Origin of the sequence: Kitasatospora herbaricolor (assembly GCF_030813695.1) — a bacterium.
In the GTDB taxonomy this organism is placed as follows: domain Bacteria; phylum Actinomycetota; class Actinomycetes; order Streptomycetales; family Streptomycetaceae; genus Kitasatospora; species Kitasatospora herbaricolor.
In genome coordinates this window covers 6,225,293-6,339,867 of record NZ_JAUSVA010000002.1, presented here as the reverse complement: position 1 = coordinate 6,339,867, position 114,575 = coordinate 6,225,293, and the positions used below count along the sequence as shown (strand labels likewise).

Here is a 114,575-nt window from a genome sequence, read left to right as displayed (position 1 = left end):
CCATCGCACTGGTGATCAAGGCCATCGACTCACGGCTCGAAAGCACGTCAGCTCGCAGCACATCATAGGTCCGGGTATGCGCAGTCAGCACTGATGGATCATCACTGAAGTGACCTCGTCCCAGACTTTCCGAGTAGACCCATTCGTGCCCGTCAGGCAGTTTGATGAGGGTCATTGAGGTCTTGGGCGGCGCCAGGTCCACCAGGCCGAAGGGGGCGACTTGAATGGCGATGTTGCATTGCCCGGCAACCGTCAACAGATGATCCATCTGGTCCCGCATGACAGCCGGCCCGCCAATGACCCGCCGGATCGCACTCTCGTCCAGAACGACAACCAGCAGCGGCCCACCATCGACCAGGAACCGGTGCTGTCGGCTCAGTCGCGCCGCCACCCGCTCCTCGATGAGGTCGGGGTTCCCGGCGGCCGCACCTCGGGCAAAGAGCGCCCGCGCGTAGTCCTCCGTCTGCAACAGACCCGGTACCAGCTGGACCTGGTACTTGCGCAAGGAGACCGCCTCCGCCTCCATCTGTGCGAAGCGCTGGAACCAGTCCGGGTGTTCGACCTCGGCGTACCAGTCGACCCGATTCCAGATTCGGATCAGGACGCCGCCCATGAGCAGCACCTCGTCGCACTGCTTGATGAACTTCTCCTGCGGGATCCGGCCGCCGTTCTCGATCCGGGTGATGAGCGTCCGGTCGCAGTGCAGGAGTTTGGCCAGTCCGGCCTGGGAGTAGCCGGCCGCCTCACGGGCGTGACGGAACTCGCCGCCGAACAGTACGGCCGAACTGATGGTCGAACCCGTGTCGGGCCTGGGACGTGGCACAGCCAACCCCTGTAGTGACATTGGACCTTGGCACCCTTGATCGCTCGTCACGCTACCTCCGGGCACCGATGCTTGTGAGCGGAACGCGATTGTTCCCTCGCTCTGCGTGAGCGTGCGCGCCCGTCCACGGTCGTGCACGCCCCGTGGAGCGCATGTCGGCAGCTCGTACACCGGAGGTGGGCCCATGGCCGAGACACTCGACCGACCGACGACCGTGGAGGGGGAGTACTCCTGCTGGCTGCCGCGCCACCGGCGGTCCCCGGGGGTGGCGCGGCTGCTGCTGCGGACCTTCCTGGGCGGCTTCGCGGGCGGGGAGCGATTCGCGGAGGTGGGCGAGCTGCTGCTCAGCGAGCTGGTGACCAACGCGGTGGAGCACGCCAGGGTGCCGGCCGGGCGGCTCGTGAAGGTGCGGTTCGCGCTGGAGGCGGACCGGCTGCGGGTGGAGGTGCACGACGCGAGCCCGCAGCGGCCCGTCCCGGGGCCGGTGCCCGCCCGGCCGGACGCGGAGGCGGGCCGGGGGCTGCTGCTGGTCCGGGAGCTGTCGGACGGCTGGGGCAGTTGTCCGAGAGCCGGCGGGATCGGGAAGTTCGTCTGGTTCGAGTGCACCCCGGCCCGCCCGGCCGGGGCCGGGGCCGTGACGGGAGCGCCGGACACCGACGCGGCGCTGACGCCGGCAGGGCCGGGTACGGCATGAGGGGGCGGGCCGGGCGGTGGCCACGGATCGCGCAGGAGCTGGCCCGGGCGGACGCGGGGACGGCGGCGCTCCTGGACACCGTCGAGCGGATGCTGCCCGCCGCCGGGCCGCAGACCCTCCCCCAGGTGCCGGCACCCGTCCGCGCCTACCTGCTGTGGGCGCTCGGCGCGGACCGGCCCTTCGAGGGGGCCTGCGTGTTCGCCGGGGAGATCGCGGCGGCCGGGCGGCCGCCCGTCCAGGTGCGGGTGGAGTTGCCGGCGCCCGCCCCGGAGGGCGGGCACCGGGTGCGCGGGCCGCAGCGCCGGGACGTCGGGGAGGTTCGGATCAGTCCTGCGCGGGCGTGACCGACTCCGGGCCGACCGGGCGGCCGGCGGGGCTGTCCGCCTCGTGGTCCGGACGGGTGGGGCCGCCCAGCGGGGAGCCCATCCAGGACAGCGCCTTCCAGCCGCCCTCGGGGGTGCCGTCCAGCACCACCACCCCGGTGTTGTCGAGCGGGTGCCGGGCCGCGAAGGGCACGTCCACGTTCTCGGCCCGGGCGGCCGCCCACATCCGGATGGCGGCGCCGTGGCTGATCATGGCGACGGTGCCCGACCCGGACCGGGCGGCCTCGGCCACCACCTCGTCCAGCCGGGCGAGGGCCTCCGTGCCGCTCTCGCCGCCGGGCATCCGCAGCTCCAGGTCGCCGGCCGACCAGGCGAAGGCCGTCCGCATGTAGAGCACGCCCGCCGCCTCGTCCCCGCGCAGCTCCAGGTCACCGGCCGAGAGCTCCCGCAGGCCGTCCCGGACCAGTGGCTCCAGGCCCCGCGCGGCGGCCAGCGGCGCGGCGGTCTGCTGGGTCCGGACCAGCGTGGACACGTACAGGCGGTCGATGTCCTCCTCGGCCAGCGCGGCGGGCAGTGCGGCGGCCTGCCGCTGTCCCAGCGGGGTCAGCTCGGCGCCGGGCCGGGCGGTGTCCAGCAGGCGGCCGAGGTTGGAGAAGGTCTCGCCGTGACGGATGAGCAGCAGGCGCATGGTGCGGATCGGGCTCCGATCTCGGTCTCGTGCGGCGGGCGGGCCGGACGGTGCGGCGGCCGCCCGGAGCTTCCATCCTGCCAGTAAGCCCCGGGAGGAGCCGGGGGAAGGCCACCGCCGGGGGTACCGGCCGGCTCAGGCCGGCGGGGCGACCAGGCCCGCCTCGTACGCGATGATCACCAGCTGGACGCGGTCCCGGGCGCCGAGCTTGGACAGCAGCCGGGCCACGTGCGACTTGGCGGTGGCCACCGAGATGAACAGGTCGTCCGCGATCTCGCCGTTGGACCGGCCGCGCCCGACCAGCGTCAGCACCTCCCGCTCCCGCTCGGTGACGCCCTCCAGCGGGCGCGGGGCGCGGCCGGACCCGGCCCGGGCCCCGGCCAGGAAGTCCGCGATCAGGCGGCGGGTGACGCCCGGCGCGATCAGCGCGTCCCCGGCCGCGACCACCCGGACAGCCGCCAGGATGTCGTCCAGCGCCATGTCCTTCACCGCGAAGCCGCTCGCACCGGCCCGCAGCGCGCCGTGCACGTGCTCGTCCTCGTCGAAGGTGGTCAGCACCAGCACCCGGGTCGGGCCCTGGCCCGCCATGATCCGGCGGGTCGCCTCGATCCCGTCCATGCCGGGCATCCGGATGTCCATCACCACCACGTCCGGCGCCAGCTCGGCCGCCAGCCGGACGGCCTCCTCGCCGTCCGCGGCCTCGCCGACCACCTCCAGGTCGGGGGTGTCGGTGATCAGCACCCGCAGGCCCGAGCGGACCAGCGGCTGGTCGTCGGCCAGCACCACCCGGACGGTCACCGGACCTCCGCCGCGTCCGGGAGCGGCCGCGCGGTGACGACGGCGGACGCCGGGGCGGGCAGCGGCAGCACGGCCGCCACCCGGAACCCGCCCCCGGGGCGCGGCCCGGCCTCGAACCGGCCGTGCAGCAGAGCGACCCGTTCCCGCATCCCCACCAGGCCGAACCCGCGCCCCGGCGCCGGGCCGGTCACCCCGCGACCCTCGTCCACGACCTCCACCGACAGCTCCTCGTCCCCGTAGCCGACGCTCACCCGGCAGTGGCCGGTGCCCGCGTGCCGGACGACGTTCGTCACGGCCTCCTGCACGATCCGGAACGCCGACAGCTCGATGTCCGCGGGCAGCGGCCGCCGCTCCCCGCTCCGGCACACCTCCACCCGCACCCCGGCCGTCGCGGTCGCCGCCGCCAGCCGCTCCACGTCCGCCAGTCCCGCCATCGGTTCGGACGGCACCGGGCCCGCGCCCTGCGGATCGGCCTGACGCAACGCCACCAGTGTTCGGCGCAGACCCGCCAGGGTCTCCCGGCTGGTCTCCTCGATCGCCTGCAGCGCCTTCCTGGCCTCGTCCGGCTGCGACCCGATCACCCGGCTGCCGACCCCCGCCTGGATCGCGATGATGCCGATGCTGTGGGCGACCATGTCGTGCAGTTCCCGGGCGATCCGCATGCGTTCGGCGGTGATCGCCTGTTCGGTCGCCTGCGTGCGCGCCGCCGACGCGGCCTCCCGTGCCTGCCGCACCGAAAGGCCGATCGACCAGGCGAACAGCATCATCAACGCCGCCGGGTACTGGACCTGACCCAGTTGCACGTCCACGCCCCGCTCCGCCTGGACCACCTGGTACCCGGCCATCACCGCGACGGAGACGCCCAGCGCCCGCAGCGCGACCGTGCCCGAACGGACCGTCACCAGATAGCAGAGGGCTGCCGCGGCGGGCAGCAGATGACCGATCCGCAGGTTCAACGGCAGCAGTTCCTCGGTCAGCGCCATACCGAGGCCGGCCGACAGCAGCATCCCGAAAACCGCCACGGGGAACCGACGCAGCAGGACGGCTGCCAACAGGTCGAAGCCCACCGCGGCCAGCGGGCCCGGCCGTTGAACCCCGTGGCCGACCCCGTACGGCTCGCCGAGCAGGCTCTCCGCCACGGTGACGATCAGTATGGTGGCGCCCGCCCACAGCAGCGCCGACCGCAACCGGTGCGCGGCGGCGGGCGGGGGCGGAGCTGCGGGTGTGACGTCCATCCGGCGAGACTAACCGGCCCGCGACCAGCGGACATCAGCCCCCGGGCGTACGCCCGGGGGCCAGTACCGGTGGGGCAGGTGCCGCCCGTGGCCCGATGCCAGGCTGCCCCCGCACCGGCAGGGTTGGCAGCGTGATCGAAGTCAACGAACTCACCAAGCGCTACGGCCGCCGGACGGCCGTCGACCGCCTCTCCTTCACGGTCCGCCCCGGACAGGTCACCGGGTTCCTCGGTCCGAACGGAGCCGGCAAGACCACCACCCTGCGGATGATCCTCGGCCTGGACGCGCCCGACGGCGGCACCGCCACCGTCAGCGGCGTCCCGTTCCGCGACCACCCGCGCGGACTGCACCACGCCGGCGCCCTGCTGGACGCGCAGCAGGTGCACGGCGGGCGCACCGCCGCCGCCCACCTCGCGGCGCTCGCCCGCAGCAACGGCATCGCCGCCCGCCGGGTCGAGGAGGTGCTGGAGGAGGTCGGCCTGGCCGGGGCGGCCCGGCGCCGGGTCGGCGGGTTCTCGCTCGGCATGAAGCAGCGCCTCGGCGTCGCCGTCGCCCTGCTCGGCGACCCGCCGGTGCTGATGTTCGACGAACCCGTCAACGGCATGGACCCGGAGGGCGTGCTCTGGGTGCGCCGGCTCTTCCGCCAGCTCGCCGACGAGGGCCGCACGGTGTTCCTCTCCAGCCACCTGATGACGGAGATGGAGCAGACCGCCGACCAACTCGTCGTCATCGGGCAGGGCCGGCTGATCGCCGCCGAGCCGGTCGCCGTGTTCGCCGCCCGGGCCGGCCGGCCGGGCGTCCTGGTCGGGACGTCGCGGGCCGCCGAACTGACCGGACTGCTGACGGCCGCCGGGGCGGCGGTGACGCCCGAGGGCTCGGCCGGCGCCGAACGGCTCGTCGTGACCGGCCTGCCGGCTGCGCGGATCGGCTCACTGGCCGCCGAACACCGGATCACCCTGCACGAACTGACCGTACGCACCGCCTCGTTGGAGGAAGCCTTCATGGAACTGACCGCCGGGAGCATCGAGTACCGGGCGGGGGAAGCCCGATGAGCACTCCCGACACCGGCCGGGCCGCCGCACCCCGCGCCACCGCCGGCGCCCCGCCGCCCGTCCGCTTCGCCGACCTGGTCGCGGCCGAGTGGATCAAGATCCGGTCGCTGCGCTCCACCCCCTGGCTGCTCGGACTGGTCGTCCTGGTCGCCGTCGGCGCCGCCGGGCTGGTCTCGCTCGCGGACTACGACGCCATCCCCCGCCGCGGCCCCGAGTCGCCGTGGGAGCCCACCTTCGCCCTGCACGACGCCTTCCCGCCCGAGGGCTACCTGATGCTGATGCTCGCCGCCGCCAGCCTCGGGGCGATCGCCGTGGTCAGCGAGTACGGCAGTGGGCTGATCCGCACCACCACGGTGGCCGTCCCCGCCCGCGGCTCGGTGCTGCTGGCGAAGGCCGCCGTCCAGCTCCTGCTGTGGACGGCGGTCGGCGCCGTCGCCGTGGCCGGCTCGTACCTGCTCTCCTGGAGCATCCTGGACGGCCGGGACGCCGGGATCGCCGTCACCGCCCCCGGCGCGCCGACCGCCCTGGCGGCGTCCGTGCTGCTCGGCCCGGTCTGCGCCCTGGTCGGCCTCGGCCTCGGCACCCTGATCCGGCACGCCGCGACCACCGTGCTGACCGGCGTCCTCGTCCTGCTGATCCTGCCCACGGTGATCCTGCCGGCCAACAACCGCTCGACCATCGGCCTCAACCACACGCTGGTGCTCAGCGCCTGGCAGCGCCTCACCCGCACCTGGGGGGCGCCGGCCGCCGTCGACCACTACGCCTCGTACGCCGGGTCCTGGGCCGTGTACGCGCTCTGGCCGCTGGTGGCCGTCGTTCTGGCGCTGGTGGTGGTGCGCCGCCGGGACGTCTGACGAGGCGTCCGGCGCCCCGGGGCGCGCCGGCCGGGCGCCTGCGGGCTCAGCCCGCCTCGCGGCCCCGGAAGGACCGCCGGTACTCGCGCGGGGCGAGCCCCACCCGGCGGACGAAGGCCGGGCGCAGCGAGACGGCGGAGGCGAAACCGCAGCGGGCGGCCACCTCGTCCACCGGCAGGTCGGTCTCCTCCAGCAGGCGCTGGGCGGCCAGCACCCGCTGGTCCAGCAGCCAGCGCAGCGGGGAGGTGCCGGCCGCCTCGACGAAGCGGCGGGCGAAGGAGCGCTCCGACATCAGCGCCAGGCCCGCCATCCGGCGGACCGTCCACGGGGTGTCGAGGCCGGCCAGCACCTCCGTCCGGACCCGGGCCAGCGGGTCGTCGCCGGTCTCCTCCGGCACCGGGGACGGGATGAACTGGGCCTGGCCGCCGGCCCGGAACGGCGCGGTGACCATCGCCCGTGCGATGGTGGCGGCGGCCTGCTGGCCGTGCGCGGAGCGGACCAGGTGCAGGCAGAGATCGATGCCGGCGGCGACCCCGGCCGAGGTCCAGATCTCGCCGTCGCCGGTGAACAGCACCTCCGGCTGGACGTCCACGGCCGGGTGGCGGGCGGCCAGGTCCTGGGCGACGCACCAGTGCGTGGTGGCGGCCCGGCCGTCCAGCAGGCCGGCGTCCGCGAGGACGAACGCGCCGGCGCAGAGCGAGGCGATCGGGACGCCGCGCGCGTGCACCGCGCGCAGCGCCGCCAGCACCTCCGGGGCAGTCGGGGCCAGCGGCTGCTCCACCCCGGGGACGACCACCAGGTCGCAGTCGAGCAGGGCCTCCAGCCCGTGGTCCGGCGTCCGCTCCAGCCCGCCGCCGAGCCGGACCCTCACCCCGTCCGGCCCGCAGACCCGCAGGTCGAAGGCGGGCACGCCGGGGCGGCTGACCCGGTTCGCCCAGACCTCGCCGATCACCGCGTAGTCGAAGGCCCGTACGCCGTCGAAGATCAGGCAGCCCACTGTGCGCATGGCAGGAATCTATCGACCGACGCCGCCTCGCGTCACCGGCGCGGGCGTTACGGGGCGGGTCGGCCGGGCCGCCACCGGGTCGCCGACGGCGCTGGCAGGAATGTATCGATCCATGGCGCCGGCGCCACTCACCGGCCCGGACCGGCCGGCGGCACGATCGACGCATGACGAACACCAGCGCATTCGACGCCCCGCTCACCCTCGCCCCCGATGCCGTCCTGATCGTGATCGACGTCCAGCAGGGCTTCGACGACGAGGAGTTCTGGGGCCCCCGGGACAACCCCGACGCCGAGAAGCGGATGGTCCGGCTGATCGAGAGCTGGCAGGCCACCGGCCGGCCGATCGTGACCGTCCAGCACGCCTCGACCGCCGGGCCGTTGGCGGCCGGCACCCCCGGGTACGAGCTGAAGCCGGAGATCGCGGCCGTCGAGCCCGACCTGCACATCGTGAAGTCGGTGAACAGCGCCTTCTACGGCACCCCCGACCTGCACGAGTGGCTCCGGGCGCGCGGCGCCGAGCAGTTGGTGATCACCGGGATCATGACCAACGTGTGCAACGAGGTCACGGCCCGGATGGGCGGCAACCTCGGCTACGACGTGATCTTCCCGGCCGACGCCATGCACACCTTCGCGATGGCCGGCCCCGACGGCGGACTCATCCCCGCCACCGAACTCGCCCGGGCCACCTCGGCGGTGCTGCACACCGCCCGCTTCGCGAAGGTGGTCACCACGGACGCGGTGCTGGCGGCGGCCGGGGCCTGACCGCCGGTCCGGGCCCGGGCCCCGCGCTCAGCCGCGCGGGCCCCGGGCCCGGACGCTCAGGTCACGCAGCAGGATCGTCAACAGGCGTGCCAGCTCGTCCTGTTCGTGCGGCGCCAGGCTCTCGACCAGGCCCTGCTCGTAGGTCAGCAGCCCGCCGACCGCCTCCTCCACCGCCCGGTGCCCCGGCCCGGTCAGCTCGACCTCGACCGCCCGGGTGCCCGGTTGCGGCGGCAACCGCCTGACCAGGCCCTCACCTTGGGCGCGGTCCACCCGCTGGGTCACCGCCCCGGCCGTGATCAGGGAGCGGTCGGCGAGCTCCCTGGTGGTGAGGCGGTAGGGCGGGCCGGAGCGCCGCAGGGTGCTGAGCAGGTCGAGGGTGGCGGCGTCCATCGCGACCACGGCCAGCACCCTGCGACGCTCGTCGTCCAGCAGCTTGGCCGCCTGCCGGATCCGGGTGAGAATGCCGATCGACCCCACGGGCAGGCCCGGTTGCTCGCGTTGCCAGGCCCGGGAGATCTCCTCGGCGCGGTCGGTCGGGGGCTGCTCGGGCGTGGTCATGCTGATAGTGTCCCATGGACGTTTAGCGCTGAACGAGGAGTGGGGATGCGTCAGATCGTCGTCACCGGAGGCGGCACCGGCATCGGCCGGGCGATCGCCGGATCGTTCGCCGCACAGGGCGACCAGGTCGTGATCACCGGCCGCCGCCAGGACGTCCTGGAGCGGACCGCCGCCGAACTCGGGCCCGGCGTCTCCGCCGTGGCCTTCGACGCCACCGACCCCGAGCAGGTCGAGGCCGCCCTGGACGCCCTGCCCGAACGGGTGGACGTCCTGGTCAACAACGCCGGTGGCAACACCGACATCGGAGCCCCGGCCCCCACCGGGCTGGCTGGCCTCGCCGCCGCCTGGCGCGCCAACCTGGACGCCAACGTGCTGTCGGCCGTCCTGGTCACCGCCGCACTCCGGCCGAGGCTCGCCGCCGGCGGCGCGGTGGTGAGCCTCAGCTCCGTCGCGGCCCACCGCGGCGGGTCCGGCTCCTACGGCGCCGCCAAGGCCGCCGTCGAGGCGTGGAACCTGACCCTCGCCCAGGAGCTCGGCAAGGACCGGATCACCGCCAACGTCGTCGCCCCGGGTTTCGTGGAGGCCACCGAGTTCTTCGGCGGCGCCATGACCCGGCAGCGCCGGGCCGCCCTGATCGCGCAGACCAGCACCGGCCGGGCCGGCACCCCCGCCGACATCGCCGGCACCGTCCTCTTCCTGGCCTCCCCCGCCGCCGGCCACCTCACCGGCCAGACCCTGCACGTCAACGGCGGTTCACTGGCCGGACGCTGAGCCGCCGGCCCGGCTCTCGGCAGCGACGCCGAGCAGGGGGCGAACGGGCAGGAGCGGCGGGCTGGTGCCCCGGGCCCGGCGCGGGGACGACGCGTCAGGCGGCGACCGCGGCCCACCCGGCATATCGAACTGGTGAACTTTTGGCCGGTCGGCCGGTATGCGGCTTTTGGGCGTTGCCCCGGAAATGTGCGGCTCACTACGCTCGCCCGGCCCGGCCCGCCCAGGGACCAGGGACCGATTCGCAGGGGAGCACGCCGGATGGCGATCCGTAAGTCCACCATTCAGGAGCAGGTCGCCCAGGCGATCGCGTCCATCGAGCCCGACGACCGCCCGGTCGCCACCTTCCAGAGCATCACCGGGCCGAGCCCCTGGCTGATGAACTCCCTCGGCCTGATCGGCCAGCTGCTGGTCAAGTACTACTACGTCACGCTGACCGAGCGCGTGGTCGTCGTGCACCGCGCCTCGCGGCTCTCCAACCGCCCGCAGGAGATCGTCTACGTGGTGCCGCTGGAGCAGGCCCGCACCCTGGTGAGCGACGTCAGGCGCAACCCGCTCTGGAGCTCCCTGCAGTTCCACTTCCCCGGCGAGGAGAAGGCCACCCGGCTGAACGTGCACCGCTACTGGCGGGCCGAGCTGGACGTCTTCGTCCCCGGCCTGACCGGCCAGACGATCGCTTCCTGACGGCCTGCGCCGACCCGCTGACCGACCCGACGGCCGGCACCGCCACGGCGGTGCCGGCCGTCGGCGGGCCCGGGCCCGGGGCTCGGCGGCCTCGGGCGGTCGGCGGCGCCGGCAGCCCCGTCGAGCCGGTCAGAGGCCCTGGTCGCGGGCCCAGTCGGCGAGTTCGCGGGCGCAGGCGTCCACCGACTCGCGCCAGCTGCGGGCCGCGCCCTCGCCGGCCTCGTCACTGACGTGCTTGACCAGCCGGACCGGCACCCCGGCCTGCCGCGCGACCGTCGCCAGGGCGTAGCCCTCCATGTCCACCAGGTCCGCGCTCAGCGCCAGCCGGTCGCGGGCCGCCGGGTCGGAGACGAACAGGTCACCGGTGGCCAGCGTCGGGCCCTTCCCGTCGCCGAGGGTGATCGCGGCGCCGTAGGTACGGCCGGTCAGCTCCCTCAGCACCGGGGTGTCGATGTCGTGCTGGAGCACCTCCACCACCTCGTGGGTGCCCTCCCAACCCGGGCGCAGCGCGCCGGCCGTGCCCAGATTGACGATCTCCGAGGGCCGCTCGCCGCGGGCCAGCACGGTGGCCAGGGCCGCCGCCGCGTTGATCTTCCCTATGCCGGTGAGCAGCACGGGAAGGCGTTCGCCGAGGTACGCCGCCTCCTCCTGGACGGCGACGACGATCAGCGGGCGGTCGGGTGAGATCGTTCCGAGCAGGCGCATGGCGCCATGGTACGGAGCGCCTCGGGCGGCCCGGAAGCCCGGGACCGCGCCCCGGCCCGTCCCGCGTCCGGCGCAACCGCATAGGGTGCAACCCGCGTCGCACTGGAGACGGCCGGGCACCGCACGGCCGGCCCCGGAGGGACGGCCCGAGCACGGGCGGCCCGGCCCGGCAGGCAGGTCGAAGCTCAAGATCGGCGCAAGTCGGGTGTGGCTGTCACGACCGGCGGCCATACTGCTGGCAACGACCGGGCCCCGTCGGCGGGTCGGGTCACTGGGGAGGGTGGGGCGGTGGCGACACCAGTACGCACGGAGGAGCAGGGCCCGGCACCGGGCACGACCGGTGCCACGACCCCGCGTCCGACGGCCGGAGCCGCGACGACGCCGGTCGCCGGCCGGCCGCCCAAGGCGCCGGGACGGCTCGACCTGGCCGGGCGGATCCGCCGGATCGCCGACGCCCGGCACACCGCGCCGGGCCGGCTGCGGCTGGCCGGCGCCCTGCTCGCCGTCCTGACGGTGGCCTTCGGCCTGCTGACCGGCTGGCAGGTCAACTCGCGCGCGCAGGCAGCGGACCGGGTGGTCTCCTACAGTCAGCCGCTCAGCCAGGCCGCCGCCGACATCCACCGCTCGCTGGCCGACGCGGACACCACCGCCGCCACCGGGTTCCTGCTCGCGGGAGCCGAGCCCAAGGCCGTCCGCGAGCGCTACGAGAAGGACCTCGCGACCGCCTCCCGGCTGATCGCCGAGGCGGCCGCCCGCACCACCGCCTCCTCCCCCGCCCAGCAGTGGCTCGCCTCGCTCAACCAGCAGATCCCGGTCTACGCGGGCCTGGTGGAGACCGCCCGGGCCGACAACCGGCTGGGCTTCCCGCTCGGCGGCGCCTACCTGCGCTACGCCTCCCAGCAGATGCGCGACAACCTGCTGCCGGACGCCGCGAAGCTCGCCGACGCCGAGAACGAGGCCCTGGAGCGGGACTACGCCGAGGCCCGCGCGGTGCCGTGGGCGGCCTTCGTACTGGGGCTGCTGGCGCTGGCGGCGCTGGTCCGGGTGCAGCAGGTGCTGTTCCGGCGGACCAACCGGGTCTTCAACATCGGGCTGGTCGGCTCCAGCGTCGCGATGCTCGCCGCCGTGCTGTGGCTGGTGGCCGGCAGCTGGATCACCGCCGACCGGCTCGCCGAGAGCGAACGGGACGGCTCCACTCCGCTGCGCGCGCTGAACGCCGCCCGGCTCGACGTGCTGACCGCCCGGCTGGCCGAGAACCTGCACCTGGTCGCCCGGGGTTCGAGCACCCAGTACGCCGATCTCTGGGCCGCCACCGCGAAGGACCTGGCCGGCTCGGCGGGCGACGCCACCCCCGGCGGTGCGCTCGGCGAGGCCCGGCGGCTCGCGCCCAGGGACGCGGCGGACGCCGTCGACCAGGCGCGCAAGGAGTGCGCGACGTGGGCCGCGCGGCACAACGCGGCGATGGCCAAGGAGACCGTGGACGGTGACTACCAGGCGGCCCTGGACGCCACCATCACCGTGAAGGAGGCCGACGTCCCGAACACCTCGGACGCCTCCTTCAGCGCCACCGACCAGCAGTTGGAACGAGCGGCGGGCATCGAACTGGCGAGGTTCAAGGCCTCGGCCGGCGGCACCGGCGGCCTGCTGGACGCCCTGGCCCTCGGGGCCGGCGCGCTCGCCCTGGTGGCCGCCGTCAGCGCGGTGCGCGGCCTCGGCCGGCGCCTGGCCGAGTACCGGTAGAGGGGCGGGAGATGACGATGCGCACAGCACCATCGCGGACCACGGACGGCACCGGCGCCGACGGTACGGACACGAACCCGACCAGCGGCGGCGCGGGCGGCCGGGCCCGCCGGGGCCGGGCGGCCGCCGTGGTCGCGCTGCTCGCGGCCGGGGCCACGCTGCTCGGCGCGGGCAGCCCGCAGGGCGCCGGACTGCCGGCCGCCGGGGGTGGCCCCCGACTGGAGGCCCCTCTGGCCGCGCCGGCGGCCGACCCGAACTGCGACACCGGCCGGAGCGTGCCGCCCAGCACGGTGGACGGCCCCGCCGTGAAGGCGATCAAGGACAACAAGACCCTGGTCGTCGGGGTGGACCAGAACAGCTACCGCTGGGGCGCCCGCAACCCCGCCACCGGCGGGATAGAGGGCTTCGACATCGACCTCGCCAAGGCGATCGGCACCGCCCTGATGGGCGACCCGAACAAGGTGACCTTCAAGGCGGTGCCGACCGCCGAGCGGATCAAGTTCATCCAGGACGGCAAGGTCGACATGATCGTCCGCACCATGACGATCACCTGCGAGCGGATGGAGCAGGTCGCCTTCTCCAAGCCCTACTTCAAGACCGCCAACCGGCTGCTGGTGCCGAAGGCCAGGGGCGTGAAAACCTTCGACGAGGCGCTGAACGGCCGCACCGCGTGCGCCGCCCGCAGCTCCTCCGCCGAGGACGAACTCAAGAGCAACCCGCACGGCTCCAAGCTCGTCACGGTGGAGAACCAGCTCGACTGCCTGGTCCTCATGCAGCTCGGCAAGGTCGACGCCACCATGACCGACGACGGTCTGGCCGCCGGACAGGCCGCCCAGGACACCACCGTGACCCTGCTCGACGAGCAGGTCCGCCCGGGCGTGATGGGTGTGGCGATGAAGCTGGGCAACACCGACCTGGTCGCCCGGGTCAACCAGGTGCTGGCCGACTACCAGGCCAGCGGCGCCTGGCGGGACAGCTACGACAAGTGGCTCAAGCCCACCATGCACGACGACGCCGCGCGCTTCCGGCCCTGAGCAGGTGGCGGGCGCGCCGGCACGCCGGTTCGGCGGGCACGGTCGAGCGGTGAACGACACAGCGGTTGAACGACACAACGGTTGAACGACACAGCGGTGGGACGGTACCGAGGGTGCCGGCCGCAGGAGCGGAGAGGGAGGACCACGCGTTGGCAGGATCTGCTGGCCCGGTGATGAGCCGGGAGGAGGTGGACCGCGCACTGGCACGCCTGGGCGCGGAGCGCGACGCCGTCGAGGCGGCCCTGCTCTCGTTGCAGGACCACCCTGGCCGCCGACTGCTGGAGGGGGCCTCGCTGACCGGCCGGACGGAGGAGCGCTGGTCCGTCGCCGGGCAGGGGCTGCCACTGCTCTGGGCGCTCTTCGACCGCTACTCCGAAGCCCTCGCCTCGGCCCGCGCCGTGCGCGCCCGCAAGGCCAGACCCGGCGGCCCGGAGCTGGCCGAGCTGAGCGAACTGCTCAGCGGCACGGCCGTCACCGTTCCCGGCGGCGCGCTGCCGGACGGTGGGCAGTGGCCCGGCACGCCGGCCCGGCTGGTCGAACAGGTCAGCCTGGCCGAGCTGATGGACCGGATGAACGCCTGGTACGCCACCGTGCTGGAGGTGGTGAACGCCGCCGACGCCGTCTGGTCCGCGCTGCCCGCCCGGATCGACCTGCTGCTCGCCGAACTGCGCCGGGTGCAGAGCCTGGCCGGATCGCTCGGCGTCCGGGCCGGCGCCCACCCGCTCGGCGACGACCTGCTCGAACTGGACACCGCGCTGACGGCCCTGCGGGCCGAGGTGGTGGCCGACCCACTGGCCCTCTGGCGCCCCTCCCGGGTGCCGGCCCAGCGCGGCACGGTGCCCGACGGCACCGCGCTTGCCGGCCCCTCCGGAGTGGTCGACACCGAGCGCTTCGACCGGGCCGGCCGCGCCCTGGACGGCATCCGGCTGGAGCTGGAGGGCCTGCTGCGGCTGCGTGACGACGCCGAGGAACGCCTGCAGCAGGTCGGCGACCTGCTGCAGCGGGCCGACGCCACCCTCGGCGAGGCCCGCCGGGCCCGCGGCGAGGTGCTGGCGAAGATCGCCGCCACCGAGGTGCCCGCGGTGCCCGGGCCCGCCTCCGCACTGCGCGAACGCGTCGTGCTGGCCCTGGAGTTGCGCCAGAGCGGCCAGTGGCACCGGCTCGCCCCGCTGCTGGACCAGCTGGAGGACTCCGCCGCCAAGGAGCTCGGCCGCGCCCGGCAGGCCCTCACCGAGGTGACCCAGCCGCTCGCCGTCCGCGCCGAACTGCGCGGCCGCCTCGACGCGTACAAGGCGATGGCCGCCCGGCTGCGGGTCGCCGAGGACCCGGAGGTCGTCGAGCGCTACGAGAAGGCCCGCTGGCTGCTCTGGAGCGCGCCCTGCGACCTGCGGGCGGCCGCCGGCGCGGTGGCGCGGTTCCAGCAGTCGCTGCGGCCGGTCGCCGAGGCGGCGGCCGGCGGCGCACCGGGCGAGGGGACCGCCGACGGCGGGAGCAACGTGCAGGACAGCGTCCAGAGCAACGGTCAGGGGGCCTGAGTTTCATGAGCGAGGCGTGTGCACGGCCGGACTGCACCGGCGGCGGGATCATCGACGAGGACGGCTACTGCACCGAGTGCGGGCTGGCCCCGGCCGGCACCGTCGTCGCACCGGCCACCGGATCCACGACCACCGGATCCACGACCGCCGGTACCGGCGGCGGCCCGGGCTCGCCGTGCCCGCACGACTGCCCGGGGACGATCGACCCGGACGGCTACTGCGACGAGTGCGGGCTGGCGGCGGGGGCCGCCGGCACCGGCCTGACCCAGCCGCACCTGCCCTCCGCCCGGCTCGCCCCCGACTCCTCCCGCTCGCTGCGCTCCACCCGCACCGGCTCGGCCCGCGCGATGTCCGGCCGCTCGCGCTCGCACCGCTCCACCCGCACCGGCAGCGGCCGGTCCCTGTCGGTGCGCAGCGGCCGGGGCAGCACCGGCACCGTCGGCCGCGGCCGGCTCGGCGCCGGGCTGGTGACCGTCCCGACGGTGCCCCAGCCGGACCCGGCGGCGGCCGTGCTGGCCAACCCCGAGGTGCCCGAGCGCAAGCGGTACTGCAGCAAGTGCGAGGCTCCGGTGGGCCGGGAGAAGAACGGCCGCCCGGGCCGCCCGGAGGGCTTCTGCACCAAGTGCGGCACGCCGTACTCGTTCACACCCAAGCTGGCCCGGGGCGACCTGGTCGGCGGGCAGTACGAGGTGGTGGGCTGCCTGGCGCACGGCGGGCTCGGCTGGATCTACCTGGCGGTCGACCGCCGGGTGAACGACAAGTGGGTGGTCCTCAAGGGCCTGCTGGACACCGGCGACGAGGACGCGCTGGCGGTCGCGGTCGCCGAGCGCCGGTTCCTGGCCGAGGTGGACCACCCGAACATCGTGCGGATCATCAACTTCGCCGAGCACCCGGACCTGCGGACGGGCTCCACCGACGGCTACATCGTGATGGAGTACATCGGCGGCAAGTCGCTCAAGGACATCGCCAACGAGCGCCGCACCCCGGACGGGCGGCGCGACCCGCTGCCGGTGGAGCAGGCGATCGCGTACGCGCTGGAGGCCCTGCCCGCGCTGGGCTACCTGCACAGCCGGGGCCTGGTGTACTGCGACTTCAAGATCGACAACGTGATCCAGAGCGAGGACTCGCTCAAGATCATCGACATGGGCGCCGTCCGCCGCCTCGACGACGACGGGCCGATCTACGGCACCATCGGCTACCAGGCCCCCGAGATCGCCACCGACGGCCCCACCCCCGCCTCCGACCTCTACACCGTGGCCCGCACCCTCGCCGTGCTGAGCTTCGACTTCCAGGGCTACAGCACCACCTACCGCGAGGAACTGCCCGGCCCCGAGGACGTCCCGCTCTTCGCCGAGTACGAGTCCTACTACCGCTTCCTGGTCCGCGCCACCGATCCCGACCCGGCCCGGCGGTTCTCTTCCGCCGAGGAGATGGCCGACCAGCTGACCGGCGTCCTGCGCGAGATCCTCGCGCTCAAGGACGGCCGGCCCCGGCCCGCGCTGTCCACCCTCTTCGGACCGGAACTCCGGGTGGTCGACACCCAGTTGGTGACCGGCAGCGCCGTGGCCGGCACCCCCGCCGCGAACGCCCCGGCCGCCGCCGTCCTCCCGCCCGCCCCCGACCCGGCCACCGTCCCGGCCCTGACCGCCGGCGGGCCGCGGGTCGCCGTCCTGGACCCGGCCGCCGCCGCCCTCGCCCTGCCGGTGCCCCGGGTCGACCCGGCCGACCCCAACGCCGGTTTCCTCGCCGCCCTGGTCGGCACCGCCCCCGACGAGGCGCTCGCCGCACTGGCCGGCGCACCCGCCGAATCGGTCGAACGCACCCTGCGCGAGCTGCGCGCCCACCTCGAACTCGGGCAGTCGCAGGACGCGCAGGCGACCCTCGCCGCCCTGGAGAACGACCACCAGGGCGACTGGCGGGTGCTCTGGTACCGCGGCCTGACCGCCCTCACCGCCGCCACCGCGGCGGGCACCGGCACCGGCACCGGCACCGGCGGGGAACGGAAGACCCGGACCGAACAGCTGGAGGCCGCGGCCGAGGCCTTCGACGCGCTCTACGACGCCTTCCCCGGCGAGGCCGCACCGAAGCTCGGCCTCGCCGTCTGCGCCGAACTGCTCGGCAACGGCGAGGACGCCGCCGAGTTCCACCGCCTGGTGTGGAGCACCGACCACGCCTACGTGAGCGCCGCCTTCGGCCTGGCCCGGGTCCGGCTCGCGGCCGGCGACCGGCCCGGCGCGGTGCAGGCCCTGGAGTCCGTGCCCGCCACCTCCAGCCACTTCACCGCCGCCCGGGTCGGCGCCGTCCGGGCCCGGTTGCGCGAGCGGCCCGCCACCGACCCGCTCGGCCCGGACCTCGACGCCTGCTCCGAACAGCTCGGCCGGCTCGGCCTGGACGACCGCCGCCACGAGGAGCTGGCCGTCGAGGTGCTCGACGCCGCCCTGGGCTGGGCGCTGGCCGGACGCCCCGGAGTGTCCGGCACGCCCACGGTGCTGGGACAACCGGTCGCCGAGCGGGAACTGCGCTTCGCCCTGGAACACTCCTACCGGGTACTCGCCCGGTTGGCCGACCGGGCGCAGACCAGGATCGAGATGGTGGAACGGGCCAACCGGACCCGCCCCAGGACGTGGGTGTAAGCAATGCAGCAGACCGACTGCCCGAGCTGTTCCGAACCGCTTGACCCGGAGGACGCCTACTGCGGGAGCTGCGGCGCCGGCCGCGACGAACCCGTGCCCGCGGCCGCCTCCCTGCCCGGCAGCTGGGTGGCCGACGACCGGGCCGGCGGCGCACCGCCCGCCCCGCCCGCACCCCGGAGCGGCGGGCCGGGCATCGCCCCCGGTCTGGTCTGCGCGCACTGCGGCTCCGCCCAGGTCGCCACCGACGGCTACTGCGAGGACTGCGGCGGCGCCCAGCCGCGCCCGCGCGACCACATGGAGAAGGTGCTCGCGGGCGTCGCCGGGGTCAGCGACCGCGGCGTGCGCCACCACCGCAACGAGGACTCCTTCACCGTCGCCGCCACCTCGCTGCCCGGCGGCGCACCCGCCGTGGTGGCCGTGGTCTGCGACGGCGTCTCCTCCTCCGACCGGCCCGACGAGGCCTCCGAGACCGCCGTCGACAGTGCCTCCGAATCGCTGCTCACCGCGCTGGAGCGCGGTGTGGACCCCGGCACCGCGATGCGCTCCGCGATCGCCGACGCCGCCCGGGCGGTGGCCGCGCTCGCCGAGGACGGCAGCTCCCCCGCCCGTCCCGACATCAACGCGCCCGCCTGCACCTACGTCAGCGCGATCGCCGCCAACGGCCGGATCACCATCGGCTGGGTCGGCGACACCCGGGCCTACTGGATCCCGGACGACCGGGTGTCCGCCGAACCGTTCCGGCTCACCCAGGACGACTCCTGGGCCGCCAAGATGGTCGAGGCCGGCCTGATGGGCGAGGCCGAGGCGTACGCCGACCCACGGGCGCACGCGATCACCGGCTGGCTCGGCGCCGACGCCGAGGAGGTCGTCCCGCACACCCTGGACTTCACCCCGCACGTCCCCGGCGTGCTGCTGATCTGCACCGACGGGCTGTGGAACTACGCCGAGGCGGCCACCGACCTCGCCCACGTGGTGCGCACCGACGCCCGGACGGAGCCGCTGGCAGCCGCCCGGACCCTGGTGCGGTTCGCGATCCAGGCCGGCGGCCACGACAACATCACCGTCGCCGTGCTGCCGGTGCTGCCGGCGACCGACCTGGCGGGCACCGCCCGGGCGGACGAGCACGCCGCCACCCTGCTCGACCTGCCGGTGATCGCGGCCGGGCCCGCGGCGGGCGGCGGCCCGGAGTACGACCCGCACGACGAGACCCTGCCGGACCTGCCGGTGATCGGCTCGCCCCGGGCGCCGCTGCCACCGCTGCCGCCGCACCCCCCGGCCGCGCCGCCCGCCGTACCCGTCCCACCCGCGGTACCCGCGCCGCCGGACCACCCGCCGGCCCGCTGACGCCGGTGCCCCGGACGCCCCCGGCGGCCCGCCGCGCCGCACCCCGACCGTCCCTGCCCATCCTGACCATCCGACAGGAGCCCACGGCCATGGCAAGTCTGGCGAAGTCGAATCTGCCCAGGTTCGACGTGGACATCTTCCAGAACGAGTACCTCGCGGACGGCGCCCGCGAGGTGAACGCGATCGTCACGGTGACCGCCACCGGCGGCGGCACCTCCGGCGGCCGCCCGCTGCCGACCGACGCCACCGCGCCCGGCGCGCCGGCGCAGTCCTCGGCCGTGGTCATCCTGGTCGACTGCTCGGGCTCGATGGAGTACCCCGCCACCAAGATGCGCGGCGCCCGGGAGGCCACCGCCGCCGCCGTCGACACCGTCCGCGACGGCGTGGCCTTCGCCGTGGTGGCCGGCACCCACGAGGCCAAGGAGGTCTACCCGGGCGACGGCGGCCTCGCCGTCGCCGGGCCGGCCACCCGGGCCGCCGCCAAGGAGTCGCTGCGCCGCCTCACCTCCGGCGGCGGGACCGCCATGGGCACCTGGCTGGCCAAGGCCGACCGGCTCTTCCTCAGCCGCCGCGACATCGCGCTGCGGCACGCGATCCTGCTCACCGACGGCAAGAACGAGCACGAGTCGGCCGCCGACCTCGACAAGGCGATAGCCCAGGTCACCGGCCACTTCACCGCCGACTGCCGGGGCGTGGGCACCGACTGGCGGGTGGACGAGCTGCGGAAGATCTCCTCCGCCCTGCTCGGCTCGGTGGACATCGTCGCGGAGCCGTCCGGCCTGGTGGACGACTTCCGCTCGATGATGGAGAACGCGATGGGCAAGCAGGTCGCGGACGTCGCCCTGCGGGTCTGGACACCGGCCAACGCGGTGGTGAAGTTCGTCAAGCAGGTCGCGCCCAGCGTGGAGGACCTCAGCGGGCGCCGCACCGAGGCCGGCCCGCGCGCCGGCGACTACCCCACCGGCTCCTGGGGGGACGAGAGCCGCGACTACCACGTCTGCATCGAGGTCCCGGCCGCCGGCGTCGGCAACGTGATGCTGGCCGCCCGGATCAGCCTGGTGCTGCCGCAGTCCGGCGGCGCCGCCCCCGAGGTCCTCTCGCAGGGTCTGGTCAAGGCCGTGTGGACGGACGACCTGGCCTCCTCCACCCGGATCAGCCCGCAGGTGGCCCACTACACCGGTCAGGCGGAGCTCGCCTCGTCCATCCAGGAGGGCCTGGAGGCCCACCGCGCGGGTGACTTCACCCGGGCCACCGCCAAGCTCGGCGCGGCCGTCCGGATCGCCCACGCGACCGGCAACGACGGCACGTTCAAGCTGCTGCAGAAGGTGGTGGACGTGGTGGATCCCAAGGAGGGTACGGTTCGGTTCCGTAAGGACGTGAGCGAGGCCGACTCCAAGACCCTGGAGACCCGGTCCACGAAGACCGTGCGCGTCAAGAAGTGACCCGGGCCGACACCCGGACGGAAGCGGCCCCAACAGGCTGGAAACGAGGGGGGACCTGATGCCGATCTGCCCGAGGGGCCACGAGTCGCAGGCCGAGGACTGGTGCGACTTCTGCGGCTTCCCGATGACACCACCACCGGGGCTGCCGGTGCCCGGCGCGCCCGCGGCCGGGCACCTCGCGCCCGGCCACCCCGCGCCCGGCCAGGTGCCGCCGCCCGGGCCGGCCGCGCCGCCGCAGGCCCAGGGCTTCCCGGACGTCACCGAGGGCCTGGTGGTCTGCCCGATCTGCCGCAGCCCGCAGACCGGCCGGTACTGCGAGGAGTGCGGGTACGACTACGACCTGTCCTCCCCCTCCCGCCGCCAGCCGCCCGCGCCGGCATCCGGACACCTCGCGCCCCCGCAGCAGCCCGCGCCGCTGAACATCCCCGCCGCGTACGGCGGCCAGCAGGCCCCGCAGCAGCCCCAGCAGGGCGGCGGCTACGGCTACCCGCAGCCCGCACCCGGCGGCCAGGGCGGTTACGGCTACCCGCCGCAGTCCCCGGGCCCCTACGAGCAGCCCCCGCAGCAGCCCGCGCACAGCGGTGGTCAGGGCGGTCAGGGCGGTTACGGCTACCCGCAGCCCGCGCCCGGCGGCTACGAACAGGCGCCCCAGCCGGCGCACCAGCAGGCCCCGCAGCAGCCCGCGCCCGGCGGCTACGAGCAGGCCCCGTACGAGCAGCAACGGTACGAGCAGCCCCAGCCGTTCGAGCAGCCGTTCGAGCAGCCGGACAGCCGCCGGGGCACCGGCCCGGTGTACGCCCAGCAGGGGCCGACCGCGCAGGGCGAGGAGTTCGGCACCTCGTTCCAGCTGGCCCCGCCGCTGGCCGGCCCCGGGCCCGACGGCGCGGCGCCGCAGGAGCCCCAGCGCGCCACCTGGATGGCGGTGGTCTCGGCCGACCGCGACTACTTCACCGACATGATGGCGCGCAGCGGCCCGGAGGCGGCCGGCCTGTTCTTCCCGCCGTACTGCCCCGAGCGGCGGATCCCGCTGACCGGGCGCGGCCAGCTGCGGATCGGCCGGCGCAGCCAGCACCGCGGCACCGTGCCGGAGATCGACCTGTCGGTCCCGCCGGAGGACCCGGGCGCCTCGCACCAGCACGCGCTGCTCGCCGAGCAGGAGGACGGCAGCTGGGTGCTGGTGGACCAGGACTCGACCAACGGCACCACAGTCAACGGCGGCGCGGAGTCGATCGCGCCCCACACCGCAGTGCCGCTGAACGACGGCGACCGCGTCCACGTCGGGGCGTGGACCACGATCACCCTGCACCGGGCCTGACGTCCGGGGCGGCAGCGGGACGCGGTCGGGCGCCCGGCCCGGGGGCGACGGAGCATCAGTTCCCGTCTCCCCCGGGCTGTTACCGCAAGTAAAATGATCTTCAAAATCTTCGAACGCGCAGTCCCCGCCGACTGGACCTTCCTCTAAGGTCAGGGCACATGACTGCAGCTATCACCGCCGACGGCATACGTCAGCGGTACGGGGATGTCCAGGCTGTCGACGGGGTGTCACTCACCGTCGAGACTGGCGAGTTCTACGGAATTCTTGGGCCCAACGGGGCCGGCAAGACCACCACTCTGGAGATCCTGGAGGGGATCCGGAAGCCCGACGAGGGCCGGATCGAGCTGCTGGGGATGGCACCCTGGCCGCGCAACCGCGACCTGCTGCCGCGCATCGGCGTGCAGTTCCAGGCCTCGGCGTTCTTCAACAAGCTGACCGCGCGGGAGACCATCCGCACGTTCGCCTCGTTCTACGGTGTCGGGCCCAAGCGGGCCGACGCCATGCTGGAGCGGGTCGGCCTGACCGACTCCGCCTCCGTGATGACCGACAAGATGTCCGGCGGCCAGGCGCAGCGCCTCTCCATCGCCTGCGCGCTGGCCCACGACCCGGAGCTGGTCTTCCTCGACGAGCCCACCACCGGTCTCGACCCGCAGGCCCGCCGCAACCTCTGGGACCTGCTGCGGGACATCAACGGCGAGGGCCGCACCGTCGTCCTCACCACCCACTACCTGGACGAGGCCGAGATCCTCTGCGACCGCGTCTCGGTGATGGACCACGGCAAGGTGCTCAAGACCGGCACCCCCGCCGCGCTGGTGCGCGAGATCGACGACACCGTACGGGTCAGCGTCGAGTCCGGCCAGATCGGCCTCGCCGCCGTACGGGAGCTGCTCGCCGCGGCCGGCGCCGAGACCGCCACCGTCGAGGACGACGGCGCCACGCTCGCCATCGCCACCCGCGCCCCCGCCCCGGTGCTCTCCGTGCTCGCCGAGCAGGGCGCCCTGCGCGGCCTGGAAGTACGCGGCGCCACCCTGGAGGACGTCTTCCTCCAGCTCACCGGACGGGAGTACCGCGCATGAGCGCCGACCACAGCGACGCCGTGAGCGAGCCGGGCACCGGGCCGCTGGCCGCCGATGCGCAGCCCGTCCCCGCCCAGCGGACCGCCGGCACCGGCCGACCGGCCGGGACGGGGTCGGCCGAGGCACCGAAGGAGCGGGCCAGCGCGTTCCTCAGCCTGTCCCGGGTGATGATCGTGTCCTTCCTGCGGGACCGGACCGCGGTGTTCTTCGTCCTGATCTTCCCGCTGATGTTCCTGCTGCTCTTCGGCACCCTGCTGAAGGGCGCCGGCAGCCCGCACGCCAAGGTCGCCCAGGTCGGGGCGGTGCAGGTGCTGGACGCCGTCCAGGGCGAGGGCCGGGCGGAGCTGGAGAAGGTCCTCACCATCACCAGGACCGACGACGCCGCCGACGCCCTGGCCAAGGTCCGCAAGGGCGACCTGGACGCACTCGTCCAGCAGGGGCCGGACGGCAAGGTCGAGCTGCGCTTCAGCGCCGCCGACCAGGTCCGGGCCGGCAGCGTGCAGGGCATCGTCAACTCGGTCGTGCAGCAGGCCAACCAGGCCGCCACCGGCCGGCCCGCCGCCTTCACCCTGGAAGCCGTCCAGGTCGAGGACAACTCGCTCAAGCCGATCCAGTTCCTCACCCCCGGCCTGCTCGGCTGGGCCGTGGCCACCGGCGCCGTCTTCGGGGCCTCGCTCACCCTGGTCTCCTGGCGACAGAAGAAGGTGCTCCGCCGACTGCGGCTGGCGCCGGTCAGCGCGGGCTCGATCATCCTCTCCCGGGTCTCGGTCAGCATCCTCACCGCGCTCGCCCAGACCACCGTCTTCCTGCTGGTCGCGACCACGCCCTACTTCGGGCTGAAGCTCACCGGGGACTGGTGGCTGATCGTGCCACTGGTGGTCTGCGCCACCGTCGCCTTCATGTCGATCGGTCTGCTGGCCGGCTCGCTGGCGAAGACCGAGGAGGCCGCGAACGGCATCTCGCAGATCATCGTGCTGCCGATGTCCTTCCTGTCCGGCTCGTTCTTCCCGATGGACGACGCACCGGCCTGGCTCCGGACCATCTCGGACGCGCTGCCGCTCAAGCACCTGGTCGCCGCCTCCCAGTCGGTGCTGACCCGCGGCGGCGGCCTGTCGGACGCCCTGCCGACGATGGGCGGACTGCTGCTCTTCGCCGCCGTCCTGACCGCGATCGCCTCCCGCTTCTTCCGCTGGGAGGACGCCTGACCGTGCGCCCGCCGGCCGCCCGCCGATCGGGCGGCCGGCCGGGCCCGCGGCCGGCTACGGGCCCCTGAACAGGACCGTTCCGGGCTCACGAAGTGTCGTGGGTCGTACGCCCAAAGTCCTGGTGTACGACCCACGCGCCGTCTGCGACCATGGTCAGGTGACTGAAATCGGGCGTGAAACACTCAGCGAGGAGACCTTTTTCGACTCGGTCGGCGGGGAGTCGACCTTCCGGCGACTGGTGCACCGGTTCTACCAGGGCGTCGCCGAGGACGAGTTGCTGCGGCCCATGTACCCGGAGGACCTCGGTCCGGCCGAGGAGCGGTTCGCCCTCTTCCTGATGCAGTACTGGGGCGGCCCCCGCACGTACAGCGAGGAGCGGGGCCACCCCCGGCTGCGGATGCGGCACGTGCCGTTCAAGGTCGACCGCGCGGCGCACGACGCCTGGCTGCGGCACATGCGGACGGCGGTGGACGAACTCGGCCTGCCCGCCGACGCCGAGCGCCAGCTGTGGGACTACCTCACCTACGCGGCCGCCTCGATGATCAACAGCGCCGACTGACCGGCTCGCCCGCCCGTTCCACCGCCCCCTCCGGCTCCGGCCGGCCAGGGGGCGGGTTCGTCAGCCCCGCAGCGGGCTGAGCCCGAGCCCCGCCCCCGGGGCCGCCGCCGTCCGCACCGCGACCGACCCGGCCGGCGCGCTCAGCCGCAGCCAGCTGCCGGCCCGGTGCACGGTGAGCCGCGCGTCCGGCTTCAGGAACCCGATCACGTACGAGGCGTGCGCGGCGCGCAGCGGCAGCTCCGGCACGGCGGAGAGCGGACGGGACCAGATCTCGTCCGCCAGGGCGTCCAGCACCGCGCGGGTCCGGTGGTGCTCGGGCACCGCCTCGCTGCGCGCCTTGAACTCCCGCACACCCGCCATCAGCTCGGGGACCACCTCGACGGCGGGCGGGCCGGCGAGCAGCCGCCAACCCGTCCGAGGCGGCAGCAGACCGGCCCAGGCCGGGCCGGTGACCGGCGCGGGCAGGGTGACGGCGTCGGCGCTCTCGTCGATGTCGTCCAGCAGCCGGCCAGCCGAGACGGTCCGGTCCACCGGCGCGGCCGGGCCGGCCAGCCGGGCGGTGCGGACCGCGATCGCGCCCGAACCGCCCAGCGGCAGCCGCCCGAAGACCGCGAGCACCCCGGCGGCGCCCACGGGGGCTGCCTCGTCCTCGGGGCCGGCCACGCCCTGACCGCTGTCCTCCGTGCCGGCCGCCACCACCTGCAGGCGGACCGCGGCCGCCCGGTCGAAGCGCAGCAGGCGCACCAGGAAGGCGGCGAGGTCCGCGGCCTCCCCCGCGTCGGCGAGGACAAGACGGGTGTTGCTGCTCACGAGGAACTCACTCAAGGTCGGCGGGGTGACCGCGCACCCGGCACCGCGCACCGGAGGGCGCCGACGCCGGACGCGGCCGGACGATCACGGTGGACGGTCACGGGGACGGGCGTCACTCACGGGGGACGGTCACGGTGGCCGGGCGGTCACGGTGGGTCCGGCCGTCCGAGCTGCCCGGGCGGCTCGGACCGTCGGCAGAGCCCGGTACGCCGGGCGGGCGGGCCCGGACCGGCGCGAGCGGCTCCGGCGGGTGCCCACCGGATCACCCGCGCGGACAGGACGCCCGGGTCAGGCCGCGACGGCGGCCACGGGCTCCTCGACGTCCATGAAACGGCTGAGGAACTCGCGCTCCACCGGGCTGATCCGGCGTGGCCGGGCCGCCGCCAGGTCGTAGGGCACGACCACGGTGGACGCCCGGACGTACACCGTCTCGGTGCCGTCCTCGGCGGTGTCCTTGACCTCGTAGGAGACGGTCAGCGAAGCGCCGCCGATCTTGGTGACCCAGGTCTCGATGGTCACCGGCGTCGGGCGGTGCACCAGCGGACGCTTGTAGTCGATCTCGTGGCGGGCCACCACCGAACCGCCCGCGAACTCCCCGGCGCCCGCCTCGGCGGCCTGGGTGAACATGAAGTCGATCCGGGCCTCCTCCAGGTAGCGCAGGAAGACCACGTTGTTCACGTGTCCGAAGGCGTCCATGTCGGACCACCTCAGTGGGCAGGCGTAGATGTGGCGTGCCACAAGCGTTCTCCTCAAACTTCCGTTGCCCCGCCGGTCCCTTCCGAGACTACGGGCAGCGGCCCGGCAGACCGCCCTGAGGTCAGCCTGCCGGGCCGTTGTTGCGGCAGCGTTGCCGCGCGGCGATCAGCCCCGGGTCAGCTTCTTGTAGGTGGCCCGGTGCGGGCGGGCGGCGTCGGCGCCCAGCCGCTCGATCTTGTTCTTCTCGTACGAGTCGAAGTTGCCCTCGAACCAGAACCAGTTGCTCTCGCCCTCGTAGGCGAGGATGTGGGTCGCGACCCGGTCCAGGAACCACCGGTCGTGGGAGATGACCACGGCGCAGCCCGGGAACTCCAGCAGGGCGTTCTCCAGCGAGGAGAGCGTCTCGACGTCGAGGTCGTTGGTCGGCTCGTCGAGGAGCAGCAGGTTGCCGCCCTGCTTGAGCGTGAGCGCCAGGTTGAGGCGGTTGCGCTCACCACCGGAGAGGATGCCGGCCGGCTTCTGCTGGTCCGGGCCCTTGAAGCCGAACGCGGAGACGTAGGCCCGGGACGGCATCTCGACCTGGCCGACGTTGATCCAGTCCAGCTCGTCGGAGACGACGGCCCACAGGGTCTTCTTCGGGTCGATGTTGGCGCGGCCCTGGTCGACGTAGCTGACCTTGACCGTCTCGCCGACCTTGATGGAACCGCCGTCCGGCTGCTCCTCGCCCAGCAGCATCTTGAACAGCGTGGTCTTGCCGGCGCCGTTCGGGCCGATGACACCCACGATGCCGTTGCGCGGCAGGGTGAAGCTCAGGTTGTCGATCAGGACCTTGTCGCCGAAGCCCTTGGAGAGGTTGTTGACCTCGACCACGATGCTGCCCAGGCGCGGGCCCGGCGGGATCTGGATCTCCTCGAAGTCCAGCTTCCGCATCTTGTCGGCCTCGGCCGCCATCTCCTCGTACCGCGCCAGGCGGGCCTTGGACTTGACCTGGCGGCCCTTGGCGTTGGAGCGGACCCACTCCAGTTCTTCCTTGAGCCGCTTGGCGCGCTTGGCGTCCTTCTGGCCCTCGACCTTGAGGCGGGACTGCTTGGCCTCCAGGTACGTGGAGTAGTTGCCCTCGTAGCCGATGGCGCGGCCGCGGTCGAGCTCCAGGATCCAGCCGGCCACGTTGTCCAGGAAGTACCGGTCGTGGGTGACGGCGACAACGGTGCCGGCGTACTTGGCCAGGTGCTGCTCCAGCCAGTTCACCGACTCGGCGTCGAGGTGGTTGGTGGGCTCGTCGAGGAGCAGCAGGTCGGGGGCCTCCAGCAGCAGCTTGCAGAGCGCCACGCGGCGGCGCTCACCACCGGAGAGCTTGGTGACCGGCCAGTCGCCGGGCGGGCAGCCCAGCGCGTCCATCGCCTGCTCCAGCTGGGCGTCGAGGTCCCAGGCGTTGGAGTGGTCCAGCTTCTCCTGGAGCTTGCCCATCTCGTCGAGCAGCTCGTCGGAGTAGTCGGTCGCCATCAGCTCGGCGATCTCGTTGAAGCGGTCGAGCTGGCCCTTGACCTCGCGCACGCCGTCCTGGACGTTCTCCAGCACGGTCTTGGTCTCGTCGAGCGGGGGCTCCTGGAGGAGCATGCCGACGGAGTAGCCGGGCGAGAGGTACGCCTCACCGTTGGAGGGCTGCTCCAGGCCGGCCATCATCTTCAGCACCGTGGACTTACCGGCGCCGTTGGGGCCAACGACACCGATCTTCGCCCCGGGGAGGAAGTTGAGCGTCACGTCGTCAAGGATGACCTTGTCGCCGTGGGCCTTGCGCAGCTTGCGCATGGTGTAGATGAATTCCGCCACGTGAGATCGCTCCGGCGTCGTCGGGAGTATTCGGCTTGCAGCCTTCCATTGTGCCGCACCGGGCCGGACCTCCCGAACGCCCGTCGTGACCGGCCCTTCCCCGCCCGTGACCGGACCGCCGCCCTCCGGAAGCGGATCCCGCCGCCGCGGCCCGGCCAGGAGGCGCGGCCCGTGGCACGGGCCGGGGGCCGGCCGGCCCCCGGCGGAACGGCCGGTGGCCCGGCCCCCACGCGTTCGTGGAGGGCCGGGCCACCGGGCCCTGCACGGCTGCCCTACGGGCGGCCGCTATGCCTGACCTGGGCCTCAGGCGGCGTCGCCGCTGTGGCGGCCACGGCGGCGCAGGACGAAGACGGCCGCGCCACCGGCGAGGACGAGGGCGCCCGCGACGCCGGCCAGCACCGGGGTGGCGCTGCTGCCACCCGTGGCGGCGAGACCGCCACCGGTGGTGGCCGCCGGGCTGGTGGAGGTGCCGGTGCTCGGGGTGGTGCCGGCGGTCGGGGTGGCCGAGCCGCTGGTGGCCGGGGACGGCGAGGCCGACGGGGTCGGGACGGCGACCTTGCAGTCCAGGACGCCCTGGAACTGCTGGGCGAAGCCGTTGGGCCCGGTGACCTTGATGTCGTACGCGGTGTCCTCGGCGACCGGGACGGTGATCTTCTCGGCCTTGCCCGGCTGCACGGTGAGGGCCTTGCCCGGCTGGACGGTGACGGCGGCCGGCTGGTCACCGGTGTTGGTGACGGTCACCTCGACGCCGTTCTCGACGCAGTCCACCTTGGAGGTGGCCGCGAGCAGCGGGCCCTTCTCCTGGGTCCACTTGGCCTTCGCGGTGTCGGAGACGTTGACCTTCTCCGAGCCCGCCAGGATCATCGTCTGGCTGTGCTTGTCGGCGGTGTAGCCCTTGCTCAGGAAGACGCGCCCGCTCGGCACCACGGTGGAGACGGCGGCCGTCACCGAGGCGGAGCCGTCGGCCGTGCCGGCCGGGACGTCCAGGAAGAACTGGGTGTCCTTGGCGATCGGGCCCTTGAGCGAGGCGAGCGGCTTGCCGTCCTTGTCCACCACGGCGACCGTGGCGGGACCGCCGGACACCGAGAGCTTGACCTCGTCGGCGCTGCTGTTGACGGTGAACGGACCGAGCTTGCCGCCGCTCTTGCCGGCCACGCTCTCGGGGGTGAGGCTGAGCGAGGGCTTCGGCTCGGCGGCGATCCCCTTGTTCTTGTCGCTCAGCAGGTAGGCGGTGAGGGCCGCGCCCTGCGGGTCGTCCGGGGTGGCCTTCTTCCCGTCCGAGAAGTGCCAGATCGCGGCCTGGGTGCCGGCGGCGGCGTCCTGCTCGGTGAACTCGCCGGTGATGCCGGCCGTCTTGGCCAGCGCGCCGAGGTCCTTGACGTGCGGGTAGGAGTTCTCCAGGATCCAGCGGATCTTCGCCGCCGCGTCCGTCTTGCCCTTGGCGCCGAGCGAGCTCGACTTCCAGTCGGCCTCCTGGTACTGGACCTTCGCGGTGGTGTCGACGCCGTGCCCGAAGTCGATGCAGTACGTCTGGAGGAGCTCACCGTCGGCGGTCTTGAGGGTGAAGAGGCCGCCGGCCACCTTGCCCTCGCCCTGGATGGTGATCTGGCCGCTGACCATCTTCTCCTGCAGCGTCGCGCTGACCCCCGCCCCGGGCCCGTCCGCCGCGGACGCCGCACCGGCCCCGAGGAGGCTTCCGCCGGCCACCAGGGTCGACGTGAGCATGACAGTAGCTATGCGGGGGAGAATCCGCCCCTGCCTGTGGAACATGTGTGATCCCTCCGGGCCGGGCCGTGCCGATCACAGCCCGCCTTGCATTGCCGCATCCCCTGAGACGCGACTGCACTTGTGTGAACCAGACGCATCCTATTGAGCCCTACCGGGCCGTAAACCAACGTGCTGAATCCGGACGATACCGTATCTGTATCGTTATCAGCCCGGCGATCACCGGCGCCTGCTGACGCCCCGCCAGAAACTCGTCATGATTCGATCGATGCTCAGGATTGCGCCTTCGTTAGGTCAAGAAGTATCCCGATCGCCACACTTGGACGCAGCGGGGGGCACCGATCGGTCACACGGCGGCAACCTCCCCTTCGGTGACGGGACCGCCCGCGGACACCTCGGCCGCCGCCACCGAGGCCCGCCTGGCGTGCACCGCGGCGACGATCCAGTCCGGCACGGCGGGCTCCGCCAGCGCCTCGGCGATCGACCCCGGACCGCCACCGGCACCGGCTCCGACCCCAGCCCCCACCCCTGCCCCGAGGCCGACGCCGGGGCCGTCGGCGACCGGCCCGGCGACGGGGCCGGCCGACCCGCCGGTCATCGGCTGACCCCCCGAACCGGCCCACTGCTGCTCGGACTTGCCCCGCACCGCCCACCGGAAGGCCGACGTCCCGCGACTGAGGTCGTGCCCCACCGAACGGGCGTCGATCTCGACCCCGCTCCGGCGGCGATCGCCCTCCTCCCACTCCCGCACCCGCAGCCGGCCGCTGACCACCACCGGGTCCCCCTTGCTCAGCGAACTCACCAGATTGGCGGCCAGCCAGCGCCAGGCGACGACCGTCACCCAGTGGGTGTCCCCGTCCACCCATTCGCCCTTCACCCGGTCGTAGCGCCGCTCGGTGGCCACCAGGCGGAAGTTGGCCACCGGCACGCCGCCGGTCGTCTGCGCATAGCTCACCACCGACGCGACATTGCCGACCATTGTCACCATGGTCTCGTTCATGGAACACACTCCGTTCGCAGTGATGCACCGTACGGAATCGACCGGCGCGAGACGAGAGTGCCCTTCACCGAAAATCCTCACAAGGCCGTTCCGAAATCCTGTGGACAACTCGCACTTGTGGAAAACCGTCGTCCCCCGACGGAGTGAAATTCCGTCCCGCGCTCCCGTGCCGGAACGCATCGACGGGATCCGCCCCCGCACCGGCCAAGGGTCGGCCCGGGGGCGGTCCGCACCGCGGAGCCCGGGGCCCACGCCACTGGCATACCCGCACCGCCACCCGGCTCCCACCTGCGCGGTCATGACAACCGTCCGTACACTCCGGTGCCTCCGGGGCACCCCGATCGGGTGGCCGCGAAGGCTATCCACCCACGTCATCCGACCGAAGGAACCCGAATGCCGCCCCCACCCGCGTCGACGGCGGCACTTTCTTCGCGCCGAATCCATAACGGGTGGGGCGACAGCCCCGTAACGACTGCACAACGTCCGGCGCCAGAGCCTGTCAGACCGCTGCACGCACGGTCTCCACCTGCGATTATCGGACCGCCCCACCGAAGCCGACACACCCACGACGGTGTTGTCAGACCCGGTCGAGGAACCGGGCACCCTTATCCTGTCCCCAACAGGGCAAGGGTTCCGCCAACCCCAACCGCACCCCCACGACGGGGCCGGGTACCGGGCGCCGAAGGGCACTCGACATCCGATCCCGGCGACGGTCACGCCCTGTCCGGGTCGGCCCGTCACGCCCCCATAGCTCAGCGGATAGAGCACCCGCCTTCTAAGCGGTAGGTCGCAGGTTCGAATCCTGCTGGGGGCACTCACAGTGCCTGACCTGGGAGTTCGTACCCTCAGTGTGGCATCCGGCCGATCGCGCGACGGCCCCGGGAGCCGACCGCCCGGCGCAGCCGGCGAGGCGGGGCGGCCACCAGCACCGCCCCGCGCCCGGCCGAACCCCGCCCACTGTCACCCGGTTTGTCCGACTCCCTTGTCCCCTGCGGCATTTGGCCTGCCCGCCCGGCCTGCCACCACCGGCCGCAGACGGAGCGCCAGCAGCATCGCGAGCACCATCAGCCCGCCCGCCGAGAGGAACACCACATCGGCGGCGTGCACGAAGGACCCGACCGCCTGCTCGTGCCGCGTACCGGTGAGCGTGGCCACCGCGCCCAGCGGGGTGCCGGGTTCGGCGCTCCCGAAGACCCGGGCCAGCACCGTGCCGAAGAGCGCGGCGCCCAGCGCCCCGCCCAGCGTCTGGAAGAACCGGACACCGGTGGTGGCCACCCCCAGCTGGTGCGCCGGGGCGGCCCTCTGCACCACCCCGACGAGCTGGCCCACCAACTGACCGAAGCCCACGCCCAGCAAGGCGAGCTCGGCCCGCACGGCCCACAGTGCGGTGTCCGGCCCGCTCAGGCCGAGCAGCAGCAGCGCCAGGGCGGAGCAGCCGGCGCCGGCCACCAGGAAGGTGCGCGGCGACCAGCCGCGCCGGGAGAGCCGGTTGACCAGGAGGCCGACGGCAGTCATCCCGGCCGCCATCGGGATCAGGAAGAGGCTGGCCGAGGTGGCCGCCACGCCCCGGGCGACCTGCAGGTACAGCATCACGTACACGACGGAGCCCATCAGGCCCATCCCCACCAGGCCCTGCACCGCGAAGCCGGTCCGCAGGGCGGGGATCCGGAACAGCGACAGCGGCAGCAGCGGCTCCGCCGCGGTGGCCTGGCGCCGCAGGAAGAGCCCGAGCGCCGCCAGCGTGCCGGCGCCGAGCGCGAGGATCGGCGCGGAGGTCCAGCCGTAGTCCTTGCCGCCCCATTCGGTCACCAGCAGCAGTCCGGTCGCGAAGGCCGCGGCGAGGGTGGCCCCGAGGAGGTCGAGGCGGCCGCGGCCGGCCCGGTGCGGCAGCTTGAGCGCGAACGCGGCCCCGGCCAGGACGAACAGCCCCACCGGCAGGTTGACGTAGAAGATCCAGCGCCAGCTGAGGTGGTCGGCGAGCAGCGCCCCGATCAGCGGCCCGACGGCCATGCCCGCGCCGCCGACGATCCCGCCGATGCTGCCCCCGCCGCCCTCGTCGCCGGGTCCGCGCAGCTGGGCCATCACCACCATGGTGACGCTCATCAGCCCACCGCCGCCGATGCCCTGGACCGCCCGGAAGGCGATCAGCTGCTCCATCGACCCGGCCGCTCCGCAGAGCGCCGAGCCGGCCAGGAAGGTGGCCACCGCACCGAGGAAGACCCGCTTGGCGCCGTAGAGGTCGCAGAGCTTGCCGTGGAGTGGGAGCAGGGCGGTCGCCGCCAGGGCGAACGCGCTGACCAGCCAGGGCAGTCGGTCGACGCCGTGGACGGGGTCGAGGTCGCGGACGATCGGCACGGTGGCCGCCGACACGATGTTCATGTCGAGGACCGCCAGCAGGATCGTGACCAGGCAGATGAGCTTGGCGAGCCCGCGCCGGACGGCGGTCGGCGCGGGCTCGGACGGGGCCGCGCCGGGTGCGGGTGCGGCGACGGCTGGGGCGGCGGCCGCGCCCGGTGCGGGTGCGGCGGGTGTCGGTGGTACGGCGGCAGGCATGGGACTTCCCCCGGTGCGATGGACGGGTGGTGGCTGGTGGCCGCCGGGCTCGGTGGTCCGGCGGCAGCGCCACCATGACAGATATTTTTGTAGTCGGTCAATTCTTCTACTCGATAAATCTTTGATCCTGGTACAGTGAGGCCATGCCGAAGACACCTGCCGCCACCCATCCGCCGGAGGAGCTGGGCCTGCGCGAGCGCAAGAAGTTGCAGACCGGCCGCAAGCTCTGGACCGTCGCGATCGGCCTCTTCGTGGAGCGCGGCTTCGACCAGGTGTCCGTCGCGGAGATCGCGGCCGCCGCCGAGGTCTCCAAGATGACCGTCTTCAACTACTTCCCGACCAAGGAGGACCTGGTCCTGCTGCCGATGGAGAAGCACACCGGGGAGGTCGCCGAGACGGTGCGCGACCGCCCGGCCGGCTGCTCCGCGGTGGCCGCCGTCCGCGACCAGTACCTGGCCGCCCTGGACGCGCAGGACCCGGCCTCCGGCCTCTGCGACCAGCAGGCGGTGCTCGACGTGCTGCGGCTGATCCGCGACACGCCGGCGCTGGCCCTGCGGGCCCGGGCCGCCTCCGTCCGCGCCGAGGAGCTGCTGGCGGCCGAGCTCCGCACCGCGAGCGGCGACGGGGACGACCTCACCGCCCGGCTCGCGGCCGCCCAACTGCTGGCCACCCGCCGGACCCTGGTGATGGCGAACCAGCGCCGGATGATCGCGGGCGAACCGGCCGGGAGCGTCCTGCCCGAGGCCCGGGCGAACGCCCTGCGCGCCTTCGCGCTGGTCGAGCACGGCCTGGGTGACTACTGCGGCGGCTGACCACCGCACCCCGCGCCGGGGGCGGGCCGGCCGCCGGCCCGGCCGCGGGCGGGCCCTCCCGCCCGGCCCGGCCCGCCGCCCTGCGAGAGTGTCCGGTGCACGCAGGCCCACTCCCCCGGAGGTACCCATGACCGGATCGCCGCTGCTCCAGGGGCGCACCGCCTTCCCCACCGGCGTCGACGGCCTGCGGGCGTACACCGGCCCGGACGGCGTGGCGGTGCTGGTGCTCGACCGCCCGCACAAGCGCAACGCCCTGACCCTGGCGATCTGGCAGGAGCTGCCCAAGACCCTCGCGCTGATCGCCGCACAGCCCGGCGTACGCGCGCTGCTGGTCACCGGCGCCGGCGGCACCTTCAGTGCGGGCGCCGACATCGCCGAACTCTCCGAGGTGTACGGCGACGCCCGGCGCGCCGACGCCTACCACGAGGAGAACGTGGCCGCAGAGGAGGCGCTCGCGGCCTTCCCGCACCCGACCCTGGCGGTGGTGCACGGGGCCTGCGTCGGCGGCGGCTGCCAGCTGGCGGTCGCCTGCGACCTGCGATTCGGCGCCCGGGACGCCCGGCTCGGGATCACCCCGGCCAAGCTCGGCGTGGTCTACCCGGCCGTCCCGACCCTCCGGCTGGCCCGGCTGGTGGGGCCGGCCCGGGCCAAGTACCTGCTGTTCTCCGGCGAGTTGGTGCCGGCCGCCCGGGCGGCCGAGTTCGGCCTGCTGGACGAGGTCGTCCCCGGCGACGAACTGGACGCCCGCGCGCTGGAGTTCGCCGTCCTGCTGGGCAAGCGCTCGCCGCAGACCATCGGCGCCGTGAAGGCGGCCCTGGCCGGCCCGCCGGAGGAGGCCGCCGCAGCGATCGAGCCGTGGGCACGCCGCTCCCGCGAGGCCCCCGACGTACGGGAGGGGCTGGCCGCCTTCCTGGAGCGCCGCGAGCCGCGCTTCTGACCGGCCCCGGGAGGACGTGGGGCGAGCGCGCGCGAAGCCGTGCGTCGTCCAACGAGCCGCCGTGAAAAGGGACCTGAGCGGCGAGTCGCCGGGGATAAGATCATCGGACATCCGCCCGTACGCCCTCTGGAGAACCCGATGACCGAGACCACCTGGGCCCGGCGGGTCACCGACGGCGTGGAGCCGAAGAACGTCATCATCGCGGTGCTCCCGCTGGTCGGCGTGCTGCGCTACGGCTGGACCGGCCTCGGCTGGGCGCTGTTCGCGGCGCTGTTCGCCGCCGTGATCCCCACCTGGTTCATCCGGCGCGGCATGCGCAAGGGACGGTGGGAGGACCGGCACGTAGGCCGCCGCCGGCGCCGACTGGTGGTGATCCCGTTCATCATGCTGTCGGTGCTCACCAGCTTCGCCGTGATGCTCTGGACCGGCGCGCCCGGCGACATGACAGCGATGGTGCTGGCGATGTTCGCCGCCCTGGTGCCGATCATGGTGATCACCGTCTGGTGGAAGGTCTCCATCCACACGGCCGTGGCGAGCGGCGCCGTGGTCTGCCTGGCGATCGCGCTGGGCCCCTGGTGGCTGCTGCTCTACCCGCTGGTCGTGGTGATCGGGTGGTCCCGGGTGGTGCTCCGGGACCACACCAGGGCGCAGACCGTGGTCGGCGCCCTGGTCGGCGCCCTGAGTGCCGGCCTGACCTTCTGGGCCGCCCGCTGACCGGGCGCCGGCCCGCCCGGCCCCGCCCGGCCCACCAGCCCCCTGCGTACCTGCCCTGCCCTGCGCACCGGCCCCGCCCGGCCCACCTGCCCTGCCCGGTCTACCGGATGGGCATCCCGGAGATGGTCCGGGCGATGACCAGCCGCTGTATCTCGCTCGTCCCCTCGAAGATCGAGTAGATGGCGCTGTCCCGGTGCATCCGCTCCACCGGGTACTCCCGGGTGAAGCCGTTCCCGCCGAGGATCTGCATCGCCTGCGCGGTCACCCACTTCGCCGTCTCACCCGCGTACAGCTTGGACATCGAACCCTCGGCCGAGGTGAACGGCTGCTGGTTGGCCGCCATCCAGGAGGCCCGCCAGACCAGCAGCCGGGAGGCGTCGATCCGGGTCTTCATGTCGGCCAGGGTGAAGGCGACGCCCTGGTTGTCGATGATCGGCCGCCCGAACTGGACCCTCGTGCGGGCGTAGTCGAGGGCCACCTCGTAGGCGGCCCTCGCGATGCCGATGGCCTGCGCGCCGACCGCCGGCCGGGAGGCCTCGAAGGTGGCCATCGCGGCGTTCTTCCCCGAACCGCCCTTGCCGGACGCGCCCTTGGTGTCACCGTTCGCCGCGGCGGCGGCCCGCTCACGGGCCCGGGCCAGCCGCTCGTCCAGCTTCTCCTTGCCGCCCAGCAGGCAGTGGCCGGGCACCCGGACGCCGTCCAGCACGACCTCCGCGGTGTGCGAGGCGCGGATGCCGTGCTTCTTGAACTTCTGGCCCTGCGAGAGGCCCGCGGTGCCGGGCGGGACGACGAAGGAGGCCTGGCCGCGGGCGCCGAGCGCCGGGTCCACGGTGGCGACCACCACGTGCACGGCGGCGATCCCGCCGTTGGTGGCCCAGGTCTTGGTGCCGTTCAGCACCCACTCGTCCTTGGCCTCGTCGTAGACGGCGCGGGTGCGCAGCGCCGAGACGTCGGAGCCGGCGTCCGGCTCGGAGGAGCAGAAGGCGGCGACCTTCACGTCGTCGGGGGTGCCGAACATCTGCGGCGCCCAGGTGCCGATCTGCTCCTCGGTCCCGTTGGCGAGGACGGCGACGGCGGCCAGCGTGGTGCCGACGATCGACAGGCCGATGCCGGCGTCGCCCCAGAAGAGCTCCTCCATGGCGATCGGGATGCCGACGCCGGAGGGGTCGAAGTACTGCTGGGCGTAGAAGTCCAGGGAGTAGATGCCGAGTTTGGCCGCCTCCTGGATGACCGGCCAGGGGGTCTCCTCGCGTTCGTCCCACTCGGCCGCCGCGGGGCGGATCACGTCGGCGGCGAAGCCGTGCAGCCAGTCGCGGACGGCGATCTGGTCGGGGCCCGGGTCCAGCGAGAAGGTGCTCATGGTGCCTCCGGTCGAAGGGGTCTGGCGGACGGCGGGCCGCCGCGTGGGGAGGTGTCGCGAGGAGGGGGTGTCGCTCAGGTGTTACCGCCGGTAACATCGCTGGGAGTCTGCTACTGATACGTAGGAAATGTCAACGCCCGGAACGCACCGCCGAGGCCGCACCCGGCCCCGGCGGCCCCGCGGCCGCACCCGCAATGCCAGCCCGCCCGTACCCCGGCGCCACCACCGGCGCCCAGCCCAGCGCCGCCCGACCGGGCGTCAGCACCCGAGCCAGGAGCCGCCCGTGCCGCCCGCCGACCCCGCCGACTCCGGCGAGCCCCGCAGGGAACAACTGCTCAACGCCGCCGACCGGGTCATCCAGCGGGAGGGCCCGGGCGCCAGCATGAACGCCATCGCCGCCGAGGCCGGCATCACCAAGCCGATCCTCTACCGGCACTTCGGCGACCGCACCGGCCTCATCCGGGCCCTCACCGAACGGCACACCGGCGGACTGCTCGCCGCCGTCCGGGCCGCGCTGAACGAGCCGCTGGAGCGGCGCGACCGGGTCGAGCACGTCCTGGACACCTACCTGGCCGGCATCGAGTCGCGCCCCCAGGTCTACCGGCTGCTGACCCACCCGGAGGCCGGCGACCCGACCGGCGCCGGCAACGCCCTGGCGCCCGCGCTCAAGCAGATCGCCGACGAGATCACCAACGCGGTGGCCGTCCAGGTCGACCTGGGACCGGAGGCACCGCTGCTCGCCGAGGCCTGGGGCCGGGGCATCACCGGTATGGTGCTGGCCGCCGGGGACTGGTGGCTGGAGACCAAGCCCTGCCCACGCGCCCGGATGGTGCAGGCCCTGGCCGACCTGCTCTGGGGCCGGCTCGCCGCCGCCGCGGAGCTGCCCTCCGCCACCCCGCCGGCGCCGGCCGCGGCGGCGCCGGCCGACTGAACTCTTGTGCGGTGCATGTCAGTCAGGCATCATCGGGCCCCACCCGAAACCGCCGCCGGCCCAGCGAGGTAGCCCCATGCGCCTGCTCCGTACCGCCGCCGCACTCCTGCTCGCCACCGCCACCGCCCTGGCCGGCTCCCCGGCCGGGGCGGCCGAATCCCGCCACCACCAGGCCGAGTTCCCCACGGGCACCAGCACCTCGCCGGACGGCCGCACCGCCCTCACCGACGCCCGGGGGCGCGAACTGCGGCTGCGCGGCTTCAACCTCGACAAGTACGCCGAGACCACCGAGGCCGACGTCCGCTCGGTGGCCGCCCACGGCTTCACCCTGCTGCGGGTGGCGGTCTCCTGGACCAGGCTGGAGCCCGGGCCGGGCCGGTACGACCGGGCCGAGCTGGACCGCCTGCACCGGCTCCTCGACTGGGCCGACCGGTACGGGCTGCTGGCCCTGATCGACTTCCACCAGGACGTCTACGGGCCCAGGTTCGGCGGCGGGGACCGCGGCATCCCGCTCTGGGCCACCCGGGACGACGGCCTGCCCTTCGTCCCGGACCCGGACGACTGGTTCGCCGGGTACTTCCAGCCCGCCGTCCAGGCCGCCTTCCGCCACCTCTACGACGACCCCGATCTGCGCCGCGCCCAGAGCGACTTCTACACCCGGATCGCCCGCGAACTGCGCGGCCACCGCTCGCTGCTGGGCTACGACCTGTTCAACGAGCCGTTCGGTCCGATCCCCGGCGACCCGACCGATCCGGCCGACCAGGTGGCCGGCTCCGCCGCACTCGAACGCGGCCGGCTGGCCGACATGTACCGCCGGCTGATCCGGGCCGTCCGCACCGCGGACGACCGCGCCTGGCTGTTCGTCGAACCCACCGTCCTGGTGGGCCAGGGCGTCCCCACCCGGCTGCCCGGCTTCGCCGACCCCCGCTCCGGCCCGCCGCGCCTCGGCTACGCCCCGCACTTCTACGACACCGCCGTCGAGTCCGGCGCGGACTGGGACCCGGCCGGCGGCTTCGTCGAGGCGTACGTCGCCGCCGTGACCGCCTACCCGGCCGCCCACCGACTGCCGGTGCTGATCGGCGAATGGGGGCCACCGGACTCCCGCCGGCCGGGCAACGCCGAACTGGTCCGCCGGCAGGTCGCCGCGATGGAGACGATCTCCTCCGGCTGGACGATGTGGTACTGGTGCAAGGGCGCCGGCGGCTACTGCGTGCTCGGCCCGGACGGCCGGCCCGCCCCCGGCGACGAGCCGGCCTTCGCGCCCTGGCCGACCGCGCTCGACGGGCATCAGCTCAGCTCGGACTGGACCGCCGCCACCGCCACCTACCGACTGGGCTGGGCCACCGGCCGCGGCGCCGGCCCGACCGAACTGACCCTGCCCGCCGAGGCGTACCCGGCCGGCGCCCGGGTCACCGTGGACGGCACGCCCGCCGCCCTGGTGGACGTCGAGCAGCCCCGGGCGGGCCGGGCCGGCAGCGTGCGGATCCGGCTGCCGCAGGCCCGGCCCGGGACGCCCGTCACGGTCACCGTGACCCCGCGCTGAAGCCCTCGCCCGGCCGTGGCCGGCGCCCGGTCGGTACCGGGGCCGGACCGCGGCCGGGGCCTCAGGCCAGTCCGCGCCGGGCCAGCAGCGGCCCGGTCCGCGGGTCCCGCCCGACCACCGCGCGGAAGCACTCCAGCGCGTCCACGCTGCCGCCGCGGGACAGGAGTTCGGCGCGGAACACCTCGCCGCTCTCCCGGACGGTGCGGCCGTTGGTCCGGAACCACTCGACGGTCTCCGCGTCCAGCACCTCGGACCAGATGTAGGCGTAGTAGCCGGCGCTGTAGCCGCTCGCGAAGATGTGGTTGAAGTAGGTGCTGCGGTAGCGCGGCGGGATCGCCGCCACCGCCAGGCCGGCCTCGGCCAGCGCCCGCGCCTCGAACTCCTGGGCGTCCGCGATCTCCAGGCCGACCGGTACGGTGTGCCAGGCCCAGTCGAGCAGCGCGGCCGCCAGGTACTCGACCGTCCGGAAGCCCTGGCCGAAGCCCTCGGCGGCGGTCATCCGCTCCACCAGGTCGGCGGGCAGCGGCTCGCCCGTCACGTGGTGCTTGGCGTAGTTCGCCAGGACGGCCGGCCAGGTCATCCACATCTCGTTGACCTGCGAGGGGAACTCCACGAAGTCCCGGGGGACTTCGGTGCCGGAGAAGAGCGGGAAGCGGACCGCCGAGAAGAGCCCGTGCAGCGCGTGCCCGAACTCGTGGAACAGGGTCCGCACCTCGTCCCAGGTCAGCAGGACCGGCTCGCCCGGGGCCGGGCGGGCGATGTTGAGGTTGTTCAGCACCACCGGCCGCTTGTCCAGCAGCGTGGACTGCGAGACGAGTTCGTCCATCCAGGCACCCCCGCGCTTGGACGCCCGGGCGTGGAAGTCGCCGATGAAGAGGCCCAGCGAGCCGCCGTCCTCCTCGAACACCTCGAAGACCCGCGCGTCGGGGTGGTAGCCGACCAGGTCCGGCCGCTCGGTGAAGGTCAGGCCGTAGGCCAGGTTCGCGGCGAAGAAGACGCCGTCGTGCAGCACCCGCTCCAGCTCGAAGTACGGGCGCAGCACCGCCGCGTCCACCTGGTACGAGGACCGGCGCACCCGCTCCGAGTAGAACGCCCAGTCGTGCGCGGCGATCTCCTCGATCCCGTCGGCCGCTGCCAGCTTGGCCAGCTCGGCGGCCTCCCGCCCGGCGTTGGCCACCGCCGGCGGCACCAGCCGGGCCAGCAGGGCGTCGACGGCCTCGACGGTGCCCGCCGTCTCGTCCTCGACCACGTACGCCGCGTGGCTCGGGTGGCCCAGCAGGGCGGCCCGCTCGGCCCGCAGGCCGGCCATCCGGATCGCCAGCGGGCCGTTGGTCGCGACGGCCCGGCCGAGCGAGGCCGCCAGCAGCCGCTCGCGCACCGAGCGGTCGGTGAGCTGGGCCAGTTCGGACTGGTTGGAGAAGTTCTTCAGGCTGAGTACGTACCGGCCGTCGTGGCCGAGCGCCCGGCCGTTCTCGGCGGCGGCAGCGACGGCGTCCGCGGAGAGGCCGTCGAGCTGCTCGGCGCTGTCCAGGACCAGCGCCCGGGCCCGGGTGTCGGCTGCCACGTTCTGCTGGAACGCGGTGGCGGCGGAGGCCAGTTCGGAGTTCAGTTCGCGCAGCCTGGCCTGCTCGGCCGCGCCGAGGCGGGCGCCGGCCCGGACGAACCGGGTGTGGTGACGCTCCAGCAGCCGCAGCGACTGGGCGTCCAGGCCCAGGCTGTCGCGGCGCTCGTGGAGGGCCTCGATCCGGGCGAAGAGGGCGGCGTCCAGGTGGATCGCGTCCTGGTGGGCCGCCAGCCGGGGGCTGATCTCGGCGTCCACGGCGTCCACCAGGTCGTTGGTGTCCGCGGAGCTCTGGTTGAGAAACACCGCGCTCACCCGGCGCAGCAGCGCGCCGGAACGCTCCAGCGCGACCAGCGTGTTGTCGAAGGTCGGCGCCTGCGGGTCGGCCGTGATCGCCGCGATCTCGGCGAGCTGGTCGGCCATGCCGCGCTCGAAGGCGGGCAGGTAGTGCTCTTCCCGGATCGCGGTGAAGGGCGGCAGTTCGTAGACCAGGGTGCTGGGCTCGAAGAAGGGATTGTCGCTCATTTCGCCGACCCTACGCGGTGGCATTCGCGCTGCCTACGGTCGGCCGGCGGACGGCTCGTCGGGGCCGGTCCGGCGGAGGCGGAAGCCCGGCCCCCGAGGCCCGCCGGCCGTCACCGCCGCACCCCGACGCGTCGTCGGCGACGGCTCCCCGCCGTCGCCGCCGACTACGATGCCTGGCATCGGAAGTGCAGGACAGCGGGGGTGCGCGGGCTTGAGCGGCCGGCGCGCGGGCGGGTGCCGGGGCCCGGCGGGCGGGCGCCGGCAGCCGGGCCGCCGGGCCGGGAACCGCCGGTCCCGCTACCCGCCACCCCCACGCCCCTGTTCAGTTCACCGCACGCCCGCCACGCGCCGCCCGCCACGAGGCGGACGGCACCCCCGAAGGAGACCCCGCAGTGCCCTGGAAGTCCCGTCTCACCTGGACCGGCCATACCGCCGGGAACGCCACCACCGTCCACGAGGGCCGCACCTGGCACCTGTCGAAGCACCTCAGCCCGCCGGACGAGCAGGGCCGCTACAGCCCCTACCAGCGCTGGTACCTGCACGCCGGCGACGGCCACGGCGAGCCCCTCGCCGACCCCACCGGCGGCGCCCTGGGCCGCAACCGGGTCAACGCCCAGCACCTCGCCGAGCTGATCGTCACCGGCTGGGAGGACTCCCGCATGACGCGTCCGTCCGACGGCGTCCAGCTGTGGCGGCGGACCGCCGCCGGCGACGACACGCTCGTCCCGCTGGACGAGCTCCTCGCCGGCAAGCACCGCTGACCGGCCGCCGCCCCACCACGACGCGGGGCCCGCACCCCGGTGCGGGCCCCGCGTGGCGCGTACGCCGCCAGGCGGCGGCCGGCGCCGGGAAGCTCCGTCCGGCCAGGTCCCGAATCCCTTCGCGGCCGCCGGCGCCCGGCCCCGCCACGCCCGCCCCCGGGCGACTCCTCCCCCGCACTGTCGGACCTCACCGCTACCGTCGAACACACCACCCGAACACCCGAGAGAAGACCGCGTGCCACCCCGGATCGCCCTGGCCCCCGACCCGCACGGCCCCGGCGGCCGCCTCCAGCCGCTGGACGACGCCGGCACCCCCCTGGGCGCCCCCGTGCACGTGACCGACCTCGCCGCCGCCGTCGCCGAGCACGAAGCGGCCTCGCACCCGCGCTGGGTCTGGGCCACCGCCGACAGCGCCTACACCCCGCTGCTGCCCGAACTGCCCGGCCGGCTGTCCCGCTGCCACGACCTGCGCCTGGTCGAGGCCCTGCTGCTGTCGCACGAAGGCCGCTACGGCCAACCGCGCTCGCTCGGCGCCGCCTGGGCCCGGCTCCAGCGGCTGCCCGTGCCGGCCGACCTGCCCGACTCCGCCGGCCCCGACGACCAGGACAGCCTGTTCGCCCCCGACCGCCTCCAGCTGCCGCCCGCCACCGACCCGCTGGCCGCCGTGGTCGCCGTCCACGCCGACCAGCAGCGCCGGATCCAGGCCGTCACCGACCCGGCTCCCCCCGGCGGCCGGCCGGCCGACACCGCCGGCGCCCGGGCCCGCTTCCGCCTGCTGGTCGCCGCCGAGTCGGCCGGGGCGCTGGCCGCCGCCGAGATGGCGCACGACGGGCTGCCCTGGCGCTCCGACATCCACGACCGGCTGCTGACCGACCTGCTCGGCCCCCGCCCGCAGATCCCCGGCACCCAGCCCAAGCGGCTCGCCGACCTCGCCACCGAACTCCAGCAGGCCCTCGGCGGCCGCCCGTTCAACCCGGACTCGCACACCCAGGTGCTGCGCGCCTTCGCCGACCAGGGCGTGCACCTCGGCTCCACCCGGTCCTGGGAGCTGCGCGGGATCGACCACCCGGCGGCCGCCCTGCTCATCCGCTACAAGGAACTGTCCCGGATCCACGCCGCGCACGGCTGGGCCTGGCAGGACGCCTGGGCCCGCGGCGGCCGCTTCCGCCCCGAGTACGTGGTCGGCGGCGTCGTGTCGGGCCGCTGGGCCAGCCGGGGCGGCGGCGCGCTGCAGATCCCGCGGATCCTGCGCGGCGCGGTGGTCGCCGACCCGGGCTGGCTGCTGGTCGTCGCGGACGCCGCCCAGCTGGAGCCCCGGGTGCTGGCCGCACTGTCCCAGGACGCCGGGATGGCCCGTGCCGCCGCCGAGGGCGACCTGTACGCCGCGCTCGCGGCCACCGCCTTCCAGGGCGACCGGGACAAGGCCAAGCTCGGCCTCCTCGGCGCGATGTACGGGCAGACCAGCGGTGACATCGGCCCGCTGCTCGCCACCTTGCGACGCCGCTTCCCCACCGCGATGGGCTACGTGGAGGCGGCCGCCCGGACGGGCGAGGACGGGGGCGTGGTCAGCTCCCGGCTGGGCCGGGTCTGCCCGCCGCCCTCCGCCGACTGGCAGGACGCCGCCGAGGACGCGGACGGCACCGCCGACGCCGGGGCCCGCTCGGCCCGGGCCCGGGGCCGGTTCACCCGCAACTTCGTCATCCAGGCGAGCGCCGCGGACTGGGCGCTGGCCCTGCTGGCGGCGCTGCGCCGCCGGCTTGCCGGGCTGGCGGCGACCCCCGGGGACCGGCCCCACCTGGTGTTCTTCCAGCACGACGAGGTGGTGGTGCACACCCCCGCGGACCTCGCCGACCAGGTGGCCGCCGCCGTCACCGAGGCGGCGGAGGAGGCCCGGGCCCTGGTGTTCGGCGACACCCCGGTGCGGTTCCCGCTCACCACGGCCGTGGTCGACTGCTACGCCGACGCGAAGTAGCCACCGCCGGCGGGGCGGGCGCGCCGACGTTCGGCCGACGTTCGGCCGACCGGGCGGCGCCTCCGGTCAGAACTTCCGGAAGCCGCGGGCGTCCTGGGCCGCCGTGACCACCTCGGCCAGCGCCGCCCCCGCGGAGGCGGTCACCACGGCGGCCACCGCGCCCTCCACGAACGGCGCGTCCACCAGCACCACGTCCGGCGCCGGGTGGTCCGCCAGCGCGGTGGCGGCGGTCAGCACCGAACTGCCCAGGTCGGGCAGCACGACGACGCCGGCGCCGCGGCCGGCCTCCGCGACGGCCCGCACCACCAGGTCGTAGCTGGTGCCGAGCGAGCCCTCCTCGGTGCCCGCCGCGAGCACCACCGGGACGCTGCCCGAGCCGAGTTCACTCAGCAGCTCACGCAGCCCGGCGGCCATGGCCGGGCTGTGCGAGACGAGGACGACACCTACGGGTCCGGTCATGTCCCGAGCCTAGGCCCGCGCACCGGATCCTGCCGGGGCCGCCGCGCGGGGAGCGGGTCGGCGGGGCCGCCCCTGCGCCACCGGCCGCCCGCCGGCGGCGAGTTCGACCGGACCTGCCGCAATCCCGGCCATCCGCGCCGCTCTCGCGTAGCGTCGGCCGCAGGAGCATCCGTGGCCCGAGGGAGTGCGTCGTGAAGAAGCTGATCAACACCCCGGAGAGCGTCCTGGAGGACGCGCTGGCCGGGGTGGCCGCCGCGCATCCGGAGTTGGCGGTGGACGTCCCGAACCGGGTGATCACCCGGGCGGTCCGCCCGGCCGCGCCGAAGGTCGCGCTCGTCTCCGGCGGCGGGTCCGGGCACGAGCCGCTGCACGGCGGTTTCGTCGGTCCGGGGATGCTCGACGCGGCCTGCCCCGGCGAGGTGTTCACCTCACCCGTGCCGGACCAGGTGCTGACCGCCGCGCGGGCCGTGGACAGCGGCGCGGGCGTGCTGCTGGTGGTGAAGAACTACACCGGCGACGTGATGAACTTCCGGCTGGCCGCCGAACTGGCCGCCGAGGAGGGCATCGAGGTCCGCACCGTCCTGGTGGACGACGACGTGGCGGTGGAGGACTCGACCTGGACGGCCGGGCGCCGGGGCACCGGTGCCACCGTCCTGGTGGAGAAGATCGCCGGCGCGCTGGCCGAGCGCGGCGCACCGCTGGCGGAGGTCGCCGCCGTCGGGGAGAAGGTCAACGCGGCCTCCCGCTCCTTCGCGGTGGCGCTCACCGCCGCGACCGTCCCCGCTGCGGGCAAGCCGGGCTTCGAACTGCCCGAGGACGAGATCGAGGTGGGCGTCGGCATCCACGGCGAACCGGGCCGGCGCCGGGAGAAGCTCCGCCCGGCCCGCGAACTGGCCGCGGAGGTGGTCGACACCGTCCTCGCCGACCACGACCTGACGGCCGGCGACCAGGTCATCGCGCTGGTGAACGGCCTCGGCGGCACCCCGCTGCTGGAGCTGTACATCGTCTTCGGCGAGGTCGCCGCCCTGCTGGCCGAGCGCGGGGTGACCATCGCCCGCAGCCTGGTCGGCAACTTCGTCACCAGTCTCGACATGGCGGGCTTCTCGCTCACCCTGACCAAGGCCGACGCCGGACTGCTGGAGCTCTGGGACGCCCCGGTGGCGACCCCGGCCCTGCACCGGTCCTGACGGGGGCGCGCGATGGACCACAACGCCGGCCCCGGCAGCCCCGACCCCGGCACCGCAGGTCGCGGCACACCGGAGGACCCCGCCCTGGACGCCCCGCTGGCCGAGGCCTGGATCCGCGCCCTGGCGGCCGCCGTGGACGCCCACGAGCGTGAGCTGACCGACCTGGACTCCGCGATCGGCGACGGCGACCACGGCAGCAACCTGCACCGCGGCTTCACCGCCGTGCTCGCCGTCCTGGACTCCCCGGACACCCCGGGGCCGGCCGACGCCGGCGCCGTCCTCGGGCGGACCGGCCGCACCCTGATCTCCAAGGTGGGCGGCGCCTCCGGCCCGCTGTACGGCAGCGCCTTCCGGGCGATGGGCGCGGCCCTGCCGCCGTCCCCCGCCACGCCCGCGGAGTTCGCCGGGGCGCTGGCGGCCGGGCTGGCGGCGGTGCGGCAGCTCGGCGGCGCCGGGCCCGGCGACAAGACCCTCGTCGACGCGTACGCCCCGGCGCTGGCCGCCTTCGAGCAGGCGGTCGCCGGCGGCGCCGGCCTGGCCCGCGCCGCCGAAGCGGCGGCCGAGGCGGCGGAGGAGGGCATGCGCGCCACCACCCCGCTGCAGGCCCGCAAGGGCCGGGCCTCCTACCTCGGCCCCCGCAGCATCGGCCACCAGGACCCGGGCGCCACCTCCACCGCGCTGCTCTTCCGGACGCTCGCCGACGTCACCGGATGACGCCCGCGCCGCCGCCCCGGCACGGGCCGCCCGGAGCGGGCAGCGCCGGACCGGGCGATGCCGCTCCGGGCGGCCGCGGCCCCGCCGTGTCGTGCTCAGACGGGCTCGCGGCCGGGCGGCCCCGGCCCCGGGTCGTCCCGGCTGATCAGCAGCAGCAGGGCGTCGTCGCCGAGTACGCCACCCGTGTGCGCGAGCAGGTCCGCGTACAGCCGCCCCACCGCCGCCTCCAGCTCGGCCGGCGAGCGGGCCGCGCCCTGCACCAGCGGCCCCGCCCGCTCCGCGAGCGGGTAGAAGTCCCCCGAGCCGTCGCGCCGGGCCTCAACCACGCCGTCGGTGCAGAGCACCAGCACGTCGCCCTGCCCGAACGGCAGGTCCCAGCTGTCCGGCTCGCCGGGGACGAGCCGGCCCAGGCCCAGCGGCACCCACGGGTCGGGGTGCTCCAGCACCCGCACCGTCCCGTCCGCCATCACCTGCACCGGCGGGACATGGCCGAAGTGCAGCAACTCGACGGCCCCGGGTCTTCGGAACTCGGCGAACAGGGCGGTGGTGAACTCGCCGTCCGGCACATGGCGCTCCACGCTCGCCTCGATCCGGGCCGCGACGCCGCGCAGCCGGGCCTCGTCGTACGCGGCCTCCCGGAAGGCGCCCAGCACCACGGCCGCGGTCTGCACCGCGCCCAGGCCCTTGCCGCGGACGTCGCCGACCAGCACCCGGGTGCCGTGCGGGGTCTCCAGCACGGAGTACAGGTCGCCGCCGATCCGGGCGTCGTCGGCGGCGGAGGCGTACCGCACGGCCAGCCGCAGCGGGCCGACGGTCGGCCCGGGCAGCCGCAGCAGGGCGCGCTGGGCCGCCTCGGCGACCGAGCTGACGGCGGCGTACGCGGCGGCCCGGCGCATCCTGATCCGGGCCACCCAGGCGCTGAACAGGGTCAGCACCAGGTAACTGACCATGGCTCCGAACAGGAAGCGCTCGTCGTTGACGTTGTCGACCTGGTCGTAGTGGCTCAGGCCGAACACGGTCAGCAGCCCCAGGGAGCAGACCAGCAGCAGCTCCCGGGGCTTGAGGGTGAGGGCCGCGATCGACGGGACGACCGTCATCAGCGGCGCCAGGTAGCGGTCCTTGCCGGAGAGGAAGTCGGCGAGCGCGACCATCAGCATCGCCAGCAGGGCCGGCGCCGCGCGCTTGTACCAGGGGATGTCCAGGAGGTCGACGGCCAGCAGCGCGCTGCGCCGTCGGGCCGGCGGGAGCACGGCGGCCGTCAGGTCCGCGGTCGACCGAGCTCGACGGATCCGGAACACATATCCGAACATATCGGACGATCACCGCCTCCGCTCCGCGCCCGCCCCGCCGCTCCGCCCGACGGCGGCACCCACCGCCGGCCGCGGCCCGCACCCGACCCGGCACCAGCCCCGGCGAGTGGGACACGCCGGGCGGGGCACGGCAGGGCGGCAATTCGGACGGAGCGCGTCCGTACGCATACTCTCTGCAATCGAGTCGCTCTCCCGATGCGACCCACGACACAGGAATCCCCCTCTTCCGGAATACCCGGTGGGGGTATGGTGTTGTGAGCAGACAGCAGCACGGGCAGCCGCCCGTGGCAGCCACCCCCCGGAGGTCCCGATGTCCAGCACCATCACCTACACCGTCACCGGCATGAGCTGCGGCCACTGCGAGAAGTCGGTCAGCTCCGAGGTCTCCGCCCTCCCCGGCGTGACGGAGGTGGCCGCCGACGCCAAGGCCGGCACCGTGACGGTCCACTCGGCGGCCCCGCTGGAGGACAGCCAGGTGCGCGCCGCCGTCGACGAGGCCGGCTACGAGCTCGTCGGCCGCTCGGCCTGAGGCCCCCCGGTACGGCGGGGGCCGGACACCCGCCCCCGCCGTACGCTCTCCGAGACGGAGGAGACGACATGAGCACCACCACCCCGGGGACCCCGCGCACCGGCCCCACCGCCCCGGCGGCCGCGGGCGAGCGCGTCGAACTGTCGATCGGCGGGATGACCTGCGCCTCCTGCGCGGCCCGGATCGAGAAGAAGCTCAACCGGATGGACGGCGTCGAGGCCGTCGTGAACTTCGCGACCGAACGGGCCCGGATCGACTTCGGGCCCGGCGTGAGCGTGGCCGACCTGGTCGCCACCGTGGAGCGGACGGGCTACACGGCCGAGCTGCCCGCCCCGCCGCCGGCCGCCGGAACGGCCCCCGACGGCGCCGCCGCCCCGGACCCGGAGCGGACCGCCGCCCGCGACCGGCTGCTGATCAGCACCGTGCTCACCGTCCCGGTCGTCCTGCTCTCGATGGTCCCCGCCCTGCAGTTCGACAACTGGCAGTGGCTGGCCCTCGCCCTGACCGGCCCCGTCGTCGTGTACGGCGGGCTGCCGTTCCACCGAGCGGCCTGGACCAACCTGCGGCACGGCGCCGCCACCATGGACACCCTGGTCTCGCTCGGCACCCTGGCCGCCTTCGGCTGGTCGCTCTGGGCGCTGTTCCTCGGCCACGCCGGGATGACCGGCATGAAGCACGAGTTCTCCCTCGCGGTGGCCCGCGGCGACGCCGCCTCCTCCCTCTACCTGGAGACCGCCGCCGCCGTCACCGTGCTGATCCTGCTCGGCCGCTGGCTGGAGGCCCGGTCCAAGCGCCGCGCCGGCGCCGCCCTGCACGCCCTGCTGGACCTGGGCGCCAAGGAGGTCGCGGTGCTGGAGGGCGGCCGCGAGGTGCGGATGCCGGTGGCCCGGCTGACGGTCGGCACCCGGTTCGTGGTCCGGCCCGGCGAGAAGATCGCCACCGACGGCGTGGTGGTCGAGGGCGCCTCCGCGGTGGACGCCTCGATGCTCACCGGGGAGTCCGTGCCGGTCGAGGTCGCGGTCGGCGACCCGGTCACCGGCGCCACCGTCAACGCCGGCGGCCGCCTGGTGGTCGAGGCCACCCGGGTCGGCGCCGACACCCAGCTGGCCCGGATGGCCAGGCTGGTCGAGGAGGCGCAGAACGGCAAGGCCGCCGCCCAGCGCCTGGCCGACCGGATCTCGGCGGTCTTCGTGCCCGTCGTCATCCTGATCGCGCTCGGCACCCTGGTCGGCTGGCTGCTGGTCAGCAACAGCCCCACCGAGGCCTTCACCGCGGCCGTGGCCGTCCTGATCATCGCCTGCCCCTGCGCCCTGGGACTGGCCACGCCCACCGCCCTGATGGTCGGCACCGGCCGGGGCGCCCAGCTGGGCATCCTGATCAAGGGCCCCGAGGTGCTGGAGACCACCCGCCGGGTGGACACCGTGGTGCTCGACAAGACCGGCACCGTGACCACCGGCCGGATGGCCCTCGTCGCCGTCCACACCGTTCCCGGCGTCCCGGTGGACGAGGCCCTGCGGCTGGCCGGCGCGCTGGAGCACGCCTCCGAGCACCCGGTGGCGGCAGCCGTCGCCGCGGCCGCCGCCGAACGGGTGGGCGCCCTGCCGCCCGTCGAGGGATTCGAGAACGTGCCCGGGCTGGGCGTCCGGGGCGTGGTCGAGGGCCGTGCGGTGCTGGTCGGCCGCGAGGCGCTGCTGGCGGACGCCGCCCAGCAGCTGCCGCCGGTGCTGGCCGAGGCCAAGGCGGCGGCCGAGGCGGCCGGCCGGACGGCGGTCGCGGTCGGCTGGGACGGCGAGGCCAGGGCGGTGCTGGAGATCGCCGACACGGTGAAGCCCACCAGCGCCCGGGCGATCGCCGAGCTGCGCGCGCTGGGCCTGCGCCCGGTGCTGCTGACCGGGGACAACCGGGCGGTGGCACTGGCCGTGGCGGCCGAGGTCGGCATCGACCCGGCGGACGTGGTCGCCGAGGTGCTCCCGGAGGACAAGGTCGCCACCGTCCGCACCCTGCAGGCCGAGGGCCGCTCGGTGGCGATGATCGGGGACGGCGTCAACGACGCTGCCGCACTGGCCCAGGCCGACCTGGGCCTGGCGATGGGCACCGGCACCGACGCCGCGATCGAGGCCGCCGACCTGACCCTGGTCCGGGGCGACCTGCGCTCCGCCGGGGACGCGATCCGGCTCTCCCGCCGGACGCTGGCCACCATCAAGGGCAACCTGTTCTGGGCCTTCGCCTACAACGTGGCGGCGATCCCGCTGGCCGCCGCCGGACTGCTGAACCCGGTGGTGGCGGGCGCCGCGATGGCCTTCTCCTCGGCCTTCGTGGTCACCAACAGCCTGCGACTGCGGCGCTTCAGGGCCGCCTGAGCGGCGGCGCGCCGCGGGCCCGTGTCCGACCCGGGCACGGGCCCGCGGCGCGCTCAGCGCCCGAGCAGTTCCCCGCCGTTGCAGTGCAGGATCTCGCCGGTGATGAAGCCGGCCTCGGGCGAGGCGAGGAAGTAGACCGCCGCCGCCACCTCGCCGGTCTCGCCGATCCGGCCGAGCAGGGTGCGCGAGGCCCGGCGGGAGACCTCGGCCTCGTCCAGCCGGGGCCCGAAGAACTCGGTGCCGGCCACCGTCCCCGGCGCGACGATGTTGGCGGTGATCCCGGACGGTCCGAGCTGGGCGGCGAGGAAGTTGTTCCAGGCGTGCAGCGAGGCCTTGGCGGCGCCGTACGAGCCGGCCCCGCGCAGCGCCGCGATCGAGCTGACCGTGACGACCCGGCCGGAGCCCTGGGTGAGCCGGTCCCGGACGGACTCGGTGAGCAGCACCACCGTCAGCACGTTGCGCTCGAAGTCGCCGCGCCAGCGGGCCAGCAGCGCGTGCGGCCCGGCGCCGATCACGGTCTCGCGACTGCCCGCGTTGTTGACCAGGACGTCGATCTGGGCCGGCAGCCCGCCGAGGGCGTGCTCGACCGCGTCCGGGTCGGCGAGGTCGCAGACCAGCGGGGTGACCCGGGGGCCGAGGTCGGTGGCGGCCTTCTCCAGCACGTCGCGCCGTCGTCCGACGATCATGACCTGTTCGCCCGCCTCGGCGAATCTCCGCGCGACCTCGTACCCGATGCCCGTGCCACCCCCGGTGACGACGACGTTCCTGGCCATCTGCGCACTCCCTCCCCGGCCCGGCCACCCCGCTGCCGATGTGCGGGCGGTCCGTACCGGAATGCCACGATTCCTATCACGCTGGGTCGCCGTGACTGCGGGGAGGGTGACGTCGGCCGTGGTGGATGATGTGGTATGAGCCCGCGGTCGGGCACACACGGAGCGTGGCGAGAGACAGCTCACACCCCCCGGGCGTAACTTTGAGCGCCCTGATACGTCTTAGCTTTGTAGTGCGGCAGTTTTTCGGCGCGCGGCGACAGGGCGGACATCCGCCATGCCCCCGCACGGCCGGGGCTGTCGCCGGCGGGGCTCCGGCGGGCCCCGGGACGGCCGTCGACTGCTCGGCGGTCTTCGCGCACGACGCCGGGGTGCGGCGGGTCAGGGGCGCTTTGAGCGGCCGCCCCTGGCCACGGCCGCCCCCGGACGTCGTGCGCCGTACCCAGCACCGGACGACGCGAGGGCCCGGCCGCACCACTCGGGAAGAGCGGTGCGACCGGGCCCTTTGCCACCACCCGCGGGCGGGTCAGCGAGCGTCGAGACCGACGTAGTCGCGGATCGCGGTGCCGGTGTAGATCTGACGCGGACGGCCGATGCGGCTCGTCGGGTCGTTGATCATCTCGTGCCAGTGGGCGATCCAGCCGGGCAGCCGGCCGAGCGCGAACAGCACGGTGAACATGCTGGTCGGGAAGCCCATGGCGCGGTAGATCAGGCCGGTGTAGAAGTCCACGTTCGGGTAGAGCTTGCGCGAGACGAAGAAGTCGTCGTTGAGCGCGTGCTCCTCCAGCTTGAGGGCGATCTCCAGCAGCTCGTCGGACTTGCCGAGCTGGGCGAGCACCTCGTGGGCCAGGATCTTGACCTGCGCGGCGCGCGGGTCGAAGGCCTTGTACACGCGGTGACCGAAGCCCATGAGCTTCACGCCGTCCTCGCGGTTCTTCACCTTGCGGATGAAGGAGTCGACGTCGCCGCCGTCCTTCTGGATCTGCTCCAGCATCTCCAGGACGGCCTGGTTGGCGCCGCCGTGCAGCGGACCCCAGAGCGCCGAGATGCCGGCCGAGATCGAGGCGAACTGGTTCGCGTGGCTGGAGCCCACCAGGCGCACGGTGGAGGTCGAGCAGTTCTGCTCGTGGTCCGCGTGCAGGATCAGCAGCTTGTCCAGCGCGTTGACCACGACCGGGTTGAGCTCGTAGTCCTCGGCGGGGACGGCGAACGTCATCCGCAGGAAGTTCTCGACGTAGCCGAGGTCGTTGCGCGGGTAGACGAACGGCTGGCCGACCGACTTCTTGTAGGCGTAGGCCGCGATGGTCGGCAGCTTCGCCAGCAGGCGGACGGTCGACAGGTGGCGCTGGCCCGCGTCGAACGGGTTGTGGCTGTCCTGGTAGAACGTCGACAGGGCGCCGACCACCGAGGAGAGCATCGCCATCGGGTGCGCGTCCCGGGGGAACCCCTGGTAGAAGCGCTTGACGTCCTCGTGCAGCAGGGTGTGCTGGGTGATCTCGTTGCTGAAGATCGCCAGCTGGTCGGCGTTCGGCAGCTCGCCGTTGATCAGGAGGTACGCGGTCTCGATGAAGCTGCCCTTCTCGGCCAGCTGCTCGATCGGGTAGCCGCGGTAGCGCAGGATGCCGTTGTCGCCGTCCACGAAGGTGATCGCGGACTTGTAGGCGGCGGTGTTGCCGAAGCCGTTGTCCAGGGTCACCAGGCCGGTCTGCGGGAGCAGCTTCGAGATGTCGAAGCCGGCGTTGCCCGCAGTACTCGCGACGACGGGGTACTCGTACTCGCCGCCCTGGTACCGCAGTACTACAGCGTCTGGACTGTTCTCGCTCACGCTCTTCCTCACCGACGAAATGAATCCTCATCCAAGGTGCCCTGACTGTCTCTACCATCCCCCATCTGGCGGACAGTTGCGCACCCGGGGTGGCCCGAAAGGGCCGTCCCCTACAAAACCCGTCGCCGCAGCCGGTATGAACCGGACAAGATCGGCACCACACTAGGCTCTGCCCTAAATCTCTTCACGTCAAGAGAACTCTAGAGGCAAGGGTCCCGTTGGAGAATCATCCAGTGGCCAGCCGGTGGTCCAGTGCGGAGTGCCTGCGACCTGCGCTGACCGTCCGGACGGCCTGTCCGATCGCCTTCCGTGACCCCACCAGTACAACGAGTTGTTTTGCCCTGGTCACCGCCGTGTAGAGCAGATTTCGCTGGAGCATCGTCCAGGCCGAGGTGGTGACCGGAATCACCACCGCCGGGTACTCGCTGCCCTGCGAACGGTGGATCGTCACCGCGTACGCGTGCGCCAGTTCGTCCAGCTCGTCGAAGTCGTACCCGATCTCCTCGTCCTCGTCCGTCAGCACGGTCAGCCGCTGGTCGTCCACCGCGATGGAGGTCACCACCCCGACCGTGCCGTTGAAGACGCCGTTCTGCCCCTTCTCGTAGTTGTTCCGGATCTGGGTGACCTTGTCCCCCACCCGGAACGTGCGGCCACCGAGACGGCGCTCGGGCAGCCCCTCGCGCCCCGGCGTGACCGCCGCCTGGAGGAGCGTGTTCAGGTTGCCCGCGCCGGCCGGCCCCCGGTGCATCGGCGCCAGCACCTGGACGTCCCGGCGCGGGTCCAGCCCGAACTTCTGCGGGATCCGGCGCGCCACCACGTCGACCGTCAGCCCCGCCGCCTTCTCGGCGTCGTCCTCCACGAACAGGAAGAAGTCCGCCAGCCCCTCCGTGCGCGGTGGCAGGCCCTCGTTGATCCGGTGCGCGTTGGTCACCACCCCGGACTCCTGCGCCTGCCGGAAGATCCTGGTCAGCCGCACCGACGGCACCGGGCTCCCGGCGGCCAGCATGTCCCGCAGCACCTCGCCGGCGCCCACCGACGGCAGCTGGTCCACATCCCCCACGAACAGCAGGTGGGCACCCGGCGCCACCGCCTTGACCAGCTTGTTCGCCAGGATCAGATCCAGCATCGAGGCCTCGTCCACCACCACCAGGTCGGCCTCCAACGGCCGGTCCCGGTCGTACGCCGCGTCACCCCCCGGGCGCAGCTCCAGCAACCGGTGCACGGTGGACGCCTCCACCCCCGTCAGCTCGGACAGCCGCTTGGCCGCCCGGCCGGTCGGCGCCGCCAGCACCACCTTCGCCCGCTTCGCCAGGGCCAGCGTCACGATCGACTTCACCGTGAAGGACTTCCCGCAGCCCGGCCCCCCGGTCAGCACCGCGACCTTCTCGGTCAGCGCCAGGCGGACCGACTGCTCCTGCTCCGGTGCCAGCTCCGCCCCCGTCCGCTTCGCCAGCCAGCCCAGCGCCGCCGCCCAGTCCACGTCGGCGAACCCCGGCATCCGGTCGGAATCCGCCCGCAGCAACCGCAGCAACTGGTTCGACAGCGAGATCTCCGCCCGGTGGAACGGCACCAGGTAGACCGCCGTCACCGGCTGCCCGCCCTCCCCCGGCACCGCCTCCCTGACCACCCCCTCCTCGGCGACCAGCTCGGCCAGACAGTCGATCACCAGCCCCACGTCGACCTGCAGCAGCTTCACCCCGTCGGCGATCAACCGCTCCTCCGGCAGGTAGCAGTGCCCCTGGTCGCTGCTCTGCGAGAGCGCGTACTGCAGGCCCGCCTTCACCCGCTCCGGACTGTCGTGCGGGATGCCCACCGCCTGGGCGATCCGGTCCGCCGTCAGGAAGCCGATGCCCCACACGTCCGAGGCCAGCCGGTACGGCTCGTTCTTCACCACCCCGATCGAGGCGTCCCCGTACTTCTTGAAGATCCGCACCGCCAGCGAGGTCGAGACCCCCACCCCCTGCAGGAAGACCATCACCTCCTTGATGGCCTTCTGCTCCTCCCAGGCCTCGGCGATCTTCTTCGTCCGCTTCGGCCCCAGCCCCGGCACCTCGATCAACCGCGCCGGAGCGTTCTCGATCACCTCCAGGGTGTCCACCCCGAAGGCCTCCACGATCCGCTCCGCGAACCGCGGCCCGATCCCCTTGATCAGCCCCGACCCCAGATAGCGCTGGATGCCCTGGACGGTGGCCGGCAGCACCGTGGTGTAGTTCTCCACCACGAACTGCTTCCCGTACTGCGGATGCGAGGCCCACCGCCCGTGCAGCCGCAGGGACTCCCCCGGCTGCGCCCCCAGCAGCGCGCCCACCACCGTCAGCAGGTCGTTCCCGCCCCGGCCGGTGTCCACCCGGGCGACCGTGTAGCCGGTCTCCTCGTTGGCGTACGTGATCCGCTCCAGCACCCCCTCCACCTGGGCGAGCTGGCGCGGCACCGCGGGCTGCTGCTGCGTGGCCACGGGACCCCCTTGCCGATTCGGGTGACCATCCGCCACGCACCGTACCGCCCGGCTCCGACAGCCCGGACATTCAGCGACGACCGCACCCGCCCCGGCACCGGTGGCCGAGGCGCCCGGCGGTACCCGCACTGCGGGCTCCCGGCACCGGTGGAAGGCTGGGGAGCGCAGGGGGGAACCCATCCGTCCCCGTCCCCGGCGGGCCCGCGCAAGGAGCAGTCCCGACCATGCTCACCACCGACTACGTGCCCGGCTCCCCCAACTGGCTCGACCTCGGCAGCCCCGACACCGCGGCCTCCGCCGCCTTCTACGGCGCCCTGCTCGGCTGGACCTTCGCCTCGGCCGGCCCCGCCGCCGGCGGCTACGGCTTCTTCCAGCAGGACGGCCGGACGGTCGCCGCGCTGGGCCCGCTCACCGAGGAGGGCGCCACCTCCGCCTGGACGATCTACTTCAGGACCACCGACGCCGACCGCACCACCGCCGCGGTGGAACGGGCCGGCGGCAAGGTCCGCTTCGCGCCCTTCGACGTGTTCACCAACGGACGGATGGCCGGCTACACCGACCCGACCGGCGCCGACTTCGCCGTCTGGCAGCCGCGGGACACCGTCGGCCTGGACGCCGTCACCGACCCGGGGACGCTGTGCTGGACGGAGTGCTACAGCACGGACGCCGAAGCGGGGAAGGCCTTCTACCGGGCCGTGTTCGACTGGCAGGAGCAGGACGTGCCGTTCGGCGACGTGACCTACACCGTGCTCACCCCGGCCGGCGGCGGCACCGACGACGGGCAGGGCGGCATCATGCAGCTCGGCCCGGAGCAGACCGCCGCCGGCACCACCTCGCACTGGCTGCCCTACTTCGAGGTCCTCGACCCGGACGCCTGCACCGTCACCGCCGAGCGGCTCGGCGCGACCGTCCGGATCCCGCCCACGGACTTCCACGGCGTGGGCCGGCTCGCGCAGATCGTCGACCCGCACGGCGCGGTGCTCGCCGTCATCAGGAGCGCACAGCCCGGACAGTGAGGCCCTGTCACCCGCCCGAAAGAGCGCCGCCGGGCACGGACGGTCCGGAAGGCGCCCTGCGCGGCGGGACGGCGTGCGGGGGCGGCGGGCGCTGTTCTGGTCCGGCGACGGGCCGAGCCGTCCGTCACCACCCCCTGCCGGCCCTTGTCGGCCCATCAGCGGGCGGGGCGGGGGCTCGCCTACCCTGAGGCAATGAACGATCTCCAGATCCGCCGTGCCACCGCCGACGACCTGCCAGCCATCGTGGCCATGCTGGCGGACGACCCGCTGGGCAGCACCCGGGAGTCGCCCGAGGACCTGACGCCCTACCGCTCGGCGTTCCGCCGGATCGAGGACGACCCGCAACAGCACCTGGTGGTCGCCGTACGGGACGGCCGGACGGTCGGCACCCTTCAACTGACGCTGATCCCCGGACTCTCCCGGAAGGGCTCGACCCGGGCCGTCGTCGAGGCCGTCCGGGTGCACGCGGACGAGCGGGGCGGCGGGCTGGGCAGCCGGCTCATCGAGTGGGCCGTCGACACCTCCCGCGCACTGGGGGCCAACCTGGTCCAGCTCACTTCGGACGCCGGCCGCACGGACGCGCACCGCTTCTACGAGCGCCTCGGATTCACCGGCTCGCACCTCGGATTCAAGCTCCAGCTCTGATCCGGTGTCGGATCCGAACCCCTGGTCCGACTCCGGTCCGGAAACGCAGAAAAGCCCTGCCGGTTACCCGGCAGGGCTTCTCCACAATGATTGTTCGGCGGCGTCCTACTCTCCCACAGGGTCCCCCCTGCAGTACCATCGGCGCTGTAAGGCTTAGCTTCCGGGTTCGGAATGTAACCGGGCGTTTCCCTCACGCTATGACCACCGAAACACTATGAAACTGTCACCGCACCGCACCATCCCGTGGCCCGGGACATACGGGGTCGTTGTTTCAGAACAACACAGTGGACGCGAGCAACTGAGGACAAGCCCTCGGCCTATTAGTACCGGTCAGCTCCACCCCTTACAGGGCTTCCACATCCGGCCTATCAACCCAGTCGTCTACTGGGAGCCTTACCCTCTCAAGGAGGTGGGAATACTCATCTCGAAGCAGGCTTCCCGCTTAGATGCTTTCAGCGGTTATCCCTCCCGAACGTAGCCAACCAGCCATGCCCTTGGCAGGACAACTGGCACACCAGAGGTTCGTCCGTCCCGGTCCTCTCGTACTAGGGACAGCCCTTCTCAATATTCCTACGCGCACAGCGGATAGGGACCGAACTGTCTCACGACGTTCTAAACCCAGCTCGCGTACCGCTTTAATGGGCGAACAGCCCAACCCTTGGGACCTACTCCAGCCCCAGGATGCGACGAGCCGACATCGAGGTGCCAAACCATCCCGTCGATATGGACTCTTGGGGAAGATCAGCCTGTTATCCCCGGGGTACCTTTTATCCGTTGAGCGACGGCGCTTCCACAAGCCACCGCCGGATCACTAGTCCCTGCTTTCGCACCTGCTCGACCCGTCGGTCTCACAGTCAAGCTCCCTTGTGCACTTACACTCAACACCTGATTGCCAACCAGGCTGAGGGAACCTTTGGGCGCCTCCGTTACTCTTTAGGAGGCAACCGCCCCAGTTAAACTACCCACCAGACACTGTCCCTGATCCGGATCACGGACCCAGGTTAGACATCCAGCACGACCAGAGTGGTATTTCAACGTCGACTCCACAACCACTGGCGTGGCTGCTTCAAAGTCTCCCACCTATCCTACACAAGCCGAACCGAACACCAATATCAAGCTATAGTAAAGGTCCCGGGGTCTTTCCGTCCTGCTGCGCGAAACGAGCATCTTTACTCGTAATGCAATTTCACCGGGCCTATGGTTGAGACAGTCGAGAAGTCGTTACGCCATTCGTGCAGGTCGGAACTTACCCGACAAGGAATTTCGCTACCTTAGGATGGTTATAGTTACCACCGCCGTTTACTGGCGCTTAAGTTCTCAGCTTCGCCGAGACGAATCTCGACTAACCGGTCCCCTTAACGTTCCAGCACCGGGCAGGCGTCAGTCCGTATACATCGCCTTACGGCTTCGCACGGACCTGTGTTTTTAGTAAACAGTCGCTTCTCGCTGGTCTCTGCGGCCGGCCCCAGCTCACGGAGTAAATCCGATCACCAGTTCCGGCCCCCCTTCTCCCGAAGTTACGGGGGCATTTTGCCGAGTTCCTTAACCATAGTTCACCCGAACGCCTCGGTATTCTCTACCTGACCACCTGAGTCGGTTTGGGGTACGGGCCGCCATGAAACTCGCTAGAGGCTTTTCTCGACAGCATAGGATCATCCACTTCACCACAATCGGCTCGGCATCAGGTCTCAGCCTCAATGAGTGACGGATTTGCCTATCACTCGGCCTACACCCTTACCCCGGGACAACCACCGCCCGGGCTGGACTACCTTCCTGCGTCACCCCATCGCTCACCTACTACCCTGTTGGGTCAGCGGCTCCACCACGTCCCATTGTCCGAAGACTCCGGGCCGGCTTCGCGGCTTTAGCATTCAGAGGTTCGACGTTGGCGCTTCAAAGCGGGTACGGGAATATCAACCCGTTGTCCATCGACTACGCCTGTCGGCCTCGCCTTAGGTCCCGACTTACCCTGGGCAGATCAGCTTGACCCAGGAACCCTTGGTCAATCGGCGCAAGAGTTTCTCACTCTTGTATCGCTACTCATGCCTGCATTCTCACTCGTGTCCCGTCCACAACTGGATTCCTCCGCTGCTTCACCCGGAACACGACGCTCCCCTACCCATCACAGCAGGCGTTGGCCCTGTTGCTGCAATGACACGACTTCGGTGGTGTGCTTGAGCCCCGCTACATTGTCGGCGCGGAATCACTTGACCAGTGAGCTATTACGCACTCTTTCAAGGGTGGCTGCTTCTAAGCCAACCTCCTGGTTGTCTCTGCGACTCCACATCCTTTCCCACTTAGCACACGCTTAGGGACCTTAGTCGGTGTTCTGGGCTGTTTCCCTCTCGACCATGGAGCTTATCCCCCACAGTCTCACTGCCACGCTCTCACTTACCGGCATTCGGAGTTTGGCTAAGGTCAGTAACCCGGTGAGGCCCATCGCCTATCCAGTGCTCTACCTCCGGCAAGAAACACGTGACGCTGCACCTAAATGCATTTCGGGGAGAACCAGCTATCACGGAGTTTGATTGGCCTTTCACCCCTAACCACAGGTCATCCCCCAGGTTTTCAACCCTGGTGGGTTCGGTCCTCCACGAAGTCTTACCTCCGCTTCAACCTGCCCATGGCTAGATCACTCCGCTTCGGGTCTTGGGCATGCAACTGAAACGCCCTATTCGGACTCGCTTTCGCTACGGCTACCCCACACGGGTTAACCTCGCTACACACCGCAAACTCGCAGGCTCATTCTTCAAAAGGCACGCAGTCACGAGACACACAGCAAGCTGCATGTCCGACGCTCCCACGGCTTGTAGGCACACGGTTTCAGGTACTATTTCACTCCGCTCCCGCGGTACTTTTCACCATTCCCTCACGGTACTATCCGCTATCGGTCACCAGGGAATATTTAGGCTTAGCGGGTGGTCCCGCCAGATTCACACGGAATTTCTCGGGCTCCGTGCTACTTGGGAGAAGCTCAAGTGAGCCGCTGATATTTCGTCTACGGGGGTCTTACCCTCTACGCCGGACCTTTCGCATGTCCTTCGACTACACCAACGGTTTCTGACTCACCCAGCCGCCGGCAGACGACTGAAGAACTTTCCCACGACCCCTCATACGCAACCCCTGCCGGGTATCACACGTATCAGGTTTAGCCTCATCCGGTTTCGCTCGCCACTACTCCCGGAATCACGGTTGTTTTCTCTTCCTGCGGGTACTGAGATGTTTCACTTCCCCGCGTTCCCTCCACATACCCTATGTGTTCAGGTATGGGTGACAGCCCATGACGACTGCCGGGTTTCCCCATTCGGAAACCCCCGGATCAAAGCCTGGTTGACGGCTCCCCGGGGACTATCGTGGCCTCCCACGTCCTTCATCGGTTCCTGGTGCCAAGGCATCCACCGTGCGCCCTTAAAAACTTGGCCACAGATGCTCGCGTCCACTGTGCAGTTCTCAAACAACGACCAGTCACCCACCATCAAACCCCCGAAACGAGGATCATCAAGTAGGACCGGCACTGAAGCAACGACCATACGGCCGTTCCCTCAGGACCCAACAACGTGCCCGACACGACCCAACCCCATCAGATGCTTTCCACGCGCCGAAGCGCAGTACTTACGGTCGATGAGACCGAACCGTGCCGAATAGTCAACGTTCCACCCATGAGCAACCAACTTGAGGCATTCGCTCAAGTCTGGCCATGTGCTCCTTAGAAAGGAGGTGATCCAGCCGCACCTTCCGGTACGGCTACCTTGTTACGACTTCGTCCCAATCGCTGGTCCCACCTTCGACGGCTCCTCCCCTTACGGGTTAGGCCACCGGCTTCGGGTGTTACCGACTTTCGTGACGTGACGGGCGGTGTGTACAAGGCCCGGGAACGTATTCACCGCAGCATGCTGATCTGCGATTACTAGCAACTCCAACTTCATGGGGTCGAGTTGCAGACCCCAATCCGAACTGAGGCCGGCTTTTTGGGATTCGCTCCGCCTCGCGGCATCGCAGCCCTTTGTACCGACCATTGTAGCACGTGTGCAGCCCAAGACATAAGGGGCATGATGATTTGACGTCGTCCCCACCTTCCTCCGAGTTGACCCCGGCAGTCTCCTGTGAGTCCCCATCACCCCGAAAGGCATGCTGGCAACACAGAACAAGGGTTGCGCTCGTTGCGGGACTTAACCCAACATCTCACGACACGAGCTGACGACAACCATGCACCACCTGTATACCGACCACAAGGGGGCGACCATCTCTGGCCGTTTCCGGTATATGTCAAGCCTTGGTAAGGTTCTTCGCGTTGCGTCGAATTAAGCCACATGCTCCGCTGCTTGTGCGGGCCCCCGTCAATTCCTTTGAGTTTTAGCCTTGCGGCCGTACTCCCCAGGCGGGGAACTTAATGCGTTAGCTGCGGCACCGACGACGTGGAATGTCGCCAACACCTAGTTCCCAACGTTTACGGCGTGGACTACCAGGGTATCTAATCCTGTTCGCTCCCCACGCTTTCGCTCCTCAGCGTCAGTAATGGCCCAGAGATCCGCCTTCGCCACCGGTGTTCCTCCTGATATCTGCGCATTTCACCGCTACACCAGGAATTCCGATCTCCCCTACCACACTCTAGCCTGCCCGTATCGAATGCAGACCCGGGGTTAAGCCCCGGGCTTTCACATCCGACGCGACAGGCCGCCTACGAGCTCTTTACGCCCAATAATTCCGGACAACGCTCGCACCCTACGTATTACCGCGGCTGCTGGCACGTAGTTAGCCGGTGCTTCTTCTGCAGGTACCGTCACTTGCGCTTCTTCCCTGCTGAAAGAGGTTTACAACCCGAAGGCCGTCATCCCTCACGCGGCGTCGCTGCATCAGGCTTTCGCCCATTGTGCAATATTCCCCACTGCTGCCTCCCGTAGGAGTCTGGGCCGTGTCTCAGTCCCAGTGTGGCCGGTCGCCCTCTCAGGCCGGCTACCCGTCGTCGCCTTGGTAGGCCATTACCCCACCAACAAGCTGATAGGCCGCGGGCTCATCCTGCACCGCCGGAGCTTTACACCAACCCCCATGCGGAGGAAGGTCATATCCGGTATTAGACCCCGTTTCCAGGGCTTGTCCCAGAGTGCAGGGCAGATTGCCCACGTGTTACTCACCCGTTCGCCACTGATCCACCCCGAAGGGCTTCACCGTTCGACTTGCATGTGTTAAGCACGCCGCCAGCGTTCGTCCTGAGCCAGGATCAAACTCTCCGTGAATGTCTGCTCGTAATCGAGCGGCCACTCGCGTTGAGCGGCACGGCAACCACCGGAATAGGGCGGCCCCGCGCACTGCGTCCTCGCTAGTGTTTTGTTACTAAAGGAATCTCCAACCCCGATCAAAGATCGAGGCCGGGGATGTCAACATATCTGGCGTTGACTTTTGGCACGCTGTTGAGTTCTCAAGGAACGGACACTTCCTTCGAGCCACTCTCGTGAACTCTCCGGGCGCTTCGTTCTTTCGTGTTTCAAGCTTATCAGACGCTTTCCGCTCCGTTTTCCGGGGCTTCGTTCATCCGATTTGCTTCGGCCTTTCGGCGCTCCCGAACTCTACCAGAGTTTCTCGGGCTGCTTTTCCCCGGTGAATCCGAACCTGAATCCGAATCCCTGCGGGTGGAGCGTGCTGCCACTGGGGCAACCCGGAGAACTGTACGGGGGCGGGGCGGCACAAGCAAATCGCCCCCGCCGCGGTCTCCCGGGCGGGGGCGAAGAGTGCCTTGAGCTGCGGCTCAGCGGACCTCGGTGATCTCGGGGCCACGCGCGAACGGGTCCAGCGCGGCGCTGCCGAAGCGGGCGCCGGCGCCGTCCTCGGTCGGTGCGGCGCCGCCGTCGGCGACCATCTGGGCGTCCTCCGGCAGCTTCAGCACGATCGGGTCGCGAGGAGCCATCGGGACGTCGCCGCGGACGACGACGGTCTGCTGGAAGACCTGCTCCAGGATTCCGGCCATCTCCGGCTGCACGGCAGCCTGGCCGGAGATCACTCCGCGCAGGAACCAGCGGGGGCCGTCGCAGCCGACGAAGCGGACCAGCTGGACACCCTGGGTGCCGTCCGGAAGCTGAACCGGGACCTGGGCGCGGAGGTGCCAGCCCAGCGGGCCCTCCTCCTCCTCGACGAGGCCGCCCTGCGAGGTGATGCCGTTGGCGATCTCCTCACGGACCTCGCCCCAGATGCCCTCGGACTTCGGGGCGGCGAAAGCCTGCAACTGAATGGCGCTGTTGCCGAGGACGAGGGTGGCGGCGACGATCGAGTCACCTGCCACCTCGACCCGCAGCTCCATGCCCTCGACCCCGGGGACGAGCAGACCTCCGAGGTCCACCCGGCCTTCTTCGGGCTGTTCCAGCTCGGAGTGGTCCCACGGACCGTCCGGGCGGGGAGCCGGCGGCAGGCCGACCCGCTCCGCCGGGTCCAGCTCGGTGTTGTTCTCGCTCTCGGAGTCGGCGGAACCTTCGACGTCATCGGCCGGCTCGTCGGCGCTGATGGCGTCGTCGGCGAGCTGCTCGACAGCGTCCTCGCTCTTCTGGCGACGACGGAACACGGTCACTGTCCTTCCCGGTCCAAGACCGACACGAATACCTGCTCGGCCGCGGGCAGCCTAGACCGCGGCATGGCCACCGGTCGACCCGAACCCACCCTCGGCGCGTGCCGACCCGGGCAGTTCGGCCACCTCGTGGAAGCGGGCCTTCTCGACCTGCTGGACGACCAGCTGGGCGATCCGGTCCCCACGACGGAAGCTGACACCCTCGCGCGGGTCCAGATTGACGACGATCACCTTGATCTCCCCACGGTACCCGGCATCGACCGTCCCTGGGGCGTTCACAAGGGCAACTCCGCAACGAGCTGCCAGCCCCGAACGCGGGTGCACGAACGCCGCGTAGCCGTCCGGCAGCGCGATGGCCACACCGGTGGGCAGGACGATCCGCTCCCCGGGTGCGAGCTCCGCGTCGACCGTGGTGCGCAGATCGGCTCCCGCGTCGCCGGGCTGCGCGTAGGCGGGCAGGGGCAGCTCGGGGTCGATTCGCCTGATCAGGACGTCTACCGGCGGGCGGGCGGTGGTGCTCACGGATTCACCTCGAAGGCTCTGGCGCGCTTGAACAGGTCCGGGTCGTCCAAGGCCTTCTTGATGTCCTCGGGACGACCGTGCTGGGTGAAGTGTTCCAGCTTCACCTGGATGAAGAGCGCCTGCGCCCTGATCGCCACCGGTCCGTCGGGACCGCCGATCCGCCCCTCCGCCGCGCTGTAGATCTTCCGGCCGTGCACGCCGGTGATCCGCGCCCGGATGTGCAGCACCGAGTCGACCGGCACCGGCCGGACGAAGTCCGTCTCCAGGCGGCCGGTGACGGCGGCCGCGTGCAGCAGCCAGTTCAGCGAGCCGAGGGTCTCGTCCATCGCCGTCGTCAGCAGGCCGCCGTGGGCCAGCCCGGGACCACCCTGGTGGCCCGGTCCGACGGTGAACTCGGCGGTGACGTCCAGGCCCTCGCCGGCCACCACGGTCATCCGCAGCCCGGCCGGGTGCTGGGGGCCGCAGCCGAAGCAGTGGTCGTAGTGCGAGCCCACCAGCGTCCCCGGGGCCGGGGCCTCGGGCGCCCGGGGCGGGAGCACGGCCTCCTGCGGCGGGGTGGTCGGCGAGAGCTGGGCGGCGGGGCGCTCGGCGGGCTGCTCGGAGCCCTTCGGCGCCGGCTGCGAGGTTACGGATCCGGTCACGGAAACAACCCTACCGACCGGTAGCAAGGGGTGGACCGGGGGCGCCGTCCCGTCCCGCGGGGGCCGGTGACCACAATGGGGGCATGTACGACGAACGCCTCACCGCACCCCGCTCCTGGTGGCTCCTCCCGGTCGCGCTCGGGCTGACGCTCGCGCTGATCCTGCTGCGGGTCGGCGGGGTGGCCGCGCTGATCGGGCTGGTGATCGGCATCGCCGCCGGGGCGGCCGCCGTGAACAGCTACGGCTCCGCCCGGATCCGGGTGGTGCAGGGTTCGCTGGTGGCCGGCCAGGCCCGGATCCCGGTCGAGGCGCTCGGCGAGGCGCACCCGCTGACCCCCGTCGAGGCGGTGGCCTGGCGCGGGGTGAAGGCGGACCCGCGGGCCTTCATGCTGCTGCGCAGCTACGTCCCGACGGCGCTGCGGGTCGAGGTGACCGACCCGGCCGACCCGACGCCGTACCTGTACCTGTCGACCCGCTCGCCCGAGCGGCTGGCGGCGGCGCTGGCCGAGGCCCGGCGGCGCACCGCCTGAGCGTCCCCCGGGGCGGCCGCGGCCGGCTGCCGGGGGCGGACGCCCCGCAGGGGCCCGCGCCGGCACGGGCGGGCGAACACGGAGGAGGGACGGTTCCGCTGCTGCGGGACCGTCCCTCCGGTTTCCGGTGCTGTCGCTGCCGCCGACGGCGCCGCTCTCACCGTTGCCACGGCCGCTTCCGCGACCGCGCTTGCTGCAGGTACCGCCGGTGGTGCTGTTACTGCTGCGTTCTGCAGGACCAGCCTGCCGGTGCGACCGACGGAACGGCCGCCGGATCTGCCTCCGGCCCCGCTGCCCGGGGCCGGACGGGGCGGTGTACCGAGCCCACGGGAGCCGTGGGACCCGGGCCGTGACCGCCCGGTGCTCAGGCGCCGCAGTCCCGGCAGATCGGGTTGCCGTTCTTCTCGCTGTAGAGCTGGCTGCGGTGGTGCACCAGGAAGCAGCTCATGCAGGTGAACTCGTCGGCCTGGCGCGGGAGCACCCGGACGGAGAGTTCCTCGTTCGAGAGGTCGGCGCCCGGGAGCTCCAGGCCCTCCGCCGCCTCGAACTCGTCGACGTCGACCGAGCTGGTCGACTTCTCGTTCCGACGAGCCTTCAGTTCTTCGATGCTGTCCTCGTTGAGGTCGTCATCGGTCTTGCGTGGGGTGTCGTAGTCCGTTGCCATTTGTTCGCTCTCCCCCTCCGGGTGTCTGCGGTGTGTGCGGTATCTCCAGCGCACGTAACGCACGGGGGGCCGGGGTTGTGCCCGACCCGAGGCGGAGATTTTGCCTTACTTCAAGCCCTGTTACTCAATCGACACTCAGCCGGGGGCCCGTTGGGGTGATCCGATCGGGCCCGGGCGGCCTCACCCAGGGCCGTCGAGGAGGGGCCCGCACCCCCCGTGGACGGACACCCTCGGTGACCGTTCACCGGGCGGTGAACCGCCGGATGGCGCGTCCACCTGGGCTGACCGCCGATACCACCGGGCCGTCCGCGACCGCCGAACGGTCACGGAAAGCGACCGAAGGGGCGACGGTCATGATCACCCTACGGGGTCGCCCGATCGTGTGGCGCTACCTGGTGTGACCTTGGTCACGTTACGAATTTTTCGGGCAAACTCTTGGAAATCCACCCACCGTGGGCGCCCCCCTCGCGCCCCCGCGGACTACTTCTTCGCCGCGTTGGCGGCCCGGCGCGCCAGCAGCGCCGCCTGCCGCTCGTCGAACTTGGTGGCCTGGGCGTCCAGCCCGTCCAGGAAGAGGCCGAGCTCCTGCTGCGCCTGCAGGCCCTCCGCGCCGAGGCCGGAGACCTCCATGACCTTGAGGTGGCGCAGCACCGGCTGCAGCACGTCGTCGTGGTGGATCCGGAGGTTGTAGATGCCGCCGATGGCGATCTGGGCGGCGGAGCGCTCGAAGCCGGGCATGCCGTGACCGGGCATCCGGAAGTTGATCACCACGTCGGCGATCGCCCGCATGGCCTGGTCCGGCGCGATCTCCAGGGCCGCGCGCAGCAGGTTGCGGTAGAAGACCATGTGCAGGTTCTCGTCGTTGGCGATCTTCGCCAGCAGCTGCTCGCAGAGCGGGTCGCCGGCGAAGTGGCCGGTGTTGCGGTGCGAGATGCGGGTCGCGAGCTCCTGGAAGGCCACGTACGCGACCGAGTGCAGCATGCTGTGCGAGTTGTCCGACTCGAAGCCCTCGGACATGTGCATCATCCGGGCCCGCTCCAGCTCGACCGGGTCGACGGCGCGGGTGGCCAGCAGGTAGTCGCGGAGCGCTATGCCGTGCCGGCCCTCCTCGGCGGTCCAGCGGTGCACCCAGGTGCCCCAGGCGCCCTCGCGGCCGAACATGGTGGCGATCTCGTGGTGGTAGCTGGGGAGGTTGTCCTCGGTCAGCAGGTTGACCACCAGCGAGACCCGGCCGAGCGGGGTCACCTTGGACTGGGACAGGTCCCAGGCCTCGCCGCCGAGCACGCCGTCGAAGTCGCGGCCCTGGCTCCACGGGACGTACTCGTGGGGCATCCACTCCTTGGCGACCTTGAGGTGGCGGTTGAGTTCGGTCTCCACCACCTCTTCGAGGGCGAGGATCAGACGCGCGTCGGTCCAGGCGCTCGAAGCGGTCGATGCGGTGCGCTGCACGGGGGCGATGGTCACGGCTCTTGCTCCTGGGGGACGGGCACGCGGGGCACACTTACGGATGCGTAGGTTACGACACCGTAAGTTGCTCGGACCGGAAATGACAAGCCGCCCCCGCCAGCACTTATGTCGTTCCGACACGGGCGGCGGGGGCGGCGGGATGGTCCGCGCACGGAGCGCGGAAGCGCCCGAGGGCGTGTGCGGGCGCCTACCGGCCCGCGAGGAGGATCAGGCTCCCGGAATGCGCACCCTCATGGTCAGGCCGCCTCCGGCGCGCGGAGTGGCCTCGATGGCCCCACCGTGCGCCCGCACCACCGATCGGACGATCGAGAGGCCCAGTCCGACCCCCTTGTCGCTGCGGGTCCGGTCGGCACCCTTGACCCGGCGGAACGGCTCGAAGATGTGCTCCAGCTCGTACCCCGGGACCACCGGCCCGGTGTTGCTGACCACCAGCTCGCCGCCGCCCCCGGGCACCAGGGCGGTGCTGATCTCCACCCAGCCGTCCGCCGCGTTGTAGCGCACCGCGTTCTGGATCAGGTTCAGCGCGATCCGCTCCAGCAGGACCCCGTTGCCGGAGACCACCACCGGGGTCAGCTCGGCCTTGATCGCCACCTCCCGCCGGGCCGCTTCCGGGCGGACCTGCTCCAGCGCCCTGGTGGCCACCTCGGAGAGTTCGACCGGCCGGCGGTCGATCAGCTCGTTGTCGCTGCGTGCCAGCAGCAGCAGGCCCTCGACCAGCTGTTCGCTGCGCTCGTTGGTGGCCAGCAGGGTCTTGCCCAGCTGCTGCAGGTCCGGCGAGGCCGCCGGGTCGGAGAGCTGGACCTCCAGCAGGGTCCGGTTGATCGCCAGCGGGGTGCGCAGCTCGTGCGAGGCGTTGGCGACGAACTTGCGCTGCGAGTCGAAGGAACGGTCGAGGCGGTCCAGCATGTCGTCGAAGGTGTCGGCGAGCTCCTTCAGCTCGTCGTCCGGGCCGTCCAGCTCGATCCGGCGGTGCAGGTCGGAACTGGCCACCTCGCGGGCGGTGCGGGTGATCCGGCCGAGCGGGCGCAGCACCCGTCCGGCCATCGCGTAGCCGGCCGCGAAGGCGATCACCGCGAGGCAGACCAGGACGGTGAGGGACTTGCGCAGCAGGGTGTCCAGGGCCCGCTGGGACTGACCCGCCTGGTAGTGGCTGAACCACTGGTTGAAGGTCTGCGCGGTGACGCTCTGGTTGTCCGGGGTGAGGATCGAGACGCCCGGGCCGATCTGCAGGTTGGGGGGTGCGGCGTCGTGGAACGCCTGCTGGATGAAGAAGTACATCAGCAGCAGCAGGACGACGCCGGCCATCAGGAACATGCCGCCGTACAGCAGAGTGAGCCGCATCCGGATGGTCGGCCGGAACGGCATCCAGGCCAGCAGGCCGTCGCCGGGCGTGTAGATCTGCTGGGACTGGTGCGACTGGATCCTGGGCGCGCGCGGGGGCTGGGCCGGACGGGGCGGTACGGCGCGCGGGCCGCCGGCGGGCGCGCCGGAGGACCCGCCGGCCGGGGGCGGGGTGGTCATGATGGTCCTCTCGGGGTGAACGAGGCGGTGGGCCGGGCCGCGGGCCCGGTGGAGGGTCGGGCGCGGATCAGATCCGGTAGCCGGACCCGGGCACGGTGATGATCACCGGCGGGTCGCCGAGCTTGCGGCGCAGGGTCATCACGGTGACCCGCACGACGTTGGTGAAGGGGTCGGTGTGCTCGTCCCAGGCCTTCTCCAGCAGCTGCTCGGCCGAGACGACGGCGCCGCCGGCCCGCATCAGCACCTCCAGGACGGCGAACTCCTTGGGGGCGAGCTGGATCGGCCGGCCGTCGCGGATGACCTCGCGGCGGCCGGGGTCGAGCGAGATGCCGGCCCGTTCCAGCACCGGCGGCAGGGGGACGGTCGCGCGGCGGCCGAGGGCCCTGACCCGGGCGACGAGTTCGCTGAAGGCGAACGGCTTGGGGAGGTAGTCGTCCGCGCCGATCTCCAGGCCCTCGACCCGGTCGCTGATGTCGCCGGAGGCGGTCAGCATGATCACCCGGGTGGCCAGGCCCTGGTCGACCACGCTGCGGCAGACGTCGTCACCGTGCACCAGGGGAAGGTCCCGGTCGAGGACGACGACGTCGTAGTCGTTGACCGCGATCCGCTGCAGGGCGGCCTCCCCGTCGTAGACCACGTCCACGGCCATCGCCTCGCGGCGCAGGCCGGTGGCGACGGCCTCGGCGAGCAGCTGCTCGTCCTCCACGACGAGTACCCGCACGATGGTTGTCCCTTCTCCAGGCACCGCCCCACCGTGGACCGCCCGCGGGGCAGGCTGCGCCGGAGCGCGGCCGAGGTCCACCGGGAGCGGACGCACGACTCCGACGGTGTGTACATCCTGCCTGGTGGTGCGGTAAAGCAGGGGTAAGTCCGAACGCCGCGCTCCGGTTGGACCGTGACGCGGGCAACTTTCTTTCACGGGGAGGTTTCCCCCGCCGGGGGCTGGGGAGGACACGTGCACACCCGCGATCTGGCTGTTGGCCGGTCGCACCCACCCGCCGTGCGTTCATCCGCACCGGCCTGGGGGCTGGGACGTCATCGGGAGCCGGCCGTAGGGCCGTCTCCGCGCCCGACCGGAGATCTACAGGCCCCGGTCCCGGACGCTTTCGCTGGCACCGGACCCGCTCGCCGGGGAACTCACGACCGTGCACGTCCGACACAGTAAGGGGGCCCGTATGGACGCCTTCACCGCCGGAATCCTGCAGCGCATACAGAACGCCGAACAGGATCTGCACCGCGCCATCGAGTCGGGGGACGAGTTCCTGGCCGAGGTCGAGCAGTCCGAGCTGGACGATCTCCGCCGGCTCGCCGCCGACCATGGCGTCGACACCGTGCTGGAGCGGCACCGCGCCGCTGCCTGACACCACCACCGCACCGTCCACCGCCGCCCGACCCGCCGGCTCGCCGGCCCGACCCGCAGCGGTCCGCGAAACCCAGGCCCTGGTGCCCCCGCACCGGGGCTCTTCGCCGTCCCGGGCCCGCCGCAGAGGCGGGCCCGGCCCTCAGTCGCGCCAGGCGCCGAGTTCCTCCAGACGGGCCTGCAGCCGCTCGAACACCCCGGGCGGCGCCGCCACCGTGAGCAGGCCGTCGGCCGGCCGGCCCGGGCGGCCGCCGGAGAGGACGCCCGCCTCAGCCGCGATCAGCAGGCCGGCCGCGCGGTCCCAGGGCTGCAGGCCGCGCTCGTAGAAACCGTCCAGCCGGCCGGCCGCCAGGTCGCAGAGGTCGACGGCGGCGGCCCCGGCCCGGCGGATGTCCCGCACCTCGGGCATCAGCGCGAGGAGCACCTCGGCCTGCCGGACCCGCACAGCTCCGACGTAGTTGAACCCGGTACCGATCAGCGCCTGGCCCCAGGGGGCGGCCGGCCGGGTGCGGATCGGCCGGCCGTCGAGGTGGGCCCCGCCGCCGAGCACGGCGTGGAAGACCTCGCCCCGGGCCGGCACCGCGACCACGCCGACCACCGCCCGGCCGTCCAGCTCGGCGGCCACGCTGACCCCCCAGGACGGCAGCCCGTACAGGTAGTTGACCGTGCCGTCGAGCGGGTCCACCACCCAGCGCACGCCGCTGCTGCCGGGCCGGTCGGCGCCCTCCTCGCCGAGGTAGCCGTCGTCCGGGCGGCGGCCGGCGATCAGCTCCAGGACGAGCTTCTCGGAGGCCAGGTCCATCTCGGTGACCACGTCGACCGGGCTGCTCTTGGTGCCCGCCACCCCGAGGTCGGCGGGGCGGCCGTCGCGCAGCAGGGTGCCCGCCCGATCGGCGGCCTCCAGGGCGACGGAGAGCAGCTCGTCGAGCAGCTCGGGGCTGGGCACGGCGTCGGGCACGGGGTCGGTCCTCTCGTCGGGTGGGCGGGCGCTCAGGCCTCGGCGACGGCCGGGCGGGGGGCCCTCGGGTTGGGGCAGCAGGCCACGGCGCAGACGTCGTGGCTGGGACCGAGCGCGCCGAGGGCGCAGCGGGCCGGGGCCTCGCCGCGTTCGGTGGCGGCCCGCTCCAGGACGAGTTCGCGCACCGCGGCGGTGAACCGCGGGTCGGCGCCGACGGTGGCGGCCCGGGCGACCGGCAGGCCGAGTTCGGCGGCCTTGGCGCGGGCCTCGGTGTCGAGGTCGTACTTGACCTCCATGTGGTCCGAGACGAAGCCGATCGGCACCATCACCACCGCCGGGGCGCCGGCCGCGTGCACGGTCTCCAGGTGGTCGCAGATGTCGGGTTCCAGCCAGGGGATGTGCGGCGCGCCGCTGCGGCTCTGGAAGACCAGCTCCCAGGGGCGCCCGTCGACCCCGGTGGCCTCGGCCACGGCCTCGGCGATCTGCCGGGCGAGGTCCAGGTGCTGGGCGACGTACGCGCCGCCGGGGGCGCCGCGGGCCGGGTCGTCGGGGGCGCCGGAGGTCTCGGCCATGGTGTCCGGGACGGAGTGGGTGGTGAAGGCGAGCCGGGCGCCGGGCCGGACGGCCTCGGGCAGCTCGGCGAGGGCGGCCAGGGTCGCGTCGATCATCGGACGGACGAAGCCGGGGTGGTTGTAGAAGTGCCGGAGCTTGTCGACCCGCAGCTCGGGCAGGCCCTCGGCGGCGAGCTGTCCGAGGGCGTCGGCGAGGTTCTCGCGGTACTGGCGGCAACCGGAGTAGCCGGCGTAGGCGCTGGTGGCGAGCACGGCGATCCGGCGGTGGCCGTCGGCGGCCATCTCGCGCAGGGTGTCGACCAGGTAGGGGGCCCAGTTCCGGTTGCCCCAGTGGACCGGCAGGTCCAGGCCGTGCTCGGCGAAGTCCTTGCGCAGCGCGGCGAGCAGCTCGCGGTTCTGCTCGTTGATCGGGCTGACGCCGCCGAACATGAAGTAGTGCTTGCCGACCTCCTTCAGCCGCTCCTTGGGGATGCCGCGGCCCCGGGTGACGTTCTCCAGGAAGGGCACCACGTCCTCGGGGGCCTCGGGCCCGCCGAAGGAGAGCAGCAGCAGGGCGTCGTAGGGGGCGGCCGGACCGGCCGCCCCGGAGTCGGTGGCCGCACCGGCCGGGTCGGCCGCGTGGGTGACAGCGGCCCCGGCGCCGGGGAGTGAGGGTTTGCGCGCGTCGGACATGGGGCTGATCCTGCCACTGCCGGGGTCGGGCCCGCGGGCAGGCCCGCAGCAGGATGTCCGGTATATCTTGTTTGCCAAGGTACGTAAGCTGTGTCTGCCAGCGATGTTCCTTACCCCCGCGGAGCCCCCGTGCTGTCCAGCTACCGCCAGATCTTCGCCGCCCCCGGCAGTCTGGCCTTCTCCTCCACCGGCTTCGTCGCCCGGTTGCCGATCTCGATGACCGGCATCGGCATCGTCACGATGCTGGCGGAGCTGCGCGGCTCCTGGGGCCTGGCCGGTGCGGTGTCGGCGGTGCTGGCGCTGGCGGCCGCGGTGGCCGGCCCGCAGGTCTCCCGACTGGTGGACCGCTACGGGCAGCGCCGGGTGGCCCTGCCGGCGACGGCGGTCACCCTCGCCGCCGCGACCGGGCTGCTGCTCTCCGCCCGGCTCGGCGCACCGGACTGGACGCTCTTCGTCTGGGCCGCCGCCATGGGCGTCATGCCCAGCACCGGCGCGATGGTCCGCGCCCGCTGGGCCCACCTGTACCGCGACGAGGGCCCGAAGCTGCACACCGCCTACTCCCTGGAGGCGGTGGTGGACGAGATCTGCTTCATCGTCGGCCCGATCCTGTCCATCGGCCTGGCCACCACCGTCTTCCCGGAGGCGGGCGTCCTGCTGGCCGGGGTGTTCCTGGCGGTGGGCATCGCCCTGTTCACCGCGCAGCGCGGCACCGAGCCGCCGCTGCACCCGGAGGCGCACCACGGCGGCGGCTCGGCGATCCGCAACTCCGGGCTCCAGGTGCTGGTGCTGACCTTCGTCGCGACGGGGGCGATCTTCGGCTCGGTGGAGGTGGTGACGGTCGCCTTCGCCAAGGCGCAGGGCCACGTCACCTCCTCCAGCCTGGTGCTCGCCGTCTACGCGCTCGGCTCCTGCCTGGCCGGCGTGGTGTTCGGGACGCTGAAGCTCAAGGGGTCGATGGCCCGCCGGTTCATCCTGGGGGTCGCCGTGATGGCGGTCAGCATGGTGCCGCTGGTGATCGTCGGGCAGGCGGTGACCGGCACCGCCGGCATGCTGGCCATCGGCGGCGCGCTGTTCCTCGCCGGCATCTCCATCTCGCCGACCCTGATCACCGCGATGGCCCTGGTCGAGAAGCTGGTGCCGGCCGCGCAGCTCACCGAGGGGATGACCTGGACCACCACCGGGCTCGCGCTGGGTGTCGCGCTCGGCTCCTCCACGGCAGGCTGGGTGGTGGACGCCGCGGGTGCCCCCGCCGGGTACTGGGTGCCGGTGGCCGCCGCCGTCTTCGGCGCGCTGACCGCGCTGGCGGGCCTCGGCAGGCTGCACGCCGGGCTGCCGGCCGAGGGCAGCGGCGAAGGGGCCCCGCAGACCGTAGACCTGGGGCGTTGAACTGACTACGCTCCCTACCCACGGGTAGCGGTCTGGAGTCCGGCTCGCCGCGCGACCCCGGACACCGCCGACACCGTTCGGCCACGGAGCAGGAGGCAGCGCAATGCCCCAGGCCATCACCGCCGGCCGCTGGACCAACTGGGCCGGCAACCAGAGCGCCCGGCCCGCCGAGGTGGCCACGCCGGCCTCGGCGGCCGAACTGGGCGAGCTGGTCCGGCGGGCCGCCGAGGCCGGCCTCACGGTCAAGGCCGTCGGGTCGGGGCACTCCTTCACCGCGATAGCCTCGGCCGGCGACGGCCTGCTGATCCGCCCGGACGCGCTCACCGCCGTCCGCGAGCTGGACCGCGAGGCCGGCACCGTCACCGTCGAGTCCGGCCTGCCGCTCTCCCGGCTGAACCGGCTGCTGGAGGCCGCGGGCCTGTCGCTGACCAACATGGGCGACATCGAGGTGCAGACCGTGGCCGGCGCCACCAGCACCGGCACCCACGGCACCGGCCGCGAGTCCGGCTCGCTGGCCGCCCAGATCCGCGGGCTGGAGATCGTCCTCGCCGACGGGAGCGTGCAGCACTGCTCGCCGACCGAGAACCCCGAACTGTTCCAGGGCGCCCGGCTGGGCCTCGGCGCGCTCGGCGTGATCAGCGCGATCACCTTCGGCGTGGAGCCGGCCTTCCTGCTGACCGCGCACGAGCAGCCGATGCGCTTCGACGAGGTGCTCGGGCGGCTGGACGACCTGACGGCGGTCAACGAGCACTTCGAGTTCTACTGGTTCCCGCACACCGACCGCTGCTCCACCAAGCGCAACAACCGCAGCCAGGGGCCGGCCGCCCCGCTGCCCCGCTTCAAGGCCTGGCTGGACGACGAGTTCCTCTCCAACACCGTCTGGGAGGGCGCCTGCCGGGTGGGGCGGCGCTTCCCCGGGTCGGTCCCGTCGATCGCGGCCCTCGCCAGCCGGGCCTGGTCGGAGCGGACGTACACCGACACCGCGTACAAGGTGTTCACCAGCCCGCGCACCGTCCGGTTCGTCGAGATGGAGTACGCGGTGCCGCGCGAGGCGGCCGCCACCGTGCTGCGTGAGCTGAAGGCGCTGGTCGAGCGCTCGTCCTGGCGGATCAGCTTCCCCGTCGAGGTGCGGTTCGCGCCCGCCGACGACCTCTGGCTCTCCACCGCGAGCGGGCGGGACAGCGTCTACATCGCCGTCCACCTCTACCGGGGCACCGCCGAGCAGGGCTACTTCACCGAGGTGGAGAAGCTGATGACCGCCCACCGGGGCCGTCCGCACTGGGGCAAGCTGCACACCCGGGACGCCGAGTACCTGTCGGGGGTCTACCCGCGCTTCGGCGACTTCACGGCGCTGCGCGACAAGGTCGACCCGCAGCGGCTGTTCGGCAACGACTACCTGCGGCGGGTGCTCGGCGCCTGACCGCCCGGGCTCACGGGGCGGCCGGGGTGTCGCCGGGTGCGGTCGCGGCTCCGCCCGGGGCGGGGGCGGCGGGCTCGGGGGAGACCTGACCGGACGGGGAGGCCGGGCCGGCCGGCGAGGACCCGGTGCTCGGGGAGGCGCCCGCGGAGGGCCGGCCCGCGGGTCCGGACGGCTGCCCGGCCGAGGGCGCGGAGGACGGCTCCTTCGACGGCGCGGCGGACGGTCCGGCGGACGGCGAGGAGGAGGCCCCCGCGCCGGCGCCCTGGCTCGCACCGGAGGAGGCGGATCCGGGGGACGGCGAGGAGGACGGCTTCGTCGACGGCGTGCCGTGCACCGAGCCGCCGAAGGACGTCCCCTGGCCGGTCCCGCCCTGGACGGTCGCCGAGACCGGCTGGCCCGTCACCAGCTCGAAGGCGACGATCGGCACCATCGCCAGCAGGAAGACCAGCCCCGGCAGCACCAGCGCGGACCGCCAGGACCGCCGCGGCCGCGCCCGCAGCACCTTGGAGCTGTTCCAGTCCGAGGTGATCGCCGGCTCGCCCGTCCCGGCCGAAGGCCCGGCCGAAGGGGACGCGGCAGCGCCGGCGCCCGGGCCCCGGTCGGCCGCCACCCGTAGCTGGTCGCCGGTGCGGCGGAAGATGTGGTGGAACACGGCCGTGCTGGTGGTGGCCGCCACGCTGACCACTGCCGCGCCGATGACGGTGCCGGCCACCCCGAGCTCGGAGGCGAGCAGCGCGCCCACCATGGTGGCGAGCGCGCTCGCGACGACCTGAGCCATGCTCAGATCGATCCGCTTCCCGCCCTTCTCCGCCGCCTCGGCGGGCTTCTGCTCCGGCATCAACATCCCTCGGTCATTCGACTGCTCTTCGAACAAGTCATTCCATCTTGCCCAAAGAAGGACACAAGGGGCGAATGTCCGGTTCTTCGCGGTCGATATATGTGAAGATGATCACCGTGCGGTTGCCAACGGTCCGCCATTGAGGTGGCCACTCTTGAGATTCCCGTGAATCGCGGGAGACTTGAGCGGCGAGCCGCCCCGCTGGATGCCACGAATGGAGTACTGTTCGTGGAGCCTGAGCCTTCGGTCGACTTGTCGACTGCCCATCAACCGGCAGATCGTCCGACGATCACGGAGCAGGTACGCACGGCGGCGCCCGTCCCGGATCGTCGCGTCACTCCATGTGCGAGGACGGCCGGGACACCCAGGCGCGACGTCGACCGGTGACGTGGCAAAAAGGCAACCGTGCCACAGCGGCGTGCCCGGGCAGAAGCCCGACACGCCGGGGAACTCAGCAAGGTTGTGGCCAGCCGCCAGTGGGCAGGCCACACTCAGTACGGGAGCAGCGACGCAGGTGACGTCGGCAGGCACCACCCGGGAGGTAACCGTGCCCGAACTGCGCGTCGTGGCCGTCAGCAACGACGGCACACGGCTGGTGCTCAAGGCTGCCGACAGCACGGAGTACACCCTCCCCATCGACGAGCGGCTGCGAGCCGCCATCCGCGGGGACCGGCCGCGCCTCGGCCAGATCGAGATCGAGGTCGAGAGCCACCTCCGCCCCCGTGACATCCAGGCGCGGATACGAGCCGGTGCCTCCGCCGAGGAGGTCGCCCAGGCCGCCGGCATCTCCGTCGACCGGGTCCGCCGCTTCGAGGGCCCCGTGCTCGCCGAGCGCGCCTTCATGGCCGAGCGCGCCCGCAAGACCGCCATCCGCCGGCACGGCGAATCCACCGGGCCCCAGCTCGGCGAGGCCGTCGCCGAACGGCTCGCCCTGCGCGGCGCCGAGAAGGACACCGAGCGCTGGGACTCCTGGCGCCGCGACGACGGCACCTGGGAGGTCATCCTCGGGTACCGCGCGGACGGCGAGGGCCGCACCGCCAGCTGGACGTACGACCCGCCCCGGCGGCTCGTGCAGCCCAACGACGACGAGGCCCGCGCGCTGATCGGCGAGAACGTCGAGCGCGAGGACGAGCAGGTCTTCCCGTTCATCCCGCGGATCGCCAGGCTGCCGCACGACCGGCCGCTGCGCCCGATGATCGACCGCCCCTCCGCGGACCGCATCATGTCGGCCCGTGAGGTCCGGGAGTCGCGGGAGGCCACGGCCGACGCGCGGGACTCGCTGACCAGCCTGCTGGACGTGGTGCCCGCCTTCCGCGGCGACCTCGCGGTCGGCGGTCCGGCCCCGGTGGAACCCGCCGTGGCCGAGGTGGTCGAGGAGGCCGAGGAGCCGGCGGCTCCCGCGGCCGGCATCGGCGCGGGCTCCGCGTACGCCGACATCCTGATGCCGCGTGCGGTCGCCCCGCACCGCGAGCGCCTGGTCGGCACCACCGACCGGCAGGCCGAGGCGGACGGCGTCCGCCCCGGGCGGCGTGCCACCGTGCCCAGCTGGGACGAGATCGTCTTCGGCAGCCGGCGCAAGAAGCAGGAGTAGCAACAGCACCGAGCAGTACGGCCGGGCGGCCGCTCCCCCCGGGGGAGCGGCCGCCCGGGCGCGTGCCGGGTGGTGACGGGCGGTCAGCCGGGCAGGGCGCCGGTGGCGATGGGGCGCTGCGGGTCCCGGGACCACTCGCTCCACGAGCCCGGGTAGAGCGTGGCCGTCAGCCCCGCCACCTCCAGGGCCAGGATCTGGTGAGCCGCCGTCACCCCCGAACCGCAGTAGACGGCCACCTCACGGGTGTCCGCACCGAGCCCGCCGAACCGGGCCGCCAGCGCGGCGGCCGGCAGGAACCGCCCGTCCGAGCCGACGTTCTCCGTGGTGGGCGCCGACACCGCGCCGGGGATGTGCCCGGCCTTGGTGTCGATCGGCTCCACCTCACCGCGGTAGCGCTCGCCGGCGCGGGCGTCCAGCAGCAGTCCGGTCCGGGCGAACGCGGCCGCGCCGTCGGCGTCCAGGGTCGGCAGCAGGCCGGGCACCGGCTTGAAGTCGCCCGCCTGCGCCGCCGGCGGCTCGCCGCTGAGCGGCAGGCCGGCGGCCTGCCAGGCGGCCAGCCCGCCGTCCAGCACCCGCACGTCGGGGTGCCCGGCCCAGCGCAGCAGCCACCAAGCCCGGGCGGCGGACATCGCCGGGCCGGCGTCGTAGACCACCACCGGGCGTTCGGCGCTGACGCCCGCCCGGCGCAGCGCCTCGCCGAGCACCTCCGGATCGGGCAGCGGGTGCCGGCCCGCCGTGCCGGGCGGGGCCGCCAGCTCGGCGTCCAGGTCGACGAAGTGCGCCCCGGGCAGGTGCCCGGCCTCGTACTCGCCGCGGCTGGACGTACTGCCCAGCTGGAAGCGGATGTCGAGCAGCACCGGCGGCCGGGGGGAGGCGAGGGCTGTCTCCAGGTCGGCGACGGAGATCAGCGGGGAGTCCTGCGGAAAGCTGTCCATGGGCGACATTCTTGCGCAGGGCCGGCCGCCGCAAGCTCTTTGTCCCTTCTTTGCCCGGCTCCCCCGCGCGGCCGGGCGCCGCCGCCGCACCGGTGGTGCGAGCATCGCCCCCTACGCGTGGACCCGCCGCGCCGACCACCCGCGTCGACCACCCGACGCTCCGTGAGGAGACCTGCCCATGCCCGCGGTGACACTCCGTCTGGCCCAGGGCTCACCCTGCTGGACGAGCCTGCTGACCGACGACCTGGAGGGCGCCCGCGCCTTCTACGGCCGGCTGTTCGACTGGGAGTTCTCCCCCGGCCCGAACCGGCTCGGCCGGTACGTCCGGGCGCGGGCCGGCGGCGCCCTGGTGGCCGGACTCGGGGTGTCGCCCGGCGCGCCGGGCCACCCGGTCGGCTGGACCACCTACTTCTCGGTGGACCACGCCGACGAGGTCTCGCAGCGGGTGCGCGAGTGCGGCGGCACCGTCGCGGTCGGACCGGTGCAGGCCGGACGGGCCGGGCGCCTCGCCATCGCCGCCGACCTCGCCGGGGCGGCCTTCGGGCTCTGGCAGGGCGAGGAGCACCTCGGCTGGGAGGCGGCCGGCGAGCCCGGCACCCCGGGCCGGACCGAACTGCTCACCTGCGAGCCGCCGGTGGCCGCCGCGTTCTACCGCGCGGTCCTGGCGGAGGAGGTCCGCGGCCCGGCGGCCCCCGGCCAAGGCACGCCGGACACCGCGCAGGGGTGCGAACTGCTGGCCGGCGGCCGGACGGTGGCTCGGATCCGGCGCGGCGAAGGCCCGGCCCCGGCCCGCTGGCGGACCTGCTTCACCGTCGCCGACGCCGCCCGGACTGCCGCGCTGGCCGTCCGCTCCGGCGGCCGGGTGGTCACCGCTCCCGGGCGGCCCGCGGCGGACGCCACCGGCCGGGGCGGCGCCGGGGACGACGGCGCGGGCGGGCCGGTCGTGCATCTGGCCGACCCGCGCGGCGGGCTCTTCACCGTGGTCGGGGCCGGCTGACCGGCGGTGCCCGCGGGTGGGCCGGCCGGCCCTCAGGCCTGCTGCTCGAAGGGCAGCACGTCCGGGGAGAGCACCGAGGCACGGGCGGTGGCCGCCGTCAGCCGGCGCCGGTGGTGGCGCCGGCAGAGCACCTCGTAGCCGATCTCGTCCTCGCTGACCGAGATGTCACCGACGACCACCTGCGCGCCCTCGACCACCATCACGCCGCCGACCGTCCTGGCGTTGTGGGTGGCCCGGGCGCCGCACCAGCAGAGCGCCTCCACCTGGAGGACCTCCACCCGGTCGGCGAGTTCGATCAGGCGCTGCGAGCCGGGGAACAGCCGGGTGCGGAAGTCGGTGGTGATGCCGAAGGTGAAGACGTCGATGCCGAGCTCGTCGACCACCCGGGCCAGCTGGTCGACCTGCCCGGCCGCGTAGAAGTTGGCCTCGTCGCAGATCAGGTAGTCCACCCGGCCGCCGGCCGAGAGCAGCTGCACCACGTGGGCGTGGAAGTCGAAGGCGTCCGTCACCTCCACCGCGTCGGCCCGCAGCCCGAGCCGGCTGGAGATGGTGGAGGCACCGGCCCGGTCGTGCCGGGAGAAGATGATCCCCTGCCGGCCGCGGGCGGCGTGGTTGTGGTCCAGCTGGAGCGCGAGCGTCGACTTGCCGCAGTCCATCGTCCCCGAGAAGAACACCAGTTCAGCCATGGGTGGTGCAGAGGCCCTTCAGTTGAGGTGGGCGGTTCGAGGGGGTCAGCCGCGGACTTCGAGCAGCGGCACGTGCTGCTCGACCGGGGTCATCGACCCGTGCAGCCCGATCATCGTGGACTCGCCGGGCTCGCTGCGGGAGGCGATCACCGCCACGTCGTCCCGGGCCGCCGCGACCACGTCGCCGATCCGCTGGTAGACCCGGTCGTCCACCGAAGGACCGAACCAGCCCGCCGCGATCGCCTGCTCACGGGTGGCCACCCACATCCGGTCGCCGAGCACCTCGCTCCAGACGGTGAACACGTCGGCCGCCGCCCCCGGCACCGCGTAGACGTGCCGGGCCCGGCCCTCGCCGCCGAGCAGCGCGACGCCGGCGCTCAGCTCCCAGTCCTCGTCGAAGTCGATCCGGTCCTCGGGCGCGATGTCGATCATGCCGTGGTCCGCTGTGACGTACAGCGCCGACCGCGGCGGAAGCTGCTCGGCCAGCCGCCGGGCCAGCCGGTCGACGGTGTTCAGCATCATCCGCCAGTCGTCCGAGTCGACCCCGAACCGGTGGCCGGCACCGTCCAGCTCGCTCACGTACGTGTAGACCAGCGCCCGGTCGTGCTCGGCCAGCCAGCGCGCCGCCAGGTCCATCCGCTCCTCGCCGGTGGTCCGGCCGAGGAAACTGCCGCCGGAGAGCGCCACCTTGGTCAGCGGGGTGGTCGAGAACAGCGGCGAGGAGACCTGGCAGGTCGCCACGCCCGCCGCGTGCACCTGCTCGAACACCGTCGGGTACGGCTGCCACACCCGCGGCTCGGTCGGCGGCTGCCAGCGCAGCTGGTTCATCAGGTACCCGGCGCCCGGCACCGCCACCGTGTACCCCACCAGGCCGTGCAGGCCCGGCGGCAGGCCGGTGCCCACCGAGGCCAGCGAGGTCGCGGTGGTCGCCGGGAAGCCGGCGGTCAGCGGGCGGCCGGTGTTCCCGAGCGAGCTGCCCACCAGCGAGCTGAGGAACGGCGCGTACTCGGGGTGGCGCAGCAGGAGCTCCCAGCCCAGCCCGTCGACCAGGAACACGCAGACCCGGTCGGCCGGCGCGACCGGCAGGGTGGACGTGAAGCCGGGCACGCCGAGCCCGGCCGCGACCGAGGGCAGCAGGTCGCTGAGCGACCCGCTGCCGTAGAGCGGCGCGGGGGCGTCGGCCGGGTCCAGGATCTCGAAGGAGTCGTAGCCGTCGGCGGGTGCGAGAGTCATCGTGAAGGTGTCTGTTTCCTGGGCTTTCCGGGAGCCGGGGTCAGGGCCGGCCGCTGCTGATCGTCGCCTCGGACAGGGCCCGGGCGAAGACCAGCGCCTGCGCGACCGTCTCCGGCCCGTCGCCGGCCTCGCTGACCCGCAGTGACAGGTCGTCAGCGGTCGCCGAGCCGGTGTAGCCGTGGTCGGCCTCGCAGTTCGGGTCCGAGCAGCCGGCCGGCTCCAGGTCCAGCCGCTGCACCGCGCCCCAGCCGATGGTCAGGACGACCTCGCGCGGCAGCGTGCCCGGGGTGTAGGTCTCCGGGTTGGAGACCATCCGGCTGAGCACGACCGAACCGATCCGGTCGAGCCGGACGCACTCCGTCGAGGTGGTCGCGTACGGCACCGGGCTGTTGGCGTCGCCGGACTGCTCGTCGGTGTGGCTCACCACGAAGCGGGTCTGGGTGAGGACCAGCACGGTGACGTGCCGGCGCACCTCGTTGGCGTCGAAGGTGGTCTCCTGGTGCACCAGGTATGAGCTGATCGGCTCGGAACCCACCGCGGACTCGACCGCCTCGGACACCAGGGCCGGGTAGTAGCCACTGCGCTCGATCGCCGAGCGCAGGTCCTGAGTGGTGGTGGTACCGGTCTTGGCCATAGCTCCATCCTGGCACGGTCCGCCGACGAAGCGGGCGGCACGACGCCGGGATCCCGGCGCACGGGCACCCCGGATGGGGCGCAACCAAGGAAGGTTACAGGCTGCTCATGGCGCGCGGGCCCAGATCACTGCGGACGGGCAGCGGCGCGATCCGCACCCGGGCCCCCAGGATCGCCAGTCCGTGCGGGGCCACGACCACCGGTTCGAGATCCACCCCGGCGACCTCCGGCAGGTCGTCCACCAGGCACGACACCCGCAGCAGCAGCTCCTCCAGGGCCGCGGTGTCCACCGGGTCGGAGCCCCGCCAGCCGAACAGCAGCGGGGCCGCCCGGACCTCCCGGATGAGACTCGCCACATCCTGGTCGGTGGCCGGCACCAGCCGGTGCGCGACATCGCCGAGCAGCTCGGCCGGGGCCCCGGCCAGGCCGAAGGAGAGGATGGTGCCCACCGCCGGGTCGACGGTGGCGCCGATCACGGTGTCCACCCCGCGCGGCGCGAGGCGCTGCACCACCAGCTGCGCCTGGGCGGCGCCGCCCAGCAGCGCGTCCAGCTCCCGGTGGGCCCGGCGCAGCCCGGGCTCCCCGGTGAGGTCCAGCCGGACGCTGCCGAGGTCGGGGCGGTGGCGCAGGTGCGGGGCGGTCGCCTTCAGGGCCACGGGGTAGCCGAGGGCGGCGGCGGCCCGTACCGCGCTCTCCTCGTCGGGCGCCGGCAGCGTCGGGTGGACCTCGATGCCGTAGGCGGCGAGCAGCGCGTTCCCCTCGGCCTCCGCCAGGGTGATCCGGGCGCCGCCGGGCTGGAGGCGGGCCGCGGCGGCGGCCCGGGTGCCGAGCGCGGCATCGACCAGCGTGCGGGCCGCGCCCTCGTCGATCCGGTCGAGTTCGGGGACCCGCGCGGTCTCCTCCGCCTCGGCGGTGCGGCGGCGCCAGTCGGCGTACCGGACGGCGTGGGCCAGCGCGTGCACGGCCCGCTCGGGCGCGGGGTAGGCCGGGATGCCGCCCTCCCGGAGCCGGCCGGTCAGATCGGTCAGCGCCAAATGGCAGAGCAGCAGCGGCTTGCCCAACTCCTTCGCCGTGGCGGCCGATTCGAGCAGGGCGTCGGCGATCTCCGGGTCGTCCGAGCCCGGGTCGTGCGCGTGCAGCCGGCCGCCGGTGAACGCGTGCGCGGCGGTGCCGATCGGCGGGATCGCCACCGCGATCACCGCGTCCACCGCCGGGTCGGCGAGCGCGGTGTCCAGCGCTATCCGGAAGTTCTCGCCGGTGGCGGCGGTGGTCAGGTCCACCGGGGTGCGCGGGCGCAGCCCGGCGCTCAGGCAGGCGTCGTGGGTGAGCAGGCCCATCGAGTCGGAGTTGCCGACCACGGCCACCCGGTCGCCGGGCGGCAGGGGCTGGCGGGCGAGCAGCTCACCGGCGTCGAACAGCTCGGTGATGGTGTCCACCCGCAGCACCCCGGCCTGCTGGAAGAGCGCGTCCACGGTGGCGTCGCGCAGCCCGCTGGCGGCCGGCTGGACGGCGTGGCCGGGCGGCAGGCTGCCGGTGTGCCGGGCGCCCTTGACCACCACCACCGGCTTGACGGTGGCCAGCCGGCGGGCGATCCGGGTGAACTTGCGGGGGTTGCCGAAGGACTCCAGGTAGAGCAGCACCACGTCGGTGGCCCCGTCCTCCTCCCAGTACTGGAGCAGGTCGTTGCCGGAGACGTCGGACCGGTTGCCGACCGAGGCGAAGGAGGAGACGCCCAGGCCGCGGCGGTGCGCGGCCTCCAGCAGGGCGACGCCGATCGCGCCGGACTGGCAGAAGATCCCGAAGCCGCCGCGCTCCGGCAGGACGGGCGCCAGCGAGGCGTTCAGCGGCTGCTCGGGGTCGGTGTTGACCAGGCCGAACGCGTTCGGGCCGATCACCCGCATGCCCGCCGCCCGGGCCTGGCGGACCAGCGCCCGCTGGTGGTCGCGGCCGTCCGGGCCGGTCTCGGCGTACCCGGCGGTGACCACCACCAGGCCCTGCACCCCGTGCGCGCCGCAGTCCGCGACGGCGGCGGGCACCGCGGCGGCCGGCACGGTGATCACCGCCAGGTCCACCGGCCCGGGGATCTCCAGCACCGAGCGGTAGACCGGCACCCCGTCCAGTTCCCCGCCGGGCGGGACGTTGCGGTTCACCGCGTACACCGGCCCGCGGAAGCCCGCGAGGTCGCGCAGGACGGCCCGGCCGACGGTCTGCGGGTTGCGCGAGACCCCGACCACGGCGACCGAGCGCGGGGTGAGCAGCCGCTGCACCGACCGGGCCTCCGCGCGGTGCTCGCGGGCGCGCATCACGGCCAGCGAGGCGGCGGTCGGCTCCAGGTCGAACTCCAGGTGCACGACGCCGTCCGCGAAGCTGCGGCGCTGGGTGTAGCCGGCGTCGGTGAAGACCTTCACCATCTTGCGGTTCTCCGGGAGCACCTCGGCGACGAACCGCCGGATGCCGCGCTCCTGGGCGACGGCGCCGATGTGCTCCAGCAGGGCGGAGGCGACGCCCCGGCCCTGGTGGGCGTCCTGCACCAGGAAGGCGACCTCGGCGTCGGTGCCGTCCTCGGAGGGGCGGCCGTTCTCGTCGATGCGGTCGTAGCGGACGGTCGCGATGAAACGGTCGCGGACGACCACGGCCAGGCCCACCCGGTTGACGTAGTCGTGGTGGGTGAAGCGCCGGACGTCCTTGTCGGACAGGCGCGGGTAGGGCGCGAAGAACCGGAAGTACTTCGACTGGTCGGACACCTGCTCGTAGAACTCGACCAGACGCGCCGCGTCGGCCGTGGTGATCGGCCGGATCCGGGCGGTGCCGCCGTCCCGCAGCAGCACGTCGGCCTCCCAGTGCCGGGGGTAGCCCTGCTCGTCGGTCGGCTTCGCCTGCGGTGCCCGAGAGTCGTCCACGTTCGTCAGGTTATCGGGCGGCGGGCCGGATGGCGCCGGGCACGCGCCCACGGCACTGTGGAGGGACGCCCACCGCCGTGGACGGTGCCCGCCGAGGCCTTCCCGGCCGGGGGCACGCACGTGGCCGGACCAGGTCCGGGAGGCCGGCCGGAAGGGTTCCGTGCCCGGTCAGGAGCGTTCCGTGGTCGCGATCGGCGGCGAAGCAGTCCGGCACTCATGCGACACTGGTCTAGACAACATGGCCGTCTACGTAACATGGCCAGCAACACCGAAAGGCACGTCTCATGGCTGAGCGCCGCGTCACCATCGGTTGGGCCGAGGGCCTGCACGCCCGTCCCGCCTCCATCTTCGTCCGCGCCGTCACGGCCACGGGCGTGCCGATGACCATCGCCAAGCCCGACGGCAAGCCCGTCAACGCCGCGTCGATGCTCGGCCTGCTCGGCCTCGGCGCCGAGGGCGGTGAGGAGGTCGTCCTCACCTCCGACGCCGAAGGCGCCGACAGCGCCCTCGACCGCGTCGCCAAGCTCGTCCACGAAGGCCTCGACGAGCTGCCCGCGGCCTGAGCCGTCGCCCGCCGGAGGGGTGCGCCACAGCGGGACGGCGCACCCCTCCGGCGTACCGGCGGTACAGGCTCCCGCTCGGCGCGGCGAACCCGTGCGGCCGGCACACGAAGGCGGGGCCCGGCGCCGCCGGAGCCCCGCCCTCCCCCGGTGGTCAGCCCTTCACGCAGATGACCTGCTTCAGGTGGGCGACCACCTCGACCAGGTCCTTCTGCTGGGCGATGACCTTCTCGATCGGCTTGTACGCACCCGGGATCTCGTCCACGACGCCGCTGTCCTTGCGGCACTCGACGCCCTTGGTCTGCTCGGCCAGGTCCTTCGTGGTGAACCGCTTCTTGGCCGCCGTCCGGCTCATCTTCCGGCCCGCTCCGTGCGAGGCCGAGTTGAAGGCCGCCTCGTTGCCCAGACCGCGGACGATGTACGAACCCGTCCCCATCGAGCCGGGGATGATCCCGAAGTCGCCGGAGCCGGCCCGGATCGCGCCCTTACGGGTGACGAGCAGGTCGACGCCGTCGTAGCGCTCCTCGGCCACGTAGTTGTGGTGGCAGCTGATCACCTGGTCGAAGCCGACCCTCGCCCGCGCGAACTCGCGGCGCACCACGTCCTGGAAGAGCGCCATCATCACCGCACGGTTCTTCTTGGCGTACTCCTGGGCCCAGAAGAGGTCCTGCCGGTAGGCGTCCATCTGCGGGGTCCGCGCGATGAAGACCGCGAGGTCGCGGTCGACCAGCCCCTGGTTGTGCGGGAGCGAGCGGGCGACGCCCATGTGGTGCTCCGCCAGCTCCTTGCCGATGTTGCGCGATCCGGAGTGCAGCATCAGCCAGACAGAACCGGACGTATCGACACATACCTCTATGAAGTGGTTTCCCGCGCCCAGGGATCCCATCTGCTGCATCGCCCGCTCGCGCCGCCACTTCACCTCCGGTGCGACGGTGTCGAACCGCTCCCAGAAGTCGTCCCAGCCGGCCGCGCCGAAGCCGTGGAGCTTCTGCGGGTCCACCGGGTCGGTGTGCAGTCCACGGCCGACCGGGATGGCCTGCTCGATCTTGGAACGCAACCGGGACAGGTCGTCCGGCAGGTCCTTCGCGGTGAGCGAGGTCTTCACCGCGCTCATCCCGCAGCCGATGTCGACGCCCACCGCCGCCGGGCAGACGGCGCCGTTCATGGCGATCACCGAGCCGACGGTCGCGCCCTTGCCCAGGTGGACGTCCGGCATCACGGCGAGCCCGTGCAGCCACGGCAGCGTACTGATGTTGCGCAACTGCTGGATGGCCTGGCCCTCGACGGTGGCCGGGTCGGTCCACATCCGGATCGGGACACGGGCCCCGGCGATCTCGTACGGGGCGGGTACTGCGGTCTGCGACATGACTGAACGACCTCCGGGGTCGACTGGTTCCATGCTAGTTCGGGGGGTGCCGCGCGAAGCTTCCGGCGTGGCTCGGGTACATCCTGGACGCGGCGGCTCAGGAGCTGCGGCGTCGGCGCGAGGCGGGACGGGGCAGTCTCGGGGAGCGCTGCGCGCCGGTGGGGCGCAGGGTGGGCTCGACCCGCATGGTGACCGCCTCCTTCCTTCGTCCTGGCACCTGCGCAGCGCGTTCGGCTGCGGGATGTATCTACCCACGGGGGCGGCGGGCACGGCAAGCGGATTTCCCCGGGCGGACGCGAAGGGGCCCGGCGGAGCCGAAGCTCCGCCGGGCCCCTGACCCGCGCGTGCGGGAGGCCGGTCGTCGGTCAGGAGGTCAGGAGGTGACGACGGTGACCTCGCCGATGCCGAGCTTCTTCACCGGGTCGGCGATCACGGCGGCGTCGCCGACCAGCACGGTGACCAGGCGGTCCGGCGGGAAGGCGGCGACCACGGCCTCGGTGGCGGCGGCCGTGCCGAGTTCGGCGAGCTGCCGGTAGACCTCGGACTGGTAGTCGTCGGGCAGGTACTGCTCGACCTGGTCCGCGAGGGTGCCGGCGACGGAGCCCGCGGTCTCGTACTTGAGCGGGGCGACGCCCACCAGGAACTGGACGGCCTCCTCGCGCTCCGCGTCGGTGAGGCCCTCCGCGGCGAGGGTGCGCAGGATGGTCCAGGTGTCGGCCAGGGCCGGGGCGGTCGAGGCGGTGTCGACCGAGCCGCTGATGGCGAGCATCGCGCGGCCGGAGCCGTCGGCGGCGGAGCGCAGCGGCTGGGCGAAGGCCCGGACGCCGTAGGTGTAGCCCTTCTCCTCGCGCAGGACGCGGTCCAGTCGGGAGGTGAGGGTGCCGCCGAGGCAGTAGGTGCCGAGGATCTGGGCGGCCCACGCGTCGTCGTGGCGGTCCGGTCCGATCCGGCCGATGAGCAGCTGGGTCTGCACCGAACCGGGGCGGTCGACGATGATGACGCGGCCGGTGTCGTCGGCGGTGACGGGGGCGTGCACGCTGGGCTCCGCCGGGGTGCCGGTCCAGGCGCCGAGGGTGGTTTCGAGCAGCGCGGGCAGGTCGATGCCGGTGAGGTCGCCGACGACCACGACGGTGGTGGTGGCGGGGCGGATGTGGGCGTCGTAGAACGCCTTCACCGCCGCCCGGTCGATGGCCTTGACGGTGTCGGCGGTGCCGCCGCGAGGGCGGGAGAGCCGGTCGGCGGCGTCGAAGAGGTCGGCGTAGAGGGCCTTGGCGGCGCGGCGCGCGGGGTTGGCCTGCTCGTGGACGATCTCGTCGAGGCGGTTGGCGACGAGCCGCTCGATCTCGTTCTCGGGCAGGGCGGGGGCGCGCAGGGCGTCCGCGAGCAGGGTCAGGCCGCGCTGCAGGCGGGAGGCCGGGACCTCCAGGGAGACCCGGACGTTCGGGTGGTCTGCGTGCGCGTCGAGGGTGGCGCCGGTGCGCTCCAGCTCGGCCGCGAACTCCTCCGCGGTGAGGGTGTCGGTGCCTTCGCTGAGGGCGCGGGCGAGGATGCCGGAGACGCCGTCGAGGCCCTCGGGTTCGGCCGCGAGCGGGGCGTCGAGGAGGACGTCGACGGCGACCAGCTGCTGGCCGGGCCGGTCGCAGTACAGCACGGTGATGCCGTTGGCGAGGGTGGTGCGGTCCGGCCGGGGGAACGCCCACGGGCTGGGGGTGCCGGGCTCGGGCTGGGGGTGGAACGTCATGACGGGGGTGGGGTCGGTGCTCATGCGGCCGTCTCCTCCTCGGTGTCGTCGGCGGCGGCGGTGTCGTCGGTGTCGTCGGTGGGCTCGTAGACGAGGACGGCGCGGTTGTCGGGGCGCAGGCGGGCCTGGGCGATCGCCTTGACCTCCTCGGCGGTGATGTCGAGGACCTTGGGGAGGGCGTCGTTCAGCAGCTTGGGGTCGCCGAACAGGACGGCGTAGCGGCAGAGTTCGTCGGCGCGGCCGGCGACGGTGGTGAGGCGGTCCAGCCACTCGCGCTCGATCTGGGCCTGGGCGCGCTCCAGTTCCTCGGCGGTGGGGCCCTCGGCGGCGAAGCGGGCGAGCTCCTCGTCGACGGCGCTCTCGATCTGGGCGACGGTCGCCTCGCCGGAGGTCTTCACGTCGAGCCAGCCGAGCGAGGGGGCGCCGGCCAGGCGGAGCAGGCCGAAGCCGGCGACGACGGCGGTGCGGTCGCGGCGGACGAGCCGGTTGTAGAGCCGGCTGGACTCGCCGCTGCCGAGGATGGTGAGGGCGAGGTCGGCGGCGTCGGCCTCGCGGGTGCCGTCGTGCGGGAGGCGGTAGGCGGCCATCAGGGCGCGGGAGGGGACGTCCTCCTCGACGAGTTCGCGGGTCTCGGCGCCGATCGTGTCGGGGAGGCTGCCGTCGCGCGGCGGCTGCTTGCCGTCGTGGGCGGGGATGGTGCCGAAGTACTTCTCGATCCAGGCGATGGTCCGCTCGGGGTCGATGTCGCCGACGACGGACAGGACGGCGTTGTTGGGCGCGTAGTAGGTGCGGAAGAACGCGCGGGCGTCCTCCAGCGTGGCGGCGTCCAGGTCGGCCATCGAGCCGATGGGGGTGTGGTGGTAGGGGTGGCCGTCGGGGAAGGACAGCGCGGTGAGCTTCTCGAACGCGGTGCCGTAGGGCACGTTGTCGTAGCGCTGGCGGCGCTCGTTCTTGACGACGTCGCGCTGGTTCTCCATCGAGGTGTCGTCGAGCGCGGAGAGCAGCGAGCCCATCCGGTCGGCCTCCAGCCAGAGGGCGAGTTCGAGCTGGTGGGTCGGCATGGTCTCGAAGTAGTTGGTGCGTTCGAAACTGGTGGTGCCGTTGAGCGAGCCGCCGGCGCCCTGGACGAGCTCGAAGTGCCCGTTGTTGGAGACGTTGGCGGAGCCCTGGAACATCAGGTGCTCGAAGAGGTGGGCGAGACCCGTACGGCCCTTGACCTCGTGGCGGGAGCCGACGTCGTACCAGAGGCAGACGGCGGCCACCGGGGTGAGGTGGTCCTCGGAGAGCACCACGCGCAGGCCGTTGGCCAGGCGGTGTTCGGTGATGGCGATGGCAGCGCCACTGCCTCCGGTGGAGGCGGCTGCGGGGGCCGGGTTGGCCATGCGCTCGGGTCCTTCCCGTCGTCGAGGGTCGGGGGTTCGTTGAGTGATCCCCATTGTGGTGCAACGCGTGGAGGCCGTGGATGTGTCCGCGCGGACGGGGCGTTCGCCACGGGCGGAAGCGCCGGCCGGGTCGCGCGCCGGTGGGTGGGGGGCGGCCCTTGGCGGGGTCTGTCGGCCGTAGGGTTCACAATGGGGGCGCTGAACGACTGGCCGACAGTCGCCCGGAGCACCGAAGGGTCCGCGGGCGCGGAGCGGTCCCCCGCAGTACGGACGCAGTCCGCCGAACGCCGGAGTACGGACGCAGTCCGTCGAGAACACAGAGAAGTCCAAGAGCGCAGCGCCGTCCGGACCCACGGTCCGGGGCGGCAGACGAAGCCGACAGACGCAAGGGAGCCCCGCCGCGATGGCCCGCCGCAGTTCGCCTACCCCGCCGCCCGGAGATTTCGAGGAGCGGATCCTCGACGTCGATGTCGTGGACGAGATGCAGGGCTCCTTCCTGGAGTACGCCTACTCGGTGATCTACTCGCGTGCGCTGCCGGACGCGCGGGACGGTCTGAAGCCGGTGCACCGCCGGATCCTCTACCAGGCCAACGAGATGGGCCTGCGTCCGGACCGCGCGCACGTGAAGTGCGCCCGTGTGGTGGGCGAGGTGATGGGCCGGCTGCACCCGCACGGTGACGCGTCCATCTACGACTCGGTCGTGCGGATGGCGCAGCCGTTCTCGATGCGGCTGCCGCTGATCGACGGGCACGGGAACTTCGGTTCGCTGGGCAACGACGACCCGCCGGCCGCGATGCGGTACACCGAGTCGCGGCTGACGGCTGCCTCGATGGCGCTGGTGGAGTCGATCCACGAGGACACCGTCGACTTCGGGCCGAACTACGACGGCAGCGAGCAGGAGCCGTCGGTGCTGCCGGCGGCGTTCCCGAACCTGCTGGTGAACGGCACCTCGGGGATCGCGGTCGGGATGGCGACGAACATGCCGCCGCACAACCTGGCCGAGGTGGTGGCGGCGGCCCGGCATCTGATCAAGCATCCGACGGCGGACCTCGACACCCTGATGCGTTTCGTGCCGGGCCCGGACCTGCCGACGGGCGGGCGGATCGTCGGCCTGTCGGGGATCCGGGACGCCTACGAGAGCGGCCGCGGCACCTTCAAGATCCGGGCCACCACCACGGTGGAGAACGTCACCGCGCGCCGCAAGGGCATCGTGGTGACGGAGCTGCCGTACACGGTGGGGCCGGAGAAGGTGATCGCGAAGATCAAGGACCTGGTCAACGCGAAGAAGCTGCAGGGCATCGCGGACGTCAAGGACCTGACCGACCGCGAGCACGGGCTGCGGCTGGTGATCGAGGTGAAGAACGGCTTCGTGCCGGAGGCGTTGCTGGAGCAGCTCTACAAGCTGACGCCGATGGAGGAGACCTTCGGCATCAACAACGTGGCCCTGGTGGACGGCCAGCCGTTGACGCTGGGTCTGAAGGAGCTGCTGGAGGTCTACGTCGACCACCGCTTCGAGGTGGTCCGGCGGCGCAGCGACTTCCGGCGGCGCAAGCGCCAGGAGCGGCTGCACCTGGTCGAGGGCCTGCTGGTGGCGCTGCTGGACATCGACGAGGTCATCGCGATCATCCGGTCGAGCGACAACGCGACGCAGGCCAAGGAGCGGCTGATCGAGCGCTTCTCGCTGTCGGAGACGCAGACCTCGTACATCCTGGACACCCCGCTGCGGCGGCTGACCCGGTTCGACCGGGTGGAGCTGGAGACGGAGCAGGAGAAGCTGAACGCGGAGATCGCGGAGCTGACCGGGATCCTGGAGTCGGACAGCAAGCTGCGCAGCGTGGTGTCGGCGGAGCTGGGCGCGGTGTCGAAGCAGTTCGGCACCGAGCGGCGGACGGTGCTGCTGGAGGCCGGCTCGGTGCCGACGGCGGCGCTGTCGGTGCCGCTGGAGGTGGCGGACGACCCGTGCCGGGTGCTGCTGTCGTCGACCGGGCTGCTGGCCCGGACCGCGGACGGGGAGCCGCTGGAGCTCGCGGAGTCGCGGGGCCGGCACGACGTGATCGTCTCGGCGGTGCCGGCGACGGCGCGGGCCGACGTCGGGGTGGTGACCTCGGCGGGCCGGGTGCTGCGCCTGCCGGTGATCGATCTGCCGGGGCTGCCGCCGACGCCTTCGCCGACGCTGGCGGGCGGGGCGCAGGTGTCGGAGTTCCTGCGGCTGGATGCCGGGGAGCGGGCGATCGCGCTGACCACGCTGGACGAGTCCTCGCCGGGTCTGGCGCTGGGCACGGTGCAGGGCGTGGTGAAGCGGGTGGTGCCGGAGTGGCCGGCGAACAAGGACGAGTTCGAGGTGATCGCCCTCAAGGACGGTGACGAGCTGGTCGGCGCGGTGGAGCTGCGGACGGGCGAGGAGGACCTGGTCTTCATCACCTCGGACGCCCAGCTGCTGCGCTACCCGGCGGGGCAGGTGCGCCCGCAGGGCCGGCCGGCCGGCGGCATGGCCGGCGTGAAGCTGACGGACGGGGCGCGGGTGCTGTCGTTCACGGCGGTCGATCCGGCGGTGGACGCGGTGGTGGTCTCGGTCGCGGGTGCGTCGGGGACGCTGACGGGCGAGGCGCAGAGCAGCTGGAAGGTCACGCCGTTCGAGCAGTACCCGCGCAAGGGCCGGGCCACCGGCGGGGTGCGCTGCCAGCGCTTCCTGCGCGGTGAGGACGCGCTGGCGTTCGCCTGGGCGGGCGCGGCGCCGGCCCGGGCGGCGACGGACAAGGGCGCGCCGGTGGAGCTGCCGGAGCGCGACCCGCGCCGGGACGGTTCGGGTGTGCCGGTGACCACGCCGATCGCGGCGGTGGCCGGGCCCGCGTAACGGTTCGCGGTGGGGACGGGAGGGGGTGCCGGTCGGCGCCCCCTCCCGGCGTTTCGCGGCGCCCGCGCGGGCGGCCCGGCGGGGGCCGCGGGCCGCGGCGCCTGCGGGGTCGCCACCCCCCGGCAAAGGTAGGCTCAGCTGAGTGAGCACCTGTGCGACGAGGTCGCTGGAACTGTCGGAGCCGCTGGCCGCCACCGCGGCGACCGCGAGCACCTGGCTGCTGGTGGAGCAGACCGGCCCCTGGGGTGCCAAGGCGCTGACCGAGAGCCACCTCGACTCCTCGCTCGGCCGGGCGCTGGACGCCGCCTGCGAGGGGACGGGCGTGCGGGTGGCGCTGATCCGGCGGCCGGGGCGGCACGCGGACTGCCTGCCGGACGCCCGGCGCGAGGTGGTGGTCGCGCACACCGTGCCGGGCCGCTCCTGGGTGCGACGGACCTCGCTGGCGGATCCGGCCGAGCTGCTGGCCCTGGACTTCGGCGGGCTCGGAACGGGCGACCACCGGGGTTTCGGCACGGAGCACGTGGGCGGGCCGCTGGCCCTGGTGTGCACCAACGGCCGGCGGGACCGCTGCTGCGCGCTGCTCGGGCGGCCGCTGGCGGCGGACCTGGCGGCGGCCGGGCACAGCGAGGTCTGGGAGGTCACGCACCTGGGCGGGCACCGCTTCTCCCCCACCATGCTGGTGCTGCCGTACGGGTACGCGTACGGGCGGCTGACGGCGGAGAGTGCCAAGGAGGTACTGGCGGCGACGGCCGCGGGGCACATGGTGCCGGAGTGGTCGCGGGGCTGTTCGGGCTGGGACCGCCCGGGCCAGGCGGCCGAGCACGCGGTGCGGGAGCTGACCGGGGAGACCAGGGTGGACGTGCTGACGCTGGCCCAGCGGCCGGCCGGCGAGGGCCGCTGGCTGGTCGGGGTGCGGCACGCGGACGGCCGGGGCTGGGAGGCCGAGGTCACCCAGGGGGCGAGTGAGCCGCCGCGTCCGGAGAGCTGCGGCAAGGCGGCGGCGAGGCCGGCCCGGATGGACGTGACGGCGCTGCGGGAGCTCTGACGACCGGTGGGCGCGAGGGCGCTGCGGGAGCTCTGACGACCGGCCGCGGGTGATGCGGCCGGCCGTGGCGGCGGTGGTACTGCGGCGGCCCCGCACCCGCTGTCCGGGAGGTGCGGGGCCGCGACCCGGCGGCGCGACGAGGGGGGCGGCCTGGCGGCCGCGTCGCACCCCGGGTGCCGGCGGGCCCCGGTGCGGGGCCCGCCGGGCGGGTCAGCCGGCCGCGGCCTTGCTGACGAACTCGGTGGTGTAGGTCTTGGCGAGGTCGATCGAGGACTCCTTGCCCTGGACGTCCGGGTGGAAGGCGGCGAGCACCGCGAGCACCGTCTTCGGGCCGCCCGCGGGCATCACCCCGTCCGTGGTGAACATCGGCAGGGTCGCCTTGATCGCGGCCGCGTACTGGTCGGCCCCGCCCTGGCCGTAGTCGGCCGGCATCTTGGCGGCGATCTCCTCGGGCGAGTGGGTGGACATCCACTTCAGCGTCTTCACGAAGGCGTTGGCGAGCTTCTGGGTGGTGTCCTTGTTCTTCTCGACCCAGTCGGTGTTCATGTACAGCGAGGACGAGGGGTAGAGCCCGCCCAGCGCGGCCCGGGAGCCCTCCGGGGTGCGCATGTCGTACAGCACCTTGCCGAGGTCCTTGGCGAGGATGTTGGCGACGGTCGGGTCGGTGGTCATGCCGGCGTCGATGCTGCCCTGCTGGAGGGCGGCGATGAAGGTCTGGCCGGCCCCGACCGCGATCGGGCTGAACTCGCTGACGGGCACGCCGTTCTTGACGGCCAGGTACTTGGTGAGGAAGTCGGTGGAGGAGCCGAGGCTGGTGACGCCGAGCTTCTTGCCCTTGAAGTCGGCGCCGGACTTCACGGCGTCCGCCTGCTTGCTGGAGACCACCTCGACCTCGCCCGGCGCCTGCGAGAACTGCACCACCGACTCGACGGACTTGCCCTTGGCCTGGAGGTCGATGGTGTGGTCGTAGAAGCCGACCGCGCCCTGGACGTCCCCGGCCAGCAGGGCGGTGGTGGCGTTGACGCCCGCGGGCTCGCTCATCAGCTCGACGTTGACGCCGGCCTCGGCGAAGTACCCGAGGCGCTGGGTGAGCATGGCGGGCAGGTAGATGACCTTGTCCAGGCCACCGACCATGATCTTGACCTTGGGCCCGTCGACGGACTGGCCGGCCGGGGCGGCGCCGCTGTGCGAGGTGGAGGCGGCGTCGTTGGCACAGGCGGTGAGGGAGGCGAGCAGCACGGCGGCGACGGCGGCTACGGCGGTTCTGCGCATGAGGTGGGGGCCTCTTTCTGCTTCTGCGGACGAGGGGAGGGCAGGGCGGGACGGGTGGGCGCCGGGTCAGCGGCCGTCGCCGGCGTCGGCCGGCTTCCAGCGGAACAGCCGTTTCTCGGCGAAGGTGAGCACGCCCTCGGTGAGCAGCGCGACCACCGCGAGGATGGTCATGGCCGCGTACACGCCGGCCGCGTTGAAGGTGCCCTGGGCGGCGGCGACCAGCAGGCCGAGCCCCTTGGTGGCGCCGATGTACTCGCCGACGATGGCGCCGATCAGCGCGAAGCCGAAGCTGACGTGCAGGCTGGTGAAGATCCAGGTGGTGGCGGCGGGGATGACCACCTGCAGGGTGACCCTGCGGTTGTCGGCGCCCAGGATCCGGGCGTTCGCGACCAGGTTGCGGTCCACCTCACGGGCGCCCTGGAAGGCGTTGAAGAAGACCGGGAAGAAGACCAGGACGACGGCCGAGGCCACCTTGGAGGCCGGGCCGAGCCCGAACCAGATCAGGAAGATCGGCGCGAGCACGATCCTGGGGATCGCGTTGAGCACCTTGATGTACGGGCCGAGGACGTCCGCCAGGAAGCGGATCCGGCCGAGCGCGATGCCCAGCAGCACCCCGCCGACGACACCGATGACCCAGCCGGTCAGGGCCTCGTACAGGGTGTAGGCGATCTGCTCGCCGAGCGAGCCCTGGGCGGTGCCGTGGGTGATCCACTGCCAGATCTGGCTCCAGATCCGGGACGGCTGGGAGAAGTTGAACGGGTCGACCACCTCGGTGCGGGCGCAGACCTCCCAGAGCCCCAGGAAGAGCGCCAGCACCAGCACCCGGGCCCCGAGGACGGTGAACCTCCGGTGGCGGGCGGCCCGTTCGCGGGCCTCGGTGCGGGTGGCCGGCGGCGCCGGGGCGGGGGCGGCGGGCGCCCCGGTGTCCAACGTACTGTCAAGCGGCATTGCCCGCTCCTCTCTCCCGGGTGATGCGGACCTCTTCGCCGAGGGACGCCCAGATTTCGCGGTAGATCTCGATGAACCGGGGCTCCAGCCGGACGGCCTCGACCGTGCGGGGCCGCGGCAGGTCGACGGTGAAGACCTCCTTGACCGTGGCCGGGCCGGCCGTCATGACGACCACCCGGTCGGCCAGCGCGATCGCCTCGTCCAGGTCGTGGGTGACGAAGACGACCGAGGAGCCGGTGCCCGCCCACAGGTCGAGCAGCTGGTCCGACATCAGCGCCCGGGTCTGCACGTCCAGCGCCGAGAACGGCTCGTCCATCAGCAGGATCTTCGGGTCGTTGACGAAGGTCTGGGCGAGCGCGACGCGCTTGCGCATGCCGCCGGACAGCTGGTGCGGGTAGCGGTCCTCGAAGGCGGCCAGGCCCACCCGGGCCAGCCAGTCGCGGGCCCGCTCGCGGGCCTCGGCGACGGGCACCCCGCGGAAGCGCGGGCCGGCCATCACGTTCGACAGGACGGTGCGCCAGGGGAAGACCGCGTCCTGCTGGAAGACGAACCCGACCTGGTCGCTGATCCCGGCGACCGGCCGGCCCTGCACCCGCACCTCGCCCTCGGTCGGCTCCTCCAGCCCGCTGACCAGGGTCAACGTGGTGGACTTGCCGCAGCCGGTGGGCCCGACCACGGCCACGAACTCACCCTGGGCGACCGTGAGGTCCAGGTCGCGGACGGCGGTGTGCAGGGCCCCCGAGGGCGTCCTGAACCGCTTGGTCGCGTTGGTCAGCTCGATCGCCGGGACGGCGGCGGACGGCCCCGCGGGCCGCTCCGGGGTGCTGGTACCCCCTCCGGTGACCGGCTTGCCTTGCTCGCTCATGAGACCTCCGAGGTCCGGCTTCGTCGCCGGGGTTCTGTGCTGTGCTCCGGAGGTTAGGAGCGGCGTACGCCGCGGCGGGAGCCTTGTCGGCGTACTGCGGGTTCCGCGCGTTGAGGGGTGTTCTGCTCGTTTTGCTTCCGCTACAACTGCGGGGGCGCGGCTGACAGAAACACGGCCGAAACGTAGGGTGTGCCGACCCGCCGCCACGACCGCGCCGGGCCGGGCCGGATCCGCCGCCCGCGGCCGGACCGTCCCCGGCCCGGCGCCGGGGCACGGCGGCGGCCACGGCGCGTACGGCGCCGGCACACCGCATCGACAGTGACATCGGCGTCGGCATCGGCATCGGAGAGAGGAGCACCCGTTGAAGCGTCCGCACTGGCCCCGCCGGGTCTTCGCCCAGCTGCTGCTGAGCCAGACCGTGGTGACCGTCGGGGTCACCGCCGTGACCGCCGGGCTGTTCCTCGCCCCGGTCAGCTCGGAGCTGGACCGCGACGCGATGCAGCGGGCCCTGTCGATCGCCCAGTCCACCGCCGCCGACGAGACCATCGCGCTGGCGGCCCAGGACCGCGACTCCGTCGCCGCCCAGCGCGACGCCGAGCAGATCCGGCTGGCCACCGGCGCCAGCTTCGTGGTGATCACCGACCTGGACGGCATCCGGCTCTCGCACACCGACCCCGCCCGGATCGGCCAGCGGGTCAGCACCGACCCGGAGCCCGCGCTGAGCGGGCGCAGCGTCACCGCGATCCAGCAGGGCACGCTGGGCCGGACCGCTCGCGGCAAGGTGCCGCTGCGGCTGGCCGACGGCCGGATCGTCGGCGAGGTGTCGGTGGGCATCAGCGACGACTCGATCCGCCGCCGCATGCTGGGCATGGTGCCGGGCATCCTGCTCTGCGCCGGCGCGGGCCTCGCCGCAGGCCTGGCCGCCACCCTGCTGCTGGCCCGCCGGCTGAAGCGGCGCACCCACAACATCGCGCTGGCCGACATCTCCGCGCTGCTGGTCGAGCGCGAGGCGATGCTGCACGGCATCCGCGAGGGCATGGTGGCACTCGACCGGCGCGGCCGGATCCGGCTGGCCAACGACGAGGCCTTCCGGCTGCTGGCGCTGCCCGCCGACTGCGTGGGGCGGCCGGTCGACGAGGTGCTGCCGCCCGGCCGGCTGGCCGACGTGCTGGCCGGCCGGACCGAGGGCGCCGACCTGCCGGCCGTGCAGGGCGACCGGGTGCTGGTGGTGAACCGCACCACCACCGAGCAGGACGGCGCCGTGGTGACCCTGCGCGACCGCACCGAGCTGGAGTCCCTGGTCCGCGAGCTGGACACCACCCGCACCCTCACCGAGGCCCTGCGGGCCCAGGACCACGAGCACGCCAACCGGATGCACACCCTGCTCGGCCTGCTGGAGCTGGGCCTGCACGAGCAGGCGGTGGCGTTCATCTCGGAGCAGTCGGGCTCGCACGCCGCGGTCGCGGCGAAGATCGCCGAGCAGGTGCAGGACCCCCACGTGGCCGCGCTGCTGGCCGGCAAGGCCGCGGTGGCCGCCGAGCGCGGCGTCCGGCTGGCGGTCACCCCCGGCAGCCACCTGCCGGACGCCGCGCTGGACCCGCGGGCGCTGGTCACGGTATTGGGCAACCTGATCGACAACGCCGTCGACTCGCTCGGCGCCGCCGGCTCCCCGGCCGGCGGCACGGTCGAGGTCACCGCGCTGGCCGCGGGCTCGACCCTGCTGCTCGGGGTCGAGGACAACGGCCCGGGCGTGCCCGCCGACCTGCGGACCCGGATCTTCGACGAGGGCTGGACCAGCAAGGAGGCCCCCGCCCACCGCCCGCGCGGCCTCGGCCTCGCCATGGTGCGCCGCCTGGTCGAACGGGCCGGCGGGCGGATCGCGGTCGACCGGGGCCCGCTCGGCGGCGCCCGCTTCACCGTCGAACTGCCGGAGGCCCTGCACCCCGCGGCCCTCGCGGAGTCAGCCGTGGAACCTGCCCTGGAGGGAGCACCGTGATCGACGTCCTGGTGGTGGACGACGACTTCCGGGTCGCCGACGTGCACGCCGCCTACGCGGCCAAGGTGCCCGGGTTCCGGGTGGTCGGCACCGCGCACAGCGCCGGCGAGGCACTGGCCGCGCTGGAGCGCCGGCCGGTGGACCTCCTCCTGCTCGACCACCACCTGCCCGACCGGACCGGCCTCGAACTGGTCCGCAGCATGCGCGAGCGGCAGATCGGCTGCGACGTCATGATGGTGACCGCCGCCCGCGACGTCTCGACCGTGCACGCCGCCATGCAGCACGGGGCGCTGCAGTACCTGGTCAAGCCGTTCACCTTCGCCGGACTTCGCGAGAAGCTCGTCGCGTACGCCGACCTGCGGCACGCGCTGGCCGGGCCGGCCGCCCGGGAGGCCTGCCAGGACGAGGTCGACCGGATGTTCGCCACCCTGCGCAGCGCCGCCTCCCCGATGGCGACGCTGCCCAAGGGACACTCCGCGCCCACCACCGACCTGGTGCTCGGCGAGCTGCGCCGGGCCGGGCGCCCGCTCTCCGCCCAGGAGGTCGCCGACGCCACCGGCCTGAGCCGCTCCACCGCCCAGCGGTACCTCAAGCAGCTGGAGCGCGACAGCCGGCTGCGGCTGAGCCTGCGCTACGGCGACACCGGCCGGCCCGAGCACCGGTACGTGCTGCCCGCCGAGCGCCGCTGAGGCCGGCGCCGGAGGCGCCGGGTGGCCCGGGTCCGCCCGGTGCGGCGTGGGGCGGCCCCGGCCCGGTCAGGCCGCCCCGGTGCCGGTCAGCGCCCTGACCTCCAGCTCCGCGTACCGGTCCGGGTCCGGCAGCTCCCGGGAGGTGAGCGTGCCGACCCAGCCGGCCAGGAAACCCAGCGGGATGGAGACCAGGCCGGGGTTCTCCAACGGGAACCAGTGGAAGTCCAGGCCGGGGAAGACCGCCGTCCGACTGCCCGAGACCACCGGCGAGAAGACCACCAGGAGCACCGCCGGGACGAGCCCGCCGTACACCGACCAGATCGCGCCCCGGGTGGTGAACCGCCGCCAGAACAGGCTGAACAGCAGCACCGGCAGGTTGGCCGAGGCCGCGACGGCGAAGGCCAGCCCGACCAGGAAGGCCACGTTCAGCTGCTGGGCGAACAGGCTCAGCGCGATCGCCAGCGCCCCGATCACCACCGCCGCCACCCGGGCCACCAGCACCTCCTGGTGCTCGGTCACCGGCCGCCCGTCACCCGCCCGGCGACGCCAGACCCGGGCGTACAGGTCGTGCGCGAAGGCCGCCGAGGAGGCCAGGGTCAGCCCCGCGACCACGGCCAGGATGGTGGCGAACGCGATGGCGGAGATCAGCGCGAAGAGGATGATCCCCCAGGTGCTGCCCTCACCGCCGCCGAGGTCGAGGGCGAGCAGCGGAACGGCGGTGTTGCCCGCCGGGTTCGCCGCCCGCACGGCCGGCGAACCGATCAGGGCGGTGGCGCCCAGGCCCAGCACGATGGCCATCAGGTAGAAGGCGCCGACCAGCCCGATCGCCCACATGGTGGAGCGCCGGGCGGCCCGGGCGGTGGGCACGGTGTAGAAGCGCGACAGGATGTGCGGCAGGCCGGCGGTGCCGAGCACCAGGGCCAGCCCCAGGCTGAAGAAGTCCAGCCTGCTGGTCAGCCCCGTCCCGTACTTGAGGCCCGGTTCCAGGTACCGCTGCCCGGCGCCGCTGCCCTGGGCGGCGGTGCGCATCAGGTCGGCCAGGTCGCCGTGGAAGCGGACCAGCACCAGCACGGTGAGCAGCACGGACCCGGCGATCAGCAGGAAGGCCTTGACGATCTGGATCCAGGTGGTGGCCCGCATCCCGCCGACCGTCACGTAGACGATCATCAGGGCGCCGACCCCGACGATCGTCCAGGTCTTCGCCTGCCCGCTGTCGGTGCCCAGCAGCAGCGCCACCAGGCTGCCCGCCCCGACCATCTGCGCGATCAGGTAGAGCAGGGTGACCACGATGCTGGCGCTGCCGGCCGCGGCCCGCACCTGGCGGTGGCGCATCCGTAGCGCCAGCACGTCCGCCAGGGTGTAGCGGCCGGCGTTGCGGACCAGTTCGGCGACCAGCATCAGCACCACCAGCCAGGCCACCAGGAAGCCGATGCTGTACAGCACGCCGTCGTACCCGTAGAGCGCGATCAGTCCGGCGACGCCGAGGAAGGAGGCGGCGGAGAGGTAGTCGCCGGAGAGCGCGAAGCCGTTCTGCAGCGGGCTGAAGTCCCGGCCGCCGGCGAAGAAGTCCTCGGCGGCCTGGCCGCGCCGGCCGACCCAGAGCGTGATGGCCAGGGTGACCAGGACGACCACCGCGAACAGGGCGACGGCGAGGCCGTGGTGCTCCCCCGCGGGAGCGGCCGGCGGCGGGGCGGCCGCGCCCACGGCGGCGCCGACGGTGGCGAGGGCGGCGCTCACCGGAGCTGGTCCTGGGTGTTCCAGCGGAGTTCGAGTGCGGCCCGGTCGCGCCGGGTGCGGGCGTTCCGGGCGTACAGCCAGGTCAGCAGGAAGGTCGAGGCGAACTGGAGCAGGCCGAGCACCCAGGCCACGTTGAGCGGCCCGGCGACCGGGCTGCGCATCAGCGCGGGAGCGGCCGCCTGGGCGCCCACGTAGAGCAGGTACCAGCCCAGGAAGGCGCCCACGGCGGGGAAGACGAAGGCGCGGTAGCTCCGGCGGATCTCCTGGAACGCCGCGCTCTCCTGGACGGCGCGGTAGACCTCGGCCCGGTCGGCGGGGGCCGCCGGCGCCTCGGGCGCCGGGGCGGCGCCGACCGGGGCGGTCCGGAGCGCCTGCACGGCCGGGGCCGGCGGGGCGGCGGGGGCCGCCGGGGCCGGCACGGCGGGTGCGGCAGCTGCGGGTGCGGCCGAGGGCCCCGGTACCTGCTGCGCCGGCGAAGGCGCCACCGGCCGGGCGGCCTGCCGCGTCGTCCGGCGGGACTTCGCAACAGCACGGGCCGGCCCGGCGGGCCGTGCGGCCCACCAGTCGAACCGCTCCCCCTGGTCGGGACTGCTCATGTGCTGTTGTGGCACTGCTGCTCCTGGGCCCGGCGCACCTCTGACCGGACCATGATGGTCGCGCCCTCGCGCCGGGACATGCCCGTTTGCAGATGCGTTCACTCGATGAGGTGAGGAATCAGCCCGGAAGGCCTAGACCGGTCCACCGGTGGATGACAGTCCCTCACCGCCCGCTCCCCGGCGCGGGGTTCGGTCCGCTCAGGCCGGCGGCCGGGCGATCCCGTGCCGGAAGGCGTAGGTGACGGCCTGGGCCCGGTCGCGGACGGCGGTCTTGGCGAAGAGGTTGTTGATGTGGGTCTTCACCGTGGCCGGGCTGACGAACAGTCGGCCGGCGATCTCGGCGTTGGACAGCCCCTCGGCGATCAGGGCCAGCACCTCGGCCTCCCGGGTGGTCAGCCCGTCGGGCAGGACGGAGGGCAGCGCGTGCGGCGGCCGATCCGGGGCCCGCTCCTCGGGCGCGCCCGCCGACAGCCTTTCCAGCAGCCGCCGTTGGATCTGCGGCGAGAGCCCGGCCGCGCCCGAACGCACGTCGGCGACGGCCCGCGCGATCTCCTCGCCGCCGGCGTCCTTGGTGAGATAGCCCCGGGCCCCGGCCTGCAGCGCGGGGAAGAGCGACTCGTCGTCGGCGTAGGTGGTCAGGATCACCACCTCGGTGGCGGGGTGCTCGGCGCGGATCCGCCGGGTCGCCTCGACGCCGTCGCAGCGCGGCATCCGAAGGTCCATCAGGACGACGTCCGGCTCGTACCGCGCGACCAGCCGGACGGCCTCCTCACCGTCGGCGGCGGCTCCCACCACCTCGATTCCCGGCAGCAGCCCCAGCAGCATCACGATCCCCTCGCGCACCACCGTCTGGTCGTCGGCCACCAGCACCCGGGTCGGCCGGCCGGCCGGCCCGGAAGCGCCGCCCGGCCCGTCCCCGCCACTGCGGCCGAAGGCGTCGTCCGTCATCCGGGCGTCCGCAGCAGCACGCGCCATCCTCCCTCGTCGGGGCCCGCCAGCAGGGTGCCGCCGAGCAGTTCGGCGCGTTCGCGCATCCCCAGCAGACCGTACCCGCTGCCGCTCTCCGCCAGCCCGGCGACCGGCTCGACGCGCGCCCCGGCACCCTCCTCCGCGCCCGCTCCGGGAGCCGCTCCCGGGGCCTGGCCCGCGCGCTGCTCGGCGCGCGCCGCGCGGGCCGCCGCGTTGCGGACCTCCAGCTCCACCACGCCCTCCAGATAGCGCAGTTCGAGGGTGCACCGGGCACCGGCCGCGTGCTTGCGGACGTTGGTGAGCGCCTCCTGCGCCGTACGGCGCACCGCCAGGCCGGCCTCCGCGGCGAGCGGCCGGGGCGTGCCCGTGACGGTGAGTCCGGCGCGCTCCCCCTCGGCCAGCCCGACCAGGTACTCGCCGACCGGCGTGAACTCCCCGCGCAGCGCGGAGAGCGCCTGCCTGGTCTCGGTCAGCCCGTCCCGGGCCATCCGCCGGGCGGCCACCACCCGCTCCCGCACCCGGGCCCGGTCCGCGCCGGCGTCCAGCATCAACCGGGCCGCCTCCAGGTGCACGAGCTGCGCGGAGAGGCTGTGCGCCAGCACGTCGTGGATCTCCCGGGCGATCCTGGCCCGCTCGGCGAGCGCGGCGCTCTCCGCCTCGGCCGCCCGCGCCGCGCGCTCCTGCCTGAGCAGCCGGACGGCGGCGCCCCGGGCCTCGCCGTCCAGTCGCAGCAGGTAGCCGAACAGCGCGAGGCCGCCGACCGTGGCCGAGACGGCCGGCCAGCCGTCCCCGCTCGCGAGCGCGTAGGAGCCGAGGCTCAGCGCCGCCACCGGCAGGGCGGCCACCAGCGGCAGCCGGATCAGGGCGGTCAGCCCGAGACCGCACCGGAGGAAGTTCGCCAGCAGGTGGGCCTGCCCGAGATCGGCCGCCCACGCGGTGGCCAGGAGGGTCGCCGCCAGCGTCAGCGAGGACCGCAGCCACCGCTCGCGGCCGGCCCGCAGGAAGGCGGCGGCCTGGGCGAGCGCCGCGACCAGGCCGAGAGCGGCGACGGCCACCCCCCACCCGTGCTGGTCGCCGGGTGCGAAGGTGCCCCAGACCAGCACCCCGACCAGGACCCCCCGGCCGATCAGCGAGAGCGCCCGGCGGGCGGGCGTCGACGGCTCCCCGGCCGGCCCCTCGCGGGCCGGCCAGCGGGTCCAGGTCTGCGGGGGCAACGGCCGGCCTTCCTGTTCGCGCGCCGGACCGGTCGTCCCGGTTCGCGGCTCGGGTGGAGCCCCGGCGGGCGCGGGGCCGGGGGCGGGACGCGGCCCGCGTGGTGTGCCGGTCAGCCCACCGTCGGCACGCCCCGGACGGGCTCCAGGTCGCGCGCCCTCCAGTTCACCACGGCGCCCCTGACCAGCAGCAGGACGGCGAGGCTGAGCAGCAGCGCGTCGGTGCTCTGGTGGATGTGCAGGGCCGCCGCGAGACCGAACAGGCCCAGCCGGGCGGCGATCATGCCGCCCCAGGCGGCCGCCGTGGCCCTGGTGCCGCGCACCCAGACGCCCCCGTCGGGCTCCCGGCTGATCCGGACGGTCCAGCCCCAGGCCGTGCCCATCGCCGCCACCACCAGCAGCGACCCGGCCAGCAGGGCGACCGCCCCGGCCCGGTGGCCCGGGTCCAGCAGGTCCGGGTCGCGCAGGGCGATCACCGCCAGTACCGCGGGCACCACCCAGAAGCGGCGCTCGGTGTCGATCCGCTGCGGGCACAGCTGGCGGCGGACCACCAGGGCGAGCACCGCGATGATCACGAGGATGTTGACGAGGCCGCTCATCGAATCGCTCCGTAGCCGGTCGGGGAGGTCTGCTGACCTCTCCGACGCTACGGAGCGGGCGGCCCGGGGTGATCGGAGCCGGGGTTGAAACACGGCGCGGGGCTCTCCACCCGGGGGTGGAGAGCCCCGCGCCGTGCGGGTGCCGCTACGGTCCGGCCGGCGGGGCCGGCGACCGGTCCCGCCGGCTCAGGCGTCGATCCGGGAGCGGTCCAGGGTGGCCGCGGAGTCCACGATGAACTCCTTGCGCGGGGCGACGTCGTTGCCCATCAGCAGGTCGAAGATCCGCTCCGCCTGCTCCAGGTCGCCGAGGTTGATCCGGCGCAGGGTGCGGTGGCGCGGGTCCATGGTGGTCTCCGCCAGCTGGTCGGCGTCCATCTCACCGAGGCCCTTGTAGCGCTGGACCGGGTCCTTCCAACGCTGCCCCTTGCGCTGGAACTCCAGCAGAGTGCTGCGCAGTTCGGCGTCGGAGTAGGTGTAGTGGTACTTCTCCTGCCCGCGCTTGGGGTTGGTGAGCTCGATCCGGTGCAGCGGCGGGACGGCCGCGAAGACCCGGCCCTGCTCGACCATCGGCCGCATGTAGCGCTGGAAGAGCGTCAGCAGCAGGCAGCGGATGTGCGAACCGTCGACATCGGCGTCGGCCATGAAGATGACCCGGCCGTAACGGGCCTGGTCGATCTCGAAGGTGCGCCCCGAGCCCGCTCCTATGACCTGGATGATGGCGGCGCACTCGGCGTTCTTGAGCATGTCCGAGACCGAGGCCTTCTGGACGTTCAGGATCTTGCCGCGGATCGGCAGCAGGGCCTGGAACTCGGAGTTGCGGGCCAGCTTCGCGGTGCCGAGGGCCGAGTCGCCCTCGACGATGAAGAGTTCGCTGCGCTCGACGTCGTCGCTGCGGCAGTCGGCCAGCTTCGCGGGGAGCGAGGAGGTCTCCAGCGCGGTCTTGCGGCGCTGGGCCTCCTTGTGCTGGCGGGCCGCGACCCGGGTGCGGGCCGCCGCGACGACCTTCTCCAGGACGGCACGGGCCTGGAGCTTCTCGTCCTTCTTGGCGGAGGTCAGGAAGTTCTTCAGCTCCTTGGCCACCACCGCCGCGACGATCCGGTTGGCCGCCGAGGTGCCGAGCACCTCCTTGGTCTGCCCCTCGAACTGCGGCTCGGCCAGCCGTACCGTCACCACCGCGGTGAGGCCCTCGGTGGCGTCGTCCTTGGTGACGTCGTCCTCCGCCACCCGCAGCAGCTTCGACGAACGCAGCGCCTCGTTGACCGTCTTGGCCAGCGAGCGCTCGAAGCCGGTGACGTGGGTGCCGCCCTTGGGGGTCGCGATGATGTTCACGAAGGAGCGCAGGGTGGTGTCGTAGCCGGCGCCCCAGCGCAGCGCGATGTCCACCCCGAGCGTGCGGGTGACCTCGGTGGGGGTCATGTGGCCGAGGTCGTCCAGGACGGGGACGGTCTCCTTGAAGGTGCCCTCGCCGTGCAGCCGCAGGACGTCGCAGACCGGCTTGTCGGGGGCGAGGAACTCGCAGAACTCGCTGATGCCGCCGTCGTAGCGGAAGGTCGACTCCTCGACCTTCTCACTCTCCGTCAAGCGCTCGTCACGGACCACGATGGTGAGACCGGGGACGAGGAAGGCGGTCTGCCGGGCCCGGCTGTGCAGGCCTTCGAGGGACAGCTTCGCCTCCCGGAGGAAGATCTGCCGGTCGGCCCAGTAGCGGATCCTGGTCCCGGTGCGGCCCTTGGGGACCTTGCGGGCCTTGGTCAGGCCGTTGGCGGGCTCGAACGGCGCGTCCGGGCTGAGCTCGGTGAAGATGCCGGGGGTGCCCCGGCGGAAGCTGATCGCGTGGGTGTGGCCGCTGCGGTCCACCTCGACGTCCAGCCGGGCCGACAGGGCGTTGACCACCGAGGCGCCGACGCCGTGCAGGCCGCCGGAGGCCGCGTAGGAGCCGCCGCCGAACTTGCCGCCGGCGTGCAGCTTGGTCATCACGACCTCGACGCCGGACAGGCCGGTCTTGGGCTCCACGTCGACAGGGATGCCGCGGCCGTTGTCGCGGACCTCCACCGAGGAGTCGTCGTGCAGGACGACCTCGATGCGGTCGCAGTGGCCGCCGAGGGCCTCGTCGACGGAGTTGTCGATGATCTCCCACAGGCAGTGCATGAGGCCACGGCTGTCCGTCGACCCGATGTACATGCCCGGGCGCTTGCGGACCGCCTCCAGGCCCTCCAGGACGAGCAGATGCCGAGCGGTGTAGTTGGACCCGTCGTCCCCGGACAGCAGGGCGGCCGAGGCGTTCTTCCCGGCGCTCATGCCCGTGCCCCGATGCCCTCGGCAGGCACCTGCCGCAACGCACACCTGTTGCTGGTTCGCTCGCTCCGCTCGCTCACGCGGCGCTCTCCTCGGTGAAGTTCTGTCTCGTCGGTCACATCCGGGCCCGGCCAGTGCATCACACCGGACCGACAGCCGTTCCACTCCGTGTGCGCTCCCCTCCGCTCGGTACGCACACGCCCCGCCGGGGGCCCTTGCACGCCGGGCCCGGCCCGCGCAGCCTGTACGCGCTGCGCGAACACGACTTCCGGTTGAAACGGAGCAGCGGAGTGCCATCTCCTCCCGGTATCAGCGGTCCTGGCGGACCGTGGGGACGAGCGCAGGCTCTGGAACTGCCGAGATGCAGGCTACCGGTGGCCGGGACGGGGCTTATGCTCCAACCCAGCAGAGGATTATGCTACGCGGACCTCGACCCCCGGTCCGATCGGGCGTTCGACCCGCGGGCGGATCCTGGGAACCGGTACGCATGAACCACCGGCCCCCGGGGCACGTCCTCATCAACACAAGCAGAATCCTCAAAGAAGAAAAGCCACGAGCGGGAACGTTTTCGGCCTGGTTGGATGTTGACCCTGGTACGACAGCTCGTCGAGCTAGAGAAGAGGCGACGTGACTACTGTTCTGACACCTGCGAGCCCGCTGACCGCGGCAGACCGCTGCGACCGCTGCGGCGCCCAGGCTTACCTGCGCGTCGTACTCGCGAGCGGCGGAGAGCTGCTCTTCTGCGCCCACCACGGGCGGAAGTTCGAGCCTGAGCTCAAGAAGATCGCCGTCGAGATACAGGACGAGAGCGGTCGTCTCACGACCACGGCAACCGCCACGGCTTCCGACGACGAGCGCTGACCCCGGCGCTCCACCGACGAACCCGCATCGGACCGCACCGACCCCACGGTCGGACGAGCCGGACGACAGGCCCCAGCCAGGGGCCGGTCGTCCGGCTTTCGCGTTCGCCGGCTCCCCCATCCCGCGACCGCGAGTGATCCGGCGACTACGCTCTGACGCTGTGTCGGGCGGCGCTCACTGCGCGTCCCCCGCGGGGCTGGCGCCCGCCGCCCTTCCCCGGCGGGCCCTCGCCCCTTGCCACCCGCGGGCGTTCGCCTGCGACCACCCGGAGCGACCGGGTGATCACAGACGGCCGCGCACCGCGTCGGCCACCGCGCCGATCCTGGTGTAGACGCCCGGATGGGCCGCCTCCGCGCAGCCTGTGCCCCAGGACACCAGGCCCGCCAGTCGTCCGGCGACCACCAGCGGACCGCCGCTGTCGCCCTGGCAGGCGTCCCGGCCCCCTTCGGCCTCACCTGCGCACACCATGCCGCGGGCGTCGAAGTGCCCGTCCGGGCCGCCCGGATAGGCGTGGGCGCAGGTCTCGTCCGCCACGATCGGGACCTCCACGCCACGGAGCGTGGACGAGTAGTGACCGTCCCCGACCGTGTCGCCCCAGCCGTAGACCTGGGCACGGGTGCCGACGGCGTACGGCTCCGTCTCGCCCTGGCCGACCAGATCGATCACCGGCCGGTCGGTCTGCGGTGCGGCGAGCGTGAGCACCGCGACGTCGTTCATGTTGGCGACGAAGGAGTAGTCGGGATGGAGCCAGATGTTCTCGACCTCCACCTCCCGGCCCGCCGAGCCCCGCAGGTCGTCCCGGCCGACCAGGACCCGCAGCCCCGGGCGGTCCACCCGGCGGCCCTTGATCTCGTCGTAGAAGCAGTGCGCGGCCGTCACCACCTTGGTGGGGGTGACCAGGGCTCCGCCGCAGAACTGGCCCGAGCGGCCGGCCCCGAACTGCTGCCGGCTGGACAGCGCCACCACCCAGGGGTGCTCCCCGGTCACGGTGGCCGTTCCGCCGACGATCCGACGGTGCGGCTCGGCCGAGGCGGGCTGCCCCGCGGCGACCAGCGGCGCCGGCAGGGCGACCAGCAGAGCCAGCAGGGCCGTCCGGCGGCGCCGGCGCGGGCGCGCACCCACCGGCTCGTCCGACACCGTGCCCTCCGCTGCGGTGGTGTCCGGCTGGGCGTCCCGCATGTCCGGGTTGGGCAGCACCGTGTCTCCAGGTTGAATCGGTGGCAGGCAACCGGCACAGCGTAGTCGACCGGGCACGGTGAGCCACCGCCGCGCGGGCGCAAGACACCCGGACGAGCGACGGTGCGTGGCGCTGGCCTGACGCCGAGCGACCGCGGCACGGGCGCGAGAGGCCCGGAGCGGAGTGCTCCGGGCCTCTCGGCGGCGGCCGGTGCGGGACCGGGGTGGTCCCGCACCGGCCGGCTTCGCTAGTCCAGGTAGTCGCGCAGCACCTGGGAGCGCGACGGGTGGCGCAGCTTGGACATGGTCTTGGACTCGATCTGGCGGATCCGCTCACGGGTGACCCCGTAGACCTTGCCGATCTCGTCCAGCGTCTTCGGCTGGCCGTCGGTGAGGCCGAAGCGCATCGAGACCACGCCGGCCTCGCGCTCGGACAGGGTGTCCAGCACCGAGTGCAGCTGCTCCTGGAGCAGGGTGAACGAGACCGCGTCGGCCGGGACGACCGCCTCGGAGTCCTCGATCAGGTCACCGAACTCGCTGTCGCCGTCCTCGCCGAGCGGGGTGTGCAGCGAAATGGGCTCGCGACCGTACTTCTGGACCTCGATGACCTTCTCGGGGGTCATGTCGAGTTCCTTGGCCAGCTCCTCCGGGGTGGGCTCGCGGCCCAGGTCCTGGAGCATCTGGCGCTGGACGCGGGCCAGCTTGTTGATGACCTCGACCATGTGCACCGGGATGCGGATGGTGCGGGCCTGGTCGGCCATCGCGCGGGTGATCGCCTGACGGATCCACCAGGTGGCGTACGTGGAGAACTTGTAGCCCTTGGTGTAGTCGAACTTCTCGACCGCGCGGATCAGACCGAGGTTGCCCTCCTGGATCAGGTCCAGGAACAGCATGCCGCGGCCGGTGTAGCGCTTGGCCAGCGAGACCACCAGGCGGAGGTTGGCCTCCAGCAGGTGGTTCTTGGCGCGGCGGCCGTCCTCGGCGATGATCTCCAGCTCGCGCTTGAGCTTGGGGGCCAGCTTGTCCGCGGCGCTCAGCTTGTCCTCGGCGAAGAGGCCGGCCTCGATCCGCTTGGCGAGCTCGACCTCCTGCTCGGCGTTGAGCAGCGGGACCTTGCCGATCTGCTTGAGGTAGTCCTTGACCGGGTCGGCGGTGGCGCCGGCGACGGCGACCTGCTGGGCCGGCGCGTCGTCCTCGTCGTCGTCGGAGAGCACGAAGCCCTGCGACTCCTCCTCGGGCTCGGCCTCCTCGCCCTTGGCGCCGGGCGCGGCCTCCTCGACCAGCTCCTCCTCGCCGATCAGTTCCTCGTCGCCCTTGCCGCCCTTGGCGGCGGTCTTCTTGGCGGCGGTCTTCTTGGCGGGCGCGGCGGCCTTCTTCGCCACGGCCTTCTTGGCGGGCGCGGCGGCCTTCTTCGCCACGGCGGCCTTGGGCTCGTCGGCGGCGGCAGCGGCCACGAGCGGGCCGTCCACCGCCGGGGCCGCGACGGCGACCGGGACGGGCGGGGCCACGGGCGCGCCGGGCGCGATCCGCACCGGGGGCTTGGTGGGGGCGGACGGGGTCCGGGTGGTGACCGCCTTGGTCGCGGTGCGCTTGGTGGTGCTCTTGGCCGCGACACTCTTGCGCTTGGCGGCGGCCGGCTCGGCCGCGCTGACCATGAGGTCCACGCCTTCCTCAATCAGGACCTGATTGAGGCTGCGCATGACGTTCTTCCACTTGGTGACCGGGATCTGGTCCGCCTCGAAAGCCTGACGCACGTCGTCACCGGCGATCTGCCCCTGGGCCTTGCCCCGCTCGATGAGCGCCAGCAGAGCCGCGGACTCGGCGATCTCGGGGGGGAGCGAACGGGATGTGCTGGCCGACACGAACAACCTCTCGGACGATGAGTGGACTCGAACCCGTACCGGGCCGCCCGAGCGGGCGGGGAAGGATCACGCGTGACTGCACGCGGCGTCGATTCCGACCGACTCGGGCTTGAGGACTGGGTTTGCAGGACGGCAGCAGCGCCGCAGACCAACACAGCATTCTGACATGGTGGTGGTATTCCGGAGCTGCTTCCGCTCCGTACACATCGCTGCCACCAGTCAAGTGTTACGCATGCCGTTGGTGGCGCGGGTCACACCCTCCGGGATCCGGGGTCCGATGCCCGTCCCGGCCGCCTCCCACCTGCGGTTCCTCTCTTTCGATCCCGTCCGGCGGGATCGCTCCGGGGCGCCCTCCCGGGGCCGCCCGCGGCAGGCCGGACCACTGTGCCGGGCGGTCGGCCCAGGTGGCGGACACGGCCCGCCGGCCGCTCCTACGAGGCGGTCGGCGGGCCGGGGCCCGCGCCTTCATGTCGTTCGTCGGGGTCGATGTCGTTCGTCGGGGTCGCCGTCAGGACCGCGCTCAGTGCTCCCGCGGCGCGGGGACGGAGGGCTCGATCTCGGGGTGGACGGTGAGCAGGGCCCGGGTCGCGGCCTCACCGGCGGTGCCGTCGCCGGTACCGAGCGCGTCCACCAGGCGGATGTGCAGGCTGACCGAGGACTCCGACGGGCGCTCGCAGGAGGTGGCCGGCCCGCCGGAGACCTGCAGGGCGCAGGAGACGATCCCGGAGAGGTGCTCCAGCATCCGGTTCCCGGCCATCTGCAGGATCAGCGCGTGCAGCTCGGCATCGGCCCGGGTGAAGGTGACCTGGTCCGCCTGGGCGGTCGCGTGGGCCATGATCTCGGTCAGCTCGACCAGCCGCTGCTGGACGTCCTCCCGGCCGTGGCCGGCGGCCAGCCGGGCCGCCAGCGGCTCGATCGCCCAGCGCAGCTCGAACAGCTCGCGGCGCTGCTCGTCGCGCTGCGGCCCGAAGGCTCGCCACTCGATGATGTCGGGGTCGAGCAGGTTCCAGTCGGCGACCGGGCGGACCCTGGTCCCCACGTTGGGGCGGGCGCTCACCAGGCCCTTCGCCTCCAGCACGCGGAGCGACTCGCGCACGACGGTGCGGGAGACCTCGAAGCGCTGGCCGATCTCCTCGGGGACGAGCGGGCGGTCGGCGCCGAGGTCGCCGGAGACGATCATCTGGCCGAGCTGCTGGACGAGCTGGCCGTGCAGGCCTCGGCCACGGCTGCTGGTGGTCTTGCGGCCGACCCTGACGAGGTCGGAGTCGACGCCCTCCCAGCGGGGCGAGGGCGGGGTCGGCCGGTCGGCGTAGGAGAAGCGGTCCAGCTCACCGGGGCCGGAGGCGGCGCCGTCGGCGGGGCGGGCGGCGGTCATGGTGGGGTGCGCAAGGGTACTCACAGGTCCTTTGTCGGCGATCGGCGGGCCCAGCTTGAGAATTCTCGTGAAAAGCACACGAAAGGGTGATCGCCCGTGACTGGATAATTGACTTCTTATCAGGAAGAACCGCGCATTACGGTCACCTGTTGACTGATCGTCATGCCGATGATCCACAGGTGTTCGAGCGCCGTCGACCCCGCGGCCACCGGGGCCCCACCCGTCAGAGCGCGCGCCGCCGCACCTGCGCCACCAGGCAGACCAGCACCAGCAGCACCGCCGGGGAGGCCAGCACCGCGAGCAGGGCGGGATCGGCGAGATCGAGCGGGCCGCCGACGGCCGGGCCGGAACCTGCCCGCACCCAGTCGAAGCCGTACTGCAGGGGCAGCACCTCGTCCGCGGCGTCCGCGCGGGCCGTTCCGGTCTGCCGCAGGAACAGGGCCAGGCCCGCCTCCAGCAGCACGGGCAGGGCGCAGAGCAGCAGGATCCCGGCCGACGCGCTCCGGGTGAGCGAGGCGGTCAGCACCCCGGCACCGCCCGCCGCCACCACGAGGACGGCGAACACCGCGAGCGCCACCGGCAACCTGCCGCCCGACGACAGGGCGCCCCGGGCGAAGACCTGGGAGGCGTCCACGGCGGGCCCCAGCGCCAGCCGGGTCACCACCGCGTCGACCAGCACCGTCACCGCGGCCAGCAGCGCCGACAGCGCGCCGACCACGACCACCTTGCCGAACAGCAGCCGGACCCGCCGCAGGTACCCGACCTGGGAGGCGGCCAGCCCGGGATGGCGCACCTCGTGCCCGTACGAGAGGGCGCCCAGCACACCGGCGCCGATCGCGGCGATCGGGAGCGGCAGCAGCGGGACGGCGGCGGTCACCGACCGGACGGCCGCGGCAACGGCCAGGGCGCCGGGCGGCACCTGGCGGGCCAGCAGGGCGGCCACCGCGGCGTCGCAGAGCAGGACGGTGGCGAGGACGATCCAGGTCGAGCGCAGGCCGCTCAGCCGGCGTGCCTCATAGGCCAGTACGCGCACGGTCACTCGCTCCGGTGGTCGGGCCCGGCGAGGGGCGCGGGGGTGGCGGGGTCGCTGGGCCGGGCATGGACGCCGGCCGTGGAGAGGGCGCTCGGGCCGGAGCCCGGCCCGGTGGAGGCCGCGGTGGCGTGGCCGGTGCCCGAGGCCATGCCCGTGCCCGAGGCCCCGGCGGCTGCGGCACGCAGGGCGTAGCCGGGCTCGGGGGCCGGCCGTCCCTGGGGGACCTGCTGGG

The 114,575-nt window shown here is 73.1% G+C and carries 94 protein-coding genes, 1 tRNA gene and 3 rRNA genes (2 of these 98 running past the window's edge); 43 read left to right on the top strand and 55 right to left on the bottom strand.

Features of this window, described 5'->3' with window-relative positions; genetic code table 11:
• On the bottom strand, positions 1 to 844 hold the 5' portion of the coding sequence (locus tag J2S46_RS27890; RefSeq protein ID WP_191292490.1) for a helix-turn-helix domain-containing protein. It extends 131 nt beyond the left edge of the window; only the first 844 of its 975 coding nucleotides appear in the window; its start codon is at positions 842 to 844; the stop codon falls past the left edge of the window.
• 163 nt (positions 845 to 1,007) lie between these two features.
• Between J2S46_RS27890 and J2S46_RS27885 the strand changes: the two genes are divergently transcribed.
• Together J2S46_RS27885 and J2S46_RS27880 are read left to right on the top strand one after the other, a co-directional pair.
• Complete coding sequence (locus J2S46_RS27885; RefSeq protein WP_191292489.1) at positions 1,008 to 1,517, top strand: ATP-binding protein; 510 nt, start codon at positions 1,008 to 1,010, stop codon at positions 1,515 to 1,517.
• Positions 1,514 to 1,861 carry a hypothetical protein gene (locus tag J2S46_RS27880; RefSeq protein WP_191292488.1) on the top strand — a complete coding sequence of 116 codons (348 nt, stop codon included), beginning with the start codon at positions 1,514 to 1,516 and terminating at the stop codon, positions 1,859 to 1,861. The genes J2S46_RS27885 and J2S46_RS27880 overlap by 4 nt, the downstream gene beginning before the upstream one ends.
• On the opposite strand, the gene J2S46_RS27875 is transcribed toward J2S46_RS27880, so the two are convergent.
• From J2S46_RS27875 to J2S46_RS27865, 3 genes are all read right to left on the bottom strand, one after another.
• Positions 1,842 to 2,528: a histidine phosphatase family protein gene (locus J2S46_RS27875; protein ID WP_191292487.1), complete on the bottom strand. Its 687-nt coding sequence runs from the start codon at positions 2,526 to 2,528 to the stop codon at positions 1,842 to 1,844. The two genes, J2S46_RS27880 and J2S46_RS27875, sit on opposite strands and share 20 nt — an antisense overlap.
• A gap of 135 nt (positions 2,529 to 2,663) precedes the next feature.
• The gene (locus J2S46_RS27870; RefSeq protein WP_191292486.1) at positions 2,664 to 3,326 is read right to left on the bottom strand and encodes a response regulator; all 663 of its coding nucleotides are present in this window, start codon (positions 3,324 to 3,326) and stop codon (positions 2,664 to 2,666) included.
• Positions 3,323 to 4,561, bottom strand: coding sequence for a sensor histidine kinase (locus J2S46_RS27865; RefSeq protein WP_191292485.1), 1,239 nt, complete (start codon positions 4,559 to 4,561; stop codon positions 3,323 to 3,325). Before J2S46_RS27865 ends, J2S46_RS27870 begins: the two co-directional genes overlap by 4 nt.
• Positions 4,562 to 4,692: 131 nt before the next feature.
• Here J2S46_RS27865 and J2S46_RS27860 point away from each other — a divergent pair, with 131 nt between their 5' ends.
• Both J2S46_RS27860 and J2S46_RS27855 read left to right on the top strand, forming a co-directional pair.
• Complete coding sequence (locus tag J2S46_RS27860) at positions 4,693 to 5,613, top strand: ATP-binding cassette domain-containing protein (RefSeq protein ID WP_191292484.1); 921 nt, start codon at positions 4,693 to 4,695, stop codon at positions 5,611 to 5,613.
• Positions 5,610 to 6,467, top strand: coding sequence for an ABC transporter permease (locus tag J2S46_RS27855; protein WP_191292483.1), 858 nt, complete (start codon positions 5,610 to 5,612; stop codon positions 6,465 to 6,467). Before J2S46_RS27860 ends, J2S46_RS27855 begins: the two co-directional genes overlap by 4 nt.
• A gap of 46 nt (positions 6,468 to 6,513) precedes the next feature.
• On the opposite strand, the gene J2S46_RS27850 is transcribed toward J2S46_RS27855, so the two are convergent.
• The gene (locus J2S46_RS27850) at positions 6,514 to 7,473 is read right to left on the bottom strand and encodes a GlxA family transcriptional regulator (protein ID WP_191292482.1); all 960 of its coding nucleotides are present in this window, start codon (positions 7,471 to 7,473) and stop codon (positions 6,514 to 6,516) included.
• Between the two features lie 164 nt (positions 7,474 to 7,637).
• On the opposite strand from J2S46_RS27850, the gene J2S46_RS27845 reads away from it, so the two are divergent.
• Positions 7,638 to 8,234, top strand: a complete 597-nt coding sequence (locus tag J2S46_RS27845; protein WP_191292481.1) for a cysteine hydrolase family protein — start codon at positions 7,638 to 7,640, stop codon at positions 8,232 to 8,234.
• Positions 8,235 to 8,261: 27 nt separating this feature from the next.
• Here J2S46_RS27845 and J2S46_RS27840 read toward each other — a convergent pair whose 3' ends face one another.
• The gene (locus J2S46_RS27840) at positions 8,262 to 8,792 is read right to left on the bottom strand and encodes a MarR family winged helix-turn-helix transcriptional regulator (protein ID WP_191292480.1); all 531 of its coding nucleotides are present in this window, start codon (positions 8,790 to 8,792) and stop codon (positions 8,262 to 8,264) included.
• Between the two features lie 45 nt (positions 8,793 to 8,837).
• Between J2S46_RS27840 and J2S46_RS27835 the strand changes: the two genes are divergently transcribed.
• Both J2S46_RS27835 and J2S46_RS27830 read left to right on the top strand, forming a co-directional pair.
• Positions 8,838 to 9,563: an SDR family NAD(P)-dependent oxidoreductase gene (locus tag J2S46_RS27835; RefSeq protein ID WP_191292479.1), complete on the top strand. Its 726-nt coding sequence runs from the start codon at positions 8,838 to 8,840 to the stop codon at positions 9,561 to 9,563.
• Positions 9,564 to 9,821: 258 nt separating this feature from the next.
• Complete coding sequence (locus J2S46_RS27830; RefSeq protein ID WP_191292478.1) at positions 9,822 to 10,244, top strand: hypothetical protein; 423 nt, start codon at positions 9,822 to 9,824, stop codon at positions 10,242 to 10,244.
• A 129-nt stretch (positions 10,245 to 10,373) separates the two neighbouring features.
• On the opposite strand, the gene J2S46_RS27825 is transcribed toward J2S46_RS27830, so the two are convergent.
• Entirely contained in the window at positions 10,374 to 10,949 is a 576-nt protein-coding gene (locus J2S46_RS27825; RefSeq protein WP_191292477.1) for a nucleosidase, read from the bottom strand.
• 288 nt (positions 10,950 to 11,237) lie between these two features.
• On the opposite strand from J2S46_RS27825, the gene J2S46_RS27820 reads away from it, so the two are divergent.
• The 10 genes from J2S46_RS27820 (at position 11,238) to J2S46_RS27775 (ending at position 24,832) form a co-directional block, all read left to right on the top strand.
• Complete coding sequence (locus tag J2S46_RS27820) at positions 11,238 to 12,689, top strand: GlnX family signal transduction membrane protein (protein WP_191292476.1); 1,452 nt, start codon at positions 11,238 to 11,240, stop codon at positions 12,687 to 12,689.
• A 17-nt stretch (positions 12,690 to 12,706) separates the two neighbouring features.
• A complete protein-coding gene (locus tag J2S46_RS27815; protein ID WP_229913103.1) occupies positions 12,707 to 13,723 on the top strand; it encodes a glutamate ABC transporter substrate-binding protein in 1,017 nt (338 codons plus the stop codon).
• A gap of 173 nt (positions 13,724 to 13,896) precedes the next feature.
• Entirely contained in the window at positions 13,897 to 15,258 is a 1,362-nt protein-coding gene (locus tag J2S46_RS27810) for a hypothetical protein (protein ID WP_191292526.1), read from the top strand.
• Positions 15,259 to 15,263: 5 nt separating this feature from the next.
• Positions 15,264 to 17,891, top strand: a complete 2,628-nt coding sequence (locus tag J2S46_RS27805) for a serine/threonine-protein kinase (RefSeq protein WP_191292474.1) — start codon at positions 15,264 to 15,266, stop codon at positions 17,889 to 17,891.
• Positions 17,892 to 17,894: 3 nt separating this feature from the next.
• The gene (locus J2S46_RS27800) at positions 17,895 to 19,235 is read left to right on the top strand and encodes a PP2C family protein-serine/threonine phosphatase (RefSeq protein ID WP_191292473.1); all 1,341 of its coding nucleotides are present in this window, start codon (positions 17,895 to 17,897) and stop codon (positions 19,233 to 19,235) included.
• A gap of 89 nt (positions 19,236 to 19,324) precedes the next feature.
• The gene (locus tag J2S46_RS27795) at positions 19,325 to 20,677 is read left to right on the top strand and encodes a VWA domain-containing protein (protein WP_191292472.1); all 1,353 of its coding nucleotides are present in this window, start codon (positions 19,325 to 19,327) and stop codon (positions 20,675 to 20,677) included.
• A 58-nt stretch (positions 20,678 to 20,735) separates the two neighbouring features.
• Positions 20,736 to 21,992, top strand: a complete 1,257-nt coding sequence (locus J2S46_RS27790; RefSeq protein WP_191292471.1) for an FHA domain-containing protein — start codon at positions 20,736 to 20,738, stop codon at positions 21,990 to 21,992.
• 158 nt (positions 21,993 to 22,150) lie between these two features.
• The gene (locus J2S46_RS27785) at positions 22,151 to 23,068 is read left to right on the top strand and encodes an ABC transporter ATP-binding protein (RefSeq protein ID WP_191292470.1); all 918 of its coding nucleotides are present in this window, start codon (positions 22,151 to 22,153) and stop codon (positions 23,066 to 23,068) included.
• Positions 23,065 to 24,273, top strand: a complete 1,209-nt coding sequence (locus J2S46_RS27780; protein ID WP_229913102.1) for an ABC transporter permease — start codon at positions 23,065 to 23,067, stop codon at positions 24,271 to 24,273. The genes J2S46_RS27785 and J2S46_RS27780 overlap by 4 nt, the downstream gene beginning before the upstream one ends.
• A 157-nt stretch (positions 24,274 to 24,430) precedes the next feature.
• On the top strand, positions 24,431 to 24,832 hold the full coding sequence (locus tag J2S46_RS27775; protein ID WP_191292469.1) for a globin: 402 nt from the start codon (positions 24,431 to 24,433) through the stop codon (positions 24,830 to 24,832).
• Between the two features lie 60 nt (positions 24,833 to 24,892).
• Here J2S46_RS27775 and J2S46_RS27770 read toward each other — a convergent pair whose 3' ends face one another.
• From J2S46_RS27770 to J2S46_RS27750, 5 genes are all read right to left on the bottom strand, one after another.
• Positions 24,893 to 25,642, bottom strand: coding sequence for a DUF8185 domain-containing protein (locus tag J2S46_RS27770; RefSeq protein WP_191292468.1), 750 nt, complete (start codon positions 25,640 to 25,642; stop codon positions 24,893 to 24,895).
• A 288-nt stretch (positions 25,643 to 25,930) separates the two neighbouring features.
• Positions 25,931 to 26,380 (bottom strand): acyl-CoA thioesterase, encoded by a 450-nt coding sequence (locus tag J2S46_RS27765; RefSeq protein ID WP_073928979.1) that lies wholly within the window; start codon positions 26,378 to 26,380, stop codon positions 25,931 to 25,933.
• Positions 26,381 to 26,503: 123 nt separating this feature from the next.
• Positions 26,504 to 28,168, bottom strand: coding sequence for an energy-dependent translational throttle protein EttA (ettA, locus tag J2S46_RS27760; RefSeq protein ID WP_073928980.1), 1,665 nt, complete (start codon positions 28,166 to 28,168; stop codon positions 26,504 to 26,506).
• A 303-nt stretch (positions 28,169 to 28,471) separates the two neighbouring features.
• Positions 28,472 to 29,893, bottom strand: coding sequence for a Cys-Gln thioester bond-forming surface protein (locus J2S46_RS27755; protein WP_191292467.1), 1,422 nt, complete (start codon positions 29,891 to 29,893; stop codon positions 28,472 to 28,474).
• Between the two features lie 346 nt (positions 29,894 to 30,239).
• Entirely contained in the window at positions 30,240 to 30,893 is a 654-nt protein-coding gene (locus tag J2S46_RS27750) for a single-stranded DNA-binding protein (RefSeq protein ID WP_191292466.1), read from the bottom strand.
• 741 nt (positions 30,894 to 31,634) lie between these two features.
• Between J2S46_RS27750 and J2S46_RS27745 the strand changes: the two genes are divergently transcribed.
• A tRNA-Arg gene (locus J2S46_RS27745) sits at positions 31,635 to 31,707 on the top strand.
• A 146-nt stretch (positions 31,708 to 31,853) separates the two neighbouring features.
• On the opposite strand, the gene J2S46_RS27740 is transcribed toward J2S46_RS27745, so the two are convergent.
• On the bottom strand, positions 31,854 to 33,446 hold the full coding sequence (locus tag J2S46_RS27740) for an MFS transporter (protein ID WP_191292465.1): 1,593 nt from the start codon (positions 33,444 to 33,446) through the stop codon (positions 31,854 to 31,856).
• 143 nt (positions 33,447 to 33,589) lie between these two features.
• Here J2S46_RS27740 and J2S46_RS27735 point away from each other — a divergent pair, with 143 nt between their 5' ends.
• From J2S46_RS27735 to J2S46_RS27725, 3 genes are all read left to right on the top strand, one after another.
• A complete protein-coding gene (locus J2S46_RS27735; protein ID WP_191292464.1) occupies positions 33,590 to 34,258 on the top strand; it encodes a TetR family transcriptional regulator in 669 nt (222 codons plus the stop codon).
• A 127-nt stretch (positions 34,259 to 34,385) separates the two neighbouring features.
• A complete protein-coding gene (locus J2S46_RS27730) occupies positions 34,386 to 35,195 on the top strand; it encodes an enoyl-CoA hydratase/isomerase family protein (RefSeq protein WP_191292463.1) in 810 nt (269 codons plus the stop codon).
• A 138-nt stretch (positions 35,196 to 35,333) separates the two neighbouring features.
• On the top strand, positions 35,334 to 35,909 hold the full coding sequence (locus J2S46_RS27725; RefSeq protein WP_191292462.1) for a phosphatase PAP2 family protein: 576 nt from the start codon (positions 35,334 to 35,336) through the stop codon (positions 35,907 to 35,909).
• Between the two features lie 100 nt (positions 35,910 to 36,009).
• Here the strand turns inward: J2S46_RS27725 and J2S46_RS27720 are convergent, their stop codons facing one another.
• On the bottom strand, positions 36,010 to 37,269 hold the full coding sequence (locus tag J2S46_RS27720) for an acyl-CoA dehydrogenase family protein (protein WP_191292461.1): 1,260 nt from the start codon (positions 37,267 to 37,269) through the stop codon (positions 36,010 to 36,012).
• A gap of 283 nt (positions 37,270 to 37,552) precedes the next feature.
• On the opposite strand from J2S46_RS27720, the gene J2S46_RS27715 reads away from it, so the two are divergent.
• Together J2S46_RS27715 and J2S46_RS27710 are read left to right on the top strand one after the other, a co-directional pair.
• On the top strand, positions 37,553 to 38,200 hold the full coding sequence (locus J2S46_RS27715; RefSeq protein WP_191292460.1) for a TetR/AcrR family transcriptional regulator: 648 nt from the start codon (positions 37,553 to 37,555) through the stop codon (positions 38,198 to 38,200).
• Between the two features lie 76 nt (positions 38,201 to 38,276).
• Positions 38,277 to 39,743 (top strand): cellulase family glycosylhydrolase, encoded by a 1,467-nt coding sequence (locus J2S46_RS27710; RefSeq protein ID WP_191292459.1) that lies wholly within the window; start codon positions 38,277 to 38,279, stop codon positions 39,741 to 39,743.
• A 61-nt stretch (positions 39,744 to 39,804) separates the two neighbouring features.
• Here the strand turns inward: J2S46_RS27710 and J2S46_RS27705 are convergent, their stop codons facing one another.
• On the bottom strand, positions 39,805 to 41,829 hold the full coding sequence (locus J2S46_RS27705) for a M3 family metallopeptidase (protein ID WP_191292458.1): 2,025 nt from the start codon (positions 41,827 to 41,829) through the stop codon (positions 39,805 to 39,807).
• Positions 41,830 to 42,221: 392 nt separating this feature from the next.
• Here J2S46_RS27705 and J2S46_RS27700 point away from each other — a divergent pair, with 392 nt between their 5' ends.
• A complete protein-coding gene (locus J2S46_RS27700; protein ID WP_191292457.1) occupies positions 42,222 to 42,590 on the top strand; it encodes a hypothetical protein in 369 nt (122 codons plus the stop codon).
• 235 nt (positions 42,591 to 42,825) lie between these two features.
• Positions 42,826 to 44,562, top strand: coding sequence for a bifunctional 3'-5' exonuclease/DNA polymerase (locus J2S46_RS27695; RefSeq protein WP_229913101.1), 1,737 nt, complete (start codon positions 42,826 to 42,828; stop codon positions 44,560 to 44,562).
• Between the two features lie 66 nt (positions 44,563 to 44,628).
• Here J2S46_RS27695 and dhaM read toward each other — a convergent pair whose 3' ends face one another.
• Positions 44,629 to 45,021 (bottom strand): dihydroxyacetone kinase phosphoryl donor subunit DhaM, encoded by a 393-nt coding sequence (dhaM, locus tag J2S46_RS27690; RefSeq protein ID WP_191292456.1) that lies wholly within the window; start codon positions 45,019 to 45,021, stop codon positions 44,629 to 44,631.
• A gap of 191 nt (positions 45,022 to 45,212) precedes the next feature.
• Here dhaM and dhaK point away from each other — a divergent pair, with 191 nt between their 5' ends.
• Together dhaK and dhaL are read left to right on the top strand one after the other, a co-directional pair.
• Positions 45,213 to 46,208 (top strand): dihydroxyacetone kinase subunit DhaK, encoded by a 996-nt coding sequence (gene dhaK, locus J2S46_RS27685; protein WP_191292455.1) that lies wholly within the window; start codon positions 45,213 to 45,215, stop codon positions 46,206 to 46,208.
• 12 nt (positions 46,209 to 46,220) lie between these two features.
• Positions 46,221 to 46,922 carry a dihydroxyacetone kinase subunit DhaL gene (gene dhaL / locus J2S46_RS27680; RefSeq protein ID WP_191292454.1) on the top strand — a complete coding sequence of 234 codons (702 nt, stop codon included), beginning with the start codon at positions 46,221 to 46,223 and terminating at the stop codon, positions 46,920 to 46,922.
• Between the two features lie 95 nt (positions 46,923 to 47,017).
• Here dhaL and J2S46_RS27675 read toward each other — a convergent pair whose 3' ends face one another.
• On the bottom strand, positions 47,018 to 48,220 hold the full coding sequence (locus J2S46_RS27675) for a PP2C family protein-serine/threonine phosphatase (protein ID WP_229913100.1): 1,203 nt from the start codon (positions 48,218 to 48,220) through the stop codon (positions 47,018 to 47,020).
• A gap of 322 nt (positions 48,221 to 48,542) precedes the next feature.
• Between J2S46_RS27675 and J2S46_RS27670 the strand changes: the two genes are divergently transcribed.
• Together J2S46_RS27670 and J2S46_RS27665 are read left to right on the top strand one after the other, a co-directional pair.
• Positions 48,543 to 48,761 carry a heavy-metal-associated domain-containing protein gene (locus J2S46_RS27670; protein ID WP_191292452.1) on the top strand — a complete coding sequence of 73 codons (219 nt, stop codon included), beginning with the start codon at positions 48,543 to 48,545 and terminating at the stop codon, positions 48,759 to 48,761.
• Between the two features lie 68 nt (positions 48,762 to 48,829).
• A complete protein-coding gene (locus J2S46_RS27665) occupies positions 48,830 to 51,121 on the top strand; it encodes a heavy metal translocating P-type ATPase (protein WP_191292451.1) in 2,292 nt (763 codons plus the stop codon).
• A gap of 53 nt (positions 51,122 to 51,174) precedes the next feature.
• Here the strand turns inward: J2S46_RS27665 and J2S46_RS27660 are convergent, their stop codons facing one another.
• The 3 genes from J2S46_RS27660 to recD2 form a co-directional block, all read right to left on the bottom strand.
• Entirely contained in the window at positions 51,175 to 51,894 is a 720-nt protein-coding gene (locus J2S46_RS27660; protein ID WP_191292450.1) for an SDR family NAD(P)-dependent oxidoreductase, read from the bottom strand.
• Positions 51,895 to 52,417: 523 nt separating this feature from the next.
• Positions 52,418 to 53,728: a citrate synthase gene (locus tag J2S46_RS27655; RefSeq protein ID WP_370882252.1), complete on the bottom strand. Its 1,311-nt coding sequence runs from the start codon at positions 53,726 to 53,728 to the stop codon at positions 52,418 to 52,420.
• 214 nt (positions 53,729 to 53,942) lie between these two features.
• Positions 53,943 to 56,171: an SF1B family DNA helicase RecD2 gene (gene recD2, locus J2S46_RS27650; RefSeq protein WP_191292449.1), complete on the bottom strand. Its 2,229-nt coding sequence runs from the start codon at positions 56,169 to 56,171 to the stop codon at positions 53,943 to 53,945.
• Between the two features lie 224 nt (positions 56,172 to 56,395).
• Here recD2 and J2S46_RS27645 point away from each other — a divergent pair, with 224 nt between their 5' ends.
• On the top strand, positions 56,396 to 57,187 hold the full coding sequence (locus tag J2S46_RS27645) for a VOC family protein (RefSeq protein WP_191292448.1): 792 nt from the start codon (positions 56,396 to 56,398) through the stop codon (positions 57,185 to 57,187).
• 192 nt (positions 57,188 to 57,379) lie between these two features.
• Positions 57,380 to 57,832 (top strand): GNAT family N-acetyltransferase, encoded by a 453-nt coding sequence (locus J2S46_RS27640; protein ID WP_191292447.1) that lies wholly within the window; start codon positions 57,380 to 57,382, stop codon positions 57,830 to 57,832.
• Positions 57,833 to 57,924: 92 nt separating this feature from the next.
• Here J2S46_RS27640 and rrf read toward each other — a convergent pair.
• The 6 genes from rrf to J2S46_RS27610 form a co-directional block, all read right to left on the bottom strand.
• Positions 57,925 to 58,041: ribosomal RNA gene (gene rrf / locus J2S46_RS27635) — 5S ribosomal RNA — on the bottom strand.
• Positions 58,042 to 58,132: 91 nt separating this feature from the next.
• Positions 58,133 to 61,254, bottom strand: a 23S ribosomal RNA gene (locus J2S46_RS27630).
• Positions 61,255 to 61,542: 288 nt separating this feature from the next.
• Positions 61,543 to 63,066 (bottom strand): 16S ribosomal RNA (locus J2S46_RS27625).
• The 16S, 23S and 5S rRNA genes sit together here, the layout of an rRNA operon.
• A 509-nt stretch (positions 63,067 to 63,575) precedes the next feature.
• On the bottom strand, positions 63,576 to 64,382 hold the full coding sequence (locus tag J2S46_RS27620; RefSeq protein WP_073924893.1) for a DUF3710 domain-containing protein: 807 nt from the start codon (positions 64,380 to 64,382) through the stop codon (positions 63,576 to 63,578).
• 57 nt (positions 64,383 to 64,439) lie between these two features.
• On the bottom strand, positions 64,440 to 64,907 hold the full coding sequence (dut, locus tag J2S46_RS27615; protein WP_190214209.1) for a dUTP diphosphatase: 468 nt from the start codon (positions 64,905 to 64,907) through the stop codon (positions 64,440 to 64,442).
• Positions 64,904 to 65,446 (bottom strand): PaaI family thioesterase, encoded by a 543-nt coding sequence (locus J2S46_RS27610; RefSeq protein WP_229913011.1) that lies wholly within the window; start codon positions 65,444 to 65,446, stop codon positions 64,904 to 64,906. Before J2S46_RS27610 ends, dut begins: the two co-directional genes overlap by 4 nt.
• Positions 65,447 to 65,631: 185 nt before the next feature.
• Here J2S46_RS27610 and J2S46_RS27605 point away from each other — a divergent pair, with 185 nt between their 5' ends.
• A complete protein-coding gene (locus J2S46_RS27605) occupies positions 65,632 to 66,078 on the top strand; it encodes a DUF3093 domain-containing protein (protein ID WP_073924891.1) in 447 nt (148 codons plus the stop codon).
• Positions 66,079 to 66,442: 364 nt separating this feature from the next.
• Here J2S46_RS27605 and J2S46_RS27600 read toward each other — a convergent pair whose 3' ends face one another.
• The 4 genes from J2S46_RS27600 to J2S46_RS27585 form a co-directional block, all read right to left on the bottom strand.
• Positions 66,443 to 66,742, bottom strand: coding sequence for a DUF4193 domain-containing protein (locus tag J2S46_RS27600; RefSeq protein WP_073924890.1), 300 nt, complete (start codon positions 66,740 to 66,742; stop codon positions 66,443 to 66,445).
• Between the two features lie 480 nt (positions 66,743 to 67,222).
• Positions 67,223 to 68,206 (bottom strand): acyl-ACP desaturase, encoded by a 984-nt coding sequence (locus J2S46_RS27595; protein ID WP_191291911.1) that lies wholly within the window; start codon positions 68,204 to 68,206, stop codon positions 67,223 to 67,225.
• 210 nt (positions 68,207 to 68,416) lie between these two features.
• Positions 68,417 to 69,730: a sensor histidine kinase gene (locus J2S46_RS27590; protein ID WP_191291912.1), complete on the bottom strand. Its 1,314-nt coding sequence runs from the start codon at positions 69,728 to 69,730 to the stop codon at positions 68,417 to 68,419.
• 67 nt (positions 69,731 to 69,797) lie between these two features.
• Positions 69,798 to 70,451, bottom strand: a complete 654-nt coding sequence (locus tag J2S46_RS27585; protein WP_073924887.1) for a response regulator transcription factor — start codon at positions 70,449 to 70,451, stop codon at positions 69,798 to 69,800.
• A 454-nt stretch (positions 70,452 to 70,905) separates the two neighbouring features.
• Between J2S46_RS27585 and J2S46_RS27580 the strand changes: the two genes are divergently transcribed.
• Positions 70,906 to 71,091, top strand: a complete 186-nt coding sequence (locus tag J2S46_RS27580; protein ID WP_073924886.1) for a hypothetical protein — start codon at positions 70,906 to 70,908, stop codon at positions 71,089 to 71,091.
• A gap of 141 nt (positions 71,092 to 71,232) precedes the next feature.
• Here the strand turns inward: J2S46_RS27580 and J2S46_RS27575 are convergent, their stop codons facing one another.
• On the bottom strand, positions 71,233 to 72,048 hold the full coding sequence (locus J2S46_RS27575; protein WP_191291913.1) for an inositol monophosphatase family protein: 816 nt from the start codon (positions 72,046 to 72,048) through the stop codon (positions 71,233 to 71,235).
• Between the two features lie 32 nt (positions 72,049 to 72,080).
• On the bottom strand, positions 72,081 to 73,292 hold the full coding sequence (locus tag J2S46_RS27570) for a ferrochelatase (protein ID WP_191291914.1): 1,212 nt from the start codon (positions 73,290 to 73,292) through the stop codon (positions 72,081 to 72,083).
• Between the two features lie 129 nt (positions 73,293 to 73,421).
• Here J2S46_RS27570 and J2S46_RS27565 point away from each other — a divergent pair, with 129 nt between their 5' ends.
• Together J2S46_RS27565 and J2S46_RS27560 are read left to right on the top strand one after the other, a co-directional pair.
• On the top strand, positions 73,422 to 74,678 hold the full coding sequence (locus J2S46_RS27565) for an MFS transporter (protein ID WP_191291915.1): 1,257 nt from the start codon (positions 73,422 to 73,424) through the stop codon (positions 74,676 to 74,678).
• A gap of 103 nt (positions 74,679 to 74,781) precedes the next feature.
• Positions 74,782 to 76,098, top strand: a complete 1,317-nt coding sequence (locus tag J2S46_RS27560) for a D-arabinono-1,4-lactone oxidase (RefSeq protein WP_191291916.1) — start codon at positions 74,782 to 74,784, stop codon at positions 76,096 to 76,098.
• 10 nt (positions 76,099 to 76,108) lie between these two features.
• Here the strand turns inward: J2S46_RS27560 and J2S46_RS27555 are convergent, their stop codons facing one another.
• The gene (locus J2S46_RS27555; RefSeq protein ID WP_191291917.1) at positions 76,109 to 76,936 is read right to left on the bottom strand and encodes a hypothetical protein; all 828 of its coding nucleotides are present in this window, start codon (positions 76,934 to 76,936) and stop codon (positions 76,109 to 76,111) included.
• A 514-nt stretch (positions 76,937 to 77,450) separates the two neighbouring features.
• Here J2S46_RS27555 and sepH point away from each other — a divergent pair.
• Entirely contained in the window at positions 77,451 to 78,527 is a 1,077-nt protein-coding gene (gene sepH, locus J2S46_RS27550) for a septation protein SepH (protein WP_073924881.1), read from the top strand.
• An 83-nt stretch (positions 78,528 to 78,610) separates the two neighbouring features.
• On the opposite strand, the gene J2S46_RS27545 is transcribed toward sepH, so the two are convergent.
• Positions 78,611 to 79,462 (bottom strand): sulfurtransferase, encoded by an 852-nt coding sequence (locus J2S46_RS27545; protein ID WP_191291918.1) that lies wholly within the window; start codon positions 79,460 to 79,462, stop codon positions 78,611 to 78,613.
• Positions 79,463 to 79,640: 178 nt separating this feature from the next.
• Here J2S46_RS27545 and J2S46_RS27540 point away from each other — a divergent pair, with 178 nt between their 5' ends.
• Complete coding sequence (locus J2S46_RS27540; protein WP_191291919.1) at positions 79,641 to 80,459, top strand: VOC family protein; 819 nt, start codon at positions 79,641 to 79,643, stop codon at positions 80,457 to 80,459.
• A 32-nt stretch (positions 80,460 to 80,491) separates the two neighbouring features.
• Here J2S46_RS27540 and J2S46_RS27535 read toward each other — a convergent pair whose 3' ends face one another.
• From J2S46_RS27535 to J2S46_RS27520, 4 genes are all read right to left on the bottom strand, one after another.
• On the bottom strand, positions 80,492 to 81,145 hold the full coding sequence (locus J2S46_RS27535; protein WP_073924878.1) for a thymidine kinase: 654 nt from the start codon (positions 81,143 to 81,145) through the stop codon (positions 80,492 to 80,494).
• 45 nt (positions 81,146 to 81,190) lie between these two features.
• Positions 81,191 to 82,378 (bottom strand): alkaline phosphatase family protein, encoded by a 1,188-nt coding sequence (locus tag J2S46_RS27530; protein WP_191291920.1) that lies wholly within the window; start codon positions 82,376 to 82,378, stop codon positions 81,191 to 81,193.
• 40 nt (positions 82,379 to 82,418) lie between these two features.
• The gene (locus J2S46_RS27525; RefSeq protein WP_190214197.1) at positions 82,419 to 83,012 is read right to left on the bottom strand and encodes a DUF5998 family protein; all 594 of its coding nucleotides are present in this window, start codon (positions 83,010 to 83,012) and stop codon (positions 82,419 to 82,421) included.
• A gap of 94 nt (positions 83,013 to 83,106) precedes the next feature.
• Positions 83,107 to 85,911 (bottom strand): bifunctional acetate--CoA ligase family protein/GNAT family N-acetyltransferase, encoded by a 2,805-nt coding sequence (locus J2S46_RS27520; RefSeq protein WP_191291921.1) that lies wholly within the window; start codon positions 85,909 to 85,911, stop codon positions 83,107 to 83,109.
• Between the two features lie 284 nt (positions 85,912 to 86,195).
• On the opposite strand from J2S46_RS27520, the gene J2S46_RS27515 reads away from it, so the two are divergent.
• On the top strand, positions 86,196 to 86,474 hold the full coding sequence (locus tag J2S46_RS27515; RefSeq protein WP_073924873.1) for an HPr family phosphocarrier protein: 279 nt from the start codon (positions 86,196 to 86,198) through the stop codon (positions 86,472 to 86,474).
• Between the two features lie 151 nt (positions 86,475 to 86,625).
• On the opposite strand, the gene J2S46_RS27510 is transcribed toward J2S46_RS27515, so the two are convergent.
• The 3 genes from J2S46_RS27510 to J2S46_RS27500 all read right to left on the bottom strand — a co-directional run bounded on the left by J2S46_RS27510 (position 86,626) and on the right by J2S46_RS27500 (position 90,960).
• Positions 86,626 to 87,837 (bottom strand): RtcB family protein, encoded by a 1,212-nt coding sequence (locus J2S46_RS27510; protein ID WP_191291922.1) that lies wholly within the window; start codon positions 87,835 to 87,837, stop codon positions 86,626 to 86,628.
• Positions 87,838 to 88,210: 373 nt separating this feature from the next.
• Positions 88,211 to 89,602 (bottom strand): M16 family metallopeptidase, encoded by a 1,392-nt coding sequence (locus J2S46_RS27505; protein ID WP_191291923.1) that lies wholly within the window; start codon positions 89,600 to 89,602, stop codon positions 88,211 to 88,213.
• Entirely contained in the window at positions 89,599 to 90,960 is a 1,362-nt protein-coding gene (locus J2S46_RS27500) for a M16 family metallopeptidase (RefSeq protein ID WP_191291924.1), read from the bottom strand. Before J2S46_RS27500 ends, J2S46_RS27505 begins: the two co-directional genes overlap by 4 nt.
• A 403-nt stretch (positions 90,961 to 91,363) precedes the next feature.
• Here J2S46_RS27500 and J2S46_RS27495 point away from each other — a divergent pair, with 403 nt between their 5' ends.
• Together J2S46_RS27495 and J2S46_RS27490 are read left to right on the top strand one after the other, a co-directional pair.
• Positions 91,364 to 93,814 (top strand): DNA gyrase/topoisomerase IV subunit A, encoded by a 2,451-nt coding sequence (locus tag J2S46_RS27495; RefSeq protein ID WP_191291925.1) that lies wholly within the window; start codon positions 91,364 to 91,366, stop codon positions 93,812 to 93,814.
• Positions 93,815 to 93,956: 142 nt separating this feature from the next.
• Complete coding sequence (locus tag J2S46_RS27490) at positions 93,957 to 94,859, top strand: ferredoxin family protein (protein WP_191291926.1); 903 nt, start codon at positions 93,957 to 93,959, stop codon at positions 94,857 to 94,859.
• 210 nt (positions 94,860 to 95,069) lie between these two features.
• Here the strand turns inward: J2S46_RS27490 and J2S46_RS27485 are convergent, their stop codons facing one another.
• From J2S46_RS27485 to J2S46_RS27475, 3 genes are all read right to left on the bottom strand, one after another.
• The gene (locus J2S46_RS27485; protein ID WP_191291927.1) at positions 95,070 to 96,131 is read right to left on the bottom strand and encodes an ABC transporter substrate-binding protein; all 1,062 of its coding nucleotides are present in this window, start codon (positions 96,129 to 96,131) and stop codon (positions 95,070 to 95,072) included.
• A 66-nt stretch (positions 96,132 to 96,197) separates the two neighbouring features.
• Positions 96,198 to 97,079 (bottom strand): ABC transporter permease, encoded by an 882-nt coding sequence (locus J2S46_RS27480; protein ID WP_191291928.1) that lies wholly within the window; start codon positions 97,077 to 97,079, stop codon positions 96,198 to 96,200.
• Positions 97,069 to 97,944, bottom strand: a complete 876-nt coding sequence (locus J2S46_RS27475) for an ABC transporter ATP-binding protein (protein WP_229913001.1) — start codon at positions 97,942 to 97,944, stop codon at positions 97,069 to 97,071. Before J2S46_RS27475 ends, J2S46_RS27480 begins: the two co-directional genes overlap by 11 nt.
• A 361-nt stretch (positions 97,945 to 98,305) precedes the next feature.
• On the opposite strand from J2S46_RS27475, the gene J2S46_RS27470 reads away from it, so the two are divergent.
• Together J2S46_RS27470 and J2S46_RS27465 are read left to right on the top strand one after the other, a co-directional pair.
• Complete coding sequence (locus J2S46_RS27470) at positions 98,306 to 99,940, top strand: sensor histidine kinase (protein WP_191291929.1); 1,635 nt, start codon at positions 98,306 to 98,308, stop codon at positions 99,938 to 99,940.
• On the top strand, positions 99,937 to 100,629 hold the full coding sequence (locus J2S46_RS27465; RefSeq protein ID WP_073924864.1) for a response regulator: 693 nt from the start codon (positions 99,937 to 99,939) through the stop codon (positions 100,627 to 100,629). Before J2S46_RS27470 ends, J2S46_RS27465 begins: the two co-directional genes overlap by 4 nt.
• A 66-nt stretch (positions 100,630 to 100,695) precedes the next feature.
• On the opposite strand, the gene J2S46_RS27460 is transcribed toward J2S46_RS27465, so the two are convergent.
• From J2S46_RS27460 to J2S46_RS27435, 6 genes are all read right to left on the bottom strand, one after another.
• A complete protein-coding gene (locus J2S46_RS27460) occupies positions 100,696 to 102,333 on the bottom strand; it encodes a monocarboxylic acid transporter (protein WP_191291989.1) in 1,638 nt (545 codons plus the stop codon).
• A 29-nt stretch (positions 102,334 to 102,362) separates the two neighbouring features.
• On the bottom strand, positions 102,363 to 102,977 hold the full coding sequence (locus J2S46_RS27455) for a DUF485 domain-containing protein (RefSeq protein WP_307351467.1): 615 nt from the start codon (positions 102,975 to 102,977) through the stop codon (positions 102,363 to 102,365).
• A gap of 183 nt (positions 102,978 to 103,160) precedes the next feature.
• Entirely contained in the window at positions 103,161 to 103,910 is a 750-nt protein-coding gene (locus J2S46_RS27450; protein ID WP_191291991.1) for a response regulator transcription factor, read from the bottom strand.
• Complete coding sequence (locus J2S46_RS27445) at positions 103,907 to 105,145, bottom strand: sensor histidine kinase (protein WP_191291930.1); 1,239 nt, start codon at positions 105,143 to 105,145, stop codon at positions 103,907 to 103,909. Before J2S46_RS27445 ends, J2S46_RS27450 begins: the two co-directional genes overlap by 4 nt.
• A 110-nt stretch (positions 105,146 to 105,255) precedes the next feature.
• A complete protein-coding gene (locus J2S46_RS27440) occupies positions 105,256 to 105,741 on the bottom strand; it encodes a DUF1453 family protein (RefSeq protein ID WP_191291931.1) in 486 nt (161 codons plus the stop codon).
• Between the two features lie 186 nt (positions 105,742 to 105,927).
• Positions 105,928 to 108,039, bottom strand: coding sequence for a DNA gyrase/topoisomerase IV subunit B (locus J2S46_RS27435; RefSeq protein WP_191291932.1), 2,112 nt, complete (start codon positions 108,037 to 108,039; stop codon positions 105,928 to 105,930).
• A 624-nt stretch (positions 108,040 to 108,663) separates the two neighbouring features.
• Here J2S46_RS27435 and J2S46_RS27430 point away from each other — a divergent pair.
• Positions 108,664 to 108,897, top strand: a complete 234-nt coding sequence (locus J2S46_RS27430) for a DUF7455 domain-containing protein (protein ID WP_073924858.1) — start codon at positions 108,664 to 108,666, stop codon at positions 108,895 to 108,897.
• A gap of 282 nt (positions 108,898 to 109,179) precedes the next feature.
• Here the strand turns inward: J2S46_RS27430 and J2S46_RS27425 are convergent, their stop codons facing one another.
• The 5 genes from J2S46_RS27425 to J2S46_RS27405 all read right to left on the bottom strand — a co-directional run.
• The gene (locus J2S46_RS27425; protein ID WP_229913003.1) at positions 109,180 to 110,094 is read right to left on the bottom strand and encodes a S1 family peptidase; all 915 of its coding nucleotides are present in this window, start codon (positions 110,092 to 110,094) and stop codon (positions 109,180 to 109,182) included.
• A gap of 227 nt (positions 110,095 to 110,321) precedes the next feature.
• Complete coding sequence (locus J2S46_RS27420; protein ID WP_191291933.1) at positions 110,322 to 111,935, bottom strand: RNA polymerase sigma factor; 1,614 nt, start codon at positions 111,933 to 111,935, stop codon at positions 110,322 to 110,324.
• 520 nt (positions 111,936 to 112,455) lie between these two features.
• A complete protein-coding gene (locus tag J2S46_RS27415) occupies positions 112,456 to 113,388 on the bottom strand; it encodes a FadR/GntR family transcriptional regulator (RefSeq protein WP_307351461.1) in 933 nt (310 codons plus the stop codon).
• A gap of 145 nt (positions 113,389 to 113,533) precedes the next feature.
• The gene (locus J2S46_RS27410; protein WP_191291935.1) at positions 113,534 to 114,349 is read right to left on the bottom strand and encodes a hypothetical protein; all 816 of its coding nucleotides are present in this window, start codon (positions 114,347 to 114,349) and stop codon (positions 113,534 to 113,536) included.
• Positions 114,346 to 114,575: the 3' end of a DUF8746 domain-containing protein gene (locus tag J2S46_RS27405; protein WP_191291936.1), read on the bottom strand. Its footprint extends 1,396 nt past the window's final position; the window shows 230 of its 1,626 coding nt (coding positions 1,397-1,626); its start codon lies off the right edge, out of view; the stop codon is at positions 114,346 to 114,348. The genes J2S46_RS27410 and J2S46_RS27405 overlap by 4 nt, the downstream gene beginning before the upstream one ends.

Excerpts from the sequence above, each read along its gene's own strand:
- J2S46_RS27440 (WP_191291931.1), bottom strand. The coding sequence starts at position 105,741 with ATGAGCGGCCTCGTCAACATCCTCGTGATCATCGCGGTGCTCGCCCTG.
- dhaM (WP_191292456.1), bottom strand. The coding sequence starts at position 45,021 with ATGACCGGACCCGTAGGTGTCGTCCTCGTCTCGCACAGCCCGGCCATG.
- J2S46_RS27545 (WP_191291918.1), bottom strand. The coding sequence starts at position 79,462 with ATGGACAGCTTTCCGCAGGACTCCCCGCTGATCTCCGTCGCCGACCTG.
- J2S46_RS27815 (WP_229913103.1), top strand. The coding sequence starts at position 12,707 with ATGCGCACAGCACCATCGCGGACCACGGACGGCACCGGCGCCGACGGT.
- J2S46_RS27810 (WP_191292526.1), top strand. The coding sequence starts at position 13,897 with ATGAGCCGGGAGGAGGTGGACCGCGCACTGGCACGCCTGGGCGCGGAG.
- J2S46_RS27740 (WP_191292465.1), bottom strand. The coding sequence starts at position 33,446 with ATGCCTGCCGCCGTACCACCGACACCCGCCGCACCCGCACCGGGCGCG.
- J2S46_RS27510 (WP_191291922.1), bottom strand. The coding sequence starts at position 87,837 with ATGTCGCAGACCGCAGTACCCGCCCCGTACGAGATCGCCGGGGCCCGT.
- J2S46_RS27665 (WP_191292451.1), top strand. The coding sequence starts at position 48,830 with ATGAGCACCACCACCCCGGGGACCCCGCGCACCGGCCCCACCGCCCCG.
- J2S46_RS27485 (WP_191291927.1), bottom strand. The coding sequence starts at position 96,131 with ATGCGCAGAACCGCCGTAGCCGCCGTCGCCGCCGTGCTGCTCGCCTCC.
- J2S46_RS27710 (WP_191292459.1), top strand. The coding sequence starts at position 38,277 with ATGCGCCTGCTCCGTACCGCCGCCGCACTCCTGCTCGCCACCGCCACC.
- J2S46_RS27780 (WP_229913102.1), top strand. The coding sequence starts at position 23,065 with ATGAGCGCCGACCACAGCGACGCCGTGAGCGAGCCGGGCACCGGGCCG.
- J2S46_RS27825 (WP_191292477.1), bottom strand. The coding sequence starts at position 10,949 with ATGCGCCTGCTCGGAACGATCTCACCCGACCGCCCGCTGATCGTCGTC.
- J2S46_RS27640 (WP_191292447.1), top strand. The coding sequence starts at position 57,380 with ATGAACGATCTCCAGATCCGCCGTGCCACCGCCGACGACCTGCCAGCC.
- J2S46_RS27530 (WP_191291920.1), bottom strand. The coding sequence starts at position 82,378 with ATGACTCTCGCACCCGCCGACGGCTACGACTCCTTCGAGATCCTGGAC.
- J2S46_RS27535 (WP_073924878.1), bottom strand. The coding sequence starts at position 81,145 with ATGGCTGAACTGGTGTTCTTCTCGGGGACGATGGACTGCGGCAAGTCG.
- J2S46_RS27705 (WP_191292458.1), bottom strand. The coding sequence starts at position 41,829 with ATGAGCGACAATCCCTTCTTCGAGCCCAGCACCCTGGTCTACGAACTG.
- J2S46_RS27450 (WP_191291991.1), bottom strand. The coding sequence starts at position 103,910 with ATGACGGACGACGCCTTCGGCCGCAGTGGCGGGGACGGGCCGGGCGGC.
- dhaL (WP_191292454.1), top strand. The coding sequence starts at position 46,221 with ATGGACCACAACGCCGGCCCCGGCAGCCCCGACCCCGGCACCGCAGGT.
- J2S46_RS27790 (WP_191292471.1), top strand. The coding sequence starts at position 20,736 with ATGCCGATCTGCCCGAGGGGCCACGAGTCGCAGGCCGAGGACTGGTGC.
- J2S46_RS27540 (WP_191291919.1), top strand. The coding sequence starts at position 79,641 with ATGCCCGCGGTGACACTCCGTCTGGCCCAGGGCTCACCCTGCTGGACG.
- J2S46_RS27785 (WP_191292470.1), top strand. The coding sequence starts at position 22,151 with ATGACTGCAGCTATCACCGCCGACGGCATACGTCAGCGGTACGGGGAT.
- J2S46_RS27720 (WP_191292461.1), bottom strand. The coding sequence starts at position 37,269 with ATGAGCACCTTCTCGCTGGACCCGGGCCCCGACCAGATCGCCGTCCGC.
- J2S46_RS27800 (WP_191292473.1), top strand. The coding sequence starts at position 17,895 with ATGCAGCAGACCGACTGCCCGAGCTGTTCCGAACCGCTTGACCCGGAG.
- J2S46_RS27865 (WP_191292485.1), bottom strand. The coding sequence starts at position 4,561 with ATGGACGTCACACCCGCAGCTCCGCCCCCGCCCGCCGCCGCGCACCGG.
- J2S46_RS27555 (WP_191291917.1), bottom strand. The coding sequence starts at position 76,936 with ATGCCGGAGCAGAAGCCCGCCGAGGCGGCGGAGAAGGGCGGGAAGCGG.
- J2S46_RS27500 (WP_191291924.1), bottom strand. The coding sequence starts at position 90,960 with ATGGCCAACCCGGCCCCCGCAGCCGCCTCCACCGGAGGCAGTGGCGCT.
- J2S46_RS27435 (WP_191291932.1), bottom strand. The coding sequence starts at position 108,039 with ATGAGCGCCGGGAAGAACGCCTCGGCCGCCCTGCTGTCCGGGGACGAC.
- J2S46_RS27475 (WP_229913001.1), bottom strand. The coding sequence starts at position 97,944 with ATGAGCGAGCAAGGCAAGCCGGTCACCGGAGGGGGTACCAGCACCCCG.
- J2S46_RS27880 (WP_191292488.1), top strand. The coding sequence starts at position 1,514 with ATGAGGGGGCGGGCCGGGCGGTGGCCACGGATCGCGCAGGAGCTGGCC.
- J2S46_RS27850 (WP_191292482.1), bottom strand. The coding sequence starts at position 7,473 with ATGCGCACAGTGGGCTGCCTGATCTTCGACGGCGTACGGGCCTTCGAC.
- J2S46_RS27670 (WP_191292452.1), top strand. The coding sequence starts at position 48,543 with ATGTCCAGCACCATCACCTACACCGTCACCGGCATGAGCTGCGGCCAC.
- J2S46_RS27660 (WP_191292450.1), bottom strand. The coding sequence starts at position 51,894 with ATGGCCAGGAACGTCGTCGTCACCGGGGGTGGCACGGGCATCGGGTAC.
- J2S46_RS27645 (WP_191292448.1), top strand. The coding sequence starts at position 56,396 with ATGCTCACCACCGACTACGTGCCCGGCTCCCCCAACTGGCTCGACCTC.
- J2S46_RS27845 (WP_191292481.1), top strand. The coding sequence starts at position 7,638 with ATGACGAACACCAGCGCATTCGACGCCCCGCTCACCCTCGCCCCCGAT.
- J2S46_RS27525 (WP_190214197.1), bottom strand. The coding sequence starts at position 83,012 with ATGGCCAAGACCGGTACCACCACCACTCAGGACCTGCGCTCGGCGATC.
- J2S46_RS27795 (WP_191292472.1), top strand. The coding sequence starts at position 19,325 with ATGGCAAGTCTGGCGAAGTCGAATCTGCCCAGGTTCGACGTGGACATC.
- J2S46_RS27725 (WP_191292462.1), top strand. The coding sequence starts at position 35,334 with ATGACCGAGACCACCTGGGCCCGGCGGGTCACCGACGGCGTGGAGCCG.
- J2S46_RS27805 (WP_191292474.1), top strand. The coding sequence starts at position 15,264 with ATGAGCGAGGCGTGTGCACGGCCGGACTGCACCGGCGGCGGGATCATC.
- J2S46_RS27755 (WP_191292467.1), bottom strand. The coding sequence starts at position 29,893 with ATGCTCACGTCGACCCTGGTGGCCGGCGGAAGCCTCCTCGGGGCCGGT.
- J2S46_RS27480 (WP_191291928.1), bottom strand. The coding sequence starts at position 97,079 with ATGCCGCTTGACAGTACGTTGGACACCGGGGCGCCCGCCGCCCCCGCC.
- J2S46_RS27505 (WP_191291923.1), bottom strand. The coding sequence starts at position 89,602 with ATGAGCACCGACCCCACCCCCGTCATGACGTTCCACCCCCAGCCCGAG.
- J2S46_RS27750 (WP_191292466.1), bottom strand. The coding sequence starts at position 30,893 with ATGAACGAGACCATGGTGACAATGGTCGGCAATGTCGCGTCGGTGGTG.
- J2S46_RS27885 (WP_191292489.1), top strand. The coding sequence starts at position 1,008 with ATGGCCGAGACACTCGACCGACCGACGACCGTGGAGGGGGAGTACTCC.
- J2S46_RS27590 (WP_191291912.1), bottom strand. The coding sequence starts at position 69,730 with ATGACCACCCCGCCCCCGGCCGGCGGGTCCTCCGGCGCGCCCGCCGGC.
- J2S46_RS27830 (WP_191292478.1), top strand. The coding sequence starts at position 9,822 with ATGGCGATCCGTAAGTCCACCATTCAGGAGCAGGTCGCCCAGGCGATC.
- J2S46_RS27840 (WP_191292480.1), bottom strand. The coding sequence starts at position 8,792 with ATGACCACGCCCGAGCAGCCCCCGACCGACCGCGCCGAGGAGATCTCC.
- J2S46_RS27495 (WP_191291925.1), top strand. The coding sequence starts at position 91,364 with ATGGCCCGCCGCAGTTCGCCTACCCCGCCGCCCGGAGATTTCGAGGAG.
- J2S46_RS27735 (WP_191292464.1), top strand. The coding sequence starts at position 33,590 with ATGCCGAAGACACCTGCCGCCACCCATCCGCCGGAGGAGCTGGGCCTG.
- J2S46_RS27515 (WP_073924873.1), top strand. The coding sequence starts at position 86,196 with ATGGCTGAGCGCCGCGTCACCATCGGTTGGGCCGAGGGCCTGCACGCC.
- J2S46_RS27600 (WP_073924890.1), bottom strand. The coding sequence starts at position 66,742 with ATGGCAACGGACTACGACACCCCACGCAAGACCGATGACGACCTCAAC.
- J2S46_RS27835 (WP_191292479.1), top strand. The coding sequence starts at position 8,838 with ATGCGTCAGATCGTCGTCACCGGAGGCGGCACCGGCATCGGCCGGGCG.
- J2S46_RS27570 (WP_191291914.1), bottom strand. The coding sequence starts at position 73,292 with ATGTCCGACGCGCGCAAACCCTCACTCCCCGGCGCCGGGGCCGCTGTC.
- J2S46_RS27560 (WP_191291916.1), top strand. The coding sequence starts at position 74,782 with ATGCCCCAGGCCATCACCGCCGGCCGCTGGACCAACTGGGCCGGCAAC.
- J2S46_RS27605 (WP_073924891.1), top strand. The coding sequence starts at position 65,632 with ATGTACGACGAACGCCTCACCGCACCCCGCTCCTGGTGGCTCCTCCCG.
- J2S46_RS27875 (WP_191292487.1), bottom strand. The coding sequence starts at position 2,528 with ATGCGCCTGCTGCTCATCCGTCACGGCGAGACCTTCTCCAACCTCGGC.
- J2S46_RS27855 (WP_191292483.1), top strand. The coding sequence starts at position 5,610 with ATGAGCACTCCCGACACCGGCCGGGCCGCCGCACCCCGCGCCACCGCC.
- J2S46_RS27580 (WP_073924886.1), top strand. The coding sequence starts at position 70,906 with ATGGACGCCTTCACCGCCGGAATCCTGCAGCGCATACAGAACGCCGAA.
- J2S46_RS27730 (WP_191292463.1), top strand. The coding sequence starts at position 34,386 with ATGACCGGATCGCCGCTGCTCCAGGGGCGCACCGCCTTCCCCACCGGC.